Source organism: Falsirhodobacter xinxiangensis (assembly GCF_004959935.1).
GTDB lineage: Bacteria > Pseudomonadota > Alphaproteobacteria > Rhodobacterales > Rhodobacteraceae > Falsirhodobacter > Falsirhodobacter xinxiangensis.
In genome coordinates, this window is record NZ_SMYN01000014.1 from 1 (window position 1) to 87,062 (window position 87,062).

85 protein-coding genes, 1 tRNA gene and 1 pseudogene are annotated in these 87,062 nt (G+C 65.3%); 50 read left to right on the top strand and 37 right to left on the bottom strand.

The features are described from left to right. Nucleotides 1-52: 52 nt before the first annotated feature. On the bottom strand, nucleotides 53-721 hold the full coding sequence (locus E2K76_RS14810) for a response regulator transcription factor (RefSeq protein WP_136685135.1): 669 nt from the start codon (nucleotides 719-721) through the stop codon (nucleotides 53-55). Further along, nucleotides 709-2,322, bottom strand: coding sequence for a sensor histidine kinase (locus E2K76_RS20395; protein ID WP_169053327.1), 1,614 nt, complete (start codon nucleotides 2,320-2,322; stop codon nucleotides 709-711). Before E2K76_RS20395 ends, E2K76_RS14810 begins: the two co-directional genes overlap by 13 nt. A gap of 237 nt (nucleotides 2,323-2,559) precedes the next feature. Here E2K76_RS20395 and E2K76_RS14825 point away from each other — a divergent pair, with 237 nt between their 5' ends. Genes E2K76_RS14825 through E2K76_RS14850 form a run of 6 tightly spaced genes read left to right on the top strand, consistent with a single transcriptional unit; the run spans nucleotide 2,560 to nucleotide 10,681 of the window. Next, the gene (locus tag E2K76_RS14825; protein WP_136685136.1) at nucleotides 2,560-3,765 is read left to right on the top strand and encodes a glycosyltransferase family protein; all 1,206 of its coding nucleotides are present in this window, start codon (nucleotides 2,560-2,562) and stop codon (nucleotides 3,763-3,765) included. Continuing rightward, the gene (locus tag E2K76_RS14830) at nucleotides 3,762-4,949 is read left to right on the top strand and encodes a glycosyltransferase family 4 protein (RefSeq protein ID WP_136685137.1); all 1,188 of its coding nucleotides are present in this window, start codon (nucleotides 3,762-3,764) and stop codon (nucleotides 4,947-4,949) included. The genes E2K76_RS14825 and E2K76_RS14830 overlap by 4 nt, the downstream gene beginning before the upstream one ends. Beyond that, nucleotides 4,949-6,034, top strand: coding sequence for a glycosyltransferase family 4 protein (locus tag E2K76_RS14835; RefSeq protein WP_136685138.1), 1,086 nt, complete (start codon nucleotides 4,949-4,951; stop codon nucleotides 6,032-6,034). Before E2K76_RS14830 ends, E2K76_RS14835 begins: the two co-directional genes overlap by 1 nt. Next, nucleotides 6,031-7,779, top strand: coding sequence for an ABC transporter ATP-binding protein (locus E2K76_RS14840; RefSeq protein ID WP_136685139.1), 1,749 nt, complete (start codon nucleotides 6,031-6,033; stop codon nucleotides 7,777-7,779). Before E2K76_RS14835 ends, E2K76_RS14840 begins: the two co-directional genes overlap by 4 nt. Continuing rightward, on the top strand, nucleotides 7,769-9,679 hold the full coding sequence (locus E2K76_RS14845) for a phosphotransferase family protein (RefSeq protein WP_169053328.1): 1,911 nt from the start codon (nucleotides 7,769-7,771) through the stop codon (nucleotides 9,677-9,679). Before E2K76_RS14840 ends, E2K76_RS14845 begins: the two co-directional genes overlap by 11 nt. A gap of 15 nt (nucleotides 9,680-9,694) precedes the next feature. Then, entirely contained in the window at nucleotides 9,695-10,681 is a 987-nt protein-coding gene (locus tag E2K76_RS14850; protein ID WP_136685141.1) for a porin, read from the top strand. Between the two features lie 703 nt (nucleotides 10,682-11,384). Here the strand turns inward: E2K76_RS14850 and E2K76_RS14855 are convergent. After that, the gene (locus E2K76_RS14855) at nucleotides 11,385-12,200 is read right to left on the bottom strand and encodes an IclR family transcriptional regulator (RefSeq protein ID WP_136685142.1); all 816 of its coding nucleotides are present in this window, start codon (nucleotides 12,198-12,200) and stop codon (nucleotides 11,385-11,387) included. A 138-nt stretch (nucleotides 12,201-12,338) separates the two neighbouring features. Between E2K76_RS14855 and E2K76_RS14860 the strand changes: the two genes are divergently transcribed. From E2K76_RS14860 to E2K76_RS14895, 8 genes are all read left to right on the top strand, one after another. Continuing rightward, a complete protein-coding gene (locus E2K76_RS14860) occupies nucleotides 12,339-13,841 on the top strand; it encodes a M81 family metallopeptidase (RefSeq protein WP_136685143.1) in 1,503 nt (500 codons plus the stop codon). A 29-nt stretch (nucleotides 13,842-13,870) separates the two neighbouring features. Beyond that, complete coding sequence (locus E2K76_RS14865) at nucleotides 13,871-15,457, top strand: ABC transporter substrate-binding protein (RefSeq protein ID WP_136685144.1); 1,587 nt, start codon at nucleotides 13,871-13,873, stop codon at nucleotides 15,455-15,457. Nucleotides 15,458-15,521: 64 nt separating this feature from the next. After that, on the top strand, nucleotides 15,522-16,463 hold the full coding sequence (locus E2K76_RS14870) for an ABC transporter permease (RefSeq protein ID WP_136685145.1): 942 nt from the start codon (nucleotides 15,522-15,524) through the stop codon (nucleotides 16,461-16,463). After that, complete coding sequence (locus tag E2K76_RS14875) at nucleotides 16,463-17,344, top strand: ABC transporter permease (protein WP_136685146.1); 882 nt, start codon at nucleotides 16,463-16,465, stop codon at nucleotides 17,342-17,344. The genes E2K76_RS14870 and E2K76_RS14875 overlap by 1 nt, the downstream gene beginning before the upstream one ends. Nucleotide 17,345: 1 nt before the next feature. Beyond that, on the top strand, nucleotides 17,346-19,004 hold the full coding sequence (locus tag E2K76_RS14880) for an ABC transporter ATP-binding protein (protein ID WP_136685147.1): 1,659 nt from the start codon (nucleotides 17,346-17,348) through the stop codon (nucleotides 19,002-19,004). A gap of 10 nt (nucleotides 19,005-19,014) precedes the next feature. Next, a complete protein-coding gene (locus E2K76_RS14885) occupies nucleotides 19,015-20,193 on the top strand; it encodes a M20 aminoacylase family protein (RefSeq protein ID WP_136685148.1) in 1,179 nt (392 codons plus the stop codon). Next, nucleotides 20,193-21,326 carry a M20/M25/M40 family metallo-hydrolase gene (locus tag E2K76_RS14890; protein ID WP_136685149.1) on the top strand — a complete coding sequence of 378 codons (1,134 nt, stop codon included), beginning with the start codon at nucleotides 20,193-20,195 and terminating at the stop codon, nucleotides 21,324-21,326. Before E2K76_RS14885 ends, E2K76_RS14890 begins: the two co-directional genes overlap by 1 nt. After that, the gene (locus E2K76_RS14895) at nucleotides 21,326-23,614 is read left to right on the top strand and encodes a penicillin acylase family protein (protein WP_136685150.1); all 2,289 of its coding nucleotides are present in this window, start codon (nucleotides 21,326-21,328) and stop codon (nucleotides 23,612-23,614) included. The genes E2K76_RS14890 and E2K76_RS14895 overlap by 1 nt, the downstream gene beginning before the upstream one ends. 155 nt (nucleotides 23,615-23,769) lie before the next feature. On the opposite strand, the pseudogene E2K76_RS20865 reads toward E2K76_RS14895, so the two are convergent. From E2K76_RS20865 to E2K76_RS14905, 3 genes and pseudogenes are all read right to left on the bottom strand, one after another. Beyond that, nucleotides 23,770-24,371, bottom strand: a pseudogene (locus E2K76_RS20865) (IS5/IS1182 family transposase); the annotation flags it as partial. A gap of 247 nt (nucleotides 24,372-24,618) precedes the next feature. Further along, on the bottom strand, nucleotides 24,619-25,437 hold the full coding sequence (locus tag E2K76_RS14900) for an amino acid ABC transporter permease (protein ID WP_246032978.1): 819 nt from the start codon (nucleotides 25,435-25,437) through the stop codon (nucleotides 24,619-24,621). Then, the gene (locus E2K76_RS14905) at nucleotides 25,422-25,943 is read right to left on the bottom strand and encodes an ABC transporter permease subunit (RefSeq protein ID WP_220432258.1); all 522 of its coding nucleotides are present in this window, start codon (nucleotides 25,941-25,943) and stop codon (nucleotides 25,422-25,424) included. The genes E2K76_RS14900 and E2K76_RS14905 overlap by 16 nt, the downstream gene beginning before the upstream one ends. 25 nt (nucleotides 25,944-25,968) lie before the next feature. Here E2K76_RS14905 and E2K76_RS14910 point away from each other — a divergent pair, with 25 nt between their 5' ends. After that, nucleotides 25,969-26,493: a hypothetical protein gene (locus tag E2K76_RS14910; protein WP_136685151.1), complete on the top strand. Its 525-nt coding sequence runs from the start codon at nucleotides 25,969-25,971 to the stop codon at nucleotides 26,491-26,493. Nucleotides 26,494-26,881: 388 nt separating this feature from the next. Here the strand turns inward: E2K76_RS14910 and E2K76_RS14915 are convergent, their stop codons facing one another. The 13 genes from E2K76_RS14915 to E2K76_RS14975 all read right to left on the bottom strand — a co-directional run bounded on the left by E2K76_RS14915 (nucleotide 26,882) and on the right by E2K76_RS14975 (nucleotide 43,184). Then, a complete protein-coding gene (locus E2K76_RS14915) occupies nucleotides 26,882-29,464 on the bottom strand; it encodes a nitrate reductase (protein ID WP_136685152.1) in 2,583 nt (860 codons plus the stop codon). Next, on the bottom strand, nucleotides 29,461-29,796 hold the full coding sequence (gene nirD / locus E2K76_RS14920) for a nitrite reductase small subunit NirD (protein WP_136685153.1): 336 nt from the start codon (nucleotides 29,794-29,796) through the stop codon (nucleotides 29,461-29,463). Before nirD ends, E2K76_RS14915 begins: the two co-directional genes overlap by 4 nt. Continuing rightward, a complete protein-coding gene (nirB, locus tag E2K76_RS14925; protein WP_136685154.1) occupies nucleotides 29,793-32,228 on the bottom strand; it encodes a nitrite reductase large subunit NirB in 2,436 nt (811 codons plus the stop codon). Before nirB ends, nirD begins: the two co-directional genes overlap by 4 nt. Nucleotides 32,229-32,245: 17 nt before the next feature. Beyond that, nucleotides 32,246-33,427 carry an MFS transporter gene (locus E2K76_RS14930; protein WP_136685155.1) on the bottom strand — a complete coding sequence of 394 codons (1,182 nt, stop codon included), beginning with the start codon at nucleotides 33,425-33,427 and terminating at the stop codon, nucleotides 32,246-32,248. Between the two features lie 23 nt (nucleotides 33,428-33,450). Then, nucleotides 33,451-34,224 carry a uroporphyrinogen-III C-methyltransferase gene (gene cobA / locus E2K76_RS14935; protein WP_136685156.1) on the bottom strand — a complete coding sequence of 258 codons (774 nt, stop codon included), beginning with the start codon at nucleotides 34,222-34,224 and terminating at the stop codon, nucleotides 33,451-33,453. A 725-nt stretch (nucleotides 34,225-34,949) separates the two neighbouring features. After that, nucleotides 34,950-35,026 (bottom strand) — tRNA-Pro (locus E2K76_RS14940). Between the two features lie 203 nt (nucleotides 35,027-35,229). Next, the gene (gene leuB, locus E2K76_RS14945) at nucleotides 35,230-36,336 is read right to left on the bottom strand and encodes a 3-isopropylmalate dehydrogenase (protein ID WP_136685157.1); all 1,107 of its coding nucleotides are present in this window, start codon (nucleotides 36,334-36,336) and stop codon (nucleotides 35,230-35,232) included. 55 nt (nucleotides 36,337-36,391) lie between these two features. Further along, entirely contained in the window at nucleotides 36,392-36,607 is a 216-nt protein-coding gene (locus E2K76_RS14950; RefSeq protein WP_136685158.1) for a formate dehydrogenase subunit delta, read from the bottom strand. After that, complete coding sequence (fdhD, locus tag E2K76_RS14955) at nucleotides 36,597-37,379, bottom strand: formate dehydrogenase accessory sulfurtransferase FdhD (RefSeq protein ID WP_136685159.1); 783 nt, start codon at nucleotides 37,377-37,379, stop codon at nucleotides 36,597-36,599. The genes E2K76_RS14950 and fdhD overlap by 11 nt, the downstream gene beginning before the upstream one ends. Continuing rightward, nucleotides 37,376-40,252, bottom strand: coding sequence for a formate dehydrogenase subunit alpha (gene fdhF, locus E2K76_RS14960; protein ID WP_136685160.1), 2,877 nt, complete (start codon nucleotides 40,250-40,252; stop codon nucleotides 37,376-37,378). The genes fdhD and fdhF overlap by 4 nt, the downstream gene beginning before the upstream one ends. Continuing rightward, a complete protein-coding gene (locus E2K76_RS14965; protein ID WP_136685161.1) occupies nucleotides 40,249-41,766 on the bottom strand; it encodes a formate dehydrogenase beta subunit in 1,518 nt (505 codons plus the stop codon). Before E2K76_RS14965 ends, fdhF begins: the two co-directional genes overlap by 4 nt. Beyond that, a complete protein-coding gene (locus E2K76_RS14970) occupies nucleotides 41,763-42,224 on the bottom strand; it encodes a formate dehydrogenase subunit gamma (protein WP_136685162.1) in 462 nt (153 codons plus the stop codon). Before E2K76_RS14970 ends, E2K76_RS14965 begins: the two co-directional genes overlap by 4 nt. 93 nt (nucleotides 42,225-42,317) lie before the next feature. Continuing rightward, a complete protein-coding gene (locus E2K76_RS14975; RefSeq protein ID WP_136685163.1) occupies nucleotides 42,318-43,184 on the bottom strand; it encodes a LysR family transcriptional regulator in 867 nt (288 codons plus the stop codon). A 79-nt stretch (nucleotides 43,185-43,263) separates the two neighbouring features. On the opposite strand from E2K76_RS14975, the gene E2K76_RS14980 reads away from it, so the two are divergent. The 7 genes from E2K76_RS14980 to E2K76_RS15005 all read left to right on the top strand — a co-directional run bounded on the left by E2K76_RS14980 (nucleotide 43,264) and on the right by E2K76_RS15005 (nucleotide 48,452). Then, complete coding sequence (locus E2K76_RS14980; RefSeq protein ID WP_136685164.1) at nucleotides 43,264-44,037, top strand: S49 family peptidase; 774 nt, start codon at nucleotides 43,264-43,266, stop codon at nucleotides 44,035-44,037. Between the two features lies 1 nt (nucleotide 44,038). After that, complete coding sequence (locus E2K76_RS20400) at nucleotides 44,039-44,182, top strand: hypothetical protein (RefSeq protein ID WP_169053329.1); 144 nt, start codon at nucleotides 44,039-44,041, stop codon at nucleotides 44,180-44,182. A gap of 2 nt (nucleotides 44,183-44,184) precedes the next feature. After that, complete coding sequence (locus tag E2K76_RS14985; RefSeq protein WP_136685165.1) at nucleotides 44,185-44,952, top strand: SDR family oxidoreductase; 768 nt, start codon at nucleotides 44,185-44,187, stop codon at nucleotides 44,950-44,952. A gap of 250 nt (nucleotides 44,953-45,202) precedes the next feature. Continuing rightward, nucleotides 45,203-47,071 carry an excinuclease ABC subunit UvrC gene (uvrC, locus tag E2K76_RS14990; RefSeq protein WP_136685166.1) on the top strand — a complete coding sequence of 623 codons (1,869 nt, stop codon included), beginning with the start codon at nucleotides 45,203-45,205 and terminating at the stop codon, nucleotides 47,069-47,071. A gap of 39 nt (nucleotides 47,072-47,110) precedes the next feature. Continuing rightward, on the top strand, nucleotides 47,111-47,776 hold the full coding sequence (gene pgsA / locus E2K76_RS14995) for a CDP-diacylglycerol--glycerol-3-phosphate 3-phosphatidyltransferase (protein ID WP_136685167.1): 666 nt from the start codon (nucleotides 47,111-47,113) through the stop codon (nucleotides 47,774-47,776). Next, nucleotides 47,773-48,021: a molybdopterin converting factor subunit 1 gene (moaD, locus tag E2K76_RS15000; RefSeq protein WP_136685168.1), complete on the top strand. Its 249-nt coding sequence runs from the start codon at nucleotides 47,773-47,775 to the stop codon at nucleotides 48,019-48,021. The genes pgsA and moaD overlap by 4 nt, the downstream gene beginning before the upstream one ends. Further along, the gene (locus E2K76_RS15005) at nucleotides 48,018-48,452 is read left to right on the top strand and encodes a molybdenum cofactor biosynthesis protein MoaE (RefSeq protein WP_136685169.1); all 435 of its coding nucleotides are present in this window, start codon (nucleotides 48,018-48,020) and stop codon (nucleotides 48,450-48,452) included. Before moaD ends, E2K76_RS15005 begins: the two co-directional genes overlap by 4 nt. Here the strand turns inward: E2K76_RS15005 and E2K76_RS15010 are convergent. Genes E2K76_RS15010 through E2K76_RS15020 form a run of 3 tightly spaced genes read right to left on the bottom strand, consistent with a single transcriptional unit; the run spans nucleotide 48,439 to nucleotide 50,476 of the window. Then, complete coding sequence (locus tag E2K76_RS15010) at nucleotides 48,439-49,425, bottom strand: P1 family peptidase (protein ID WP_136685170.1); 987 nt, start codon at nucleotides 49,423-49,425, stop codon at nucleotides 48,439-48,441. The two genes, E2K76_RS15005 and E2K76_RS15010, sit on opposite strands and share 14 nt — an antisense overlap. Then, entirely contained in the window at nucleotides 49,422-50,129 is a 708-nt protein-coding gene (locus E2K76_RS15015) for an LrgB family protein (protein WP_136685172.1), read from the bottom strand. Before E2K76_RS15015 ends, E2K76_RS15010 begins: the two co-directional genes overlap by 4 nt. Then, nucleotides 50,126-50,476, bottom strand: a complete 351-nt coding sequence (locus E2K76_RS15020) for a CidA/LrgA family protein (protein WP_136685174.1) — start codon at nucleotides 50,474-50,476, stop codon at nucleotides 50,126-50,128. Before E2K76_RS15020 ends, E2K76_RS15015 begins: the two co-directional genes overlap by 4 nt. 161 nt (nucleotides 50,477-50,637) lie before the next feature. On the opposite strand from E2K76_RS15020, the gene smc reads away from it, so the two are divergent. Further along, nucleotides 50,638-54,078 (top strand): chromosome segregation protein SMC, encoded by a 3,441-nt coding sequence (smc, locus tag E2K76_RS15025; protein WP_136685176.1) that lies wholly within the window; start codon nucleotides 50,638-50,640, stop codon nucleotides 54,076-54,078. Here smc and E2K76_RS15030 read toward each other — a convergent pair. Both E2K76_RS15030 and E2K76_RS15035 read right to left on the bottom strand, forming a co-directional pair. Further along, nucleotides 54,075-54,602: a hypothetical protein gene (locus E2K76_RS15030; RefSeq protein WP_136685177.1), complete on the bottom strand. Its 528-nt coding sequence runs from the start codon at nucleotides 54,600-54,602 to the stop codon at nucleotides 54,075-54,077. The genes smc and E2K76_RS15030 overlap by 4 nt on opposite strands. After that, a complete protein-coding gene (locus E2K76_RS15035) occupies nucleotides 54,581-55,459 on the bottom strand; it encodes a glycosyltransferase family 2 protein (protein WP_136685178.1) in 879 nt (292 codons plus the stop codon). The genes E2K76_RS15030 and E2K76_RS15035 overlap by 22 nt, the downstream gene beginning before the upstream one ends. A gap of 97 nt (nucleotides 55,460-55,556) precedes the next feature. Here E2K76_RS15035 and E2K76_RS15040 point away from each other — a divergent pair, with 97 nt between their 5' ends. After that, nucleotides 55,557-55,907, top strand: coding sequence for a hypothetical protein (locus E2K76_RS15040; protein WP_136685180.1), 351 nt, complete (start codon nucleotides 55,557-55,559; stop codon nucleotides 55,905-55,907). Here the strand turns inward: E2K76_RS15040 and E2K76_RS15045 are convergent. After that, nucleotides 55,901-57,073: a MalY/PatB family protein gene (locus E2K76_RS15045; RefSeq protein WP_136685182.1), complete on the bottom strand. Its 1,173-nt coding sequence runs from the start codon at nucleotides 57,071-57,073 to the stop codon at nucleotides 55,901-55,903. The genes E2K76_RS15040 and E2K76_RS15045 overlap by 7 nt on opposite strands. A gap of 93 nt (nucleotides 57,074-57,166) precedes the next feature. On the opposite strand from E2K76_RS15045, the gene def (E2K76_RS15050) reads away from it, so the two are divergent. Genes def (E2K76_RS15050) through fmt form a run of 3 tightly spaced genes read left to right on the top strand, consistent with a single transcriptional unit; the run spans nucleotide 57,167 to nucleotide 59,069 of the window. After that, nucleotides 57,167-57,691: a peptide deformylase gene (gene def, locus E2K76_RS15050; protein ID WP_136685184.1), complete on the top strand. Its 525-nt coding sequence runs from the start codon at nucleotides 57,167-57,169 to the stop codon at nucleotides 57,689-57,691. Further along, entirely contained in the window at nucleotides 57,688-58,179 is a 492-nt protein-coding gene (def, locus tag E2K76_RS15055) for a peptide deformylase (RefSeq protein WP_136685186.1), read from the top strand. The genes def (E2K76_RS15050) and def (E2K76_RS15055) overlap by 4 nt, the downstream gene beginning before the upstream one ends. Further along, nucleotides 58,179-59,069 (top strand): methionyl-tRNA formyltransferase, encoded by an 891-nt coding sequence (fmt, locus tag E2K76_RS15060; RefSeq protein ID WP_136685187.1) that lies wholly within the window; start codon nucleotides 58,179-58,181, stop codon nucleotides 59,067-59,069. The genes def (E2K76_RS15055) and fmt overlap by 1 nt, the downstream gene beginning before the upstream one ends. Nucleotides 59,070-59,071: 2 nt before the next feature. On the opposite strand, the gene E2K76_RS15065 is transcribed toward fmt, so the two are convergent. From E2K76_RS15065 to E2K76_RS15080, 4 genes are all read right to left on the bottom strand, one after another. Further along, nucleotides 59,072-59,344, bottom strand: a complete 273-nt coding sequence (locus E2K76_RS15065; RefSeq protein ID WP_136685189.1) for a hypothetical protein — start codon at nucleotides 59,342-59,344, stop codon at nucleotides 59,072-59,074. 22 nt (nucleotides 59,345-59,366) lie between these two features. Beyond that, a complete protein-coding gene (gene rnhA, locus E2K76_RS15070; RefSeq protein WP_136685191.1) occupies nucleotides 59,367-59,828 on the bottom strand; it encodes a ribonuclease HI in 462 nt (153 codons plus the stop codon). A gap of 199 nt (nucleotides 59,829-60,027) precedes the next feature. Further along, the gene (ispH, locus tag E2K76_RS15075; RefSeq protein ID WP_136685193.1) at nucleotides 60,028-60,978 is read right to left on the bottom strand and encodes a 4-hydroxy-3-methylbut-2-enyl diphosphate reductase; all 951 of its coding nucleotides are present in this window, start codon (nucleotides 60,976-60,978) and stop codon (nucleotides 60,028-60,030) included. 52 nt (nucleotides 60,979-61,030) lie between these two features. Continuing rightward, nucleotides 61,031-61,603, bottom strand: a complete 573-nt coding sequence (locus tag E2K76_RS15080; RefSeq protein WP_136685195.1) for a LabA-like NYN domain-containing protein — start codon at nucleotides 61,601-61,603, stop codon at nucleotides 61,031-61,033. 130 nt (nucleotides 61,604-61,733) lie between these two features. Between E2K76_RS15080 and folK the strand changes: the two genes are divergently transcribed. The 14 genes from folK to E2K76_RS15150 all read left to right on the top strand — a co-directional run bounded on the left by folK (nucleotide 61,734) and on the right by E2K76_RS15150 (nucleotide 72,238). Further along, nucleotides 61,734-62,306 (top strand): 2-amino-4-hydroxy-6-hydroxymethyldihydropteridine diphosphokinase, encoded by a 573-nt coding sequence (gene folK / locus E2K76_RS15085; RefSeq protein WP_136685196.1) that lies wholly within the window; start codon nucleotides 61,734-61,736, stop codon nucleotides 62,304-62,306. An 86-nt stretch (nucleotides 62,307-62,392) separates the two neighbouring features. Further along, a complete protein-coding gene (rpoZ, locus tag E2K76_RS15090) occupies nucleotides 62,393-62,749 on the top strand; it encodes a DNA-directed RNA polymerase subunit omega (protein WP_136685199.1) in 357 nt (118 codons plus the stop codon). Between the two features lie 25 nt (nucleotides 62,750-62,774). After that, the gene (locus tag E2K76_RS15095) at nucleotides 62,775-64,889 is read left to right on the top strand and encodes a RelA/SpoT family protein (protein WP_136685200.1); all 2,115 of its coding nucleotides are present in this window, start codon (nucleotides 62,775-62,777) and stop codon (nucleotides 64,887-64,889) included. Between the two features lie 11 nt (nucleotides 64,890-64,900). Next, a complete protein-coding gene (locus tag E2K76_RS15100; protein ID WP_136685202.1) occupies nucleotides 64,901-65,551 on the top strand; it encodes a DUF2062 domain-containing protein in 651 nt (216 codons plus the stop codon). 45 nt (nucleotides 65,552-65,596) lie between these two features. Then, the gene (locus E2K76_RS15105; protein WP_136685204.1) at nucleotides 65,597-66,256 is read left to right on the top strand and encodes a DUF2062 domain-containing protein; all 660 of its coding nucleotides are present in this window, start codon (nucleotides 65,597-65,599) and stop codon (nucleotides 66,254-66,256) included. A 34-nt stretch (nucleotides 66,257-66,290) separates the two neighbouring features. Beyond that, nucleotides 66,291-67,019, top strand: coding sequence for a pyridoxine 5'-phosphate synthase (locus E2K76_RS15110; protein WP_246032980.1), 729 nt, complete (start codon nucleotides 66,291-66,293; stop codon nucleotides 67,017-67,019). Between the two features lie 10 nt (nucleotides 67,020-67,029). Further along, a complete protein-coding gene (locus tag E2K76_RS15115) occupies nucleotides 67,030-67,518 on the top strand; it encodes an HdeD family acid-resistance protein (RefSeq protein ID WP_136685207.1) in 489 nt (162 codons plus the stop codon). After that, nucleotides 67,515-67,934, top strand: a complete 420-nt coding sequence (gene acpS / locus E2K76_RS15120) for a holo-ACP synthase (RefSeq protein WP_136685209.1) — start codon at nucleotides 67,515-67,517, stop codon at nucleotides 67,932-67,934. The genes E2K76_RS15115 and acpS overlap by 4 nt, the downstream gene beginning before the upstream one ends. A 52-nt stretch (nucleotides 67,935-67,986) precedes the next feature. Continuing rightward, nucleotides 67,987-68,781: a signal peptidase I gene (gene lepB, locus E2K76_RS15125; RefSeq protein ID WP_136685211.1), complete on the top strand. Its 795-nt coding sequence runs from the start codon at nucleotides 67,987-67,989 to the stop codon at nucleotides 68,779-68,781. Further along, nucleotides 68,778-69,464, top strand: coding sequence for a ribonuclease III (gene rnc, locus E2K76_RS15130; protein WP_136685213.1), 687 nt, complete (start codon nucleotides 68,778-68,780; stop codon nucleotides 69,462-69,464). Before lepB ends, rnc begins: the two co-directional genes overlap by 4 nt. Then, the gene (gene era / locus E2K76_RS15135; protein ID WP_136685214.1) at nucleotides 69,461-70,369 is read left to right on the top strand and encodes a GTPase Era; all 909 of its coding nucleotides are present in this window, start codon (nucleotides 69,461-69,463) and stop codon (nucleotides 70,367-70,369) included. Before rnc ends, era begins: the two co-directional genes overlap by 4 nt. Continuing rightward, the gene (locus tag E2K76_RS15140) at nucleotides 70,366-70,698 is read left to right on the top strand and encodes a DUF1491 family protein (protein ID WP_136685216.1); all 333 of its coding nucleotides are present in this window, start codon (nucleotides 70,366-70,368) and stop codon (nucleotides 70,696-70,698) included. Before era ends, E2K76_RS15140 begins: the two co-directional genes overlap by 4 nt. Nucleotides 70,699-70,707: 9 nt before the next feature. Beyond that, a complete protein-coding gene (recO, locus tag E2K76_RS15145; protein WP_136685218.1) occupies nucleotides 70,708-71,472 on the top strand; it encodes a DNA repair protein RecO in 765 nt (254 codons plus the stop codon). Between the two features lies 1 nt (nucleotide 71,473). Beyond that, complete coding sequence (locus tag E2K76_RS15150) at nucleotides 71,474-72,238, top strand: sulfite exporter TauE/SafE family protein (protein WP_136685220.1); 765 nt, start codon at nucleotides 71,474-71,476, stop codon at nucleotides 72,236-72,238. 27 nt (nucleotides 72,239-72,265) lie between these two features. Here E2K76_RS15150 and E2K76_RS15155 read toward each other — a convergent pair whose 3' ends face one another. Then, a complete protein-coding gene (locus E2K76_RS15155; protein ID WP_136685222.1) occupies nucleotides 72,266-73,864 on the bottom strand; it encodes a phosphoenolpyruvate carboxykinase in 1,599 nt (532 codons plus the stop codon). A gap of 338 nt (nucleotides 73,865-74,202) precedes the next feature. On the opposite strand from E2K76_RS15155, the gene E2K76_RS15160 reads away from it, so the two are divergent. From E2K76_RS15160 to E2K76_RS15185, 6 genes are read left to right on the top strand one after another with little or no spacing between them, the layout of a single operon-like run. Beyond that, a complete protein-coding gene (locus E2K76_RS15160; RefSeq protein ID WP_136685224.1) occupies nucleotides 74,203-74,901 on the top strand; it encodes a response regulator transcription factor in 699 nt (232 codons plus the stop codon). Nucleotides 74,902-74,904: 3 nt separating this feature from the next. Beyond that, nucleotides 74,905-76,329 carry a sensor histidine kinase gene (locus E2K76_RS15165; RefSeq protein WP_136685226.1) on the top strand — a complete coding sequence of 475 codons (1,425 nt, stop codon included), beginning with the start codon at nucleotides 74,905-74,907 and terminating at the stop codon, nucleotides 76,327-76,329. Beyond that, complete coding sequence (locus tag E2K76_RS15170; protein WP_136685228.1) at nucleotides 76,326-76,733, top strand: HPr kinase/phosphorylase; 408 nt, start codon at nucleotides 76,326-76,328, stop codon at nucleotides 76,731-76,733. The genes E2K76_RS15165 and E2K76_RS15170 overlap by 4 nt, the downstream gene beginning before the upstream one ends. Continuing rightward, nucleotides 76,730-77,626: an RNase adapter RapZ gene (gene rapZ / locus E2K76_RS15175; RefSeq protein ID WP_136685230.1), complete on the top strand. Its 897-nt coding sequence runs from the start codon at nucleotides 76,730-76,732 to the stop codon at nucleotides 77,624-77,626. Before E2K76_RS15170 ends, rapZ begins: the two co-directional genes overlap by 4 nt. 4 nt (nucleotides 77,627-77,630) lie before the next feature. Continuing rightward, nucleotides 77,631-78,026: a PTS sugar transporter subunit IIA gene (locus E2K76_RS15180; RefSeq protein WP_136685232.1), complete on the top strand. Its 396-nt coding sequence runs from the start codon at nucleotides 77,631-77,633 to the stop codon at nucleotides 78,024-78,026. Further along, nucleotides 78,023-78,289: an HPr family phosphocarrier protein gene (locus E2K76_RS15185; RefSeq protein WP_136685234.1), complete on the top strand. Its 267-nt coding sequence runs from the start codon at nucleotides 78,023-78,025 to the stop codon at nucleotides 78,287-78,289. The genes E2K76_RS15180 and E2K76_RS15185 overlap by 4 nt, the downstream gene beginning before the upstream one ends. On the opposite strand, the gene E2K76_RS15190 is transcribed toward E2K76_RS15185, so the two are convergent. Further along, entirely contained in the window at nucleotides 78,286-79,161 is an 876-nt protein-coding gene (locus E2K76_RS15190; protein WP_136685235.1) for a 3-hydroxybutyryl-CoA dehydrogenase, read from the bottom strand. The two genes, E2K76_RS15185 and E2K76_RS15190, sit on opposite strands and share 4 nt — an antisense overlap. A 153-nt stretch (nucleotides 79,162-79,314) precedes the next feature. On the opposite strand from E2K76_RS15190, the gene E2K76_RS15195 reads away from it, so the two are divergent. Further along, complete coding sequence (locus E2K76_RS15195; protein ID WP_136685237.1) at nucleotides 79,315-79,917, top strand: DUF6473 family protein; 603 nt, start codon at nucleotides 79,315-79,317, stop codon at nucleotides 79,915-79,917. A 12-nt stretch (nucleotides 79,918-79,929) separates the two neighbouring features. On the opposite strand, the gene E2K76_RS15200 is transcribed toward E2K76_RS15195, so the two are convergent. From E2K76_RS15200 to E2K76_RS15225, 6 genes are all read right to left on the bottom strand, one after another. Continuing rightward, entirely contained in the window at nucleotides 79,930-80,919 is a 990-nt protein-coding gene (locus tag E2K76_RS15200; protein ID WP_136685239.1) for an electron transfer flavoprotein subunit alpha/FixB family protein, read from the bottom strand. Further along, nucleotides 80,919-81,677 (bottom strand): electron transfer flavoprotein subunit beta/FixA family protein, encoded by a 759-nt coding sequence (locus E2K76_RS15205; RefSeq protein WP_136685241.1) that lies wholly within the window; start codon nucleotides 81,675-81,677, stop codon nucleotides 80,919-80,921. Before E2K76_RS15205 ends, E2K76_RS15200 begins: the two co-directional genes overlap by 1 nt. A 117-nt stretch (nucleotides 81,678-81,794) precedes the next feature. Next, complete coding sequence (locus E2K76_RS15210) at nucleotides 81,795-82,355, bottom strand: cob(I)yrinic acid a,c-diamide adenosyltransferase (RefSeq protein ID WP_136685245.1); 561 nt, start codon at nucleotides 82,353-82,355, stop codon at nucleotides 81,795-81,797. After that, nucleotides 82,355-82,549, bottom strand: a complete 195-nt coding sequence (locus E2K76_RS15215; RefSeq protein WP_136685246.1) for a twin transmembrane helix small protein — start codon at nucleotides 82,547-82,549, stop codon at nucleotides 82,355-82,357. Before E2K76_RS15215 ends, E2K76_RS15210 begins: the two co-directional genes overlap by 1 nt. A 1-nt stretch (nucleotide 82,550) precedes the next feature. Then, nucleotides 82,551-83,372 carry an SDR family NAD(P)-dependent oxidoreductase gene (locus tag E2K76_RS15220; RefSeq protein ID WP_136685249.1) on the bottom strand — a complete coding sequence of 274 codons (822 nt, stop codon included), beginning with the start codon at nucleotides 83,370-83,372 and terminating at the stop codon, nucleotides 82,551-82,553. A 43-nt stretch (nucleotides 83,373-83,415) separates the two neighbouring features. Next, on the bottom strand, nucleotides 83,416-83,874 hold the full coding sequence (locus E2K76_RS15225) for an SH3 domain-containing protein (RefSeq protein ID WP_136685250.1): 459 nt from the start codon (nucleotides 83,872-83,874) through the stop codon (nucleotides 83,416-83,418). 126 nt (nucleotides 83,875-84,000) lie between these two features. Here E2K76_RS15225 and E2K76_RS15230 point away from each other — a divergent pair, with 126 nt between their 5' ends. Beyond that, nucleotides 84,001-86,292, top strand: a complete 2,292-nt coding sequence (locus E2K76_RS15230; RefSeq protein ID WP_136685252.1) for a DNA topoisomerase IV subunit A — start codon at nucleotides 84,001-84,003, stop codon at nucleotides 86,290-86,292. A gap of 63 nt (nucleotides 86,293-86,355) precedes the next feature. Further along, a complete protein-coding gene (locus E2K76_RS15235; RefSeq protein WP_136685254.1) occupies nucleotides 86,356-86,940 on the top strand; it encodes a hypothetical protein in 585 nt (194 codons plus the stop codon). The last annotated feature ends 122 nt before the right edge of the window (nucleotides 86,941-87,062 follow it).

Consider the following 87,062-nt stretch of genomic DNA (forward strand, 5'->3'; position numbering starts at 1 on the left):
CGCCGTGGCCGACTTTCGCGCCGCCGTTGACAGCGAAAGCTGCTTTTCGCCTCTAGGACATTTCGATCACGTATCCGAAGCCTCGGACATTGCGGATCAGACGTATCTTGGAGTGGCCATCCACTTTCTTTCGCAAATAGGCGATATAGACCTCTACCAGATTGGTGTTGGGATCGAAGCTTTTTCCCCACACGCCAGACAGGATCTCCATCCGGTTGACGATGGTCCCCGGCCGCTCGGCCAGAAACCGGAGCAACGCGAATTCGGTGGGGGTCAGCCCGAGGTCGCGGCCTGCGCGACGGGCGCTCTTGTGCGACAGATCAAGTGTCAGATCGCCGATCGTGATCTCTTCCTGACGGGCGCCGGTGCGACGCAGCAGCGTCTCGATGCGGGCCAACAGCTCCTCGAAGGCAAAGGGTTTCGTGATGTAGTCATCGGCACCCGCGCGCAGCCCTTCCAGCTTCTCCTCCAGCGTGTCACGCGCGGTAAGCATGAGGATCAGGACGCCCGCATCCTTGCTGCGCAGGTCGGCGCAAATCTCGGCTCCTTCGCCGTCGGGCAACATGCGGTCGAGGATGACCAGCGGCCAGGCGCGATCCGCCATGGCGGCCCGCATCTCGACGAAGCTTGACACGCGGTGGGGGGTATACCCTTCGACCTCCAGCCCTTTCTTCAGAAACTCGGCGATGCCGGCGTCATCCTCGACGATCAGGATATCCAAGTTGCGGCTCCTTTGACGACAGGCAGTGTGATCTCGACCCGGGCACCAGCCGGCGCCTTGCCAATCGCGATCTGCCCGCCATGCTGTTCCACGATCCACCTTGCGATGGGCAGGCCCAGACCTGCGCCGCGGCGCGCTGCGCTGGTCTTGCCGCGATAGAACCGCTCGAACACCCGGTCGCCGTCCTCGGGGGAAAAACCTTCGCCCTGATCGCTGACGGTCAGGACGGCATTCCCGTCCACCTCGCGCAGGTCGAGCGTTACGGCACTGGCTTCGGGCGCGTGGCTCAGCGCATTGTCCAGAACGATGACGACAGTCTGGCGGATGCGGTCGGGATCGGCGTGAAGCATCACCGGCTCCGATGGTTGGTGCAGGCTGATCGTCACGTCCCGCTCGCGCGTGAGGGGGCCGCCATCCAGGATGACCTCGGCCAGCACTTCCTGCATCATCGTCTCGCGGAAGGAAAAGTCGATGACCCCAGCCTCGGACCGCGCGAGGAAAAGAAGATCGTCGACCAGCCGCGACATCTGTCCGACGCGCCGCACGATCTGATCCATGGTCCCGCGGAAATCGGCCACGCTTGCCTGCGGCTGGCGCAGTGCCACCTCGGCCTGACCACGGATCACGGTCAGCGGCGTGCGCAATTCATGGCTGACATCGGCAAAGAACTGGGTGCGCGTTTCGTTGATCCGGGTCAGGCGCGCGTTCGCGGCCTCCAGTTCCGCGGTGCGGCGGCTGAGGCTGGCGGTGCGCTCGGCCACCTCCAGCGCAAGCAGATCGCGATTGGCGCGCAGTTCGGTCTGCTGCTTGCCGATCTGTTCTGCCATTTCGTCGAACCGCTCGGCCAGATGGCCCAGCTCGTCGCCCCCGCGGCTGCGCTTGGCCCGCCCCACGCGCCCGCTTGCAAGATCGTCCACCGCGTCCGCCAGCGACGCGATGGGCCGCGAGACGACCCTGTCCATCACCAACGCATTTCCCACCGCCAGTGCGGTGCCGACCACGACCGCGCTGATCGCCAGAAAGCGCAGCAGTTCGGTCTGGCGGTCCCAGCGATCGATGGCGTCCAGAACCCGACGTTCGTCCGCCGCGGTCGCCGCACGCATCATTCCCGAAATCTCGTCGTCCAGCCCATCTTCGACACGTTCGGCATAGAGGGTGCGCGCCTCGTCGATCTCGCCGCTCGCAAGAAGGACGGCCACCCGGTTCGCGACCCCTCCCAGTTCCGCACTCCGGATCTTTATATCGCCGATCCAGCGCAGCATCTCCTCCTCGCGCCGCCTTTGGGATTCACTGCGAGCGTTGGCGATCTCATCGCGCAGGCTATCCTCCAGATCGCTCAGCCGTGCCAGCAGTCCCGAGGATACCTCGCCCACTTCCTGCTGCCCCGAGAGCCCGACGCTGAACAGTTCCGCGATCTGTTCCGACATGCGGTTGGTATCCGAGTTCAGTTCGTTCAGCTGACGCAGATGTTCGTAGCTTTCCTCCAGCAGACGTCGGTTCCGGTCGGTCGTCTCCAGCGCGACGAGGATGAAGCTGCAGATCACCGTCACGCAAAGCGCAAGGATGCCATGGCTGGCCAGAAGCTTGCTGCGGATTTTCATGATCGCCCCCGTTTTGTGCAGGATAGGCGGATTGTCGGCGGCCTCCAGCCCGGATGTGACAGTCTCGTAAACTTCTAATTTGAAGCCTTGCGCATTCGACTTCATTTGAAAGGCAGGCCGATGCCGCACCTGCATCCGGCCCGTTCGCAAAAATGTCACATTGCGGCAAGGTCCGATGGAATAACCCCTCCGCTGGGCCGTTAGCTTCGAAATCAACAAGCTTCGGGGAGCGAAAAGATGAGGCATCAGGCCTTCGACACCGCAGGTTCCACCCGCCAGAAACGGGTCGTATTGTATTCGCACGACACGTTGGGGTTCGGGCATTTGCGCCGCAACATGCTGCTGGCCGGCGCGCTCAAACGGATGGACCCGGCGCCGGACGTTCTGATGATCGCGGGCATGCAGGAGGCGGGCGCCTTCAACCTGCCCGAAGGCGTCGATGTGCTGACCCTGCCTGCCTATGGCAAGCGCAGCGACGGCAGCTATCACGCCCGCAGCCTCGGGCTGGACCTGCGCGATCTGGCGCGGCTGCGGTCCGATACGATCAAGGGCGCGCTTCTGGCCTATGACCCCGATCTTGTGATCGTGGACAACGTGCCGAGGGGGGCGCAGTCGGAGCTTGACCGCCCACTGGCCGCCCTTCGCAAACGGGGCCGTGCCAAGATCGTGCTGGGCCTGCGCGACGTGATCGACACAGCTGAAACCGTCCGCGCTCAATGGCTGCTGCGCCGCAATTTCGCGGCGCTCCGCGATTGGTTCGACGAGGTCTGGATCTATGGCGATCCTGCATTCTTCGATCTGGTCAGCGAATATGCGTTCGGTGACGAATTCGCGGCCAAGGCACATTTCCTGGGATATCTGGACCAGCGCGCGCGGCTGTATGGCGCGGCCCCGGTCGATGCGCCAGCCGACCCCTATATCCTTTGCGCAGTGGGCGGGGGCCGCGACGGGGCCGCGCTGTGCCGCGCCTTTGCGGATTCGACACTGCCCGCCGGCCATCGCGGCATCATCCTGACGGGCACGCAGATGCCCGCCGCCGCCCGCACCTATATCGAGGCCCGCGTTGCGGCGCGGCCGGATATGGAACTGGTGGATTTCCTGCCCGAACCCCTGCCGCTGATGCAGGGGGCCGCGCGGATCATCGCGATGGGTGGCTACAACACCGTGACCGAGGCGCTGTCCCTGCGCCGCCCCACGCTGATCGTGCCGCGCACCAAACCGCGGCTGGAGCAGCTTTTGCGCGCCGAACGGCTGGCGGCCAAGGGGGCGATCGGGATGATCCTGCCGGACCACCTGACCCCCGCCACGCTGTCGAAATGGATGGCCGGCCCGCCGCCAAGCGCGGGGCTTGGCCAGTCGATGCTGGACATGGGCGGCCTTGACCGGATGCAATCCCGCGCCGCGCTTCTGCTGAACCAATCGGTGCTGGAGGTCGTCGCATGACCATCGGTTACGTCGTCAAACGCTATCCCCGCTTTTCGGAAACCTTCGTGGTGAACGAAATCCTCGCCCACGAAGCGGCCGGGGCGAAACTGGAAATCTTCGCACTTCGCTCGGTCGAGGAGACGCATTTCCAGAACATCATCTCTCGTGTGCGCGCCCCGGTGACCCGCATCCCCGACCGGATCAAGGGCATCGACGAAAGCTGGCCGCAGCTTGCCGCCGCGCAGACCTTGCCGAACGCCTGGCAACGGCTGACGGAATTTCCCGAAGCGTCGGGACGGGACGTCATTCAGGCTGTGCGTCTGGCAGTCGAATGCCGCGACCGGGGCGTGACGCATCTGCATGCGCATTTCGGCACCGTCGCTTCGACCGTGGCGCGGATCGCGGCCCGGCTGGCGGGGATCACATGGTCGATGACCCTGCATGCCAAGGACATCTTCATGGACTATGCCGAGAACAGGAACCTTGCGCTGAAGATCGCGGATGCGGGCGCCGTCGTCACGGTGTCCGATTTCAACCGCAGCTATCTGGCGGACCGTTTCGGGCGGGACGTGACGCGCATCTACAATGGCATGGACCTTGCGGGCTTCCAGTGGCAAGCGCCCCGCGAGGATGCGACCGAGATCGTCGCCGTGGGCCGGTTGGTCGAAAAAAAGGGCTTCCACATTCTGATCGAGGCGCTGCGCATCCTGCAGTCCGAAGGCTGCACTCCGCCCACCCGCATTATCGGTGGGGGCGAGATGCAGGCCGAACTTGCCGCGCAGATCGAGGCGTCGGGGCTGGATCACGTCACGTTGGCCGGACCCATGCCGCAATCCGACGTGATCGCGGCGATGCGCGGCGCTGCGATGCTGGCGTGTCCCTGCATCGTCGGCGATGACGGCAACCGTGACGGCATGCCGACCGTGCTGCTGGAGGCGATGGCCCTCGGCTGCCCCGTCGTCGCCACCCCCGTGACCGGCATCCCGGAACTGGTCGACGGCACCACCGGCTTGCTGGCGGGTGAGGGCGACGCCGCATCGCTCGCCGAATCCATCGCCCGGCTGCTGAAAGACCCCGCCCTGCGCGACCGCCAATCCCGCGCCGCCCGCGCGCGGATCGAGGCCGATTATGACGTCACCCACAGCGCCGCCGCGCTGCGCGACCTGTTCGACGGGTTGCGGGCCATGCGGGGGGCCGCGTGATGCGTATCGCCTATGTCTCGATGGACCCCGGCATCCCGGTCTTCGGCACCAAGGGCGCATCCATCCACGTTCAATCCATGGTCCGGGCGTTTCTTGCCCTTGGCGCAGAGGTCACGCTGATCTCTCCGCGGACCGAAGGAACGCCGATGCCCGTCCGCGTGGTCTCCATTCCGGTCACTGGCAGCGGCGCCGAACGAACGGATGCACTTCTGGCCGCGAACCGAACATTGGCAGACGTGCTTGCCGATGAGGGGCCATTCGATCTGATCTATGAACGCCATGCGCTCTATGCCCATGCGGCAACCGAATTTGCTGCGGCGCATGCGATCCCCTCGGTGCTGGAGATCAACGCCCCGCTGATCGAGGAGCAGTCCCGCCACCGCACCTTGACCCATCCGGCACAGGCGAATGACACGGCACGGCGCAGCCTGTCCGCCGCCACCGCGGTGGTCGCGGTCAGCGCTGCCGTTGCCGAATATGCCCGTGGCCATGGCGCAAAACGCGTCGAGGTGATCCCCAACGCCATCGACCCCGCCCGACAGGCGCTGCCGCATGTGCCGGGGCCGTTCACCGTTGGCTTCCTTGGGTCCCTGCGCCCCTGGCATGACATCGGCGTGTTGCTGGATGCGGTGGCGATCCTGCAAACGCGGATCCCTGCGCACCTGCTGATCATCGGCGACGGGCCGGACCGCGAACGTCTGGCCCCCCGGCTGACCGCCATCGGCGCCGAGGTGACGGGGATGGTTCCCCATTCGGATCTGGCGCAGCATTTGGCGCGGCTGGATGTCGCTGTTGCGCCCTATTCGGCGTCCCAGCCGTTCTATTTCTCGCCCTTGAAGCTGTTCGACTACATGGGCGCGGCGCTGCCCATCGTCGCCAGCCGGGTCGGCGATCTGGAAGATCTGCTGCAAGGCCACGGTGTGATGTGCGAGCCGGACGATCCGCAGGCACTGGCCGATGTGCTGGAACGGCTGGCGGGGGATGCGGCGCTGCGGGCCGACCTTGGCCGGGCCGCGCGGGCGCATGTCATGGCGCATCACACCTGGGACCGCGTGGCGCAAAAGGTGCTGGAGCTGGCGGCATGACCCTCCTGCACCGTTTCCGCCCCTATATGCGGGGCGAGGGGTTGGTTTTGACCGGCGGCATGACCGCCCTGATCGCCGCCACCGCCATGAAACTGCTGGAGCCGTGGCCGCTGAAATTCGTGGTGGATTCCGTGCTGCGCGTCGGCACGCCGACCGACGCCACCACCGTCATCGCCCTTTGCGCGGGGGCACTGGTTGCCATCACGGCCCTGCGGGCGGTCTTCCAGTTCATCGCGACGACGGTGTTTTCGCTGGTCGGCGGGCGGGTGCTGACGCGCGTGCGGTCCGACCTGTTCGCCCATGTGCAGCGCCTTTCGGCGGACTTCCACGAGAAATCGCGGGCAGGTGACATCACCCTGCGGCTGGTCGGCGATGTCGGGATGCTGAAGGACACGGCGGTCACGGCCACGCTGCCATTGCTGGGCAACGTGCTGGTGCTGGCGGGGATGATCGGCGTGATGCTGTGGCTGGACTGGCGGCTGGCGCTGGTGGCACTGGTACCGCTGCCGCTGTTGTGGCTGGCGACACGCCGCGTCAGCGCAAGGATCGGTCGGGCCAGCCGCGCCCAGCGCAAGCGCGAGGGCGCAATCGCCGCCACTGCGGGCGAGGCGCTGGCCGGTATGCGCGCCATTCAGGCGCTTGGGCTGGAGGGCGCGGTCAGCCGCATGTTCTCGGGCGCGAACGAGCGCAGCCTGACGGACGGCGTGCGCTCGGGCAGGCTGTCCGCGGCGTTGGAGCGGATGGTGGATGCGATGGTCGGCCTCGCCACCGCCGCGATCCTGTGGTTCGGGGCACATGCGGTGATCTCGGGGCGTCTGACCCCCGGAGAGCTGCTGGTCTTTCTGACCTACCTCAAGAACACCTTCCGCCCGGTGCGCGAATACGCAAAATATTCGGGCCGCTTGGCCAAAGCGACGGCGGCGGGCGAACGTGTGTTCGATCTGCTGGATCAGGTGCCGACCGTCCGCAACCGCGAGGGTGCCGTGGCCGCGCCCGCCTTCAAGGGCGAGATCGCGTTTCACGACGTGCAGTTCGGATATGGCGAGGCGCGGGTGCTGTCGGGTCTGGACCTGACCATCCCCGCAGGCCAGCGCGTCGCGGTCACGGGGCCGTCGGGGATCGGCAAATCGACGCTGCTGACGCTGCTGCTTCGTCTGCGCGATCCGTCCTCGGGCGCGATCACCGTGGATGGCACCGACATCGGCGCTGTCACGCTGGCCTCGCTTCGCAGCCAGATCAGCTTCGTTGCGCAGGAGCCGCTGCTGTTTTCGACCACCATCGCAGAGAACATCGCCCTTGGCGCGGGCGAGGTCACGCGGGCCGAGATCGAAGCCGCCGCGCGCCTGGCGGACGCCCATGGCTTCATCGCGTCATTGCCGGATGGGTATGACACGGTGGTTTCCGAACGGGGCGCGAACTTCTCGGCGGGTCAGCGGCAGCGGCTGGCGATCGCGCGGGCGGCGCTGCGGCAGTCCCCGATCCTGATGATGGACGAGCCGACCGCCGGATTGGACAGCGCCAGCGAGGATGCCGTGGCCGATGCCATAGACGCGCTGGCCGAAGGGCGCACGACACTGCTGGTCACGCATAACCTGTCGCTGGCGGCGCGGATGGACAGGATCATCCTGCTGCATGACGGCAAGCTGGCCGAGGACGGCACCCATGCCGACCTGCTGGCCAGGGGCGGGAAATATGCAGCACTTTGGCGGCTGCAACAGGGCGGAGGGCTGCGCGATGCAGGCTGATGCAGAGATCGTGGCACGCGATCCCGCGCTGCCCGCCCTTGCGCTGGTGCTGGATGCCGAAGCCGTGTCGGCCCTGTTGGGCAAGGCTGCGGCCCCCGTGCATCTGCGCTATAAGCCCGGTGTCAGCTGTATGGCGACCTTTCGCACCGACGAGGGTTTCGTCATCCTCCGCGCCCTGACCCGCGAAAGATTCGCCGAGGACGAAATGAGCCCGCGCCGCGCCGCCCTTTCGCAGTTCATTCCCGATCTTGCGCTGATCGTGATGCCTGTCGAGGCAGACCGCCGCATCACCGCATTGCGCAAACGGTTCGATCTTTCCGGTGCCACACCACTCCGGTTCAAACCCGAACGCCGGATCGTTCTGCGCCAGGGCGACACGATGATAAAGGCGATGTCCAAGGCGACGTGGGATCGCGCCCGTCTTGGAGCCGCATTCGGCGCATCCATGGGCGGCCCCGCCGTCCTGTCGGTGGACGAGCGGCACCATGTGATCCGCACCGAATGGCTGGCAGGCTCCAGCGCCGAACAGTCCCCCGAGGTCTTTCACCGGATCGGCGCAAAACTGGCCGCCCTTCATCGCAGCCATGCCGATCTTCCGATCCTGAAGCCGGTCCGTCCCCCTGCGGCTTTGAAGGATCTGGCGGTGCTTTTGCCCGATCTTGCGCCGCAGATCCGCCGCCTGTCGAAACTGCTGGACCAATCGTTGCGGGACGGGCCGTCCGTGCCGTGCCATGGCGATTTCAGTGCCGATCAGGTGATGGTCGCGGATGATATTGCTTTCGTCGATTGGGATGAGGCTGGCATGGGTGATCCTGCCCGGGACTTGGGCAGTTTCCTCGCGCGGCTGGACCATGATGGAGCGCCCGGGCACCATGCCTTCCTGCAGGGCTACGGCCCCTTGCCCGCAGGCGTTGCGGCGCATCATGCCGCCGCGCTTGCCGCCCTTGCGACCGAAGGGTTCCGCAATCGCAGGCCGGATTGGCCGGAGCTTGCCCGCCGTGTTCTGGACCGGGTCGAGCAGATACTGACCGCGCCCGACATCGTGGAACAGGCAGCCGATCCCAAGATCGTCGCGCGGCTTTCCGGGCAGCCGATCAGAACGGCGGCGATGATCCGTTCGAAACCCGGCAAGCGCGCACTGTTCCGCTATGACACCGACACCGCGGCAATGGTGGGCAAGCTGCGGATCAAGGGCGCGGACCTGCGCACACCCGCCTTGCACACCAGACTGCGACAGGCGGGGCTGGACGGCACCGGCGATACCGGAGTTCCGAGCCTGCTGGGCCGCGTGGATCCGCTGAACCTCTGGCTGCAGGATCTTGTCCCCGGTTCGCTCCTGACCGAGATGATCGGACCCAAAGGGCCTTGCGAGCCGTTTCATGCGACTGGCCGGTCGCTGGCCCGACTGCACCGCTCGGGTGTCCGGGCCGAGCGGGAATGGACCCCCGAGGACGAGGCGGAGGTGCTGCGCAAAGCCGTCGCCCGAATGCCCGAGGCGAGCGGTGTCGTCGAAGCGTTGATCGCCCGGATGCTTGCGGCAGACAGAGAGGTAGCGACGATCCACCGCGATTTCTATCCCGACCAGGTGCTGATCGACGGCGCCCGTGTGTGGCTTCTGGATCTGGACCTTTACGCGAATGGCGACCCGGCGGTGGATACCGGCAATTTCCTCGCCCATCTGGATGAACACGCAATCCGGCACGGGTGGAATCCCGCAAGCCTGTCGCATCAGGCGGCGGCGTTCGTTGCCGGATACGCCACGCTTCATGCCGTCCCCGCCAACACCGACTTGCTGCGCGCCATCTCGGTCGCCCGCCATATCGGCATCGCGAGCACGTTTCCCGACAGGCGGCATACACCGCCGGCGATCCTCGCGCATTTGCAGGCCACGCTCTCTTAACCCCAAGGAAAAACGATGAAGTATCTGCTGTCCGCCGCCGTGATCGGCGCAGCCATCCCAAGCCTCGCCTATGCCGAGGTGGAGCTGTCTGGGGATGCGCGCATGGGCGTCGTGTATGACGGCGCCGATATGCAATTCTCCCAGCGTCTGCGCCTGCGCTTCACCTTGTCGGGGGAAACAGATGACGGCCTTGAATTCGGCGCGACCTTTCGCGCGCATGACGCCGAGGGGGCGGAACAAGGCGGAGCCTTCGGCGCCTCCGATGACGACAAGGCCGGGCATGTCTGGATTTCGGGCGCATTCGGCGAATTGAAGATGGGCGATGTGGATTCCGCCGCAGAAGAGGCGTTCGGCAACCTGTCCCGTATCGGGTTCACCGGCCTCGATGATCCGCATGACATCCCTTACATCAACGGTGACGGCGCGGATACGCTCGATCAGGGGCCGGGTGTGGTCTATGGTTATGCGACGGACCGTTTCGAAGTCCATTTTGGAGTAACCGATGGCAGCGGCCCCCGCGACGAGACGGAGGAGGTCGATGGTGCAGAGCGGGCCTTCAGGCGAGATGTGACGTATTCCGTCGCAACGGCCGTGTCGGGCGACGACTATAAGGTTGGTCTTGCCTATCTCGACAACGGCGATGCCGAGGGGAACAACGACGCCTATGGCGGCAGCCAATGGATCGCATATGCCGCCTTCGAGGTGGCGGGCTGGTCAGTCAAAGCGTTCCATTCCGACTTTCAGGACGGCGCCATGGGCTTGAACCGGTCGAGCGGGCTTTCAGCCGACTACTCTTTCGATGCGATCGAGCTGACCTTGTTTGCCCGCAGGGATGGGCTGCACGAGTCCGCCGGCAATGTGGGCGGTCATCACGAGTTTCTGGGCATCGGGGCCGGCTATGACCTTGGCGGCGATGCTGTGCTGCGAGGCGGGGTCATGCATTCCGACACAGGCGCTTACGAAGAAACGATCGCCGATCTTGGACTAGAGCTGGACTTTTGATCTTGGCGATCTGAGAGCCGCGCGTTTCGACATTGAATTCGCACGGTTCGGCGTCACCGTCACACCGATCAGCGAGGGTCTATATCCGAGACCTCAGCACCGAAAGCGTCGTTGCCGGATGGGCCGCGGTACACGGCTGGTTTCCACCGGTCAGGCGAGGTAAAGGCGGTGATCGCTGGGCCATGAGCAACGATTGCTTTCCGGGGTGCGATGCCGCGTCCTGTCAACCAGCCCCCACCCTTAAACGGTTTAGCGCGCGGGGAATCCCCGTGATGCGCCCAACATCCGCTTTTCAAAACGAGCCGCAGCCGCCGTGCTGCGCCGCAATATAACGGCTTTCCGCCCGGTGCCTTGACACAGCCACGCTCGATGCTGCTTCGAAATCAAATTGCCTACATCGACCCGAGTGCTTCCAAGCGCCACCTTTCTGATGTTCTTAGCCGACAGAATAGGGTGCCGTGGGACAAGGTCCTTGGAAATCTACAACTTTTTCCCTCCCGTTGATCACCCTTCTTTCCCCGGCAACAGATGCGAATTGAGGGGTCGGTCTTCCGATTTCACATCGAACCTTCCCATCTTGCTGATGAAACCCTTCGAAGCGTCGGCTTTGTTCTGTCTTGACTCCTCGGGTCAATTCGGGGCCGATCTCGCGCACGATGTTTCCCGCGCCATCCGATCTACACGTGCCGAGGGACTCTCTTGGTTAGCGAGATGCCGACAGAGTCTCTCCTGCCTGCTGCAACAACGATCCGAACTGCGCCGAGAATTGGTCCGCAGAGTGATCGTCCATCGAACCTGCGAGGTGGATTGCGCCGATGGGACGCCCCGCCGCGTCAAGCACGGGCACGCCCATGGCGATCTCATGCCGAAGCAACTGCGCAACGGCGATGGCGTGGCCGCGCCGCCGCGCTTCGTTCACGGCGGTCATCACCTGATCAAGTGTCGTCATCGTCTCGGTCGTGAATGGCCTTGTGTCCGACCGCTCGAAAATGGAGCGGACCTCGTCATCCGGCAGTCGTGATAACACAGCGAGTCCGCCCGCCGTGCAATACAAAGGCACGGTGTTCCCAGTCAGCGTCGCGGTGAAGATTTCGTGCTTGGAGGGCATGCGCAGGGCATAGATCAGCCGCGTGTCGTCCCAAAGCGACATGTCCACACGTTCGCGCGTGCGGCGGCGGAGTTCCAAAAGAATCGGCGCGGCCTTCTGAAGGTCGGGATTCAGACGCAGGTAAGAGTGTGCCATCGTCAGGATGCGCATGCCCGGCAGATAGCCTCGTCCCTGCGTATCGCGGACGATCATCCCGAGCGCCTGCAGGGTATGAACCATCCGTTGCGCCGCGCTTTTGTCCACGCCTGACAGATCGGAGATTTCTTTTAAGGAAAGCGGCTTGGTCGCCATTTCAAAGGCGGAAAGAATCGCCACAGCGCGTGCCGCCGCCCGCACGAAAAGAGCATCGTCGCGGAATTTTTCAGCTTCATCGGTGTCGAATGTCGAAACGCCGATCAATTCGCGAAACACGGCGACAACCTCTTTTCAAGCTACGAAATTCATTGACAGCGCCAAACGGCTCGTCTTTCATTTCGATATACAAGTATCGCTCAACGATACGCAAGATCATTATAGATCGCCATGGCAACAACAGGGACGGGATGATACTTGCGCGTCGCATTCGCCGGATTTCTTCACGAAAGTAACAGCTTCGCCTCTGCACCCGCAGACATTCGCGCCTTCGAACAGGGAGGCGGTTATATCCCCATGACCCGGGGGGCCGCGCTGAGAGAGGCGATCCGCGGCGTAAATCTCGGGATGGCAGGTGCCTTCGATTTTGCGGAACGCGCAGGTTGGGACGCGGTGCCGATCCTGTGGGCGGGGGCAATTCCATCGGCTCCTGTGACCGCAACTGCCTATGAGGCGATCGCGTCCGAAATCCTGCAGGGGCTGGCGGACGCAGGGCCGTTCGACGCCATCTATCTGGATCTTCACGGCGCAATGATCGCGGAACATGTCGACGACGGCGAGGGCGAGTTGTTGGAACGCATCCGCCGCCTTTATCCAGATGTGCCGCTGGCCTGTTCGCTCGACCTGCACGGCAACATCACCCCGCGCATGTTCGAACTCAGTGACATCATGGTCGGGTTCCGAACCTATCCGCATGTGGACATGGCCGAAACCGGCAGCCGCGCGGCGGAGGCGCTGGACGGGATGGTGCGCTCTGGGCGGCGCTGGGCAAAGGCGATGCGTCGGATCGATTACCTGATCCCGATCAGCTGGCAGTATACCGGCATGGAGCCTGCAAAAGAGCTTTATGCGGCCACGCATGTCTTGCCCGAGGGCGTGGCCACCGCTTCCATCTTCATGGGGTTTCCGGCAGCAGATTTCGATGGCTGCGGACCCGCCGTATTTGCCTATGGCCCGGATGCGGACTCGGTCGAGGCCCATGCCGACGCGATGGAGGCTGCGCTGCTGGGTTGCGAGCGCGACTTCAACGGAGAGGCGCATGCGCCGGAGGATGCCGTGCGGCTTGCGATGCGGCTGGCGCAGGATGCAGGCCGCCCCGTGATCATCGCCGACACGCAGGACAATCCCGGCGCGGGCGGCTCCTCCGACACGACAGGTATGCTTCGGGCGCTTGTGGCCTGCGGGGCGCAAGGCGCGGCGCTGGGCAATTTCCACGACCCCGAAGCTGCGCGCGCTGCTCATGCGGCTGGGATCGGCGCCCAGATCCGGATCGCGCTGGGCGGGCGTTCGGGAGTTGCGGGGGACGAAGCGTACGAGGTGGACGCGGTCGTCGCGGCACTGTCGGACGGAAAGGTTCATGCAACCGGTCCCTATTACGGCGGCACGCATATCGACATGGGGCCATCTGCGGCCCTATCGATCGGCGGCACGAGTGTCGTCGTCACCAGCCACGTCGCGCAGATGGCGGACCGGAACTTCTACCGCATGGTCGGCATCGACCCGGAGGATCAGGCGATCCTCGTGAACAAGAGCTCGGTGCATTTCCGCGCCGATTTCGAGCCGATTGCGGAAACCATCCTCGTGGCGACCGCTCCCGGCGCCATGCCGCTCTGCCCCTCGTCGCTGCCCTGGACGAAGCTGCGGCGGGAAATGCGTGTCCGGCCTATGGGCCCGGCCTTCGGACATGCCGACAACCAATGAGCCCAACCCACAGAGAGAGAAGACATCAGATGAATAATTCCGTGATGCTTTCGTTCAAGCGCGGACTCGTCGCCTCGGTGCTGGCGCTGACCGCGGGCGGGGCGCTGGCAGAAACCACCGTGACTGCGGTCATGCATTCGGATCTGCGCGTGCTCGATCCGGTGATCACCACCGCCCACATCACCCGCGATCATGCCTATATGATCTATGACGTGCTGGTGGCCGAGGATGCGAATGGCGAGATCAAGCCGCAGATGGCCGATTTCACCGTTTCGGACGATCTGCTGACCTATACGTTCACCTTGCGCGACGGGCTTGCCTTTCATGACGGCGCACCGGTCACAGCGGAGGATGTAGTCGCCTCGCTGACGCGCTGGGGCAAGCGCGACACGGGTGGTCAGCTTTTGATGGATGTGACCGAATCCGTCACGGCAAGCGATGAGAAGACCGTCGTCTGGACCCTGCGCGAGCCTTTCGGCGCCTTCCTCGCGACCATCGGCAAACCGTCGGCCGTTCCGCCCTTCATCATGCCGAAGCGCATTGCAGAGACGCCGGTGGAGCAGTCGATCGCCGAGCATATCGGCTCCGGCCCGTTCCGGTTCGTCCCCGAGGAGTTCCAGCCCGGCGTCGGCGTGACCTATGCCAAGAACGAGGATTACGTTCCGCGGGACGAGCCGGCTTCGGGCTATGCGGGCGGCAAGGTCGTGAACGTGGACAAGGTGCGTTGGGTCACCATGTCCGACAGCATGACGGCGGTGAACGCGCTCCAATCTGGTGACATCGACCTGATCGAGTCCATGCCGGTCGATCTGATCCCGCTGCTGGAAGGCGACGATACTGTCACGGTCGAACAGCGGTCCCCGTTCGGGTTTCAGACGATGGGCCGGATGAACTTCAAGTATCCGCCTTTCGACAACCCGCAGATTCGCAAGGCGGCACTTATGGCGATGTCGCAGGAGCCTGTTCTGGCCGCGCTGATGGGCGATCCGGCCTATTACAAGGTCTGCGGTGCGATCTTTGGCTGCGGCACGCGGTTCGAGACCACGACTGGAACCGACACCCTGACCGCCGCGGGCGATCCCGAGGGGGCGAAGGCTCTGCTGGCCGAGGCTGGGTATGACGGCACCCCGGTCGTGCTCATGCAGCCGACGGACGGGCCGACCCTGCGCGCACAGCCCGTCGTCGCAGCGCAGCAGCTTCGTGCGGCAGGCTTCAACGTCGACATGCAGCCGATGGACTGGCAGACGCTGGTCACGCGGCGCGCCTCGCAGGCTGCTCCGGCCGAAGGTGGCTGGAACATGTTCTTCACCAACTGGGAAATCTCGGAAATCTCCAACCCTGTGATCAGCGTCATGCTGAACGGTCGTGGGGATCAGGCGTGGTTCGGCTGGCCGGACGATCCCGAAGTCGAGGCGCTGAAGAAGGAATTCATCGCCGCCAGCACGCCCGAGGATCAGAAGGCAGTGACCGACAAGATTCAGGCCCATGCGATGGAAACCGTCAGCTATGTGCCGCTTGGCGAATACAACTTTCCGCAGGCGCGCCGCACGGTGCTGACCGACATGCAGCCGACCTCTGTGCCGGTGTTCTGGGGTATGTCGAAAACCGAGGAGTGATCTTCGCCTCATGCGCCCTTCGGGGCGCATGGCCGCCTGAAATACGGTCCTGCGGAGCCATGCCATGTTCATCTATCTTCTGAAACGGGTCCTGTCGGTGCTGCCGGTCCTGTTTCTTGTGTCCGTCTTCGTCTTCCTGATGCTGCGCCTCACGCCCGGCGATCCGGCGGCGATCATCGCGGGCGACAACGCGACCCCCGAAACCCTTGCCGCCATCCGCGACGCGATGGGACTGAACGAGCCGCTGCTCACGCAATACGCATCGTGGATCACCGGTATTCTGGGCGGGGATTTCGGCAATTCGCTCATCTCGGGGGTGCCGGTGCTGGATCTGGTCGCACAGCGCGTGGGGCCGTCCATCTCGCTCGCGCTCATGACGATCATCATCGCCATTTTCGTCGCGATCCCGATGGGCGTGATCGCGGCGTGGCGGCATCGCAGCTGGATCGACTACCTCGTGATGTCCTTTTCTGTCCTTGGCTTCTCGGTGCCGGTGTTTCTGGTTGGCTATGTGCTGCTGCTGATCTTTTCGGTCCAGCTGGGCTGGCTGCCGCCGCAGGGGTTCAAGCCGATCGCGGACGGGCTGGGACCATTCCTCGAACGGGCGATCCTGCCCGCGTTGACGCTGGCCTCGATCTATATCGCGCTGATCGCACGGATGACGCGGGCCGCGATGCTGGACGTGCTGAACGAGGATTACATCCGGACCGCCCGTGCCAAAGGTGTGGGAGAGCAGCGTCTGCTGTTCGTCCATGCCCTGAAGAATGCCGCGGTGCCCATCGTCACAATCGTCGGCGCGGGTTTCGCGCTGCTGATCTCGGGCGTGGTGGTGACCGAGACGATCTTCAACATCCCCGGCATCGGCCGCTTGACCGTGGATGCAGTGCTGGCCCGCGACTATCCGGTGATCCAGGCGCTGATCCTGCTGACCGCGACACTTTACGTGCTGATCAACCTAGCGATCGACATGTCCTATTCCCTGTTCGATCCGAGGATCCGCTACTGATGGCCATTGATCGTTCCGCGGCGGACAAGCCGTTCCTGTTGCGCCTTCTGTCCGGCATCTCGCCCAGATCCACGGGGCTCGGGCCGTTCATTGCCGCATTCATGCTGTTGGCCGTGATCGGGCTGACCGTGTTCTCGCCGTGGATCGCCACGCATGATCCGTTGGCGATGGACCCGCTGATGCGGCTGAAGCCTCCGTCCGAGGCGCATCTTCTGGGGACCGACGGCTATGGGCGCGACCTGTTCTCGCGCATGATCCTCGGGGGGCGCATCTCGCTGATGATCGGGGTTTGCGCAGCGGTTGTCGCGCTGGGCCTCGGCATTCTGATCGGATTGCTGGCGGGGTATTTCCGCGCCGCCGATGCGGTGATCATGCGGGCGATGGATGCGCTGATGGCGATGCCGTCGATCCTGATCGCCATCGCGCTGGTGGCGCTGAACGGGCCGTCCATCGGCTCGGTCGTCATGGCGATCACCATCCCCGAAATCCCGCGCGTCGTCCGTCTGGTCCGGTCGGTCGTTCTGACCGTGCGAGAGGAGCCCTATGTGGAGGCGGCGACCGCGCTCGGGTCGTCCACCGCCAAGATCCTGTTCCGGCATCTGCTGCCCAACACCATGGCACCGATGATCGTTCAGGGCACCTACATCATCGCATCCGCAATCCTTACCGAGGCGCTGCTGTCCTTCCTTGGTGCGGGCATCAGCACCGAAATCCCGACCTGGGGCAACATCATGGCCGAGGGGCGGCAGTTCTTCCGCATCACACCCGGGATCATCCTCTGGCCCGGCCTTCTGCTGACGATCTGCGTGCTGTCCATCAACTTGATCGGCGACGCCGCCCGCGACGGGCTGGACCCGCGCATGAAGAAACGCGAGGCATGACATGAAACTCCGCGACAACGATTTTTCCGCCGCGCCCACCGTGCTGGAAATCCGCGATCTGGTGGTCGGCATCGCCGGACGCGCGGGCCTGCCGCCGGTTCTGAAGGGCGTCAGCTTCGACATCCGGCGGGGCGAGACGGTATGCCTCGTGGGCGAATCCGGCTCGGGCAAGTCCGTTACTTCGCTGTCGACGATGGGGTTGCTGCCCAAGGATGCGCTGGCGGTGATCTCGGGGCAGATCCGGCTGAACGGGCAGGATCTTCTGGCGCTTTCGCCGGGGCAGATGAAGCAGCGGCGGGCGAAGGATCTCGCCATGATCTTTCAGGAGCCGATGACGGCGCTGAACCCGGTGATGAAGGTCGGCGCACAGATCACCGAGGTGCTCGATCTGCACACGAGCCTTGGCGCCGCCGAGAAGCGCGCCCGCGTGATCGACATCATGAAGCAGGTGCATCTGCCCGACGTGGAGCGGATATTCGAAAGCTATCCGCACCAGCTTTCAGGCGGGCAGCGCCAGCGCATCATGATCGCGATGGCGCTGATCCTCGAGCCGTCGCTGCTGATCGCCGACGAGCCGACGACCGCGCTGGACGTGACGACGCAAAAGCAGATCCTGTCGCTGATCGCCGAACTTCAGGCGCGGCACGGCACGGCGGTCCTGTTCATCACGCATGACATGGGCGTCGTGGCGGAAATCGCCGACCGTGTCTGCGTCATGCGGCATGGCGAAATCCTTGAGACCGGAACGATACGGCAGGTGCTGGAACAGCCCCGGCACGACTATGCGCAGGCCCTGCTGTCCGCTGTTCCCAGCCTTGTCCCGCGTGTGTCCCGCCCTGACGCCGTGGCGGCGCCGGTGCTGGTCGCCAAGGGTTTGGGCAAGACGTATCGCAGCGGCTCGCTGTTAGGACGCAAATCCGAGGTGCGGGCCTCCTACGATGTCGGCTTCGATCTGAAACCCGGACGGACGCTCGGCATCGTCGGCGAAAGCGGGTCCGGAAAAACCACCGTCGCCCGGTCCATCATGCGCCTGATCGAGCCGACCGAGGGGCAGATCCTGCTGGACGGCGACGACATCGCACACCTGTCGTCTTCGCAGATGAAACCCCGCCGCCGCAAGCTGCAGGTGGTGTTTCAGGACCCCTACCGCTCGCTCAATCCGCGCTGGACCATTGCGCAATCGCTGACCGAGGGCCCGCTGAACTACGGCGTGCCGTATGCCGAGGCGATTGCAGAGGCGAAGCGGCTTCTGGGGGTTATCTCCTTGCCCGAGGATGCGCTGCGCCGCTATCCGCATCAATTCTCGGGCGGGCAGCGCCAACGCATCGCCATCGCCCGCGCCGTGATGCTGCGCCCCGACGTGCTGGTCGCGGACGAAGCGGTGTCCGCGCTCGACGTCTCGGTGCAGGCGCAGGTGCTGGACCTGCTGGACGAATTGCAGCGTCAGACCGGCATCGCCATCGTCTTCATCACCCACGATCTGCGCGTCGCGGCGCAGATTTGCGACGATGTGCTGGTGATGCAGCGCGGCGCGGTGGTGGAGCAGGGTCCGGCGGGGCGAGTCCTGCACGATCCGCAGCACGAATACACGCGCGCGCTGATCGCCGCCGCACCGGGACGTTTCTGGGATTTCGCAGCGCGCAAGCCGCTGGTCGCCTGAGGAGGGTGGAATGGGACTGATTGACTTCATCGCGGAAAAGGCGCCGCAGATGCGCGCCGTGTTCGAGGATCTGCACGCCAACCCCGAGATCGGCTTCGAGGAAACGCGCACCTCCGCCATCGTCGAAGGGCATCTGCGCGACTGGGGCTTCGACGAGGTTCATGCCGGGATCGGCGGAACCGGCGTGGTTGGCATCCTGCGGGGCAAGGGGCAGGGGAACCGCCGCATCGGGTTACGCGCCGACATGGATGCGCTGCCGATCCAGGAGGTGACGGGCCTCGGCTATGCCTCGCGGACGGCGAACACGATGCATGCCTGCGGGCATGACGGGCATACCACGATGCTGCTGTCCGCCGCGCAATACCTTGCGGCGACGCGGGACTTCGACGGCACCGCGGTCTTCATCTTCCAGCCCGCCGAGGAGGGTCTGGGCGGCGCGCGCCGCATGATCGCCGAGGGGCTGTTCGAGCGGTTTCCCGTCGACGAGGTTTACGGCATGCACAATCAGCCCCTGTCGCAGATCGGGCAGGCCCGCATCCGCAAGGGGCCGATGATGGCCGGTGCGTCCTTTTTCGACATCACCATCAATGGCAAAGGCAGCCATGCGGCGCAGCCGGACCGGTCCAAGGACGCGCTGGTGATCGGGGCGGACCTGGTGGGCCAGCTTCAGACGATCGTGTCGCGCAACGTCGATCCCGTCAAAGCCTGCGTTCTGTCCTGTACCCAGTTCCACACGGGGTCGGCCTACAACATCATTCCCGAAACTGCCGTGATCACCGGCACGGTGCGCTATTTCGATCAGGCGGTCATGGATCTGGTGGCAGAGCGGATGCGTGCGCTTTGCGCGGGGCTTGCCGCCGGACACGGCATCGCCATCGACGTGGACATTCGCAACGTCTTCGACGTGCTGGTCAACGATGCCGACCTGTCGGACGCCTATATCGCCGCCGCCGCCGACGTTCTGGGCGCAGAGAACGTGGATGGCGAAGGCCCGCAGTTCATGGGGTCCGAGGATTTCGCCGACATGGCCGCCGCGATTCCCGGCGCCTACATCAACGTCATGCATGGCGGGCAAGCCGCGCTGCACAACCCCGCCTTCACGCTCGACCCCGAGGTGCTGCCCATCGGCGCCTCCATCTATGCACGGCTGGTCGAGCGCCGCATGCCGCTTGAAAGGACTGCCGCCTGATGACCTTCGCCGATATCCCCTTCGATACCGAGGACATGATCCGCCGTCTGCGCCCGTGGATCGAAACCGAAAGCCCAACCTTCGATGCTGCCGCCGTGGCGCGGATGGTGGACGTCGTCGCCTATGACGCAGCGGCGGCAGGCGCGACGGTGGAGGTGATACCGGGGCGGATGGGGTGCGGGCCGTCCCTGCGCGCGCGCTTTCCTCATCCCGATCAGGGCAAGCCGGGCATCCTCGTCTCGGGGCATCTGGACACGGTGCACCCGGTCGGCACGCTGAATGCGAACCCGTGGCGGCGCGAGGACGGCAAGATCTACGGCCCCGGCATCCAGGACATGAAGGGCGGCAACTTCGCCGCGCTGGAGGCCATGCGCCAGATCATGCGGGCGGGCGGGCGCACCAACTTGCCGGTGACCTTCCTTCTGACGCCGGACGAGGAGATCGGCACCCCTGCCACCCGCGATCTGATCGAGCAGGAGGCGCTTCTGAACCGCTACGTCATCGTGCCGGAACCCGCGCTGGAGGACGAGGCCTGCGTCATCGGTCGCTATGCCATTGCGCGGTTCAACCTCGAGACGCGCGGCGTGCCGTCCCATGCCGGTTGGGCGTTGAAGGAGGGCCGGTCGGCCATCGCGAGGATGGCCCGCGCCATCCCGAAGATCGAGGCGATGACGACCGAGGATTGCACCTTTTCCGTCGGCGTCATCCATGCGGGCCAGTGGGTGAACTGCGTGTCCTCCTCCTGCCTTGCGGAGGTGCTGTCGATGGCGAAGACCGATGCCGATCTGGAAGGTGGCATCGCGGCGATGCTGGAGCTTTCGGGCAGCGACGGCGGCGTCGAGCTGATCGTGACGCGGGGCGTGACCCGCCCGGTCTGGAGCCCCGGTCAACCGCAGGATCTGGCTCTGTTCGACCGGGCGGCGGACATCGCGCAGCGCTGCGGATTTGCCCTGTCGCATCACCCGTCGGGCGGCGGGTCGGACGGTAACTTCACCGGCGCGCTTGGTATCCCCACGCTCGATTCCACCGGGGTGCGCGGTGCGGGGCTGCATACATTGGGCGAGCACATCTTCGAGGAAAGCCTGCCTCAGCGGGCGCGTTTCCACGCCGGCCTGTTTCTTGAGCTGACCTGATGACAGCCGAGGCGACGCACCGCCTGGAGGGGCTGCACGCACCGGTTCAGATTCGCATCGATCCGTGGGGCATCGCCCATATACGCGCGGAGAACAGAGACGATCTGTTCTTTGCCCAAGGATGGAATGCGGCGCGCGACCGGCTTTGGCAGATCGATGTCGCCCGCAAGCGCGGCCTTGGGTTGTTGGCGGGGGATTTCGGGCCGGGCTATCTGGAGCAGGACCGGGCCTCGCGCTTGCTGCTCTATCGCGGTGATATGGAGGCCGAGTGGGCCGCGTATGCTCCCGACGCGCGGGAGATATGCGCCGCATTCGTGGCAGGGATCAACGCATATGTGGGCGAGGTGCTGGCCGGACGAGCGGAGATGCCGCCGGAATTCGCCCTTTTGGGCTGCTCCCCCTCGCCATGGCAGGCAGAGGATGTAGTGCGCATCCGCAGCCACTCCCTGACACGAAATGTCACGTCGGAAGTGCTGCGCGCCCGCGTCATGGCGCTGGCCGGAGCGGAGAAAGGCGCCGCGTTGGACATTCTGCGCAAGCAGCTGTCGCCGGTGGTCGTCCCGGACATCCCCGAAGGACTGGATCTGTCGATCTTCTCCGACCGGGTGCTGCGGGACTTCCTGCTGGGCGTCAGCCCGGTCAGCTTCACGCCCGAACGGCTGGCCGCTCCCCTGAAGGACGCAAGCCTGTGGACCGAGCCGACCCCATTTGGCGAGATCGACCGCGTCGCATCGGGCGAGGGGTCCAACAACTGGGCGATCTCCGGATCGCGCACGCAATCGGGGCGTCCGATCCTCTGCCTCGATCCGCATCGGACCCATACGCTGCCCTCGGTGCGCTATATCGTGCATCTGACCATGCCGGGTCTTGACGTGATCGGCGCGGGAGAGCCGATGGTGCCCGGCATCTCCATGGGCCATAACGGCACGGCCGCTTTCGGCCTGACGATCTTCGGACACGATCAGGAGGATCTGTGCTGCTATCGCACCGATCCGACCGACCCCGACCTTTATTTCCACAAGGATGCGTGGCATCGCATGGAGGTGCTGCAAGAATCCGTGCCCGTCAGGGGTCATCCGGATCAGCAGATCACGCTGCGATTTACCTGCCATGGCCCATTGGTTCACCAACAGGATGGCTTCGCCTTTGCCTTGCGCACGGTCTGGACTGGGCCGGGCACCGCACCCTACATGGCCAGCCTGTCCGTGATGCGCGCGACGACGAAGGATGCCTATATCGAGGCGTTGAGAGGGTGGGGGTGCCCTTCGGTCAATCATATCTACGCCGATGCAGGCGGGACGATCGTGTGGAAGCCCTCTGGCGCATGGCCGCAGCGCGTAGAAGGGGACGGGCTGCTTCCGGTGCCAGGGGATGGATCGCACGAATGGCTTGGCCTGCATGACCCGACCCACGGCCCATTGGAGATTGATCCCCCGCGCGGCTTCATCGCGACTGCGAATGCCATGAACCTGCCCAGCGAGTGGACCGGACCGATCCCCGGATACGAGTGGCTCGACCGTAGCCGTCACGATTTCCTGAATGACGCATTGGCTGCAAATGCCTCTGTCACTTTGGACGATTGTGCGGCCCTGCAACTGAGCTGCCACTCTGATGTGGCGCGTCGGCTTGCCGCGTGGATTGGCGCGCAGCCAGCGCCCGCGCGCGTCGCTGCGTTGGTGTCCGACTTCGACGGCGTGCTTGCCGTTGAAAGTGCCGCTGCCGCCTATCTGGAAGTCCTGCTTTCGCGTCATCTGGGGCAGGCGATCGCCACCGCGGCGGGGGCCAGCGGCGATGCGATCGCCCTGCTCGGGCCTTTCGATCCGGCGTCGTTGATGGACTGGCTCGACGGGCATTCCCTTCCCTCGCTGGCGGCAACGCTCGATGCGGCATGGACCGATTGCGTTGCCCTTATGGGTGGTGATCCGGCGAAATGGTTCTGGGGGGAAATCCACCGCCTGACCTTGCGCCATCCGCTGCACAGAATCGCCCCAAAGGAATGGTCCTGCGCACCAATCATGCGCGGTGGTTCCTCCTCCAGCCTGAATTACGCGGGATATCGGGCGGACGATTTCAGCGTCCTGATGGGACCGTCGGTGCGGATGCTGATCGATGTGGGCGATTGGGATGCCAGCCGTTTCGTCAACACGCCGGGACAGTCGGGCGATCCCGAGAGTGGGCATTACAGCGATCTTCAGGACGACTGGACTTATGGGCGGTATCATCCCCTTCTTTACACGGAGGCGGCGGTGGAGGCGGCCGCCAGTGCGCGCCTACACCTCGTTCCCTAAGGCGGTCATGGAAGACATGCACAATATTTCAACCATCCGCTTAGTCCCGCCATTAGTAGCATGACTGACCTCTGCCCGGTTTAGGGCGGCATCGTCGCTCGGAGTTCGTTGCGGACGGGCACGAAAATCACACGTGATTGCTGTCGGGAGCGTTGTATCTCTTCATACTGACGATGCGGATCTGGATTTCTGCGATCTGTCGATCCGTTGAGGCAGTTCATCCGCGCCTCGACGCGGCTTCGGACATGGTGGCCGACCGAATGCTTCCAGTCGGCGCGCGCCAAGGCGTCGCGTCTCGTGCAATATGGCTTTGCAGACGCGGGCGGCCGGGCCGTCCTCTTTCCAGGCGCCGTTCCGACGGATGGGTTTGCGTGCTTCGGCTCCCTGATCGATGAATGGGTTATGACAGTGCATCGTGTCGTAGGCACAGTCAGCCGTAATCGAACCGATCTTTCCATCCTCAGGGATTTGCGCCAGGAGTTCCGCTTGCGACGGGCTGTCGCCCTGTCGGCTGGGATAGTCCGGAACCGGCCAGTCCAACCCTGCCATCTCGATCAGGCAGGCGACCAATCCAACCGTTTGTCGCATCCGTAGCCGAACCGTCCCGGAGCTTCGCCCGTTCAGGGGTGAAAACAGTCCACCGAGCGCCCCTCATCGTTCCAACGTCAAGACAGGTCTGGATCGGGCGCTCCGAGAACGTCTCCGGATGACCACGCTTTCCGGCCTTCACAGCGTTCGAAACCAGCGCCGGGGCAAATCGAGAGCGGGCCGCGGTGGCGCAGGCCGGCACCCGGCGCAGTTCAGGCTTCAGCCGCCGGATTTCGGCATCCTTCTCCCTGTCGCCCGCCACCGCCTTCGCGAACTTGAGCTTCCAATCAAGGAGGGAGTGCGTGCCCGCACCGAGCCTCCTTCGCTGCGGAGCCCCGTTCCGTCATCTGCGCCATTGCGTCACGCTTGAAGTCGTCAGTGAAAGTGCCGGTGACAGGCCTCAAAGTTGGCGAAACTTATGCCACCGGCCTCGCCAACCTGCCGGAAAGACGAACAGCCGGAAGCAGGATCACCAAGTAAAGCAGCGCGGCCAGCGTGATCGGCGATGTGTTGAACGTTACGGAACGTGCAACGCCTGCCATGTAAAGCAATTCCGCAACGGCGATGATCGAGGCAAGTGACGTGCCCTTTACCACCTCGATCATGTTGGAAGCTCGGTCGGGCAGCACGATCCGGAAAGCTTGCGGCAGGACCACATGACGCAAGGCACCAGCTTCCGTCAGGCCCATGGACCGCGCCGCTTCCATCTGCCCTTTCGGCACCGCGCCAATCTCCGCCCGCAGGATTTCACAGTAGTAGGCCGAATTGTTTAGCGCCAAGGCCACGATCACGCATGGAAATGCAGGCAACCGGATGCCAAGAAATGGCAGCGCCGAATAGATCACGATGATCAGAACCAAGGGCGGCAGAGCGCGGATTGTGTGGACCCATGTCCGCACCGCAGCGCGGACGAACCCGTTCCGAGCGCCCGGCGCAAGCGCGAGGCCCAACCCCGTCGCGATCCCCAAAGGATTAAGCACGGACGTCGGCAGGACCGTAATCAGGAAGCCTTTCAGCAGGAACGGCAAGGCCTCCATCATGATGTCGATGCTGAAGACCTGATCGATAAGCGTGCTCATGCCTTGCGCCCCCAAGGCCATGCGGCGTTCGATGCGGCTCGCCAGCGTCGTCAGCGGAATGAAGATGATCATGTATCCGATCGCCGCGATGATCAGCGGCGTTGCGTTGCCGGAAAATGCTTGTGCGGTCTGCGCCTCGTTCAGCAGTTCGGGCATGCCGATGGCGGTCCCCGAGAGCGGTGTTTCTGGTGATCCCTATCGCGCGGTTGGTCAATCGCTTGAGGCAGGATGACGTAATGCAGGGTCTGGGCTTGGGTCATGCCGGTGGAACGCGACGCTTCTGCCGGGCCCTTGGGGATCGCGGTGATGCCCGCTCCAAAAATATCTTCAGCAAAAGCGGCGAGGATCGCAGTCGGTACCAACCCCAGCACCCATGTTGCAGAAAGGTTCGCGCCAAGGCTGGGTAGTCCGAAATACCTCAGCAACAGCAGGGCCAACGGCGGCAGCGCCCGTATGCAGCCTACCCAAAGGCGCAGTATCTCCACGATCCAGCGCGGCGAGGCCAGCCGGATCAATGCCCGCGCGAGGCCTGCCGCCAGCCCGGAGACGACCACGACGAAAGCCAGTAAGACAGTGATCCACGCGCCCCTCAGCAACGTGGGAAAGTAATCCACTGCGACCGAAAGGTTGAAGAAGACATCGAGAAGACGCGAGATGTCCATTCAATGCCCCTGCGTCAGGAATTGCTTGGCGCAGCTTTCCGGTCCCTTGGCCATGATTGCAGCGGGAATGTCGTATTCGATGAACCTCGCCCGCCTCCATGAAAGCGATGCGGTCGGCGGCGTCGCGGGCAAAGCGCATCTCATGGCTGACGACGCGCATGGACATGCCCGCCCCGACCGAGTTCAGAAGGATTTCGACGATCGCCCAGAGGAACAAGCGCGTGGCGCCGAAATGGTCGGCCAGCCAACTGCTGGCGGGGATCGTCGCGCCCAGCGTCACCAGATAGAGAGAGACGGCAAGGTTGACCCGCGGCGGCTCCACCCCGAAATCGGCGGCGATGGCCGGAATGGCCGCGACAAGGATCGTTGCGTCCAGCTGCTCCATCAGGACACCGTCAGGGCAAGCAGCACGATGCCGCCGCTGGTCGTGTCATCTGCGGCCCTTCACAGCTCCCGAGTCGCCGCGACGATCTGCGGGATGGTGGCGAAGCCCTCGCTCAGCCCGTCCAAACCCGTCCGAACAGCGCCATGCGGAAGGGTGGTCCCATGATCCAAGGGGATACTTTCAGCACCGATAGGCGGCCCGTTCCGGTCTCCGCAGCTTCGCGCCGAAGGCGCTTCCGTATTCCTCCTGCCGGTTCTAACGCAGATGGATGATCTCGCGGTCAGAAAGCTCGGCATTGCCTGGAAGCGAGACGATGCTGCCCGCGCCGGTGTCGAAAGGGTAGGGCACCTCGTCGTTGCACCAATCGGCCATCGCGGTGATTGCAGCCGAGGCAGAGGCGAACTTCTATGCAACTCTGGAAACTGACGCCGTGGCCGCGTAACTGACCCTAATCGGCCTTCGGCAAACCCGGAGCGGTTTACTGGCCCTGCGCTCAGACACAAAGCCTGTCCGATCTACGGAGCATCCTGTTTGCGCACCTTTGTGCGATAACTCATTGGGCGGCGACATCACTGCTGTCCAACATCATCAGCAGCGCGGAAATCTCTGGCCGACAGGCACCGCAGTTCGTGCCCGCGCCCGTCGCCCTGCCGATCTGTGCGACATCGCAGGCGCCCGCGCTGATCGCTCGACAAATCGTATCCCGACCGACTCCCGTGCACGCGCAGACCACCGGTCCGTTGGCCAATTGATCCGCACCTGCTTTCGGGGCGAGCGACGTTGCTTGGGCCGGCGTTCCAATACGCGCCGCGATCGCATCGCGGTTCAGGGAAATCGGCGTGTTCCCCGAGAACAGGAGCGCCGCAACCCTGCCCGACTGGACGAAGCACAAGGACACAAGATTGCGGGCGGCGTCCTCGACGCGGACGATGTCGGCCTGCGGCAGGCCGAACAGGTCCCGAGCAAAACCATCGATGTCCTCGGGAGCCTTCAATGCGGCCAATTCGGCGACATGGCCGGTTTCGGTGGTGCGGCTTGCCCAATAGGCGCAGTCGGGTTTGAGAGGTTCGGCCGAGGCCGCAAAGGCGAACCAGCGCGCAGGCCAGTGGGCCAGCGAAACGGCCGCGGACTTCGATTCTGGCTGACCGGACAGCGGATCGGTGTTGGCTGCGATGACGGCGTCGATCTGGCCCGAGGGGGCGGTTTCGCCCGTCCAGTGCATCGGGGCGAAGATCTGGCCGGGCCTGGAGCGGTCGGTGACGATCACGCGCAGGATCGCGCTTCCGCACCGCGATGCGACCCTTGCCAAAGAGAATGCCGGCAGGCCAAGGCGGAGTGCATCCGCAGGATGGACCTCGACGAAAGGTTCCCCCAGATGGCGGTTCAGACGCGGCGCGCGGCTTGTGCGGGTCATGGTGTGCCATTGGTCGCGTATGCGGCCGGTGTTCAGGCGGAACGGACGTTCGGGCGTCAGGGCCGCGGCAGGGACGCGGCTGGTGACGGGGACCATCCGCGCCCTGCCGTCAGGGGTGAAATAGCGCCCATCGGCAAAGAAACGACCCCCTTGGCGGGTGGCGGTGAACGGCCACCGAAAGGGCGGCATCGCGTCGTATTCTGCGTCTGTGACTTCGGCCTTGCCCGAGATGTCGAAGTCCCGCGCCGCAATGCCCGACAACGCGGCGTGTTCGCGAAAGATCGCGGCGGGGCCTGTCCAGTCGAAGCCCTGGAAGCCCATGCGTTTTGCGACCTCGGCCAGCATCCACCAATCGGGGCGCGACTGGCCGTAGGCAGAAAGAACCGCGCGCTGGCGGCTGATGGTGCGGTCGGAATTGGTGACGGTTCCGGATTTCTCGGCCCAAGCGGCGGCGGGCAGCAGGACATGGGCCAGCCGCGCGGTGTCGGTGGCGCCGGTGATGTCGCTGACGGCGACGAAATCGCATCCGGCGATGGCGGCGCGGACGGCGTCGGCCTCGGGCAGGGTAACGGCGGGGTTGGTGTGGATGATCCACAGCGCCTTGACGCGCCCGTCGCCCACGGCGCGGAACAGATCGACGGCCTTCAGCCCGGCCTTTTCGGCCATGCGCGGGGCGTTCCAGAAGCCCGCGACCGCAGCGCGGTGATCGGGGTTTTCCAGCGCCAGATGGCAGGCAAGCTGGTTGGCAAGACCGCCGACCTCGCGCCCGCCCATGGCGTTGGGCTGGCCGGTCACGCTGAACGGGCCCATCCCGATCCGCCCGATGCGGTTCGTGGCGATGTGGCAGTTCAGGATCGCGTTCACCTTGTCGGTGCCCGAGGTGGATTGGTTCACCCCTTGCGAGAACACGGTGACGACGCGCTCGGTCCCGCACCACAGATCGAGGAACCGCGCCAGATCGGCGGGCGCGATGCAGGTGTCGCCCGTATCGGCGCGGGCGGCGGCGATGGCATCCTCCATGCCATTCGCATTGCCCGTGACCAGCCCGCGATCCGCGATTTCGACCAGCAGGCGATTGAACAACGCCACATCCGCGCCGAGGGCGATGGGCAGGTGCAGATCGGCAGCATCGGCGGTGACGGATCGGCGGGGGTCGATCACGACGACCTTGGTGCCACGGGCCGCGCGGGCGGCCTCGATCCGCTGCCACAGGATCGGGTGGCACCATGCAAGGTTCGAGCCGACAAGCACCACCAGATCGGCGCTGTCCAGATCCTCGTAAGTGCCGGGGACGGTGTCGGTGCCGAAGGCGCGCACATGCCCCGCCACGGTCGAGGCCATGCACAGCCGCGAATTCGTATCCACGTTCGCACTGCCGATGAACCCTTTCATCAGCTTGTTGGCGACATAGTAATCCTCGGTCAGCATCTGGCCCGACAGATACAGCGCGACGGAATCCGGCCCGTGCTTGGCGATGGTGTTACGGAAGCGCGTGGCGATCAGGTCCAGCGCCGTTTCCCAGTCCGAGGGCGCGCCGTGGATCATCGGTTGCGTCAGACGCCCCGCGCGGCCCACCGTCTCGCCCAATGCCGTGCCTTTGGAACACAGCCGCCCATGGTTTGCCGGATGGTCGGGATCGCCGCGCACGACAAGACCGTCGCCCGCGGGCGACAGCAGCACCCCGCAGCCGACCCCGCAATAGGGGCATGTGGACCGGATCATGCCACGCGCCGCCGGGTCAGCCGTTCCGCGTCGATCAGCACCCGGCCCCCGTCCACCCGCGCAGGGTATGTGGCGACCGAGCCTTCGTCCGCACCTTGGGCCAATCCGGTTTCCAGATCGAACACCCATGCGTGCAAGGGGCAGGTCACGGCGTGGCCATGCACGATCCCGTCCGACAGCGGCCCGCCCTTGTGCGGACAGCGGTCATCCAGCGCAAAGACGCGATCGTCGAAGGTGCGGAACACGGCGACGCAGCCTTCGGGCGTGCGGATGGTGCGGGCGCCGCGCGGGGGGATGTCGTCCAGCGCGGCAATGTCGATCCAGAGCGTCATTCTGCGGCCTCTTGCGAAAGGGTGGCGACGGGGTGGAAACGGCGGGCCTCCTCGGGGGCGGCGCGTTCGGCCCAGGGGTCTTTTTGATAGACCCGTTGCGACAGATCGAACCGCTCGATCAGCGCCGCGCGGATTTCGGGGTCCGTCACCTGATCGCGCACCCAGTCGAGGCCGACCTTCTTCAGCCATTTATAGGGGCGGTCCAGATACTTGCCGTTCTCGCGGTAAAGCTGGACGAAGGCGACGGTGATCTCGATGGCCTCGGCCTCGGTTTCCACGGCGACAAGGCGTTCGGTTTCCTTCAGGTCCATCCCAGCGGCGCCGCCGACGCCGATCTGATAGCCCGAGTCCACGCAGACGATGCCGACGTCCTTGCAGGTCGCCTCGGCGCAGTTGCGTGGACAGCCGGAAACGCCCAGCTTGACCTTGTGCGGTGTCCACGAACCCCAAAGGCGTTTTTCCAGCTTGATCCCCAGCCCCGTCGAATCCTGCGTGCCGAAGCGGCAGAATTCGGAGCCGACGCAGGTCTTCACCGTCCGCAGACCTTTGGAATAGGCGTGGCCCGACACCAGCCCCGCCGCGTTCAGATCGGCCCACATGGACGGCAAGTCTTCCTTCTTTACGCCCAGAAGGTCGATGCGCTGCCCGCCTGTGACCTTGACCATCGGCACGTCGTATTTGTCGGCGGCATCGGCAATCGCGCGCAACTCGGCGGCGTTGGTCACGCCGCCCCACATGCGGGGAACCACGCTGAACGTGCCGTCTTTCTGGATATTGGCGTGCAGGCGTTCGTTCACGAAGCGGCTTTGGCGGTCGTCCTGATAATCCAGCGGCCAGTCGGCCAGCAGATAGAAGTTCAGCGCGGGACGGCAGGTGGGGCAGCCACAGGACGTCTTCCAGCCCAGCTCCTGCATGACGGCGGGCATGGATTTCAGTTCCTGCCCTTTGATCAGACGGCGGACCTCCTCATGTGTCAGGTCGGTGCAGGCGCAGATGGATTGCGCTGCGGGCTTGGCGAAGGCATCGCCCAGCGTCAGCGCCAGAACCTGTTCGACCAGCCCCGTGCAGGTGCCGCAGGAGGCGCTGGCCTTGGTGCAGGCGCGCACCTTGCCCAGATCGGTGGCACCGCCGTTGATCGCCTCGACGATCTGCCCTTTGCATATGCCGTTGCAGCCGCAAATCTCCGCCTCAGGCGGCAATGCTGCAACGGCTGCAAGAGGGTCCGATTGGACACCCCCCTGGAATGCAGGGCCGAAGATCAACGTCTCGCGGTTTTCCGAGATGTCGGTGCCGTCCTTGATCTGCTGGAAGAACCAGTTGCCGTCGGCAGTGTCGCCATACATCACCGCGCCGATCAGACGGTCATCCTCGATCACCAGCCGCTTGTAGATCCCGCGCGAGGGGTCGCGGAACACGATCTCCTCGCGATCGGGACCATCAGCGAAGTCGCCGGCGCTGAACAGATCGCAGCCGGTGACCTTCAGCTTGGTCGCCGTCTGGACGGGGCAGAAGGCCGCGACGCCGTCATTCAGCACCGCCGCCAGAACCTTGGCTTGATCATACAGCGGCGCGACGAGGCCGAAAAGCTGGCGGTCGAATTCCACGCATTCGCCAAGGGCAAAGATCGACGGGTCGGATGTCGTCATCTGCGCGTCCACCACGACGCCGCGGTTCACCTCCAGATGCGCGTCGGTGGCAAGACGCGTCTCGGGGCGGATGCCGACGGCCATGCAGACAAGGTCGGCACCATAGACGGTGCCGTCCTCCAGCAGCACGGCCTCGACCTTGTCCGTGCCAAGGATCGCCTTGGTCGCGCCCTTGCAATGGACGCGGATGCCGCGCCGTTCCAGATCCTTCTGCAGAAGGTATCCGGCGGCGGGGTCTAGCTGGCGCTCCATCAGGTGGCCCATCAGGTGGATCACCGTCACATCCGCGCCGCGCGCGGCCATGCCTGCCGCCGCCTCCAGCCCCAGAAGGCCGCCGCCGATGACGACCGCCTTTGCACCGGGGCGCGATGCCGCGATCATCGCGTTCGTATCCTCCAGATCGCGATAGCTGACGACGCCCGCCAGATCCTTGCCGGCCACCGGGATGATGAACGGGGCCGAGCCGGTGGCGATCACCAGCTTGTCGTAAGGGGTCGCGCCGTTCGCCGAATGGACCAGCTTCGCCTCGCGGTCGATGCGGGTGACGGATTCGCCGAAGCGGCAGTCGATCCGGCGGTCGGCATAGAAAGCGTCGTCATGGGTGACGATCTCCTCATACGTCTTTTCGCCCGAGAGGACGGGAGACAGCATCAGGCGGTTGTAGTTGCCGCGCGGCTCCGCGTTGAACAGGGTGATGTGCCAGGCGTCGGGTGCGTAATCGAGCAGGTGTTCGATCATGCGGCCCGAGGCCATTCCGGCTCCGATGATGACAAGTCGCTGGGTCATGGGGTTTCCTTGCGGGGTCATGCGGGTTGGGCGTCGGGAAGACGGCGGATGGCGGATTGCATCCAGAACAGGCTGACGATCACGATGGCGAACAGCGCGGCGAAGCAGCTGGACCAGTCGCCCGTCACGTCGCGCAGCCAGCCGAACAGCAGCGGCAGGAAGAAGCCGCCAAGCCCGCCGACCATGCCGACCATCCCGCCGACAGCGCCGACATTCTGCGGGTAATAGACGGGGATGTGCTTGTAGACGGCGGCCTTGCCCAAGGCCATGAACAGGCCCAGCACGAAGACGATGGCGATGAATGCCTCGGGGCCGAAGCCGAAGGGCAGGGCCAGCAGAAGCGTGGCGACGGCCGACACGCCGAAGGTCCAGTAAAGCACCGCCCGCGCCCCGTATTTGTCGGAAAGCGAGCCGCCCCAAGCGCGGAACACCGATCCGGGCAGCGAATAGGCGGCGCCGATCATCCCCGCCGTCGCCACATCGAACTGGTAGACGCCGATCAGGTAACGCGGCAGCCACAGCGCCAGCGCGACGAAGCCGCCGAACACGAAGAAGTAGTAAAGGGCGAAGCGAAGCACGCGGATGTCGGCCATGACGGCGAATTCGGCCTTTAGGCTGCGCGGGGCGGCGGCGCGAACCGGGTCATCCTCGGACAGCAGCCAGAACAGGATCGCCGTAATGGCCAGAACAGCGGCATAGATCTGCGCCGCGCCCTGCCAGCCGAAGGCGATCATCAGGAACGGCGCGCCGAATTTCGTGATCGCTGCGCCGACGTTGCCGACGCCGAAGATGCCCAAAGCCGTGCCCTGCCGTTCCGCCGGGAAAAAGCGCGAGACATAGGCGACGCCGACCGCAAAGGTGCCGCCAGCAAGACCGACGCCAAGCGCCGCCACCAGAAATTGCGTGTAGGTCGTGGCGTAGGTCAGCAGGAACGTCGCCACTGCCGCCGCCAGCATGGTCAACGTGAACACGGTGCGCCCGCCCAGACGGTCGGTCCAGATGCCTAAGACGACGCGGATAAGCGATCCGGTCAGCACGGGCATACCGACGAGCAGTCCGAACTGGGTGTCCGAAAGCTGTAGAAGCTCGCGTATTTGCAGGCCGATGATGGCGAAGATCGTCCAGACGGCAAAGCAGATGGTGAAGGCGAACGTCGACAGGGCCAGCGCACGGCTGGACGGGGACACGGCTAGGGCCATTGGTGGGGCTCCGTTTCTGGGGGTCAGGCCAATGCGGCCAATGCAGGGGCGCGTGTTGGGGTGCAGGCGGTCTTTGGCCAGCGGACGAGTATGACGGCGGGGTTCGACAGGCCGGTGGCGGCCGCTGCCATGCCGCGCAGTGTGGTCGTCACGAAGCGCTCCGCATAGGTCCCGGCCTGCTGCACGAACTCGACCACGCAATCCTCGGGGGCGCCGGTCGCCAGCAGATCCGCCTCGACCGAGGACAGCCTGTGCATCGCCATATACAGCGCCAAGGTCGTGCCGGGGACGAACCCCGCGCCCACACAGGCGGTGTCACCCGGTTTGCAGGTGGCGGTGGCAAGGATCAGGCGTTCCGTTTGGCCACGTTCGGTCAACGCGCGGCCAAGGCTTGCCGCGGCGGCGCTGGCGGCGGTGATGCCGGGGATGATCTCGACGGGAATGCCGGCGCGACGGGCGGCCTCAAGTTCCTCGCAGGCGCGCCCGAACACGGATGGATCGCCCGACTTCAGCCGCACGACGCGCAGACCTTCCAGCGCTGCGGCGACGATCACGCGATCGATGCGGTGCTGCGGCCATTCGTTCGCGCCGACCGTCTTGCCGACGAACATCTTGCGCGCTCCGGTCAGTGCCAAGACCTCCGGATCGACAAGCCGATCGTAGAACACCACATCGGCATTTTTCAAACGGTCCACCGCGCGCAGGGTCAAAAGATCTGCCGCGCCTGGTCCGGCCCCGACCAATGCGATCGCACCGATCCGGAAGCCGTCCGGCGGTGTGGGGGGAAGAAAGCTCATGTCGCCACCAAAGTCTGGGTCATTATGCCTGTCCTTGATCGGGAACGAAAAAAAGGCGCTGCGACAGCAGGGTTGACCATGCTATCGAGCGCCGTTGCTCGGATGTCGGGGGGGGGAAGGTGCAAGGAACGCCGTTGTCGCCTGCTTGTCCTTCGATGTTGGGCGTCGGTTCCCGCGACGTCAACCAGAACGGGCCTGGATTGCCGCCCGTGCATCGAATGCTTAATTTTTGGTGGATCACGACAGGTCCGGGTCAAAAACTGACCCGTCGAAGAACGTGTGAGGCGAAAGAATCACCCGTCCGGCGGACGCAGGATGCAGTCCGAGTTCGGACACCGCCCCTTCGATCCGCGACGAGGCGGCGGGAAGATCGGTCCCGAAGAAGGCCCTGCGTCGTCGCGCGCCGATCCGTTCGGTCTGACTGCGCCACGCAGAAGGCTATTCCCCGCCTTGAAAACTTGTTTCACAGCTCTGCGATCGGGGAATGATCACGATAAGCATTGCACTTCCCGAGCTTACGCACGTTAGGACGGATTTTTGTCTCCCGCATCAACTTCACGCGAGTGGAAACTCGGAGCTGTTCTCAAAGCTTCAACACAGCCTGGCTCGCAGCCGCAACTGCGCAGACTTTTTAGACTGAAGTTTGGAGCTAGGCGTTCTGGGTGCCACAAAGGAAGAAATGTGGCCAGAAAGGAAGATTACCGTGGCAATCCACAATTTCTATTTGGTCGGAGCGAGAGGATTCGAACCTCCGACCCCCTGCTCCCGAAGCAGGTGCGCTACCAGGCTGCGCTACGCTCCGACCGTGTGCGGGGGGTTAAACCGAAGCTTGGCGGTTGGCAAGGGGCATTTTGAGGATTGCGAGGCTCCGGCTGCTTTTAGGGTCCCAAGGCGCTCGTCGGGAGGGGAACCGATGTCGGTGATCGGCATTTTTTTGTGATGAAATACGCCGATAGCGATGCGGTTCTGGCTGCGGGTCTGCGCTAGGCGGACCCGCAGGACCAATCAGAGGGATGCGTCCAATGCGGCGATGATCGCATCACCCATTTCGGCGGTCGAGATGGGGCTGCCGCCTTCGGGGCCCATGAGGTCGGCGGTGCGCAGGCCGTCAGCCAGAACCCGCTCGACGGCGCGCTCCAGGCGGTCCGCCTCGCCTCCGAGGTCGAAGGAGTAGCGCAGCGCCATGGCAAAGCTGAGGATCGTCGCGATCGGGTTCGCCTTGCCTTGCCCCGCAATGTCGGGGGCGGAGCCGTGGACCGGCTCATACAACGCTTTGGGTCGGCCATTGGCCATCGGGGCGCCCAAGGACGCCGAAGGCAGCATCCCAAGCGAGCCGGTCAGCATCGCCGCCGCGTCGGACAGGAGGTCGCCGAACAGGTTGTCGGTCACGATCACGTCGAACTGTTTCGGATTGCGGACGAGCTGCATCAGCCCGTTATCGGCATACATGTGCGACAGGGCGACGTCCGGGTATTCCTCGGCGCCGATCTTGGTCACTTCCTCGCGCCACAGCACGCCCGATTCCATGACGTTGGCCTTTTCCATCGAACAGACGCGGCCATTCCGGCGGCGGGCCATCTCGAAGGCGGAACGGGCGATACGGCGGATCTCGTTGGTGGTGTAACGTTGGGTGTTGATGCCGATGCGGCCGCCCTCGTTGTCGTCGATGATCCCACGCGGCTCTCCGAAATAGACACCCGAAGTCAGCTCGCGCACGATGACGATGTCGAGGCCCGACACCACATCGCGCTTCAGCGACGAGAAGTCGGCAAGCGCCTCGAAGCACTGCGCGGGGCGAAGGTTGGCGTAAAGGTCCATCTCCTTGCGGATGCGCAGCAGGCCCGCCTCGGGGCGTTTGGAATATTCCACGCCGTCGTATTTCGGGCTGCCCACCGCGCCCAGCAGCACCGCGTCCACCGCCTGTGCACGCGTCAACGTCTCGTCCGACAGGGGCACGCCGAATGCGTCATAGGATGCGCCGCCGATCAGCCCCTCCTGCACGTCGAAGGCGATGCCGCGCGTGCCCAGCCAGTCGATGATCTTGCGGACCTCGGCCATGACTTCGGGACCGATGCCGTCGCCCGGCAGGATAAGGATGGACGGGTTGGCCAAGGGGACGCTCCTTTTCAAAAGATTGCGTCTGGCCTAGCTTTTCGGCAACGAACGGTCAAGGAGCGGGGCGAACCTGCGGGGCCGCCTCGATCACCAGCGGGCGGAAACCCTCGCCCCCGGCCGCGATCATGGCAAAGAACTGGCGGCGCATCCGCGGCTCCCAATAGTCGTTGATATGGCCTGCCACACCGGCGACGCCCTCGTCATGCGGCTTGGACTCCATGAACAACGCGATCTGGTTGGCCATGTGGATCAACTTGTCAGGCGACATCGCGGGCCTTCTCGATACGGTGGGGGTGGGTGAAAATCTCGAAACGGTCGGGGCGGGCGAGGGCGATGAGGGTGATGCCCGCATCCTGGGCCATCTGCACGGCGTGGGCGGTCGGGGCGGACACGGCGATCAGCACCGGCGCGCCGATGCGGGCGGCTTTCTGCACAAGGTCGATCGACACGCGGCTGGTCATCACCAGCGCGCCGGTCGGATCGCGGCCCCGCATCGCGCCCGCCAGCTTGTCCAGCGCGTTGTGGCGGCCCACATCCTCGCGCACCGTAATGCCGTCCGGCGTCCAGAACCCGGCGGCATGAACCGCGCGGGTGGCGTCATGGAACGGCTGATGCGCGGGCAGGGCGGCAATGGCCTCCATCACCTGCGACGGCGTCAGCCGCAGGTCGGCCCTGACCGCAGGCGCATCGCGCAGGGCTTCCTCCAGCGAGTCGATGCCGCACAACCCGCAGCCCACCGGACCCATCATCGAACGGCGCCGCGAGGTCTGTCGCGCCGCCGCCTCCGGCACCAGCCAAATTTGCAGATCGATCCCGCGCGGGGTCTCCACCGGCGTCACGCTTTCGATCTCGGCCACCGAGGCGATCCCTTCGGTCAAGGAAAACCCATAGGCGAAATCCACCAGATCGGCGGGCGAGGCCATCATCACCGCCTGCGTGGACCCGTTGTAGCTGATCGCGACGGCCACCTCCTCGGCCAGCTGACGCGCGCCCGGACCGCCGGGATGGGCGGTGCGGGGCAGGGGGCGGTAGGGCTTCATTCGGCTGCGGGCAGGATGCGGCGGGACATGACGCTCTGCGCCTCATATCCCTCCTGCCAGTCGGTCGGGCCGTTGGACGGGGTGATCTGCACCGCCGTCACCTTGTATTCGGGGCAGTTCGTCGCCCAGTCGGAGAAGTCCGTCGTGATCACGTTCGCCTGCGTCGTCGGGTGGTGGAAGGTGGTGTAGACCACACCCGGCGAGACGCGATCCGTCAAGAGCGCCCGCAGCGTGGTGTCGCCCGAGCGCGAGGCGAGCCGCACCCAGTCGCCATCCTTGATGCCGCGAACCTCGGCGTCGTGGGGATGGACCTCCAGCCGGTCCTCGGGATGCCATGCGGTGTTCGCCGTCCGCCGCGTCTGCGCGCCGACGTTGTAATGCGACAGGATGCGCCCCGTGGTCAGCAGCAGCGGGAAGCGCGGGCCGGTCTTTTCGTCCGTCGCCACGTATTCGGTGTTGATGAACTTGCCCTTGCCGCGCACGAAGCTGTCGATATGCATCATCGGCGTGCCCTCCGGCGCAGCGTCGTTGCACGGCCACTGGACCGAGCCCAACTCCTCCAGCCGTTCATAGGTGACGCCTGCGAAACTGGGCGTGGTCAGCGCGATCTCGTCCATGATCTGCGACGGATGGGTGTAGTGCCATTCCGCACCCATCGCCTGCGCGAACAGCTGCGTCACCTCCCAATCGGCATAGCCATTCTTCGGCGCCATGACCTTGCGCACGCGGTTGATCCGGCGTTCGGCATTGGTGAAGGTGCCGTCCTTTTCCAGGAATGACGATCCGGGGAAGAACACATGCGCATAATTCGCCGTCTCGTTCAGGAACAGGTCATGGACGATCACGCAATCCATCGCCGCGAGCCCCGCCGCGACGTGTTTGGTGTCGGGATCGGATTGCAGGATGTCCTCGCCTTGGCAATAAAGGCCACGGAACGTGCCCTCCACCGCCGCGTCCAGCATGTTGGGGATGCGCAGGCCCGGCTCGTCGTCGATCTGCACGCCCCAGACATGCTCATAGATCGCACGTGCCTCGGCGTTCTTGACGTGCCGATAGCCCGGCAGTTCGTGCGGGAACGATCCCATATCGCAGGACCCCTGCACGTTGTTCTGCCCGCGCAGGGGGTTCACCCCCACGCCCGGGCGACCGATGTTGCCGGTCAGCATGGCAAGGTTGGCAATGCCGATGACGGTCGTGGACCCTTGGCTGTGTTCCGTCACCCCCAGCCCGTAATAGATCGCGCCATTGCCGCCCTTGGCGAACAGCCGCGCCGCCGCGCGAACATCCGCCGCCGGAACGCCGGTCAGCAGCTCCACCGCCTCGGGCGAATGGTTCGGGCGGGCGATGAACTCGGCATAGTCCTGGAACTCGTCCCAGTCGCAGCGGGTGCGGATGAACTCCTCGTCCATCAGCCCCTCGGTCACGATCACATGCGCGATGGCGGACACCATCGCGACGTTGGTGCCGGGCTTCAGCGGCAGGTGGTGCTGCGCCTTGACGTGGGGGCTTTCGACGATGTCCGTGCGGCGCGGGTCGATGACGATCAGCTTCGCCCCCTGGCGCAGGCGTTTCTTCAGACGGCTGGCAAAGACGGGATGCCCGTCGGTCGGGTTCGCGCCGATGATCATCACGACATCGGTTTCCTCGACGCTGTCGAAATCCTGCGTCCCCGCGCTGGTGCCAAAGGTCTGCCCCAGCCCGTATCCGGTGGGCGAATGACACACCCGCGCGCAGGTGTCGGTGTTGTTGTTGCGGAAGACCTGACGGGTCAGCTTCTGGACCAGATAGGTTTCCTCGTTCGTGCAGCGCGACGAGGTGATCACCCCGATCGAATGCCGCCCGTGTTCGGCCTGAATGGCCTTCATCCGGTTCGCGGCGAAGCTCATCGCCTCCTCCCACGACACTTCCTTCCACGGATCGTTGATGGAATCGCGGATCATCGGGTTCAGGATGCGGTCCTTGTGCGAGGCATAGCCATAGGCGAACCGCCCCTTGACGCAGCTATGCCCCCGGTTCGCCTTGCCGTGTTTGTAGGGGACCATGCGGACCAACTCGTCGCCGCGCATCTCGGCCTTGAACGAACAGCCGACGCCGCAATAGGCGCAGGTGGTTATGACCGAGCGTTCGGGCGTGCCGATCTCTATGATCGACTTTTCCTGCAGAGTCGCGGTGGGGCAGGCCTGCACGCAAGCGCCGCAGGACACGCAGTCCGAGGACAGGAAGTCATCCCCCGCCATCCCCGCCGAGACGCGGCTGTCGAAGCCGCGCCCCTCGATGGTCAGGGCGAAGGTGCCCTGCACCTCCTCGCACGCGCGGACGCAGCGGTTGCAGACGATGCATTTCGCGGGGTCATAGGTGAAATAGGGGTTGCTGTCGTCTTTCGGGATATAGGCGGGGTCTGCCTCGCCATTCTCGCGCGGGCGGAAATGCGTCTCGACCGCCTCGTACCGCACGTCGCGCAGGCCGACGGCACCGGCCATGTCCTGCAACTCGCAATCGCCATTGGCCGAGCAGGTCAGGCAATCGAGCGGGTGGTCCGAGATGTAAAGCTCCATCACCCCGCGCCGCAGTTGCTTCAGCTTGGCGTTCTGGGTGGTGACGTTGATGCCTGCCGCGACTGGGGTGGTGCAGGAGGCCGGGGTGCCGTTCCGCCCCTCGATCTCCACCAGACACAAGCGGCAGGAGCCCCAGGCGTCCATGTTGTCCGAGGCGCACAGCTTCGGCACCGTGATCCCGATTTCCGCGGCGGCGCGCATGATGCTGGTGCCTTCCGGCACCGTGACCTCGAACCCGTCGATGGTCAGCGTGACCATGTTCTTCGATTTCGACGCAGGGGTGCCGAAGTCGCGGTCGGGGATGATGAAGTCCTTCATTCCGCTGCCTCCTTGTGGGTGGCGGTAAAGTCGTCGGGGAAATGGTGCAGGGCCGACATCACCGGATAGGGGGTGAAGCCGCCCAGCGCGCAAAGCGATCCGGCCTTCATGGTGTTGCACAGGTCTTCCAGCAGCGGGATCGCCGAGGCATCGCCGCGTCCGATCCGGTCGATGGTCTCTGCACCGCGCACCGCACCGATCCGGCAGGGGGTGCATTTGCCGCAGGATTCGATGGCGCAGAACTCCATCGCGAAACGGGCCATCTTGAGCATGTCGGCGGCATCGTCGAACACCACGATCCCCGCATGGCCGATCAGCCCGTCCTTGCCCGCGAAATCCTCGTATCCGAAGGGGGTGTCGAACAACGCACGGGGGAAGTAGGCCCCCAAGGGGCCGCCGACCTGCACTGCCTTCACCGGACGGCCGGAGGCGGTGCCTCCCGCCAGATCGTCGATGATGGTCCCGAGGGTCATGCCGAACGCCGTCTCGAACAGGCCGCCACGTGCGACATTCCCCGCGATCTGCAGCGGGATCGTCCCGCGCGACCGGCCAAGCCCGAACTCCTTGTAGAACGCCGCGCCCTTTTCCATGACGACCGGGATCGTCGCGAGCGAGATCACGTTGTTCACGACCGTCGGCCGCCCCATGAACCCCTGCAATGCGGGCAGCGGCGGCTTCGCCCGCACCACGCCGCGCTTGCCCTCCAGCGAGTTCAGCAGCGCCGTTTCTTCGCCGCAGACATAGGCCCCGGCGCCGATGCGCAGCTCAAGATCGAAACGGTGGCCACTGCCCAGAACGTCGCCCAGCAGCCCTTCGGTCTTGGCGATGCGGATCGCCTTGCCCATCACCTCGTTCGCATCGGGATATTCCGACCGCGAATAGATATAGCCCTTCGTCGCCCCCACCGCGATGCCGGCGATCACCATGCCCTCGATCACCGTGAAGGGGTCGCCCTCGAAGATCATGCGGTCCGCGAAGGTGCCGCTGTCGCCTTCGTCCGCATTGCAGACGATGTATTTCTGCGGGCCGGGGGCGTCATGGACGGTCTTCCATTTGATGCCGGTGGGAAAGCCCGCGCCGCCCCGCCCGCGCAGGCCGGATTCCGTGACCTCGGCCACGATCTCGGCCCCGGTCATCCCAAGCGCGCGGCGCAAACCGGCCAGCCCGCCATGCGCCTCGTATTCCGCCATCGACAACGGATCGATCACGCCGCAGCGGGCAAAGGTCAGGCGCGTCTGGCGGCGCATCCAGTCCAGATCGTCGGTCCGGCCCAGCGATGGCAGCGTGCCGTCCAGAAGCGCGCCCGCATCCGATGCGTCAAAGGGGCCATAGGCGACGCGGCCCTCGGGCGTTTCCACCTCGACCAGCGGTTCCAGCCAGACCATGCCGCGGCTGCCGTTGCGGGTGATCTGCACGTCGATGCCACGGCGCGTCGCCTCGTAGGCGATGGTGCGGGCGACCTCGTCGGCGCCAAGCGCCTTGGCAGCGGCGTCGAGGGGGACGAAGATCCTCATGCCCGCATCTCCTCGACCAGCGCATCGAAACGCGCTTCGTCCAGCCGCCCGACCACGCGCCCGTCCACCAGCGCGGCAGGGCCGCAGGCGCAAAGGCCAAGGCAGAAGACAGGCTCCAGCGTCACGTTGCCATCGACGGTCGTGGCGTTCCAGTCGCAGCCGAGCCGTTCGCGTGCGTGATCGGCCAGCGCATCCGCGCCGCGCGCCTGGCACGCCTCGGCCCGGCACAGCTTGACCACATGGCGGCCCGCGCGTTCGGTTCGGAAATCGTGATAGAAGCTCATGACGCCATGCACCTCGGCACGGGACAGGTTCAGCCCCTTGGCGATGATCGGCAGCGCCTCTTGCGGGACATGGCCGAACGCCTCCTGCACGGCATGGAAGATCGGCAGCAGCGGCCCTTCCATGCCGTCATGTTCGGCAAGAATCTCTCCGACCCGCACGGCAACGTCTTGCATCTGGCTAACCCCTCCCCGGCCTCGCTGGGGCAGAGTTTGCGCTGGAACAATAGGGAAATCAATGTGGATGACCCGTCAGGTGATAGGCAGCGCCTATCGACCAGCCACGTCCAGCAGGGCCGACAATATGGGTGTGTGCGGTTCGCGGTGCAGGGCGATCAGCCCGACAGGATGGCCGACTTCGGGCAGGATGGGGATGGAGACGAGGTCGGCATCGGGCAGGAAGAAATCGGCCAGCCGCGCCGGGACGATGCTGACCCAGCGGCCCGTCTTCACATGGCTGGTCAGCACGATGGTCGAATTCGCCTCCACCGCCGGAAGGGGGGCGCCACCGGCCTCGGCCAGATGGCGGTCCACGATGCGGCGGTTCTGCATGTCGCCGGTCAGAAGGCACAGCGGCTGGTCGCGCAGGTCGGACCAACGGATCGCCGCGCGCCCCGCCAGCGGCGCATCGGCGCGGCACAGCATGCGATAGGTTTCGACATATAAAGGCAGCCGCGTCAGCCGCCCTGCCGCCTCGTCCAGATAGGTGATCCCGGCATCCAGTTCGAGCGATTCAACCCCGGAAAGGATGTCGGTCGCCGTCCGCGACAGGACCGAGATCCGCACGTTGGGATGCCGCGCGGTGAAGGGCACGGTCAGGTCGGCCACCATCGGCAGGGCGGTGGGGATGACGCCGATCCGCAGCGTGCCCGACAGGCCCGATTTCGCCGCCCGCATCTCCTCGCGCATCGCGCGGGCGTCGCCGACGATGCGGCGGGCCCAGTCCAGCACCCGCTCGCCTTCCGGGGTCAGGCCCTGGAACCGCGATCCGCGGAACACCAGCTGCACGCCAAGCTGATCCTCCAGCTGGCGGATGGCCGAGGACAGGCTGGGCTGCGTCACGCCGATGGCTTCGGCGGCGCGGCCGAAGTGACGCTCGCGCGCAAGGGCGATGAACATTTCCAGCCGATCTATCATGCCACTTCGTCGCAGAGCCGTGATCGCGGGGCAATGCTTCTTGTGGGGGATGGGGCGGCATTCTACATTCGTTCCCATGATGAAAATTCCGTTCACGAAGAAGAAACCGCTGGTGCCGGTGATCCGGCTGCAAGGCGCCATCGGCAGCGGCCGGCGCGGCCTGTCCGATGCCGGCATGGCCCCGGTGATCGAAAAGGCCTTCGGGCGCGGCAAGCCCGCCGCAGTGGCCGTGGTGGTGAATTCGCCCGGCGGATCGCCGGTGCAGTCCAGCCTGATCGCCGCCCGCATCCGGCGGCTGGCGGACGAGAAGAACCTGCGCGTCCATGTCTTCGTCGAAGACGCGGCGGCCTCGGGCGGCTATTGGCTCGCCTGCGCGGGGGACGATATCTATGTGGACGAAAGCTCCATCGTCGGGTCCATCGGGGTGATCTTCGCCAGCTTCGGCTTTCCCGGTTTCATGGAGAAGCTGGGGATCGAACGGCGGGTGCATACGGCGGGTCGTTCTAAAAGCCTCGCCGATCCGTTCCTGCCGGAAAAGGACGAGGATGTGGAACGGCTGAAGGCGATTCAGGCCCCGATCCACCGCGCCTTCATCGACCATGTGAAGGCCCGGCGCGGGGCGAAGCTGGCGGATGCCGACCTGTTCAACGCCGACATCTGGGTCGGGCGTCAGGCGGTGGATGTCGGGCTGGCGGATGGGGTCGGCCATCTGGTCCCCCGCATGAAGGAGCTTTACGGCAAGGATGTGCGTCTGGTCCCCTATGGCCAGAAGCGCGGTCTTCTGTCCCGTTTCGGGATGGAGGCGCTGGCGCAGGTCGAGGAACGGGCGCTGTGGTCGAGGCTGGGGCTGTAGGATGCTGGTGAAGATCGCAATCATCTTCCTTGCCGTCATGGTGGCGCTGGCGATGTTCGGCGTGCTGCGCAAACGTCCCAAGCAAGGGGTGTGCCGCAAATGCGGGCGGCACATCATCGGCGGCACCTGCGGATGCCGGAGGTAGCGATGGCGGCGCTTGTCACCGGGGCGGGAAAGCGGCTGGGCCGTGCGATGGCGCTGCATCTGGCGGCGCGCGGGCATGATGTGGCGGTGCATTACGCGGGATCAGCCGACGCCGCCGCCGAGGTCGCGGCCGAGATCCGCGCGATGGGGCGGCGGGCCGAGGCAATTCAGGCCGATCTGCTGGACGAGGATCAGGCGCAGTCCTTGGTTCCGCGCGCCGTGGCGGTGGTCGGGCAGCTTTCGGTGCTGGTCAACAACGCGTCGATCTTCGACTACGACAACCTGACCACCGCCACGCGCGCCGGGTGGGACAGGCACATGGCCGCCAACCTGCGCGCGCCCTTCGTGCTGACCCAGGCCTTCGCCGCGCAAGCCCCCGGGACAAGCAGCGACGGCGAGCCGCTGGCGACCGGGCTGATCGTCAACATGATCGACCAGCGGGTGCGGAAGCTGACGCCGGAGTTCATGACCTATACCATCTCCAAGCTGGGGCTGTGGACACTGACGCAGACCTCGGCGCAGGCGCTGGCGCCGCGCATCCGGGTGAATGCCATCGGACCCGGCCCGACGCTGATCGGCGCGCGGCAGTCCGAGGATCATTTCGCCCGCCAACGCGCCGGAACCGTTCTGGGCCGCGGCGCGGACGAGGGCGACATCGTGGCGGCGCTGGATTATTTCCTGAATGCGCCCGCCGTGACGGGGCAGCTTCTTTGCGTCGATGGCGGGCAGCATCTGGGGTGGAAAACCCCCGACGTGATCGGCCGGGGCTGAGGTTGTCCCCTTTGTCGCATACCCGTCATCATTTCATCCGAAACCCCTGCAAAACAAGGGTATTTCGCGGTGTCGAAGAAAAATCTGCCCCGTTAACAAATGTTTATGGTTCTGCCCAAAAAACGGGCAGATCGACGAACCAAGCCGAAAACAAAGAGGAATCCCGGTTCGCCCGGTTTTTTGCCCAGAGTTATCCCCAGAAACGGTGGATGCCTTTCCTCTTGCCCCCCTTGGCTTATCATTGCAGCGCATGCCGGGAATCGACGACGTGACCGAAACCGCCACCGGACATCAGGTGATCCAGCAATACCTGCGGACGCTGGACGGCTCGCCCGGCGTCTATCGGATGCTGGATGCGCAATCGCAGGTTTTGTATGTCGGCAAGGCCCGCAACCTGAAGATGCGGGTCTCGAACTATGCGCGCCCCTCGGGGCATTCCGGGCGCATCGCGCGGATGATCCGCGAAACCGCCAGCATGATGTTCCTGACCACGCGCACGGAAACCGAGGCGTTGCTGCTGGAGCAGAACCTCATCAAGCAGCTGAAGCCGCGCTACAACGTGCTGCTGCGCGACGACAAGTCCTTTCCGAACATCCTGATCGCGGGGGGGCATCCCTTCCCGATGATCCGCAAGCATCGCGGCAAGCGGTCGGACCCCGGCAGTTATTTCGGCCCCTTCGCCAGTGCGGGGGCGGTGAACCGCACGCTGAACCAGTTGCAGCGCGTGTTCCTGCTGCGCACCTGTTCCGATCCGATGTTCGAAAGCCGGACGCGCCCTTGCCTGCTGTATCAGATCAAACGCTGCGCCGCCCCCTGCGTCGGCAAGGTGTCCGAAGCGGAATATGCCGGGCTGGTCGATGACGCGGTGCAGTTCCTGAAAGGCCGCACCACCCGCGTGCAGGCCGATCTGGCGCGCGAAATGGCGGCGGCGTCCGAGGAGATGGAGTTCGAACGCGCCGCCGCCCTGCGTGACCGGATCAAGGCGCTGACGCAGGTGCAGTCGGGCCAGTCGATCAACCCCAAGGGCGTGGCCGAGGCGGATGTGATCGCGCTGCATATGGAAGGGGGGCAAGCCTGCGTACAGGTCTTCTTCATCCGCGCGAACCAGAGTTGGGGGAACCGCGACTTCTATCCCAAGATCGCCGGGGCCGACGCGCCCGAGGTGATGGAGGCGTTCCTTACCCAGTTCTACGACGACAAGGAACCGCCGCGCATGGTCCTGCTGAACACGCCGGTGGACAACCCGGACCTCGTGCAGCAGGCGCTGTCGCAGCGGGCGGGGCGCAAGGTGGTCGTCGGCATCCCGCAGCGTGGGGAAAAGGCAGGGCTGGTCGAAAACGCCGCCCGCAACGCCCGCGAAAGCCTTGCCCGCCGCATGTCCGAAAGCGCGACCCAGACCAAGCTGCTGGAAGGTCTGGCCGAGGCGTTCGATCTGGACGCCCCCCCGCGCCGGATCGAGGTCTATGACAACTCGCACATCCAGGGCACCAATGCGGTGGGCGGAATGATCGTGGCCGGGGCCGAGGGGTTTTTGAAAAGCCAGTATCGCAAGTTCAACATCCGCAGCGATGCGGGCGCGAACAGCGACGACTTCGGCATGATGAAAGAGGTGCTGACCCGCCGCTTCGAACGGCTGCTGAAGGAAGACCCGAACCGCGAATCCGAAGCGTGGCCGGATCTTCTGCTGATCGACGGTGGCGCGGGGCAGGTCAGTGCGGTGCATCAGATCATGACCGAGATGGGCGTTGACGACATCGCCATGATCGGCGTCGCCAAAGGCATCGACCGCGATGCGGGCAAGGAGGAATTCCACCGCCCCGGCAGCCGCCCCTTCGCGCTGCGCCACAACGACCCGGTGCTCTATTTCGTCCAGCGCCTACGGGACGAGGCGCACCGCTGGGCCATCGGCGCGCATCGCGCGAAACGGGCCAAGGCGGTGTCGGCCACGCCGCTGGACGACATTCCCGGCGTCGGCGCCACGCGCAAACGCGCGCTGCTGGCGCATTTCGGATCGGCCAAGGCGGTCGCGCGGGCGGGGCTTTCGGACCTGTCGGCGGTGGACGGGATTTCCGCTGCGATGGCGCAGAACATCCACGATTTCTTCCATGACAAGCGCTGAGCCCTTCCCACTCGCAAACGCAGGGAGTATGCCTTCCCCATGACATGGAACCTGCCCAACGTCCTGACCGTCCTTCGCTTGCTGGCCGCGCCGGGCGTTGCGCTGATGTTCCTGTATTTCCATCGCCCCTGGGCGGACTGGGCGGCGCTGGCGCTGTTCGTCAGTGCGGCGATCACCGATTGGTTCGACGGCTATCTTGCCCGGGCGTGGAAGCAGGAATCGAACTTCGGCCGCATGATGGACCCGATTGCCGACAAGGCGATGGTCATCATCGCGCTGGTCATCATCACCGGATATTCCGGGATGAACCCTTGGCTGATCCTGCCCGTCACCGTGATCCTGTTCCGCGAGGTGTTCGTGTCGGGCCTGCGCGAATTCCTTGGGGCGCGGGCCGGGCTTTTGCATGTGACGAAGCTGGCGAAATACAAGACGACGATGCAGATGGTCGCCATTGCGGTCCTGTTCCTTGGCACCGGGCTGGAGCATCTGGAAGGCATCGCCCGCAGCGGCATGACGACCGAGCAATACGCCGCGCTGGTCGCGGTGGGCGAGGCTGACCCGATTCGAAGCTGCGGCACGCGCGGCTGCGCCACCACCGCCACGCATATCGGGCTGGTGCTGATCTGGATCGCGGCGGTGCTGACGGCGATCACCGGCTTCGATTATTTCCGCAAGTCGATGCCCTTCCTGCGGGACGACAAATGATCGACGTGCTGTATTTCGCATGGGTCCGTGAACGCATCGGCCTCCCACGCGAGAGGGTCGAGACGAGCGCCGCCACACCGCGCGATCTGGTGGCCGAACTCGTCGCGCGCGAAGATCGCTATGCGCTGGCCTTTGCCGACCTTTCCGCGCTGCGCGTGGCGCTGGATCAGGATCTGGCCGATTTCGACGCGCCGCTGGCCGGGGTGCGCGAGGTTGCGTTCTTTCCCCCCATGACCGGCGGATGACCGTCCGCGTCCAATCCGCGCCCTTCGACTTCGGGGCGGAGGGGGCGGCCTTCGCTGCGGGTCTGCCCTCGGGTGCGGTGGTCACCTTCACCGGGCTGGTGCGCGATCCGGGCGGGCTGGTCGCGATGGAGATCGAACATTACCCCGGCATGACCGAACGCGCGATCGGCGCCATTGTTGCCGAGGCGACGGCCCGTTGGTCGCTGGACGGCGCGCTGGTGATCCACCGCCATGGCCGCCTTCCCCCGGGCGAGCCGATCATGATGGTCGCGACAGCAGCCCGCCACCGGGCCGAGGCGTTTCAGGCGGCGGAATTTCTGATGGACTACCTCAAATCCCGCGCGCCCTTCTGGAAGAAGGAGATCGGCGCGGATGGCGAGGAATGGGTCGCCGCCCGCGATGCGGACGAAGACGCGCTCAGTCGCTGGTAGCCAGCACGTCCCGCCACGAGGCTTGCAGATCGCCCGGCATGGGGCGCGCTTCATAGACCGCGCGGGCGATGGCGCGGGCAAGACAGCAGGCGGCGGCATGGCCCAGCAGGAACGTATCCTCGATCTGGTGCACGCCGGTGGAGGCGGCAAAGACCAGATCGCCGTCGAACTGGGTATGCGACGGCACGATGGCCCGTGCGATCCCGTCATGGGCCGCCACCGCCATGCGCTGCGCCTGCGCTTGTGACAAGGCAGCGTCGGTCGCGACGATGGCGATGGTCGTCGCCTCGCCCAGACGTTTGGTGGGCGTGGGCTCATCCTCGGCCACCAGCACGCCGGGCAGGCCGACCGAGCCGAATTCGGCGTCGATCTCCCATGGGGCGGCCCAGAACCGCCGCGATTCCCCCGCTGTGACCGAGCCAAGCGCGTTCACCGCCACCAGCGCACCCACCGTGACGCCGTTCTTCAGCACGACCGAAGCCGAGCCAAGCCCGCCCTTCCACGTGCCCGTCATCGCGCCGAACCCTGCGCCGGCAGTGCCCAGATCGAAATCTGCCGTCGCGGCTTTCAGTGCCTCGTTGCCCAGCGCGTGGTAGGGGTTCTTCGCCCATGCCTTGTCGCCACCGTTCAGCAGATCGAACAGGATTGCCCCCGGCACGATCGGCACCCGCGCATCGCCGACGGCAAAGCCGCGCCCCATCGCGCGCAGCCCGTCCGCCACGCCCGAACAGGCGTCCAGCCCGAAAGCCGACCCGCCCGACAGCACCAGCGCATCGACCTGCTGCACCAGCCGGTCCGGGGCCAGCAGATCCGTCTCGCGCGTGCCCGGCGCGCCGCCCATTACGCTGACGGCGGCGGTGAAGGGACGTTCGCCCACAAGCACGGTGCTGCCCGATCGCAGCGCAGGGTCATGCGCATTGCCCACGCGCAGCCCGGCGACATCGGTGATCAGGTTCAGCGGTCCTTGCTTCATTCGAAAAGTCCCAATGCCCAAGGGGCGATAAAAGCGGTGGCGATGGCATTCAGCCCCATCCCGAGGCCCGCGAAGGCGCCTGCCACCGGATTGACCTGAAACGCCCGGGCGGTGCCGATGCCATGCGCGGCGACGCCCACGGCAAAGCCACGAGCGCGCCAGTCGGTAATGCCCAGCCCGTTCATCATGGGCGTGACCGTGATCGCTCCGATCATCCCCGTCAACAGCACAAGCACTGCGGTCAACGTCGGAAGGCCTCCGATTGTTTCGGAAATCCCGATGGCGACCGGGGCCGTCGCCGATTTCGGTGCCAGCGAGGCGAGTATTTCCCCATCCAGCCCCATCGCCCAGCCGATGCCCACGGCAGTCACCGCCGCCGTGGCCGATCCCGCGATCAGCGCCGCAGCCAGCGGCAGTGCCGCGCGCCCCACATGGCGCAGGTTGTCCCGGATCGGCAGCGCCAGCGCGACCGTCGCCGGACCCAGCAGGAAATGCACGAACTGCGCACCCTCGAAATACACGGGATAGGGGGTGCTGCTGGCCCATAGAAGCGTGCCGAGGACCACCACCGACAGCATCACCGGGTTGGCCAGCGGACTGCGCCCCGCCGCGCGCGAGATCGCATCGGCTACCGCGAATGCCGCGAGCGTCAGTGTCAGCCACAGAAGCGGCCCTTGCGTCAGATAGCTCCAGATGTCGGTCATTCGCTGTTCCCGGTCATCCGCGCGACGGCGGTGAAGGCCAGCGCGCCGACGACGATGGCCGCGACTGTGGACAGCGCGACCGCCAGCAGGATCGCCAGCCCGTCCTGGCGCAAGACGCCAAGATAGGCCACGACCCCCACGCCCGCAGGCACGAACAACAGCGAAAGATTAGCCAGGATGAACCCCGCAACGGGCCGCATCAGCGCCGACGCCTTCGGGACCGTGACCAGTATCCCCAGCATCAGCAGCATCCCCAGCACCGGTCCCGGCAGGGGCAGGCCCAGTGCGCGGGATGTCACCTCGCCGACAAGCTGGCAGGCGAGCAGCAGAAGAAGGGCGTGGATCATACCTGGCTCCGTTTGTGGCACGGATCGTATCGCCAACCGCTGCCCGGCGGAATTGGGCATATGTTGGGGGGCTTTCAGGCGGCTCCGCAACATGGTGGGGCGGCAGGTTGACGCGAGGTGCGCGGTGCCGGACAATGGCGCCAAAAAGCGGAATCATCCATTTGCGTTTCAACCGTCTGCGCCTCAACGGCTTCAAAAGCTTCGTCGACCCCACGGATCTTGTCATCCACGAGGGGTTGACGGGCGTGGTCGGCCCGAACGGCTGCGGCAAGTCGAACCTTCTGGAGGCGCTGCGTTGGGTCATGGGCGAGAACCGTCCGACCGCAATGCGCGGCGGCGGGATGGAGGATGTGATCTTTGCCGGCACCGCCACGCGCGGGGCAAGGAACTTCGCCGAGGTGGCGCTGATCATCGACAATGCCGACCGCGTGGCCCCCGCCGGGTTCAACGATCAGGACCAGATCGAGATCGTCCGCCGCATCACCCGCGATGCCGGGTCCGCCTATAAGGCGAACACCAAAGAGGTGCGGGCGCGCGACGTGCAGATGCTGTTCGCCGATGCCTCGACCGGGGCACATTCCCCGGCGCTGGTGCGGCAGGGGCAGATATCGGAGCTGATCAACGCCAAGCCCAAGGCACGGCGGCGGATTCTGGAGGAGGCGGCGGGCATCTCCGGCCTCTATCAGCGGCGGCACGAGGCGGAACTGCGGCTGGCGGCGACCGAGACGAACCTTGCCCGCGTGGATGACGTGGTCGAGGCGCTGGCCGTGCAGCTTGCCACCCTGTCGCGGCAGGCGCGCCAAGCCGCCCGTTACCGCGAGATCGGCGAGGAGTTGCGCCGGGCCGAAGGATCGCTTTTGTGGCGGCGCTGGCGCGAGGCGGATCTGGCGCGCGATGCGGCAGACCGGACCCTGCGCGCTGCCGGAACCTCTGCCGGGCAGGCCGAAGCCGCCGCCCTTGCCGCAGCGGATGCACGGGCCGCCGCCGACGCCGCGCTGCCGCCACTGCGCGAGGAGGAGGCCATTGCCGCCGCGATCCTGCAAAGGCTGATGGTGCAGCACGCAGCGCTGGCCGATCAGGAGGCGCGAGCGCTTGCCACGATCCAGACCCTGCGCCAGCGGATCGAACAGCTTTCGCGCGACATGGAACGCGAATCCGGCCTGAACCGCGACGCCGCCGACACCATCGCGCGGTTGCAGGACGAAACCGAAGACCTTGCCGCCGCCCATGACGGTCATGACGATGCGGTGGCCGAAGCCGCCGAGGCCGCGCGCGAGGCCGCCGCGATCCTGACCGAGCGGGAGCAAAGCCAAGCCGAACGGACCGAGGACGTCGCCCGCCTTGCCGCCCGTCATCAATCGGCGCAACGACTTCTGTCGGACACCCGCGCCACCCTGACCCGTGCCGAGGGGGAGGCGATGCGCGCCGCCGACGCCGTCGAAGCCGCGACCGACGCGCAGGAAACAGCCGCCGCCGCCCACGAGGCCGCCGAGGAGGCGCTGATGGACGCGCGCGAGACGGCGGAGGCTGCCGAGGAAACGCTGGCCTTGGCAGAGGATGCCCGCGCCGCCGCACAGATCGCCGAAGCCGAGGCCCGCGCCGCCCGCGCCGCCGCCGATGGCGAGGCGAGTGCTCTGGGGGCCGAACTGGGTGCGCTTCAGCGGCTGGTGGACCGCGATGCTTCGGGCGGTGCGCAGTTGCTGGACCGGGTGCAGGTGCAGCCGGGATACGAGGCGGCACTGGGGGCGGCCTTGGCCGACGATCTGCGCGCCCCCGAAGTCGGCGACGAGCCTTCCGGTTGGGCGCTGCTGCCGGGGATGGCCGATGACGTGCCGGATGGGGCCGAGCCTCTGGCAGACCGCGTGACGGTGCCCGAGGTTCTGGCGCGGCGCATCGGACGGATCGGGATCGTGGCGCGCGACCGTGGCGCGGCGCTGCAGCCCCGCTTGCGTCCCGGCCAGCGTCTGGTCAGTGTCGAGGGCGATCTTTGGCGGTGGGACGGGTTCCGCGCGGGGGCCGAGGATGCGCCCTCGGCGGCGGCGCTGCGGCTGAAGCAGATGAACCGGCTGGCCCAGCTGCGCCGCGATCACGATCAGGCGGCGGAAAAGGCCGCTGCCGCCCGCACCGCACATGAGGCGCTGCAATCGCAACTGGCGGGTCTTGCGCAGGCGGATCAGGCCGCACGCGAGGCCCGCCGCCATGCCGATGCTCGCGTCGCCGATGCCAGCCGCGCCGCGTCCCGCGCCGAAGCCGACCGTTCAATCGCCGCGGGCCGTCTGGAGACCGCGCGCCTTGCCACCCGCCGCCATGGCGACGAGGCGATGGAGGCCCGCGCGCGGCTGGCCGAGGCCGAACGCGCCGCCGCCGACCTGCCAGATCTGGACGAGGCGCGCGCCGGGATCGAAACGCTGCGCTTCGCCGTCGAAGCGGCGCGGATCACCATGATGTCCCGCCGATCCGCCCATGACGAGTTGCGCCGCGAGGGCGAGGCGCGGGCGCGCAGGCGGCAGGAGGTCGCGAAGGATCTGGCCAACTGGCAAGGACGGCTCGACAATGCCGAACGTCGCAGCGCCGAGCTTGCCGAACGCCGCGCCGCCAGCGAGCAGGAGCTGGAGGACGCGCTGGCCCAGCCCGAGGAGATCGCCGCCAGCCGCGAGGACCTGACCGAAGCGATCGAAACCGCCGAGGCTCGTCGAGAGGCCGCCACCGCCGCCTTGTCCGCCGCCGAGACGGCCGCCCGCGAGGCGCAGATGGCCGAGCGTGACACCGAACGTCTGGCCGGTGAGGCGCGCGAATCCCGCGCCCGCGCCGAAACCCGGCTGGAAGCCACTCGCGAGGCCGCTGCGACCGCCGAGGCCCGCATCCGCGAGGAGATGGACCTTGCCCCCGATGCGCTGCTGAAATCCTTGGGCGGCGAGCCGACCCATGATGCCGAGGCGCTGGAGGCCGAGGTCCATCGCCTGCGCCGCTCCCGTGACCAGCTTGGTGCCGTCAACCTGCGCGCCGAAGAAGACGCCAAGGCGGTGGCAGAGGAGCACGGAACGCTCGCCGCCGAAAAAGCCGATCTGGAGGAGGCGGTGAAAAAGCTGCGCGCCGGCATCCAAGGGCTGAACCGCGAAGGCCGCGAACGGCTTCTGGCGGCGTTCGAGCAGGTGAATGCCAGCTTTGCCACCCTGTTCACCCATCTGTTCGGCGGCGGCGAGGCGCGGCTGACGCTGGTGGAATCCGATGATCCGCTGGATGCCGGGCTGGAGATCCTTTGCCAGCCGCCGGGCAAGAAGCTGTCCACCCTGTCGCTGCTGTCGGGGGGCGAACAGACGCTGACGGCGATGGCACTGATCTTTGCCGTATTCCTTGCCAACCCCGCGCCCATCTGCGTGCTGGACGAGGTGGACGCGCCCTTGGACGATGCCAACGTGACGCGGTTCTGCGACCTGCTGGACGAGATGACCCGGCGGACGGAAACCCGGTTCCTGATCATCACCCACCATGCGGTGACGATGGCGCGGATGGACCGGCTGTTCGGCGTCACCATGGTCGAACAGGGCGTCAGCCAGTTGGTCAGCGTGGACCTCAAGAAAGCCGAGGCGCTGGTCGCCTAGAGCTTGCGGATCGTATCGCCCAAGGCCACCTCGCCGTCCTGTTCGATGGAACACAGGATGCCGCGCAGCCGCAGGCTCGGGTCCTGCACGATCCAGTTCTTGGCATCCGCGCCATAGCGCACCTTCCATTTGACGCAGCCGTCGTTGAAGGCGTCCGACACCCGCACCACCGCGCTGCCGAGTTGCAGCAGGGTTCCGACCGGCATGTTCGCCTCGGTCACATCCAGATCTGCGATGACCGGATCGCCGGGGTGCAAGCCGCCCTCGCAGACCAGGTCCATCACCCGTTTCGGCAGGATCGACACCTGAATGCGCGGATCGGGCGATCCGTCCGCCAGCTTCAGCCATGGCGCCTTGGTCCAACGCTCGCCCGGTATGCCGCCATCCCTGGTCAGCGTCAGGCTGCCCGGAAACGTCCGCAGCCCATAGCCGGGGCGAAAGCACAGGCAGGTGACGGGGGCGGCATCCTTCGGCGCGGCAAGGATATGGGGCAGGGCGGCGTTCAGATCGTCTGTCGTTCGCATAGCTCTTCAACTTTTCGGCGCAGGGTCAGGTCCGCCTCCTGCAGCAGCCCGAGGCGGAGGAGTTCGGCCATCCGCTCGGGGGGCGGCATATGGGTTTCGGCATGGAAGGCAAGGATGCCGCTTTCGTCCAGCGAAAGAAGGTGATCGCGCAGGGCGGCGTTTCCCGCATAAGCCCCCCGCGTCAGGCGGAAGTGAAGACGGTCCGCCCAGCGGGCCGGGTCCTCGGCATGGAAGTGCAGCAGGGCGAGGCTTTCGCTGAAGTCGATGCCTTCGACCCGCTGGCCATCCCTGAACGCGCCGTGAATGCGCGGCTCCAGCCCCCGTCCGGTGCGGAAGATCGCCTTGCCGTGCTGATGGCTGACCATGCCCGAGGGGAACAGGTCTGCATGCTGCCCGAAGGCCAGACGGCGCGCCTTGACGGCGGCGGCGCGGAAATGGCGGGCGGTGAAGATGTCGTCCGGCAGGGCGGGGTCGTGCAGTGCTTCCCACGGGCGGATGCGGACCATGTCGGCATCGGTCGCAAGGGCACGTCCCACATTGCCGACGATGAATTCGTCCACGTCCAGATGTGCGATCCACGGCAGGGGCGCTTGCCGATACAGGCGCAGGATGTTGCGCGACTGGCGGTTCTGGTGCCGCTCGGGCCGGATGCGCCCCCACCAGCGCGCATCGCAGCGGATCGGAGTGACATCGGGGATGCGCGCCAGACGCTCGAAGGCCGGATCTTCGGGATCGTCGAAATGCACCCAGACATGCGCCGCGCCGATGGAAAGGTGATGCGCGACGACGGCCAGCACCTGTTCGGCAGGGGCGCGGACGGTTGTGCAGACCCCCCAGCGGATTGCCGCATCAGCCATCGTGCAACCCTTGGCTGAAAATCACGGGTGCGGCATCGACTCGGCTTGATTTTTCCGTTTGACGGACGACAGTTGTAAGGATCGAGAGGAGGCTTCGATGCTGGAATTCCTGCCCCGAGAGGTGCGCGACGGACTTCATGCGGCCATGGCGCGCGGGCGTCGGCGCAACTCGCGCCTGCATCTGCAACAGGGCGAAACGGTGCTTCCGGTCCTTCGGCTGTGGTCGGATGGCGTTGCGCTGGACGCCTCGCGCACGGCGCATATGCGCGGGCTGGTCGATCTGTATGACGGGGCGCGGCATCTGGGCCACTGCCTGATCGTCGCCTCGGTGATCGAGGGCGACGAGCTGATCTGCGAATTCAAGACCTTTACCGTGGTTCTGGATCATGCGCCCGTCGATTTCGAAAGGGAGGGCGAGGCGCCCTCCATGCTGCTTCCGCGTTACTGAAGGTCGGAAAAGACATCGCGCAGCCGCGCGCAGGCATCCTCGATCTGCGCGCGGGGGGCGCCGATGTTGAACCGCAGATATGTCTCTCCGCCCTTGCCGAAGATGTTGCCATAGCTGGTGGCGATCCCCGCCTGCCGTTCGACCCGGTCCAGCATCTGTTGCAGCGTCAGACCCGTGCCCGAGAAATCCACCCAGGCCAGATAGGTCGCCTCCAGCGGCATCGACACGAGGCCCGGGATCGACGCGATGGTTTCGTCGAACAGGCGGCGGTTGCGATCCAGATAGGCCATCAGCGCATCCACCCATTCCGCCCCTTCGGGCGTATAGGCGGCGGTCGCCATCGCCACGGCAAAGCTGTTGGGCGAGATGCCCTGCGCCTGAATGCGCGCGCGGAACTTGCGGCGCAAGTCGGGGTCGGGAACGATGACGTTGCCGATATGGCCGCCCGCGAGGTTGAAGGTCTTGGTCGTGGCCGTCATCATCACCAGACGGTCCTCGATGTCGGGTGCGGCCAGCGGCATGGCGATATGCGTCGCGCCCGGCAAGACCAGATCGTGATGGATCTCGTCCGAGATCAGGATCAGGTCGTGCCGTTTGCAGAAATCGGCAACGCCGCGCAGCTCGCTTTGGGTCCAGACCCGCCCGCCCGGATTGTGGGGCGAGCAGAGGATGAAGATCGCCTCGCGCCCCGTCATCTGTGCGTCCCAGGCGTCGAAGTCCATCTCGTATCGCCCGCCGTTCAGGGCAAGCTGGCATTCGACCACCTCGCGCCCCGCCGCCTTGGTGATGCGGGCAAAGGCGTGATAGACGGGCGTGGTCAGCACGACGCCGTCGCCCACTTCGCTGAACGCCTCGATCGCCAACGCGACGCCGTTGACGATGCCATGGGTGGTGAAGATCGCCTTCGGGTCCACCTCCCATCCGTGGCGGTTCTTCATCCACCAGCAGATCGCGGCCAGATAATCGGCATCGTCGCCGAAATAGCCATAGACGCCATGCGCGACCATCTCCTCCAGCGCGCGCTGTACGGAGGCCGGGGGCCGGAACTCCATATCGGCGACCCACATGGCAAGCCCTTTGCCCCTTGGCACGTCAAACAGGGTTTCCATCATGTCCCATTTGTCGCAATGGGTGCCGATGCGGTCGATCCGTTCGTCGAAATTCATGGCAGTCTCCGGTGTGTCGCCGGCAGCCTAGCCGCTTCGCGCAGGGACCGGAAGGCGATTGCGCGGCGCAAGGGCTTGGCTTAAATCGGTTGCATGATACGCCCCATCCTGATCCATCCCGATCCGCGGCTGAAGAAGCCATGCGCCCCCGTCGATCAGATCACGGACGAGATACGCGAGCTTGGTCGCGACATGCTGGAGACGATGTATCACGCGCCCGGCGTCGGCCTTGCCGGCCCGCAGATCGGCGTCATGCTGCGGATCATCACCATGGATTGCACCAAGGACCCCGAGGCGGAGCCGCGCCCTATGGTGCTGGTGAACCCCGAGATCGTCTGGAAATCGGATGATCTGAGCACCTATGAAGAAGGCTGCCTGTCCATCCCCGACCAATATGCCGAGGTGCAGCGCCCCGCTGTCGTGCGCGTCCGCTGGACCGATCTGGACGGCGCGGTGCAGGAGGAGGAGATGACGGGCCTCTGGGCGACCTGCGTGCAGCACGAGATCGACCATCTGGATGGTAAGCTGTTCATCGACTATCTGGGCCCGCTGAAGCGGCAGATGATCACGCGCAAGATGGAAAAGCTGAAACGCGAAATCGCGCGCGAGAAGGCATGATCCGGCCTTTCGTTCCCTTTCCCGACCAGCGGTTGCGGTCCAAGGCCGCCGATGTGGCCGAGATTACCGATGCTGTCCGCGCCATCTGGGCCGACATGGTCGAGACGATGGATGCGATGCCGGGATATGGTCTGGCCGGGCCGCAGATCGGCGTCATGCAGCGTCTGGCGGTGGTGGATTGTTCCACCGAACGCGGCAAGGCGATCCTGCTGGCGAACCCCGAGGTTCTTCACGCCTCGGGCCAGTTCCGCGAGCATGAGGAGGCGAGCCCGAACCTGCCCGGCGTGTCGGCCGTGATCTCGCGCCCGCGGGCGGTGACGGTCCGGTTCCTGAACGCGGATGGCGTGATGGAAGATCGCGATTTCGTCGGCCTGTGGGCGACCTCGGTTCAGCACCAGATCGACCATCTGGCGGGCAAGATGTATTTCGATCGCCTGTCGCCGCTGAAGCGCAAGATGCTGATCGCCAAGGCGGGGAAGCGGCGCTGATGCGGGTGGTGTTCATGGGCACGCCCGACTTCTCGGTGCCGGTGTTGAATGCGCTGGCGGCAGAGCACGAGGTCGTCTGCGCCTATTCTCAGCCGCCACGTCCTGCGGGGCGGGGCAAGAAGGACCGCCCTTCGCCCGTGCAGGCGCGGGCCGAGGCCTTGGGCATTCCCGTGCGTCATCCGGTCAGCCTGAAGGGCGGCGAAGCGCAGGCGGAGTTCGCCGCCTTGGGCGCGGATGTGGCGGTGGTGGTGGCCTATGGCCTGATTCTGCCGCAGGCGGTGCTGGACGCGCCGCGTCTAGGCTGTCTGAACATCCATGCGTCCTTGCTGCCGCGCTGGCGCGGGGCTGCGCCGATTCACCGCGCGATCCTGTCGGGCGATGCGGACACCGGCATCTGCATTATGCAGATGGAGGCGGGGCTGGACACCGGACCCGTTCGTTTGGCGCGTGCGACGGCGATCGGGGCGGAGGAAACCACCGGCGAATTGCACGACCGTTTGTCCACGATGGGTGCCGCGATGATCCTTGAGGCTCTGGCGACGATGCCGCCTCCGTTGACGCAGCCGGAAGATGGCGTGACCTATGCCGCCAAGATCGACAAGGCCGAGGCGCGGATCGACTGGACGCAGCCGGCCGAGGTGGTGGACCGCCAGATCCGCGGCCTGTCGCCCTTTCCCGGCGCGTGGTGCATGGCGGGAGGGGAGCGGTTGAAACTTCTGGGCAGCCGGGTCGTCTCGGGCCATGGCGCATCGGGACAGGTGCTGGACGGGTTGACCATCGCTTGTGGCACCGGCGCGGTCGAAGTCACGCTGGCTCAGCGCGAGGGCAAGCGCCCGATGCCGCCCGAGGAACTGCTGCGTGGCATCGTGCTGCCCGAACGGCTGGGCTGACCTCAGGCGTAATCGGCCAAGTCGATGTCAGGATAGGAACCATCCGCACAGAGGAAGGCGTGGACGGCACGAAGATAGCGGTAAAGCGCCTCGTCATCCTCCAGTTCGATAGCCGTATATTTATCGTAATCCTCTGCCGTCACGGTGCGGTTTTCGATCACATGGTCGAAGTTCCGACGGAATCGTTCGGACCACTCGCAGGGATGCGAGGCCAAGACCTTCAACTTCCTCGGATCGCTACAGTTCGCGTGATCGTAGGGGCTCATGACGTCCATGAACGCCTCGGTCGGCGAAAGCTCAGGCGCGGGCTTTCTTGAACGGGGCCATACCTTCGCGAGCCAGCTCGTCCGCACGTTCGTTCTCCGCATGTCCGGCATGGCCCTTGATCCAGCGCCATTCGACCTTGTGGCGCTGCTGCGCGGTGTCGAGGCGTTCCCACAGGTCGGCGTTCTTCACGGGCTTGCGGTCGGCGGTCTTCCAGCCGTTGCGTTTCCAGCCGTGAATCCAGCCAGTGACGCCGTTCTTCACATAGGCGCTGTCGGTGACAACGATGATGGTGCTTTCGCGCGTCAGCGCCTCAAGCGCGGAAATCGCGGCCATCAGCTCCATGCGGTTGTTGGTGGTCAGCGCCTCTCCGCCGTTCAGCGTGCGCTCCTTGAGGATGGCGTCACCCTCTTTCGCCAGCATCAGAACGCCCCAGCCACCCGGGCCGGGGTTTCCGCTGCAAGCACCGTCGGTATAGGCGTAAAGCTCTGGCATGGCAGCGGGCTATCCCATGCGGGGCGCCCGCGCAAGCTGTCAGCGGCGGCGCGCGGCCACGCGGACCTTGGCCGGTTCGGGGCGGAAAGACAGCGCCAGAACGGCAAGAACGGTGATCGTGGCAGTCAGCAGCAGCATGGTCGGCACCTCCGTAGAAAGCTCAGCGTTTCACCGAGTCGCGAAGATGTCAAACCCTGTCTTACGGTGCCTCGCGCAGCACTCGCGGAACTTTGAACTCAACGCGCTCTTTCGCGGTTTCGACAAGCTCCACCGTGGTGTCCCAGCGGGCCCGGAAGGCGTCGATCACCTCGTTCACCAGCACTTCGGGGGCCGAGGCGCCAGCGGTGATGCCGACGCTGCGAATCCCCTCCAGCGCGCGCCAGTCGATGTCGGTGGCGCGCTGGACCAGCTGAGCATAGGCGCAACCGGCAGAGCGGCCAACCTCGACCAGCCGTTTGGAGTTCGACGAGTTGGGCGCGCCGATCACCAGAAGCGCGTCGATCTTGCCTGCGATGGCCTTGACCGACATCTGCCGGTTGGTGGTGGCATAGCAGATGTCTTCCTTGTGCGGCCCGACGATGGCCGGAAAACGGGCGCGCAGCGCCTCGACGATGCCGATGGTGTCATCGACCGACAGGGTGGTCTGGGTGATATAGGCCAGCCGTTCGGGGTCGCGCACGTCCAGCCCGGCCACATCATCGGCGGTTTCGACCAGCAGCACCTCGCCTTCGGGTAATTGTCCCATGGTGCCGATGGTTTCGGGATGGCCCGCATGGCCGATCATCACCATCTGGAGGCCGTCTTCGTGATGGCGTTCCGCCTCGATATGGACCTTGGACACCAGCGGGCAGGTGGCATCGACGAAGACCATCTCGCGCCGCGCCGCCTCGGCCGGGACGGCTTTGGGCACTCCATGCGCGGAAAAGATCACCGGGCGGTCGCCTGGAACCTCGTCCAGTTCCTCGACGAAGATCGCGCCCTGGTCACGCAGCCCGTCCACGACGTATTTGTTATGCACGATCTCGTGCCGGACATAGACCGGCGCGCCCCATTTGCGGATCGCCATTTCGACGATCTTGATGGCCCGGTCCACGCCCGCGCAGAATCCGCGCGGGGCGGCAAGGTAAAGGGTCAGCGGGGGCAGGGACATCGGTGCGGCCTTCAATGTTGCGCCCCAGAGGTAAGGTCTGCGCCCGCTCAGGTCAACGAACGTCCTCGACAGGTTCTTCGCGGTCCACTCTCGGCTCGCGCGGGGGGCGGCCGATCACGTCACGAAGCTCGTCCAGTTCGATGAAGTTGTCGGCCTGACGGCGCAGCTCGTCCGCGATCATCGGCGGCTGGCTGCGGATGGTCGAGACGATGGACACGCGCACGCCCTGACGCTGAAGGCTTTCGACCAGCGGCCGGAAATCCCCATCGCCCGAGAAGATGACGATGTGATCCACGCGCGGCGCAAGCTCCATCGCGTCCACCGTCAATTCGATGTCCATGTTGCCCTTGACCTTACGGCGGCCCTGGCTGTCGGTGTATTCCTTGGCCGGTTTGGTGACCATGGTGAAGCCGTTGTAATGCAGCCAGTCCACCAGCGGGCGGATCGGGGAATATTCCTCGTTCTCCAGCAGGGCGGTGTAATAGAAGGCGCGGAGCAGTTTGCCCCGCCGCATGAATTCCTGCCGCAGCAGCTTGTAGTCGATGTCGAAGCCCAGCGCCTTCGCGGCGGCATAGAGGTTCGATCCATCTATGAACAGCGCAAGCCGTTCGTCCTTGTAGAACATAGTTCGTGTCCCCTATGCACTGTTCCGAAAAAACCCGTCCACTCGTAATCCGTCTTGCGACAACAATGGGATGGGACCACGTCGCTAAATAACCGTAGCGCCCTGCTACACAACATGACGAGGGGTCGCCATGGAAGAAAGAAACGAGGCATTGGTGGCCGTCGGCGGGAATCAGCCGTTCGGAGGGCTGGATCTTGCGGGGACGATCCGGGCCGCGATGGCGGCGGTCGCGCGTCCGGGTATCGGCATGGTTAACAAAAGCTCACTATATTCAACGCCTTGCTTCCCAGCCGGGGCGGGGCCGGACTATGTGAACGCGGCGTTTTCGCTGCAGTTGGACGGCGGTATCGGGCCTGCCGATCTTCTGGCGATCCTGCACAGGATTGAGGCAGATTTCGGCAGGGAGCGGCAGGCGCGATGGGGTGCAAGGTCCGTCGATCTCGATCTTCTCGCGTTCGGGGGTAGTGTGCTTCCGGACGTTGCAACCTGGGATCAATGGCGCGGCCTTCCGCCGACCCGGCAAGCCGTCGAAGCGCCGAATCAGCTGATCCTGCCGCACCCGCGCCTTCAGGACCGTGCCTTCGTGCTGGTCCCGCTTGCCGAGGTCGCTCCGGATTGGGTGCATCCAGCTCTGAAGAAAAGCGTTTCCGCGATGCTGGCCGATCTGCCGCAGGCGGATCGCGACGCGGTGCGCCGGCTGTAGGGCCGGGGAATCCGCACTTGTCAACATCTACCGCAAGGCTTAAATAGGCAGTTCCACGCCCCCGCCCGACACAGATGGAGAGACCGATGGCCCGCGTAACGGTCGAAGATTGCGTTGACAAGGTTCCGAACCGGTTCGAACTGGTGATGCTTGCCGCCCATCGTGCGCGCGAGATCCAGTCGGGTGCCGCACTGACGATCGACCGCGACAACGACAAGAACCCCGTCGTGTCCCTGCGCGAAATCGCCGAGGAAACCCAAAGCGCCGATCACCTGCGCGAGCGGATGATCGAAAGCCACCAGACCCAGATCGAGGTGGACGAGCCGGAAGAAGACGAAATGGCGCTGCTGATGGGCAATGGCGAAGTCGATCGCCCGATGCAGGACGACATGTCGGAAGAAAAACTGCTGCGCGCCCTGATGGAAGCGCAAGGCCAGAACTGATCCTGTTCAGGAAAGCGGCGGGGGAATGATCGATCTCGAAGACCTGATCGCCCTCGTCCGCAATTACAATCCCAAGACGAATGCCGATCTGATCCGCCGGGCCTATGCCTACGGCATGAAGATGCATGACGGGCAGTTCCGTCAGTCGGGCGAGCCGTATTTCACCCATCCCGTCGCCGTCGCCGCCATTCTGACCGAACAGCGGCTAGACGATGCGACCATCGTGACCGCGCTGCTGCACGACACGATCGAAGACACCAAATCCACCTATGCCGAGATCGAACGCCTGTTCGGCGTGAACATCGCCGAGCTGGTGGATGGCGTCACCAAGCTGACGAACCTCGAATTGTCGTCCGCCCAGTCCAAACAGGCCGACAACTTCCGCAAGCTGTTCATGGCGATGTCCAAGGACTTGCGGGTGATCCTGGTCAAGCTGGCCGACCGTCTGCACAACATGCGCACGATCAAGTCGATGCGCCCGGAAAAGCAGGCGCAGAAGGCGCGCGAGACGATGGAGATTTTCGCGCCTCTGGCCGGGCGCATGGGTATGCAGTGGATGCGCGAGGAGCTGGAGGATCTGGCCTTCCGCGTCCTGAATCCCGAGGCGCGCAATTCCATCATCCGCCGTTTCATCACGCTTCAGCGCGAAACCGGCGATGTGGTCCACCGCATCACCAACGACATCCGTTCGGAACTGGACAAGGCCGAGATCGACGCCGACGTCTATGGCCGCGCGAAGAAGCCCTACAGCATCTGGCGCAAGATGCAGGAGAAGGATCTGGCCTTCTCGCGCCTGTCCGACATCTATGGCTTCCGCGTGATCTGCGAACACGAGGCGGATTGCTACCGCATCCTTGGGGTGATCCATCACCGCTGGCGTGCCGTGCCGGGGCGGTTCAAGGACTACATCAGCCAACCGAAATCGAACGGCTATCGATCGATCCACACCACGGTGTCGGGCCGCGACGGCAAACGGGTGGAGGTGCAGGTCCGCACGCGCCAGATGCACGAGGTGAACGAGGCCGGGGTTGCCGCCCATTGGGCATATCGTGAGGGTGTGCGCACCAAGAACCCCTTCGCCGTCGATCCGGCCAAATGGATCGCGTCCCTGACCGAACGGCTGGACGAGGACGACCACGACGCCTTCATGGAGAACGTGAAGCTGGAGATGTACACCGATCAGGTGTTCTGCTTCACCCCCAAGGGCGACGTGATCCAGTTGCCGAAAGGCGCAACGCCGCTTGATTTCGCCTTCGCCATCCACACGCGCATCGGCAACTCCTGCGTTTCGGCCAAGATCGACGGCATTCGCGTGCCGCTCTGGACCCGTCTGCGCAACGGCCAGTCGATCGAGATCATCACCGCCGAGGGCCAACGCCCGCAGGCAAGCTGGATCGACATCGTGACCACGGGCCGCGCCAAGGCCGCGATCCGGCGGTCCTTGCGCGAGGAAGACCGGGGCCGCTTCATCCGGCTGGGGCAGGAACTGGTGCGGTCCGCCTTCGATCAGGTCGGGCGCAAATATTCCGACAAGGCGCTGCGGACCGCCGCCAAGATGCTCGGTCTGACCGAGGGCGAGGAGCTTCTGGCCCGCGTCGGCAGCGCCGAGGTCACCGCCCGCAAGGTGGTCGAGACGCTCTATCCCGAATTTGCCCAAGGCCCGGCGGATGAGGTGATCCAGCGCCCGGTCCTTGGCCTGCCGCCCGACCAGACCTTCCGCCGCGCGCAATGCTGCCAGCCGGTGCCGGGCGAACGCATCGTCGGCATCACCTATCGCGGGCAGGGGGTGGTCATCCACGCCATCGACTGCCCCGCGCTGGAGGAGATGGAGGATCAACCCTCGCGTTGGGTGGACCTGCATTGGCAGCCGGGGCGGCATGCGCCGGTCAATACCGTCAGCCTCGATCTGACCATCGCCAACGATGCCGGTGTCCTGGGCCGCGTCTGCACCTTGATCGGAGAGCAGAAGGCCAATATCTCGGACATGCAATTCACCGACCGCAAGCCCGACTTCTATCGCTTGCTGGTCGATATCGACGTGCGGGATGTGGAACATCTGCATCTTGCCATGACCGCGCTTGAGGCGGAAAGCCAGGTGGCCCAGATCGCACGGCATCGCGACCTTGGCCGCAAGCCATGACGGGTGTTTAAATGGTGTTCAAGCGGCGCGAGCGCCGAAGCCTTGCGGGCTGGGCGCGCGAGATGGTCTATCCCACCGGCGGTTTTCGCCGCGCGACGCAATATGTCATGCATCGGATGCGCCGCCTGCCGGACGAGCCGCACCGCATCGCGCGCGGCTTCTTCGCCGGATCGTTCATCAGCTTCACGCCGTTCTTCGGCTTCCACTTCATTGGCGCCGCGCTGATTGCTTGGGCGATGCGCGGCAATATCCTTGCCGCGCTGCTGGGCACCTTCGTCGGCAATCCGCTGACGACGCCGATCATCGCCATCACCTCGGTGGAACTGGGGCACCGCATCCTTGGCATCACCGATCCGATGGATCTGGGGTCGATCGCCGCGGCCTTCGCCAACGCGGGAACGGAACTTTGGGACAATGCGATCGCGCCCTTCACCGGGCAGGCGATGCATTGGGAAAGCCTTGCTGCGTTTTTCCGCACGATCTACTTCCCCTATATGATCGGCGGCATCCTTCCGGGGATCATCGTCAGCGGCATCCTTTATTACCTGACAATCCCCTTGGTGCGCGCCTATCAGAAGCTGCGCGCCTCCAAGGCGCGGGAAAGGTTCGAGAAACGGCAGAAGCTGCGCCTTCAGGCCGACGCGCTGCGGCGCAAGGGTTGATCCATCGCCCCCCGCCCCCTACTGCTTGACTGAAGGAGCAGTGGCTTGGTTTTCAAACGGCGCGACAAACAGACCCGGTGGCGCAGGATCACCGAGATGCTCTGGCCCCGCGCGGGTTGGGGACGCGCGCTGCAATACCTGACGCACCGGGTGATGCGCATTCCCGACGATCCGCGACGGGTCGCGCGCGGTGCCTTCGCCGGGGTCTTCGCCTGTTTCGGCCCGTATATCTTTCACGACTACGTCATCGCCGTCGCGCTTGCCTGGCTGATCCGGGGCAACATATTTGCAGCCCTCGTAGGCTCGCTGATCGCAAATCCGGTGACGATTCCGTTCTTCGCCGTCGCGGGCGTGTCGCTGGGCCAGCACATGCTGGGTATCGGCGGAGGGCTGCCTGCGTGGCAGATCCTGTCGGCCTTCGGCGCGGCGGCGTCCGAGATCCTCCACAACGTGAACGCCATCTTCGGCGAGCATGAGATGCGGTGGGTCAGCCTGTCGCGATTCTTCCACCGCATCTACCTTCCCTATCTGGTCGGGGGCACGGCGATCGGGCTTGTCGCGGGCCTTGCCAGCTACATCATTGTTTTGTCGCTCGTTCGTGCCTATCGCGGCTTGCGGAGCGCGCGGCTTCGCGACAGAAGCGAGGCATTGCGCCGCGCCCGGGACATACGCGGCGGGGATGACGCTGGTGGCGGAAGGGCTTAACATCGTGGCGGAAAACGATCTGGGGGGCGGCAGAATGCGGCTTGGTGTGAACATCGACCATGTGGCCACGGTTCGGAATGCGCGCGGATCAAGCTGGCCGGACCCGCTGCGCGCGGCCCTGCTGGCCGAGGCGGCGGGCGCCGACGGGATCACCGCCCACCTGCGCGAAGACCGCCGCCACATCCGCGACGAGGACATCGAGACGCTGATGGCCGGGATCGGCATTCCGCTGAATTTCGAGATGGCGGCGACGGCGGAGATGCAGGCCATCGCGCTGCGCCACAAGCCCCACGCCGTCTGCCTCGTGCCCGAAAAGCGCGAGGAGCGCACGACCGAGGGCGGGTTGGACGTTGCGGGTGACGAGGCGCGGCTGGCCGATTTCATCGCGCCGCTGCGCGAGGCGGGCGCGCGCGTGTCCATGTTCATCGGCCACGATCCCGCGCAGATCGAGGCGTCGCACCGCATCGGTGCCGCCGTGGTGGAACTGCATACGGGGCACTACTGCGAACTGGTCGCCGACCGTTCCCCCGACGCTGCAGCGGAACTGGCCGCCCTGCGCGAAGGCGCGGCTTTCGCCCATTCGCTGGGGCTGGAGGTCCATGCGGGCCACGGCATCAGCTATGACACCGTGGCCGAGATCGCCGAATTCCCGCAGGTGATGGAGCTGAACATCGGCCATTTCCTGATCGCCGAATCCATCTTCCGCGGGCTTGGCCCCGCCATCGAAGAAATGCGCCGCCGCATGGACGCCGCCCGCGCCTGAGGAGACACGCATGCAGCTTTCGCTCGTCGCGCTGGGCTCTGCCTCGCTGATCCTCGGGATCGTGGCGCTGGCGTTCCCGATGCCGGCCTCGCTCAGCGTGGTGCTGTTCACCGGCTGGGCCTTTCTGGTCATCGGTGCGCTTCAGATGTTCCACGCCTTTCGCGCGGGCAGGTTGATGTCCGAAGGGCTGTGGGGGCTGTTCCCGCTGGTGCTGGGCATCCTGCTGATCGCGCGCCCGCTGGACGGGATGGTCGCGCTGACGGTCGTGGTGGGCGTGATCTGCGCGCTGTCGGGGCTGTTCCGGCTGGCGATGGGCATTCGGCTGGGCCACCGACTGCGCTGGCTGGTGGTCGTCTCGGGCGGGCTGTCGCTGTTGTTCGGGCTTGTGGTGCTTCTGGGGCTGGAGGAGACGGTGCTGGTAACGCTGGGCTTCATCCTTGCGTTCGAATTGATCCTGATCGGCGCGGTGCTGATCGTGGTGGGGATGGCGCGCAGATGATCCTTGGCATTGGAACCGACCTCGCGAATATCGAACGGATCGAGCGCACGCTGGAACGGTTCGGCGATCGTTTCCGCAACCGCGTCTTCACCGATCTGGAACAGCGCCGGGCCGAGAACCGCGCCGACGTCGCGGGCACCTATGCGAAACGCTGGGCGGCGAAGGAGGCTTGTTCCAAGGCGCTGGGCACCGGGCTGCGGATGGGCATCGCGTGGAAGGACATGGCGGTGTCTAACCTGCCGACGGGGCAGCCGGTCATGGCGGTGACAGGCTGGGCCGCGCAGCGTTTGGCCGAAATGACCCCGGCGGGGCACGAGGCGATCGTGCATGTCACGTTGACCGACGATCACCCCTGGGCACAGGCTTTCGTGGTGATCGAGGCACGGCCGATCCGCGATCACGGCAGCGAAACTTGACTCGGACGCCCGCCTTGCGCATGAAGCGGCGATCATCAACGGGCGGGACGACATGTTCACACGCAAGAAAGCAAAGGCCGAGGGCGGCATTCTGGAGACGGTCAAGACGGTCGTCTATGCCCTGCTGATTGCGGGCGTCTTCCGAACGCTGTTCTTCCAGCCGTTCTGGATTCCCTCGGGGTCGATGAAGGACACGCTGCTGATCGGCGATTTCCTGTTCGTCAACAAGATGGCCTATGGCTATTCGCAGTATTCCTGCCCCTTCTCGATGTGCCCCTTCTCGGGCCGTCTTCTGGCGTCCGAGCCGGAGCGGGGCGACGTGGTGGTGTTCCGTCATCCGGTGTCGGGCGCGGATTTCATCAAGCGGCTGATCGGCCTTCCGGGCGACACGGTGCAGATGCGGGGCGGTCGCGTGATCCTGAACGGGCAGGAAGTGCCGCAGGAAGCCAATGGCGTGTTCGAGGAAACCTACGAACGCCAAGGCCCGATGGGTCAGTATCCGCGCTGCGAGAATGGCCCGGTGGGCGAGGGCGGGCTTTGCACATCGTCGCGGTTTACCGAAACGCTGCCGAACGGCGTTGCGCATGACGTGCTGAACATCGACCAGAACGGCTTTGCCGACAACACCGACGTGTTCACCGTGCCGCCGGGGCATTACTTCTTCATGGGCGACAACCGCGACAATTCGCAGGACAGCCGTTTCAGCCAGGCCGTGGGCGGTGTGGGCATGGTGCCTGCCGAATACCTGATCGGGCGGGCCGACCGGATCATGTTCTCCTCCGCTGGCCGGTCGATGCTGTATTTCTGGACGTGGCGCGCGGACCGCTTCTTCAAGGCTGTCGATTGAAACTCTCTGCCGATCTCATCGCGCTGTCCGGCACGCTCGGGCATCGCTTCAAAAACCCCGAATTGCTGATCCGGGCGGTGACGCATGCCTCGATCTCGGGTCCGCAGCGGCCCGACAACCAGCGGCTTGAGTTTCTGGGCGACCGGGTGCTTGGGCTGGTCATGTCCGAGGCGCTTCTGTCCGCCGATGAACGGGCCAGCGAAGGCCAGCTTGCCCCCCGGTTCAACGCCCTTGTCCGCAAGGAAACCTGCGCCGAGATCGCGCGCGAGATCGGCCTCGGCGACGCGCTCAAGCTGGGCCGGTCCGAGATGATGTCGGGCGGGCGCCGCAAGGAGGCGCTGTTGGGCGACGCGATGGAGGCTCTGATCGCCGCCGTCTATGTCGATGCGGGATTCGAAGTGGCGCGGGCGATGGTGCTGCGGCTTTGGGGCGACCGGGTCGGGCGCGTCGAGAAGGATGCGCGCGATCCCAAGACCTCGCTTCAGGAATGGGCGCAGGCTCGCGCTTTGCCGCCGCCGCGCTATGTCGAACTTGGGCGGTCCGGTCCCGACCACCAGCCGGTCTTCGACGTAGAGGTGCGGCTGGAGACGGGTGAGACCGAAACGGCGCAGGCCAATACCAAACGTGCCGCCGAACAGGCCGCGGCAAGGGCGCTTCTGGCGCGGATGGAGAAGAACGCATGACACGCGCAGGTTTCGTCGCACTGATCGGGGAACCGAACGCCGGCAAGTCCACCCTGTTGAACCGCATGGTGGGGGCCAAGGTGTCCATCGTCACGCACAAGGTGCAGACCACCCGTGCCCGCATCCGCGGCGTCGCGATGGAGGGCGATGCCCAGATCGTCTTCGTGGACACGCCCGGCCTGTTCCGCCCGCGCCGCCGTCTGGACCGCGCGATGGTTGCCGCCGCTTGGGGCGGGGCCGCCGATGCTGACGTGATCGTGTTGCTGATCGAGGCGCATCGCGGGTTGACCGAAGGGACCGAGGCGATCATCGAGGCGCTGAAGGACCGTGTTCCTGGCAAGGTGAAGGTGGCGCTGGCGATCAACAAGATCGACCGCGTGAAGGCCGAGACGCTGCTGGCGCTGACGCAGAAGATGAACGAGGCGTTTCCGTTTGCCGAAACCTTCATGATCTCGGCCGAGCGTGGCTATGGCGTGGACAAGCTGCGCGAATGGCTGGCGGGGCAGTTGCCCGAGGGCGAGTGGTTCTATCCCGAGGATCAGATCGCCGATCTGCCCATGCGCATGATCGCCGCCGAGATGACGCGCGAGAAGCTGACCCTGCGTCTGCACGAGGAACTGCCCTATCAGCTGACCGTCGAGACCGAGAAGTGGGAGGACCGTCCCGACGGATCGACCCGCATCGATCAGGTGGTCTATGTTGCGCGCGACGGGCACAAGGGCATCGTGCTGGGCAACAAGGGCGAGACGATCAAATCCATCGGCCAGGCCGCCCGCGCCGAGATTTCCGAATTCCTTGGCCGGACCGTCCATCTGTTCCTGCAGGTGAAGGTCCGCCCGAACTGGCTGGAAGAGCCGGAACGGTATTCCGAGATGGGTCTGGACTTCAAGGACGGCAATTCTTGACAAGGCTGACCGCCGATTTCTGGGTCCGCGCCTATCTGGCGCGGCTTCGGCTGGCGGACATTCCGGCGTTCATCACCGCAAAAGGCGACGCGACGGCGGGGGCGGTGCTGGTGAAGCTGGCGACGCTGGACGGGCGGGCGCAGGCATATCAGCGCAGTTTCGATCTGATGACCGGCAACCGTGCATGGATGACTTTGGCCAAGGGGGCGGAGGGCGATGTCGATGCCGCCATCGCCCGACAGCGCGGCTTCGACCCCGATCTGTGGGTGATCGAGGTCGAGGATCGCCAAGGCCGCACGCTGTTGGACGAGCCGGGGCTTTCCGACTAGGCTTGCCCGATGGAATGGCGGGACGAGGGTGCGCTTCTGTCCATGCGACGGCATGGCGAAAGCGCCGCGATCATCGAAGTGTTCACCAAGGACCACGGCCGCCATTCCGGCGTCGTGCATGGCGGTGCATCGCGCAAGATGGCCGCGACACTGCAACCTGGGACGCAACTTGACGTTACGTGGCGTGCGAGGCTGGGCGATCAGCTTGGCACCTTCGCGGTCGAGCCGCTGCGCGCCCGCGCGGTGCTGGACAGCCGTCTTGGCCTGACGGGCCTCAACGCCGTCTGCGCCATGCTGCACCTGTGTCTCCCCGAACGCGAGGCGCATCCCGCGCTTTGGTCGCGGACCATCACCCTGCTGGACGATCTGGGCAGCGATGGTTGGGGCGAGGCCTATCTGCGGTGGGAGATGGCGATGCTGGAGGAGATGGGCTTCGCGCTGGAGCTGGGGCGCTGTGCGCTGACCGGATCGCGCGAGGATCTGGCCTTTGTCAGTCCGCGCACCGGGCGTGCGGTCAGCCGGGATGCCGCGGGGGACTGGGCACCGCGTTTGCTGCCCTTGCCGCCGATTCTGCTTGGGCAGGGCGGTGCCAGCCGGGCCGAGATGGCGGCGGGCCTGACGCTCTGCGCTCATTTCCTGATCCGTGCGCTGGACGGCATGGACATCCGCCACCCACTGCCCGAGGCGCGGGCGCGGCTGGTCGATCTGTTGACGCGCGAGGTTGCATCCCACGCTGTCACGGGCCAAGGAGGGCCGGGCGGAAAGGGAGAATGAAATGGTCGAAATCCTGGGCTTGCCGATGGCTTCGTTCCTTGTCGCCTTCGGGGTGACGCTGGTTGCGGGCTTCGTGAAGGGTGCCATCGGCTTTGCGATGCCACTGGTGATGATGTCGGCCTTCTCCGCCTTCCTGCCGCCGCAATACGCTTTGGCGGGGCTTATCCTGCCGGTGGCAGTGACCAACATCCATCAGATGATGCGCGATGGCTGGGGCGCGGCGCTGGCCTCGGCGTGGAAGTTCCGACGCTTCGTCATCGGGACGATCCTGTTCATCGGCGTTTCGGCCCAATTCGCGGACAAGATACCGCAAAGCGTGTTCCTCGTGATGCTGGGCCTGCCGATCACGATCTTTGCGGCGCTGCAACTGGCGGGCCGGAAGCTGGCGCTGCGGCTGGAGCATCGGAACCGCGCCGAATGGGTGCTGGGCGTGATCGGCGGGCTTTACGGCGGCGTATCCGGGATCTGGGGGCCGCCGCTCTTGGTCTATCTTTTGTCCATCGGAACCGAAAAGACCGAGAATGTCCGTGTGCAGGGGGTGATCTTCTTCATCGGATCGACGGCGCTTCTGGCAGCGCATTTGCAGACCGGGCTTTTGCGCGGGGATACGCTGAACTTCTCGGCGGCGCTTGTGGTGCCGGCCTTCATCGGGATGTTCATGGGGTATCGGTTGCAGGACAGTCTGGATCAGGACCGCTTCCGCTGGTGGACGCAGGTGCTGCTGATCATCACGGGCCTGAACCTGCTGCGTCAGGCCGTGATGTAAGAAAGGCGGCCCGTTTGGGCCGCCCGTTTATCCGATCGCCGCCGCTTTGACGTCCGCATCGATATGCGGGACGTATTGGGCGAAGTTGTCGGCGAACATCGACACCAGTTTCGCAGCCTGCGCATCATAGGCCGCTGCATCCGTCCAGGTCGAACGCGGGTCCAGAAGCTTGGCATCGACGCCCGGCACGGCGACCGGAACCTCGAACCCGAAGTTCGGGTCCTTGCGGAACTGCGCCGCGTCCAGCGTGCCGTCCAGCGCAGCGGTCAGCAGCGCGCGGGTCGCCTTGATCGGCATACGCTTGCCCGTGCCATAGGCGCCGCCGGTCCAGCCGGTATTCACCAGCCAGCAGGATGCGCCATGCTTGGCGATTTTCTGTTGCAGCAGCTTGCCATAGACCTCGGGGCGGCGCGGCATGAAGGGTGCGCCGAAGCAAGTCGAGAAGGTCGGCTGCGGCTCGGTCACGCCACGCTCGGTCCCGGCAACCTTGGAGGTGAAGCCGGACAGGAAGTGATACATCGCCTGTGCCGGGGTCAGCTTGGCGATCGGGGGCAGAACCCCGAAGGCGTCGCAGGTCAGCATGATGATGTTCTTGGGGAAGCCGCCAAGCCCGGTATCCGACGCGTTCGAGATCGCCTCCAGCGGATAGGCGCAACGCATGTTGGCCGTCAGGCTGTCGTCGTCGAAGTCCAGATCCAGCGTTTCGGGATCGAAGACCATGTTCTCGATCACGGTGCCGAAGCGCGACGTGGTCGCGAAGATCTCCGGCTCGGCCTCGGCCGACAGGTTGATCGTTTTCGCATAGCAGCCGCCTTCGAAGTTGAAGGTGCCGCGATCCGACCAGCCATGTTCGTCATCGCCGATCAGGATGCGCGACGGGTCCGCCGAAAGCGTGGTCTTGCCGGTGCCCGACAGGCCGAAGAACACGGCGGTGTCGACCGGGTTGCCGACCGCGTGGTTGGCCGAGCAATGCATCGGCATCACGCCTTTTTCGGGCAGGATGTAGTTCAGCAGCGTGAAGACCGACTTCTTGTTCTCGCCCGCGTATTCGGTATTGGCGATCAGGATCAGCTTGCGCTCGAAGTTGAGGGCGATGACGGTTTCGGACCGGCAGCCGTGCTTGGCGGGGTCCGCCTTGAACGACGGGCAGTTGATGATCGTGAAATCGGGGGCAAACGAATCAAGCTCGGCGCGCTCGGGGCGGCGCAGCAGGTGGCGGATGAACAGGCCATGCCACGCAAGTTCGGTCACGACGCGAACGTCCAGACGGTGGGTCGCATCGGCACCGGCATAGAGGTCCTGGACGAAATACTCCCGGCCCTTCATATGCTCCAGCATGTCGGAATAGAGGCGGTCGAAGGCCTCCGGCTCCATCGCGGTGTTGTTTTCCCACCAGATGTTGCCTTCGACACCCGGCGTGCGCACCACATGCTTGTCCTTGGGCGAACGGCCGGTATAGACGCCGGTCGTCGTCAGGAAGGCACCGCCTTTGCCGATCTGTCCCTCGCCGCGGGTGACCGCAGCGTTCATCAATGCTGGTTCGATAAGGTTGTAATGGACCGTTCCCAGTCCTGTAATGCCCTGATCCTCCAGCTTCTGCGCCGGATTCACGCGTCCAATGGTCATCTGCAAGCTCCCGATGCCGCCGATCGCGACATTTCCAACCGAAGTTCGGTATCCGGGCCGACGGGACACCGGTCACACTCCGTTAAGATGCGTGACATCTTTCCTATAACATGTGGATTTGGCTTGGGAACAGTGCGCTTTCAGGACGTTAGCGCAACCATTTAAGCTTTAGCGCAACCATGGCAAAACGCTGCCGGAATTAGGCGAATCTTTGTCTTTTTCACAGCTGATGGAGATTGAGCCATCGGCGCGATTCGCAGTTTGCAGTTGATTTGAAGAGTGGATACAGGATGATGTTCGACACTCCGGCAAGGCCGGGAAGCAGCAGAAAGCATTTCATGTCACGGATCGCCCTTGTGGACGATGACCGAAACATCCTCACCTCCGTCGCCATGACATTAGAAGCGGAAGGGTTCGAGGTTGAAACCTACGCCGATGGCCAGTCCGCGCTTGAAGCCTTCGCCAAGCGCCTGCCGGATCTGGCCGTCCTGGATATAAAGATGCCCCGAATGGACGGGATGGATCTGCTGCAACGGCTGCGGATGCGAACGTCGATGCCGGTGATCTTCCTGACGTCGAAGGATGACGAGATCGACGAGATTCTGGGCCTTCGCATGGGCGCGGACGATTACGTGAAGAAGCCCTTCTCGCAGCGTCTGCTGGTCGAACGCATCCGCGTGATCCTGCGCCGCGAGGCTGTGACGGCGGGCGAGAGCGTCCCGACCGAGGATGGCCAGTTGATCGAGCGGGGGCATCTGCGGATGGACAGCCTGCGCCATGCGGTCAACTGGAAGGGGCAGGACGTGTCGCTGACGGTGACCGAGTTCCTGCTGCTTCAGGCGCTGGCCCAGCGCCCCGGATTCGTGAAAAGCCGCGACCAGTTGATGGACGTGGCCTATGACGATCAGGTCTATGTGGACGACCGCACGATCGACAGCCATATCAAACGTCTGCGCAAGAAAATGCGGACGGCGGACCCCGAGTTTTCGGCGATCGAGACGCTTTACGGTATCGGTTACCGATATAACGAAGAATAGCCCATGGCGCCCTCCTTCCACGATGCAGCCCTTCGCGGGCCTTTGCCCGGGCGCCGCGAGGAGACGCGGAGGCATCGCTGGCTGGTGCTGGGCCGATCGCCGCTGGCACGGCGGATCATCTTCTTCAACCTCGCCTCGTTGGGGGCGATGCTGGTCGCGGCGCTGCTGCTGTCGCCGGTGCGCGGCGCGCTGGTGGACCAGCGCAGCCATTCGCTTGGGACCGAGGCACGGATTCTCGCCGCCTTTCTGGAAGCCGGAACCGTTGCCGATGCGCTGGATCTGGTGGAGCCGGGGCTGGCCGTCACCATCACGTCGCGCGACGGCAAGCTGCTGGCACGGCGCGAGGGTGAGGTGCCGGCCCGGTCGTGGCTGGGATGGCGTCCGGGCGGCGATCCGGGTTGGATCAGGCAATCCGCCGATGTGCCGGGCGGCGGCAGGGTGGAACTGCGATTGCCACTGGCCGAGATCGACGCGCTGGTGGCGCAGGACCGCGAACGGCTTTTGCAGATCTTTCTTGCGGCGTTCCTTTTGTCGGTGGGGCTGAGCCTGACGCTTGCCTCGATGATCGCGCGGCCGTTGACCGATCTGGCCGATGCTGCGGAATCGGGGCGCGAGACGGCGCCGCCGCGCATGGCCGCGCGGTTCTCCATTCCCGACCTCGCCGCCCGACCCGACGAGATCGGGCGGCTGTCCTCGGCCATGCGGGGGATGGTGTCCGCGCTTTACGACCGGATCGACGCGAACGAACAATTCGCCGCCGATGTCGCGCATGAGATCAAGAACCCGCTCGCCTCGCTGCGGTCGGCCATCGACACGCTGCGGATCGTGCGCGAGGATCAGCGCGAGACGCTGCTGGAAATCATCGACCACGACGTGCAGCGGCTGGACCGGCTGGTGACCGACATCTCCAACGCCTCGCGGCTCGATTCGGAACTGGTGAAGGAGGAGGAGGAGGAGTTCGACCTCGTGAAGACGCTTCGCCGCCTTGCAGACCACATGGGGCGTCAGGCCGAGGGGGCGGGCGTGCGGTTCGTGTCGGACCTGCCGTCCGCGCCCATCGTCATCAGCGGGCTGGAGGCGCGGCTTGCGCAGGTCTTCGTCAACCTCATCTCGAACGCCATCTCGTTTTCCGAACCGGGCGATTCGGTCCGCCTGTGGGCGCGCAAGCGCGACAACCGCGTGCTGGTCGTGGTCGAGGATACCGGGCCGGGCATTCCCGACACGGCGCTGGCCCGCATCTTCAAACGGTTCTATTCCGAACGCCCGGCGGGGCAGTTCGGCAACCATTCCGGCCTTGGCCTTGCGATTTCCAAGCAGATCGTGGAGGCGCATGGCGGTGTCATCTGGGCCGAGAACATCCGCCCGACCGAGGCCGATCCCGGATCGGAGCCGATGGGCGCGCGGTTCGTCGTGGGCCTGCCGGTATGATTGTCCACGGCACGGCGGTTGCCCTTTCGGGGCGCGGCGTGCTGATCACCGGGCCATCGGGGGCGGGAAAATCCGCGCTGGCTTTGCAGCTCATGGCCTTTGGCGCGCAGCTTGTCGCCGATGACAGGGTGATGATCCTGCGTGAAGGCGAATCCCTGATCGCCAGCGCGCCGGATGCGATCCGGGGGCTGATCGAGGCGCGCGGCGTCGGCATCCTGAACGCGGACCCCTGCACTGCAAGGCTGGTTCTGGCGGTGGACCTGTCGCAAATCGAAGACACCCGCCTGCCTCCGATGCGTCACAGCTTCGTGCATGGCTTGCCCTTGCCCCTTGTGCTGGGGCAGGATGCACCACACCTTCCCGCCGCGATCCTGCAATACCTGAAAGCCGGACGATACAGTTGAACGACCACACGCCATCCGAGGGGCACGAGCTTGTGCTCGTCACCGGGCCTTCGGGGGCCGGGCGATCCACCGCGATCAACGCGCTGGAGGATCTGGGCTATGAGGTGATCGACAACCTCCCGCTCAGCCTCGTGCCGCGATTGATCGACGGGCCGCCCGTGGGCCCGATCGCGCTTGGCCTCGACATCCGCAACCGCGACTTCAACGCGACCGCGCTGATCGAATTGATCGACCGGCTGACGCGCAACCCGGCGGTGTCGCTGGATGTGCTTTACGTCGATTGCGGGGTCGAGGAACTGTCCCGCCGCTATAACCAGACGCGCCGCCGTCACCCCCTCGCCGCGACCCCGACCGAGGGAATCGCGCGCGAGATCGACCTGCTGGCCCCAGTCCGTGTGCGTGCCGACAATCTGATCGACACGACGGAGATGTCGCCGCACGACCTGAAAGCCGAGATTGCGCGTTGGTATGACAGGGGCAGCCATGCGCGGATGTCGGTTTCCATCCAATCTTTTTCCTACAAGCGTGGCGTTCCACGCGGCGTAGACATGATTTTCGACTGCCGTTTCCTGAACAATCCGCACTGGGTTCCGGCCCTGCGCGAGATGGACGGGCGCGATGCTGCGGTTGCGGAATATATTGCAGCGGATGAACGGCTTGCACCCTTCTTCGACAAGGTGCGCGACCTTGTCCTGTTCCTGCTTCCGGCTCAGTTGGATGAGGGAAAAGCCCATCTGACCATAGGCTTCGGATGCACAGGTGGGCAGCACAGATCGGTCGCACTTGCAGAAATGTTGGGCAATGTGCTTGCGCAGCAAGGCTGGCCGGTGTCAAAACGACATCGTGAACTTGAACGCAGGGTGGCCCCCCAGGCCCCAACGCAATCGGGATGAAGGCTTGATCGGGATCGTGATCGTGGCGCATGGCGGGCTGGCGCGGGAGTATCTCTCCGCGGTCGAACATGTCGTCGGCAAGCAGGAGGCGATGGCCGCCATCGCGATCGAGGACGATCACGACCGTATCGCCAAACAGGCCGAGATCAGCGCCGCCGCCCATGCCGTCGATCGCGGGCAGGGCGTGGTGGTCGTGACCGACATGTTCGGCGGATCGCCTTCGAACCTTTCGCTGCCCGCCTGCATCGGGCGCGACCGCCGCATCGTCTATGGTGCGAACCTGCCCATGCTGATCAAGCTGGCGAAATCGCGGGAGCTTCCGGTGCCGGACGCGGTTGCGCTGGCGCTGGATGCCGGGCGCAAATACATCAACAGCCTCGACCTCGGGGGCGGGAATTGAAGCGAACGCTGCGGATCGTGAACGAAAAGGGGCTGCATGCGCGCGCCTCGGCCAAGTTCGTGGAGGTGGTCGAGGAGTTCGATGCCGATGTGAACGTCCGCAAGGACGGGATGGAAGTGTCGGGCGATTCGATCATGGGCCTTCTGATGCTGGCCGGATCGCGCGGCACCAGCATCGAGATCGAGACGAGCGGCCAGCAGGCCGCCGCGCTGGCCGATGCGCTTGAAGCACTGGTCGCGGACCGCTTCGGCGAGGACTTCTAGCGCGAGGGCACCGGCGTATCGCCGCGATAGTCATAGAAGCCGCGCTTGGTCTTGCGCCCCAGCCAGCCCGCCTCGACATACTTCACCAGAAGCGGGCAGGGGCGGTATTTCGTATCGCCCAAGCCCTCGTTCAGCACGTTCATGATCGCAAGGCAGGTGTCCAGCCCGATGAAGTCGGCCAGCTCCAGCGGTCCCATCGGGTGGTTCGCGCCCAGACGCATGGATTCGTCGATGGCGGCGACCGAACCGACCCCTTCATACAGCGCATAGACGGCTTCGTTGATCATCGGGATCAGGATGCGGTTCACGATGAAGGCAGGGTAATCCGCCGCGCTGGCTGCGGTCTTGCCCAGCGATTCGACGACCTGCCGCAGCGCGTCGAACGTCTCGTCATCGGTCGCGATGCCCCGGATCAGTTCCACCAGCTGCATCACGGGAACGGGGTTCATGAAATGGAACCCCATGAACTTCTCGGGCCGATCCGTGCGCGCGGCCAGGCGGGTGATCGAAATGGACGAGGTGTTCGAGGTCAGGATCGTATGCGGCGCCAGATGCGGCACCAGCTGTTCGAAGATCGCAGCTTTCACTTCCTCGCGTTCGGTCGCGGCCTCGATCACCAGATCGGTCTGGCCCAGATCGGCCAGAGCGGTGGTAGTGCGGATACGCGACAGCGCCGCCTGCTTGTCCTTTGGGGCGATCTTTTCCTTGTTTACCTGCCGATCGAGGTTGTGCCCGATGGCATCCAGCGCCGCGTCCAACGCCTCCTGCCTGATGTCCGTGATCGTCACGTCATAGCCGGCAAGCGCGAAGACATGGGCGATGCCGCTGCCCATCTGACCGGCGCCAACGATCCCGACCGTGCTTATCCTCATCTTGCGCCCCCGCGAAATGCTGCGGCTGCGAAGGTAGCGCAGACGGCCATGAACGCAAATGGATTGCACGGCATTTGCGATGAATTGCAGCTTTAGCCATTCCTAAATTCCAAGCCCGGAGGATCGGCGTCCAGATGCCCGAAAGGTCTTGCAATGATCCAGCCTGCCCCCGCCCCGCTGTGCCCGCAGGGGCGGTTCCACGCGATGATCGGCGGCGGGCCTTGCGCGCGGACGCTTGCTGCGATGGCGGGCTGCCCGGTGCTCGACCTCGGCCTTCGCCACGCGGGGCCGGACGCGCTGCTCCAGGCGGACCTGCGCCTTGCGGCCAAGGCGGAGACGGTGGTGCTGGTGCTGTCGCCGCTGCGGAACCTGTCGAATGCCTTTTATCTGGTGCATCCGCGCCGCAACGACCGCTTCGTTGCGCCGACGCCGCTGATTACGTCGCTGTTCCCCGAGGTGGACTTCACGGGCATCCACTTCACCCATCACCTTGTCCGGACTCTTGCCGCGACCTGCGAGGAGCGGCTGGCCGAGGTGACGGCGGATGTGCGTCGCAGATGGCGCGAGGCGATGGGCGAGGTGGCGCACCGCCTGCCGCAAGCCGTGCTGCTGCATCTGGACGACCCGAGCGAGCGCCTTGGAGTGGAGGACGCGGCCGGGCTTGGCTGTCCGGTGGTGACTTTGCCTGTCTCTGGCACAGCGCCCGCACAGATCGCGCGGGCGCTGCTGCCGCATCTTGCACAAAGGGCGCCCTGAGGCGCCCTTCGATCACACCTTCCCGGTCAACTCCGGCACGAGTGTGAACAGATCGCCGACGAGCCCGTAATCTGCGACCTGGAAGATGGGGGCGTCCTCGTCCTTGTTGATGGCAACGATGACGCGGCTGTCCTTCATGCCCGCAAGGTGCTGGATCGCCCCCGAGATGCCGAGCGCGATGTAGAGCTTCGGCGCGACGACCTTGCCGGTCTGCCCGACCTGCCAGTCGTTGGGGGCATAGCCCGCATCCACCGCCGCGCGGGACGCGCCGACGGCGGCGCCCAGCTTGTCGGCCAGCGCCTCGACGATGGCGAAGTTCTCCTCCGATCCGATGCCGCGCCCGCCCGAGACCACGATCCCGGNCTCGACGATGGCGAAGTTCTCCTCCGATCCGATGCCGCGCCCGCCCGAGACCACGATCCCGGCCGAGGTCAGCTCGGGCCGGTCGGAGGCCGCGACCTTGTCCTCGACCCAGGATGACAGGCCCGGATCGGCGGCGGCGGACACGGGCTCGACCGGGGCGGAACCGCCCGAACCCGCCGCCTCGAAGGCGGTGGTCCGCACCGTCAGCACCTTCTTCGCGTCCGAGGATTTCACCGTCTGGATCGCGTTGCCGGCATAGACGGGCCGCTCGAACGTGTCCGCATCGACGATCCCCGACACGTCCGAGATCACCATCACGTCCAGCAAAGCCGCCACGCGCGGCATGACGTTCTTGGCATCCGTCGTCGCCGGGGCGAGGATGTGGGTGTAATCCCCTGCCAGCCCGGCGATCAGCGCCGCCGTGGGTTCGGCCAGACGGTGGCCCAGCGTCGCATCCTCGGCCACCAGCACACGCGCGACGCCCGCGATTTTGGCCGCCTCGGCCCCCGCCGCCGACGCATGCGCCCCGGCGCAAAGCACCGTCACATCGCCCAAGGCCTTTGCCGCCGTCACCGCCTTGGCCGTCGCGTCCAGCATCAGCTCGCCGCTCGTGACCTCGCCCAGAACCAGAACAGCCATCAGAGCACCCCCGCCTCTTTCAGTTTCGACACCAGCTCGTCCACCGAGCCGACCTTGATCCCGGCGCTGCGACCCGCGGGTTCGACCGTCTTCACCACCGTCAAGCGGGGCGTCACGTCAACGCCGTAATCGGTGGGGGTCTTCTCCTCCAACGGCTTCTTCTTGGCCTTCATGATGTTCGGCAGGGACGCATAGCGCGGCTCGTTCAGGCGCAGATCCACCGTGACGATGGTCGGCATCTTGACGCGGATGGTCTGCATCCCGCCATCGACCTCGCGCGTGACCTGCGCGTGATCGCCCTCGACCTCCAGCTTCGATGCGAAGGTCGCCTGGCTCCAGCCCAAAAGCGCCGAAAGCATCTGCCCCGTCGCGTTCATGTCGTTGTCGATCGCCTGCTTGCCCGCGATCACCAGCCCCGGCTGTTCATCCTTGACCACGGCCGCCAGCAGCTTCGCCACCGCCAGGGGTTCGATGTCGGTCGTCACATCCGCCGCAGCCTCGATCAGGATCGCGCGGTCCGCGCCCATCGCCAGCGCCGTCCGCAGCGTCTCCTGCGCCTGCTTCACGCCGATGGAAACCACCACGACCTCGGACGCCGCGCCCTTCTCCTTCAGCCGGATCGCTTCTTCGACCGCGATCTCGTCGAACGGGTTCATCGACATCTTCACATTCGCAAGATCGACACCGGACCCGTCCGCCTTGACGCGAACCTTCACGTTGTAGTCGATCACCCGCTTAACCGGGACCAAGACTTTCATCAACACTCTCCTTGTCGTGCCCCGTGCGTGCGGGTTCTTTTGGCGATCCGTTCCTGTTGATAGCGGGCGGCAAACTGGCGAAACAGACCAAATGCGACGCTATCTGCAAACGCGGCGTCAGTCACCCCGCGTCAGGCCGGGCACCCACAGAACGTCGCGGTCATTCGCGGCGCGGCTGGCCACGAAGAACCAGTCCGACAACCGATTGAGGTAGCGGACGGCCTCGGGGTTGGCGTCTGCGACCAATGTCGCAAGTCGTTCGGCCCGGCGGCAGACAGTGCGGCACAGATGCAGATTCGCCGCCAGTGCCGACCCTCCGGGAAGGACGAAGCTGCGGAGTGCGGGCAGGTTCGCATTCATCGCGTCGATCTCCGCCTCCAGCCGTTTGGTCTGGACCGGGATGATGCGCAGCGGCGGGTAGGGCGCCTCGGCGTCGCGATCCATGCCGGGGCGGCAGAGATCGGCGCCAAGATCGAACAGGTCGTTCTGGATGCGGGCCAATGCCGCGTCCATCTCTGCGTCTGCGTGCAGCCGTGCCATCCCGACCGCCGCGTTGGTTTCGTCCACGGTGCCATAGGCTTCGACCCGCGGGTCGGTCTTTGCAACGCGGGTGCCATCGCCCAGCGCGGTCGTGCCGTCATCGCCGGTGCGGGTATAGATTTTGGACAGAACCACCATCAGCCGCGCGCCAGCCAGGCGAACAGCACGATGATGATGACCGCGACCGCCTGCGCCGCCACGCGGTATCGCATGATGCGGTTGGCGTGCTTGCGGTGGAACTCGCCGCCCTTGGCGAAGCTGCCGATGCCCACCATCAGGATGACCAGCACGACCAGCACCGCGATGCAGCCGATGATGAAAAGCGTGTCCATGTCAGGCCCCCTTCAGCACCCGGTCCAGCCCCCGCGTCGTCAGCAGGCGGCGCGCGAAGACCATCGCCCATGTCGGCTTGGTAACATAGTAGCGGGCCTTGGGGCGCGGGCTTTCCAGCGCATGGGCCAGCTTTTCGGTCACGGCGGCGGCGGGAAGCTCCCAGCGGTCCTTGTCGCGCGCTTCATACAGGCGATGCAGCAGGCCCCTGTATTCGTCGGCGCGGGCGGAATTCTTCCAGTCGATCCAGCGTTCGAAATGCGGGATGGCCTTGCGGCGCAGGTCGGACGCGATGGGGCCGGGTTCGATCAGGATCACCTCGATCCCGGTGCCCTGCATTTCAAGCCGCAGCACGTCGGTCAGCCCCTCCATCGCGAATTTGGTGGCCGAGTAGGCCCCGCGCCATTTGACGCCCACCAGCCCCAGAACCGAGGAACAGTTCACGATCCGCCCATGCCCCTGCGCCCGCATCACCGGAATCACCCGGCGCGTCAGATCGTGGTAGCCGAACAGGTTCGTCTCGAAGATCGCGCGGAGGGCGTCGCGGGGCAAATCCTCGACCGCGCCGGGACAGGCGAAGGCACCGTTGTTGTAAAGCGCATCCAGCGTGCCGCCCGTGCGCGACAGCGCCTCGGCCAGCGCGGCGGCGATGCTGTCGGGGCTGTCGTAATCCAGCACGAAGCTTTCCAGCCCCTCGGCCCGCAATCGTTCGCAGTCGGCTTCGGCCCGGCAGGTGGCGAAGACACGCCAGCCGCGTGCCTTCAGCCCATGCGCCGCGTCATGGCCGATCCCCGAGGAACAGCCGGTCATCAGGACAGATTTCATCACCACCTCCGCCCGCCTTGGCTAGCGGGCCGGGGCGCGGGATTCAATAGGACGGCATCCCGGTCAGAAAGCGGCTGGCGACATAGCCTTCGACGCCGTCACCCTCGATCCGGATGCGCGACCAGCCGGTATCGTCGGTCCAGACGACCAGCGCGGCATCGCCCCGGTCCAGCTTGCCGACGATCGCATCCTGCGTGGACGGGCCCTGGCGGACATTGACCGAAGTGGCGTTGACATAGACGACAGGCATCATCTGCGACAGATCGGGCGTCTTGGCGGCGGCGACGGGTTCGGGAACGATCTCACGCTCGGCCCGGACCTGAAGCAGACGCGGCTCGTTCGTGATCAGCGCGCGTTGCGGCTCGGGGGCGGGCGTTGCGGCGGCGACGGCCACCGGTGCTTCGCGCGGCACCAGCCCGGCGCGGGTCTGGCCGTGATCGCGGCCCCCGATCACAAAGACCAGAAAAATCGCTGAACAAAGGATCAGAGTTAGTCGAATCATTACAACCCCCTGGCAAGGGACAAGCGACCCCTGCATCATATCACATCTGCAATGACATCCGCGTGAAAAGGTTCCCTGCCACATGCAGGGCTGGACCGCTGGCGCGTCACGGCATATTCAGCGCGGATGACCGATGCCGATGACGAACCCGCCCTGACCTTCGAGCCGCTGTCGCGCGCCATTGGCGAGCGTTACCTGACCTATGCCCTTTCCACGATCATGCACCGGGCGCTGCCGGATGCGCGGGACGGGTTGAAGCCGGTGCATCGGCGCATCCTTTACGCGATGCGAGAGCTGCGGCTGTCGCCCACCGGCGGCTTCCGGAAATCGGCCAAGATTTCGGGCGACGTGATGGGCAACTATCACCCCCATGGCGACAGCGCGATCTATGACGCGATGGCGCGTCTGGCGCAGGATTTCAACGTCCGCTATCCGCTGGTGGACGGGCAGGGCAACTTCGGCAACATCGACGGCGACAATCCTGCGGCCTCGCGTTACACCGAGGCGCGGCTGACCGCGATCGCGGAAACGCTGATGGAAGGGTTGGCCGAGAATGCGGTCGATTTCCGTCCCAACTATGACGGCACGCTGGAAGAGCCGGTGGTCATGCCCGCCGCGTTTCCGAACCTTCTGGCGAACGGGTCCAGCGGCATCGCGGTGGGGATGGCGACCAACATCCCGCCCCATAACCTGCACGAGCTGATCGACGCCTGCCAGTTGATGATCAAGGAACCGGAGGCGACGGACGAGCAGATCGTCGAGCTGGTCCCCGGCCCGGATTTCCCCACCGGCGGCATCATCGTGGAGCCGAAGGGCACGATCCTCGAAGCCTATCGCACGGGTCGCGGCGCGTTCCGCGTGCGCGCGAAATGGGAGAAGGAGGATCTCGGTCGCGGCAACTGGCAGATCGTCGTCACCGAGATCCCGTATCAGGTCCAGAAATCCAAGCTGATCGAACGGCTGGCGGAACTGATCCAGACCCGCAAGATCCCGCTGCTGGCCGATGTGCGCGACGAATCCGCCGATGACATCCGCATCGTGCTGGAGCCCCGCGCGCGGACGGTCGAGCCGGACATGCTGATGGGGATGCTGTTCAAGAACTCGGATCTTGAAACGCGGTTCAGCCTGAACATGAACGTGCTGATCGACGGGCGGACGCCGAAGGTCTGTTCCCTGCGCGAGGTGCTGCGGGCGTTCCTGGACCATCGGCGCGAGGTTCTCGTTCGACGCAGCGAACATCGGATGGAGAAGATCGACCACCAGCTTGAAGTGCTGGACGGTCTGATCACCGCGTTCCTGAACCTTGACCGGGTGATCGACATCATCCGTTACGACGAGGCCCCCAAGCGGGCGCTGATGGCCGAGGATTGGGACGTGAAGCGCCCCAAGGCCACGTCCGAGGCGGATTACATCTCGCCGCCCGAAGGTGTCGGCGCGTTGTCGGAGGTGCAGGCCGAGGCGATCCTGAACCTGCGGCTACGGTCCTTGCGGCGGCTGGAGGAGCTGGAACTGATTTCCGAGCGCGACGCCCTTCGGCTGGAGCGCGAGGAACTGATCGGCCTGCTGGCGACCCCGGCAAAGCAGTGGAAGACCATCGGCAAGGAACTGGCCGCGATCCAGAAGTCCTTCGGCAAGGCGACCGCGCTGGGCGCCCGCCGCAGTCAGTTCGCCGAGGCGGGCGAGGTCGAGGACGTGCCCTTCGAAGCGATGATCGAGCGCGAGCCGATCACGGTCATCTGCTCGAAAATGGGCTGGATTCGCGCGATGAAGGGTCATGTCGCGCTGGATCAGGATGTGAAGTTCAAGGATGGCGACGGGCCGCGCTTCATCTTCCATGCGGAGACGACGGATAGGATCGTGCTGGTCGGGTCCAACGGGCGATTCTACACGCTGATAGGGGCGAACCTTCCCGGCGGACGGGGAATGGGCGAACCCGTGCGCCTGATGGTGGACCTGCCGAACGAGGCCGAGATCACCGATCTGGTCATCTGGCGGCCGGGCGAGAAGTGGCTGGTGGCGTCCACGGCGGGCGATGGGTTCCTGCTGCCGTCCGAGGAAGCCGTGGCCCAGACCCGCGCGGGCAAGGCGGTGTTGACGGTCAAGGAAGGCGTGCGCACCGCGTTGGTCCGCAAGGCGACGGGCGATCACGTCGCGGTCGTGGGCGACAATCGCAAGATGCTGGTCTTCGCGCTGTCCGAACTGCCCGAGATGGGCAAGGGCAAGGGTGTGCGGCTTCAGAAATACAAGGACGGCGGACTGTCGGACGCGATCACCTTCGCGCTGGCCGAGGGCATCGCGTGGCAGCTTGAAGGCGGGCGCAACCGGCGCGAGACGGACCTGACCGAATGGCAGGGTGCGCGGGCGGGCGTCGGCCGGATGGCGCCGCGCGGCTTCCCCCGCGACAATCGCTTCGGTTGAGGCGCGTTGCCCGCGCGGGCTGCGCGGGCTATGTCGGGGGGGACCGATGAAAAGGACCCTCCGATGAAGAAGACGATTGCCCTCTGTCTCGGCCTCGCGCTGGCCGCCTGCGGGACGCGCGATCTGGAAGACCCGCCGGTGGACATGGGCAATTTCCGTTTGGGGTTGAACATCGCCGTGGCCGACAAGGCCGAAAAGGTTCCGATCTCGCGCACCGCCACGCCCGAACAGTGGGAAGCGGCGATGAACAAGGCGGTCAAGGATCGGTTCGGGCGCTATTCCGGCAGCAAGATGTATAATATCGGCGTCAGCGTCGACGGCTATGCGCTGGCCCCGCCCGGCATTCCGATTCTGGCCGCGCCCCGGTCGGTTCTGGTCGTCACGGCGAACGTCTGGGACGATGCCGCGCAGAAGAAGCTGAACGCGACGGGCAAGCAGATCACGGTCTGGGAAGACGGCGGTGCCGGCTTCATCGGCACCGGATACACCCGGTCCGCCGAGGATCAGATGGAGGTTCTGTCCTACTACGCGGTCAAGAAGATCGAGGAGTGGTTCCAGGAAAATCCCGAATGGTTCGGCATCACCAGCGCCGCCCCGACCGGGCCTGCCGCACAATCGGGCGCCCCGCCGCGTCCGGTGGCCAACTAGGCTTGATTTTCCCCGCCCCGCTGGATACATCCCGCGCGGTGTAAAACTGGGTCCGAGCGTGGGCCCCCCAATCCCGAGGCCCACTCGCCATGGCAAAGGCAAAGTTTGAACGGACGAAACCG

Bases quoted from the DNA above. Each gene is read 5' to 3' on its own strand.
- E2K76_RS20395 (WP_169053327.1), bottom strand. From the start codon at position 2,322: ATGAAAATCCGCAGCAAGCTTCTGGCCAGCCATGGCATCCTTGCGCTT.
- E2K76_RS14825 (WP_136685136.1), top strand. From the start codon at position 2,560: ATGAGGCATCAGGCCTTCGACACCGCAGGTTCCACCCGCCAGAAACGG.
- E2K76_RS14830 (WP_136685137.1), top strand. From the start codon at position 3,762: ATGACCATCGGTTACGTCGTCAAACGCTATCCCCGCTTTTCGGAAACC.
- E2K76_RS14835 (WP_136685138.1), top strand. From the start codon at position 4,949: ATGCGTATCGCCTATGTCTCGATGGACCCCGGCATCCCGGTCTTCGGC.
- E2K76_RS14840 (WP_136685139.1), top strand. From the start codon at position 6,031: ATGACCCTCCTGCACCGTTTCCGCCCCTATATGCGGGGCGAGGGGTTG.
- E2K76_RS14845 (WP_169053328.1), top strand. From the start codon at position 7,769: ATGCAGGCTGATGCAGAGATCGTGGCACGCGATCCCGCGCTGCCCGCC.
- E2K76_RS14850 (WP_136685141.1), top strand. From the start codon at position 9,695: ATGAAGTATCTGCTGTCCGCCGCCGTGATCGGCGCAGCCATCCCAAGC.
- E2K76_RS14865 (WP_136685144.1), top strand. From the start codon at position 13,871: ATGAATAATTCCGTGATGCTTTCGTTCAAGCGCGGACTCGTCGCCTCG.
- E2K76_RS14870 (WP_136685145.1), top strand. From the start codon at position 15,522: ATGTTCATCTATCTTCTGAAACGGGTCCTGTCGGTGCTGCCGGTCCTG.
- E2K76_RS14875 (WP_136685146.1), top strand. From the start codon at position 16,463: ATGGCCATTGATCGTTCCGCGGCGGACAAGCCGTTCCTGTTGCGCCTT.
- E2K76_RS14880 (WP_136685147.1), top strand. From the start codon at position 17,346: ATGAAACTCCGCGACAACGATTTTTCCGCCGCGCCCACCGTGCTGGAA.
- E2K76_RS14885 (WP_136685148.1), top strand. From the start codon at position 19,015: ATGGGACTGATTGACTTCATCGCGGAAAAGGCGCCGCAGATGCGCGCC.
- E2K76_RS14890 (WP_136685149.1), top strand. From the start codon at position 20,193: ATGACCTTCGCCGATATCCCCTTCGATACCGAGGACATGATCCGCCGT.
- E2K76_RS14895 (WP_136685150.1), top strand. From the start codon at position 21,326: ATGACAGCCGAGGCGACGCACCGCCTGGAGGGGCTGCACGCACCGGTT.
- E2K76_RS14900 (WP_246032978.1), bottom strand. From the start codon at position 25,437: ATGCCCGAACTGCTGAACGAGGCGCAGACCGCACAAGCATTTTCCGGC.
- E2K76_RS14905 (WP_220432258.1), bottom strand. From the start codon at position 25,943: ATGGACATCTCGCGTCTTCTCGATGTCTTCTTCAACCTTTCGGTCGCA.
- E2K76_RS14915 (WP_136685152.1), bottom strand. From the start codon at position 29,464: ATGATCCGGTCCACATGCCCCTATTGCGGGGTCGGCTGCGGGGTGCTG.
- nirD (WP_136685153.1), bottom strand. From the start codon at position 29,796: ATGACGCTCTGGATCGACATTGCCGCGCTGGACGACATCCCCCCGCGC.
- nirB (WP_136685154.1), bottom strand. From the start codon at position 32,228: ATGACCCAGCGACTTGTCATCATCGGAGCCGGAATGGCCTCGGGCCGC.
- E2K76_RS14930 (WP_136685155.1), bottom strand. From the start codon at position 33,427: ATGGCCCTAGCCGTGTCCCCGTCCAGCCGTGCGCTGGCCCTGTCGACG.
- cobA (WP_136685156.1), bottom strand. From the start codon at position 34,224: ATGAGCTTTCTTCCCCCCACACCGCCGGACGGCTTCCGGATCGGTGCG.
- E2K76_RS14950 (WP_136685158.1), bottom strand. From the start codon at position 36,607: ATGTCGCCTGACAAGTTGATCCACATGGCCAACCAGATCGCGTTGTTC.
- fdhD (WP_136685159.1), bottom strand. From the start codon at position 37,379: ATGAAGCCCTACCGCCCCCTGCCCCGCACCGCCCATCCCGGCGGTCCG.
- fdhF (WP_136685160.1), bottom strand. From the start codon at position 40,252: ATGAAGGACTTCATCATCCCCGACCGCGACTTCGGCACCCCTGCGTCG.
- E2K76_RS14965 (WP_136685161.1), bottom strand. From the start codon at position 41,766: ATGAGGATCTTCGTCCCCCTCGACGCCGCTGCCAAGGCGCTTGGCGCC.
- E2K76_RS14970 (WP_136685162.1), bottom strand. From the start codon at position 42,224: ATGCAAGACGTTGCCGTGCGGGTCGGAGAGATTCTTGCCGAACATGAC.
- E2K76_RS14975 (WP_136685163.1), bottom strand. From the start codon at position 43,184: ATGATAGATCGGCTGGAAATGTTCATCGCCCTTGCGCGCGAGCGTCAC.
- E2K76_RS14980 (WP_136685164.1), top strand. From the start codon at position 43,264: ATGAAAATTCCGTTCACGAAGAAGAAACCGCTGGTGCCGGTGATCCGG.
- E2K76_RS20400 (WP_169053329.1), top strand. From the start codon at position 44,039: ATGCTGGTGAAGATCGCAATCATCTTCCTTGCCGTCATGGTGGCGCTG.
- E2K76_RS14985 (WP_136685165.1), top strand. From the start codon at position 44,185: ATGGCGGCGCTTGTCACCGGGGCGGGAAAGCGGCTGGGCCGTGCGATG.
- uvrC (WP_136685166.1), top strand. From the start codon at position 45,203: ATGCCGGGAATCGACGACGTGACCGAAACCGCCACCGGACATCAGGTG.
- pgsA (WP_136685167.1), top strand. From the start codon at position 47,111: ATGACATGGAACCTGCCCAACGTCCTGACCGTCCTTCGCTTGCTGGCC.
- moaD (WP_136685168.1), top strand. From the start codon at position 47,773: ATGATCGACGTGCTGTATTTCGCATGGGTCCGTGAACGCATCGGCCTC.
- E2K76_RS15005 (WP_136685169.1), top strand. From the start codon at position 48,018: ATGACCGTCCGCGTCCAATCCGCGCCCTTCGACTTCGGGGCGGAGGGG.
- E2K76_RS15010 (WP_136685170.1), bottom strand. From the start codon at position 49,425: ATGAAGCAAGGACCGCTGAACCTGATCACCGATGTCGCCGGGCTGCGC.
- E2K76_RS15015 (WP_136685172.1), bottom strand. From the start codon at position 50,129: ATGACCGACATCTGGAGCTATCTGACGCAAGGGCCGCTTCTGTGGCTG.
- E2K76_RS15020 (WP_136685174.1), bottom strand. From the start codon at position 50,476: ATGATCCACGCCCTTCTTCTGCTGCTCGCCTGCCAGCTTGTCGGCGAG.
- E2K76_RS15030 (WP_136685177.1), bottom strand. From the start codon at position 54,602: ATGCGAACGACAGACGATCTGAACGCCGCCCTGCCCCATATCCTTGCC.
- E2K76_RS15035 (WP_136685178.1), bottom strand. From the start codon at position 55,459: ATGGCTGATGCGGCAATCCGCTGGGGGGTCTGCACAACCGTCCGCGCC.
- E2K76_RS15040 (WP_136685180.1), top strand. From the start codon at position 55,557: ATGCTGGAATTCCTGCCCCGAGAGGTGCGCGACGGACTTCATGCGGCC.
- E2K76_RS15045 (WP_136685182.1), bottom strand. From the start codon at position 57,073: ATGAATTTCGACGAACGGATCGACCGCATCGGCACCCATTGCGACAAA.
- def (WP_136685184.1), top strand. From the start codon at position 57,167: ATGATACGCCCCATCCTGATCCATCCCGATCCGCGGCTGAAGAAGCCA.
- def (WP_136685186.1), top strand. From the start codon at position 57,688: ATGATCCGGCCTTTCGTTCCCTTTCCCGACCAGCGGTTGCGGTCCAAG.
- fmt (WP_136685187.1), top strand. From the start codon at position 58,179: ATGCGGGTGGTGTTCATGGGCACGCCCGACTTCTCGGTGCCGGTGTTG.
- E2K76_RS15065 (WP_136685189.1), bottom strand. From the start codon at position 59,344: ATGGACGTCATGAGCCCCTACGATCACGCGAACTGTAGCGATCCGAGG.
- rnhA (WP_136685191.1), bottom strand. From the start codon at position 59,828: ATGCCAGAGCTTTACGCCTATACCGACGGTGCTTGCAGCGGAAACCCC.
- ispH (WP_136685193.1), bottom strand. From the start codon at position 60,978: ATGTCCCTGCCCCCGCTGACCCTTTACCTTGCCGCCCCGCGCGGATTC.
- E2K76_RS15080 (WP_136685195.1), bottom strand. From the start codon at position 61,603: ATGTTCTACAAGGACGAACGGCTTGCGCTGTTCATAGATGGATCGAAC.
- folK (WP_136685196.1), top strand. From the start codon at position 61,734: ATGGAAGAAAGAAACGAGGCATTGGTGGCCGTCGGCGGGAATCAGCCG.
- rpoZ (WP_136685199.1), top strand. From the start codon at position 62,393: ATGGCCCGCGTAACGGTCGAAGATTGCGTTGACAAGGTTCCGAACCGG.
- E2K76_RS15095 (WP_136685200.1), top strand. From the start codon at position 62,775: ATGATCGATCTCGAAGACCTGATCGCCCTCGTCCGCAATTACAATCCC.
- E2K76_RS15100 (WP_136685202.1), top strand. From the start codon at position 64,901: ATGGTGTTCAAGCGGCGCGAGCGCCGAAGCCTTGCGGGCTGGGCGCGC.
- E2K76_RS15110 (WP_246032980.1), top strand. From the start codon at position 66,291: ATGCGGCTTGGTGTGAACATCGACCATGTGGCCACGGTTCGGAATGCG.
- E2K76_RS15115 (WP_136685207.1), top strand. From the start codon at position 67,030: ATGCAGCTTTCGCTCGTCGCGCTGGGCTCTGCCTCGCTGATCCTCGGG.
- acpS (WP_136685209.1), top strand. From the start codon at position 67,515: ATGATCCTTGGCATTGGAACCGACCTCGCGAATATCGAACGGATCGAG.
- lepB (WP_136685211.1), top strand. From the start codon at position 67,987: ATGTTCACACGCAAGAAAGCAAAGGCCGAGGGCGGCATTCTGGAGACG.
- era (WP_136685214.1), top strand. From the start codon at position 69,461: ATGACACGCGCAGGTTTCGTCGCACTGATCGGGGAACCGAACGCCGGC.
- recO (WP_136685218.1), top strand. From the start codon at position 70,708: ATGGAATGGCGGGACGAGGGTGCGCTTCTGTCCATGCGACGGCATGGC.
- E2K76_RS15150 (WP_136685220.1), top strand. From the start codon at position 71,474: ATGGTCGAAATCCTGGGCTTGCCGATGGCTTCGTTCCTTGTCGCCTTC.
- E2K76_RS15155 (WP_136685222.1), bottom strand. From the start codon at position 73,864: ATGACCATTGGACGCGTGAATCCGGCGCAGAAGCTGGAGGATCAGGGC.
- E2K76_RS15160 (WP_136685224.1), top strand. From the start codon at position 74,203: ATGTCACGGATCGCCCTTGTGGACGATGACCGAAACATCCTCACCTCC.
- E2K76_RS15165 (WP_136685226.1), top strand. From the start codon at position 74,905: ATGGCGCCCTCCTTCCACGATGCAGCCCTTCGCGGGCCTTTGCCCGGG.
- E2K76_RS15170 (WP_136685228.1), top strand. From the start codon at position 76,326: ATGATTGTCCACGGCACGGCGGTTGCCCTTTCGGGGCGCGGCGTGCTG.
- E2K76_RS15190 (WP_136685235.1), bottom strand. From the start codon at position 79,161: ATGAGGATAAGCACGGTCGGGATCGTTGGCGCCGGTCAGATGGGCAGC.
- E2K76_RS15195 (WP_136685237.1), top strand. From the start codon at position 79,315: ATGATCCAGCCTGCCCCCGCCCCGCTGTGCCCGCAGGGGCGGTTCCAC.
- E2K76_RS15205 (WP_136685241.1), bottom strand. From the start codon at position 81,677: ATGAAAGTCTTGGTCCCGGTTAAGCGGGTGATCGACTACAACGTGAAG.
- E2K76_RS15210 (WP_136685245.1), bottom strand. From the start codon at position 82,355: ATGGTGGTTCTGTCCAAAATCTATACCCGCACCGGCGATGACGGCACG.
- E2K76_RS15215 (WP_136685246.1), bottom strand. From the start codon at position 82,549: ATGGACACGCTTTTCATCATCGGCTGCATCGCGGTGCTGGTCGTGCTG.
- E2K76_RS15220 (WP_136685249.1), bottom strand. From the start codon at position 83,372: ATGAAATCTGTCCTGATGACCGGCTGTTCCTCGGGGATCGGCCATGAC.
- E2K76_RS15225 (WP_136685250.1), bottom strand. From the start codon at position 83,874: ATGATTCGACTAACTCTGATCCTTTGTTCAGCGATTTTTCTGGTCTTT.
- E2K76_RS15230 (WP_136685252.1), top strand. From the start codon at position 84,001: ATGACCGATGCCGATGACGAACCCGCCCTGACCTTCGAGCCGCTGTCG.
- E2K76_RS15235 (WP_136685254.1), top strand. From the start codon at position 86,356: ATGAAGAAGACGATTGCCCTCTGTCTCGGCCTCGCGCTGGCCGCCTGC.